This window comes from Paraburkholderia caffeinilytica (genome assembly GCF_046030355.1).
Lineage (GTDB): Bacteria > Pseudomonadota > Gammaproteobacteria > Burkholderiales > Burkholderiaceae > Paraburkholderia > Paraburkholderia caffeinilytica_B.
Window position 1 is genome coordinate 1 of sequence record NZ_JAQQCQ010000023.1, and the last position, 115343, is coordinate 115343.

Sequence of the window (115343 nt, forward strand, 5' to 3'; positions counted from 1 at the left end):
GCACAAGCACAAGCACAAGCACAAGCACAAGCACAAGCACAAGCACAAGCACAAGCACCAGCACCGACCGAGAAGATCACCAGATGAAAGCGTAACGAAAGCCTCTCGGCCGCTCAAACCGAAATTCGGCAAGATAAGCCCGCCCGACCCGCGACGGAGTCAATATTGCGCTCGTATAATCGCCTCCTTTCAATGCGTCCGATTGACCGGAGTCAAGATGAGCACCCCAGCCCTAGCGCCCCTGGACCGTTCCGAAACCACTTTCCGCTTTCTCGCCGAGCCTAGCTCGGTCAACTTCGGCGGCAAAGTGCATGGCGGCGCATTGATGAAGTGGATCGACGAGACCGCGTATGCGTGCTCAGCGGTGTGGTCGGGGCGTTATTGCGTGACGGTTAGCGTGGGCAACATCCGCTTCCGCCGGCCGATCCTGGTCGGCAATCTGGTGGAATTGCGCGCGCGGGTCGTGGCGACGGGCCGTACCAGCATGCACATCCACGTGTCGGTGCAGGCGGGCGATCCGAAGGGCGGCGAGCTGCTGCAAACCACGGACTGCCTGGTGGTGATGGTCGCCGTCAACGAGAACGGCCACCCGGTGCCGGTGCCGGCGTTCGTGCCGGAAACGGACGAACAGAAGCGCCTCGCCAAGTACGCAATGGACGTGAAGGAAGCGCTCGACGCGATCGTCGAACTGAAGCCGGAAGAAGTGGCGCAGGGGAAGGTTTAAACGGCGCCACGGGCGGCATCGGCACGCCTCGCGGGACGTGCCGCCGCTTATCAGAGGCATGCGCCGGGCGCGCGATCGTTCGGCCCGCGCGTCCTGCTATTTGCAATCACGTCAGCCAATCTGCCGGATCGACCAACCTCCGGCCGGTCCCAGCGGCGATCACCCCGCCGAATGCCCGACCATATCCTTCGGCTGCACCCACTCGTCGAACTGCTGCTCGGTGACATAGCCGAGTGCGAGCGCTGATGCCTTCAGCGTCGTGCCTTCCTTGTGCGCCTTCTTCGCGATCTGCGCGGCCTTGTCGTAACCGATGTGCGGATTGAGCGCCGTCACCAGCATCAGCGATTCATTGAGCAGCGTATCGATGCGCTCGCGATTCGGCTCGATGCCGACCGCACAGTTATCGTTGAAACTGTGCGCGCCGTCGGCGAGCAAACGGACCGATTGCAGCACGTTGTGCGCGATCATCGGCCGGAACACGTTCAACTCGAAGTTGCCGCTTGCACCGCCGATATTCACGGCGACGTCGTTGCCGAACACTTGCGCGCACAGCATCGTCAAGGCTTCGGACTGGGTCGGATTGACCTTGCCCGGCATGATCGAACTGCCCGGTTCGTTCTCCGGAATCGACAGTTCGCCGAGGCCGCAGCGCGGGCCGCTCGCGAGCCAGCGGATGTCGTTGGCGATCTTGTTCAGGCTCGCCGCCACCGTCTTCAACGCGCCATGCGCGAACACCAGCGCATCGGCTGCGGCCATCACCTCGAATTTGTTCGGCGCCGAGACGAACGGCAAGCCGGTCAGTTTGCCGATTGCCGCCGCCACCTTGCCGGCGAACTGCGGATGCGCGTTCAGACCGGTGCCGACCGCCGTGCCGCCCTGCGCGAGTTCGTACAGATGCGGCAGCGCCGATTCCACGTGACGGATGCCATGATCGAGTTGCGCGACGTAGCCGGAAAACTCCTGGCCGAGCGTCAGCGGCGTGGCGTCCTGCAGATGCGTGCGGCCGATCTTGACGACGTCCACGAAGGCTTTTGCCTTGCCGTCGAGCGTCTCGCGCAGCGTCTTCAGCGCGGGCAGCAGATGCTTGACGATCGCATAGGCGGCGGCCACGTGCATGGCCGTCGGAAACACGTCGTTCGACGACTGGCCGCGATTCACGTCGTCGTTCGGATGCACTTTGCGCGCTTCGCCGCGCTCGCCGCCGAGCAGTTCGCTCGCGCGATTTGCGATCACCTCGTTGAGGTTCATGTTGGTCTGCGTGCCGGAGCCGGTTTGCCAGACCGCGAGCGGAAATTCCTCCGGGTGCTTGCCGTCGATGATCTCGTCGGCCGCTTGCATGATCGCCTTTGCCTTGTTCTCGTCGAGCACGCCCAGACCCTGGTTGACCTCGGCGGCGGCGCGCTTGATGACGGCGAGCGCCGTGATCAGTTCCGGCGATTGTTTCTCGGACGAAATGCGGAAATTCTGCAACGAGCGCTGGGTCTGCGCGCCCCATAGACGAGCGTTCGGTACGGCGATTTCACCGAACGTGTCGCGCTCCATTCGTACGTCTTCAGTCATGGTTCAACTCCGCTTCTCAAAGTTCTGCGTTGACAGGTAATAGGGAGAATAGACCCGTTAGCGCGTTCCGGTAAAAACCCGCTTGTGGGTCGAAGATATAGGTGCGGCGCGTGCCGTCTTCGACGTCGGTCCAGACGAGCGGCGAGAGGGGCGCGCCGATCGAGCGCAGATAGGCGAGTTGCGCCGGGTCGGCGAGCGTGACGCGATAGCTGGCCTCAGGCGCGATGGCGCGTTCGAAGATCTGCGCAACCTGTTCGGCGAGCGCCGGGCTATGGATGACCAGCGTCTGCTCGGTGTTCAGATTGGCCGAGCGCGGATCGAGATTCATCGAGCCGATCACCAGAATCCTGTGGTCGATGACATAGGTTTTTGCGTGCAGGCTGGCGCGTGAGCGAGATCCGGTGAGGCCCGCGCGCGGCACTCTCTGCTGCGGTTTGAATTCATACAACTCCACGCCCTGTTGCAGCAGCGGCACGCGGAAGGGGCTATAGCCGGCCTGCACCGCCACGGCGTCGGTCGCGGCGAGCGAGTTGGTCAGCACGGCGATGCGCACGCCGCGATGCGTCAGTTCGCCGGCCGCCTTGACCCCGCTCTCGTGCGGTACGAAGTAGGGCGAAATGATCAGAAAATCCTTCTGTGCGTCGCGCATCAGCTCGGCCAGTCGTTGCATCGGCGGGCTGACGTAGTCCGGTGAAGGATGTTCGATTTTTTCCGGCACGTCCGCCTTGAATTCGGCCGGCGCCCACGTCAAGCCGAGTTGATCGTGGGTAATTTGCGCCGCGAGCGGTGTCGCGTTCAGCGGTTTAGCGTTGTACGGATCGGCATTGATGCGCCAGTGCTCGCGTAAATCGTCGCGTGTCTGGTCGAGCTCTTTCGCGTCGAACTTCTGTTTGTTCAGTACGCGCAGCGGATAGGCGATGCTGCTGTTCCAGTAGTCGTCGAAACTGGCGGAGACGTCGGCGGTGACCGGACCGGCGGCGAGCACGTCGAGGTCGCGGAACTGCAGCGTTTCGCTGGCGCTGAAATATTCGTCGCCGAGGTTGCGGCCGCCGACGATGGCCAGCTGGTTGTCGGTGATCATCGACTTGTTGTGCATGCGGCGCGTGAAATGGCCGATCTGCGTGAATACGTTCGTGGTGCGTTCGAATACGCCTTCCTGCGCGCTGCCGAATGGATTGAAAACGCGAATCTCGATGTTGTCGTGCGAATTCAGACCCGCCATCACCTGGTCGATGTCCTTGAAGTTCAGGTCGTCGACCAGCATGCGCACTCTCACGCCGTGGTCGGCCGCATAGAGCGCGGCGCCGAGCAGCAGCTTGCCGGTGGTGTCCTCGTTGGCGATGTAGTACTGCATATCGAGGGTTTTCGTCGCCGCGCGCGCGAGCGCGATGCGCATCTGCAAGGCGTCGGTGCCGCTCGACAGTACCCGGAAACCGGACTCGTTCGGATGCGCGGCTTCGAGTGGCGCGAGGGCCGTTTGAAGCGGCGTTGTTTCAGTGGCGGGCAGTGCGTGAGTGACCGGACGGTCGAATGCGGTGGCGGGCGGTTTGGTTGCGCAGGCGGTCAGAAATGCCGCTGTGCAGAAGAGCAGGAAGAAATGTCTCGGTGTTTCCCAATTCCACGAAGGGATTTTCTTCGGGGTATGGGACTTCCTGCGGGACGCCCACCCATCCCTCAATCTCTCAAGGGGACTTCCTTCGATGCGGGGGATGTCCTCCGGCGTGGCGGCGGACGTCCTGCGGGTCGTGCTGAACGCGCACCTGCGGTTCTGTGCGATCTGATTCCGATTTCGATGCCACGACACGCTGTCTCTCCCTTGTTTGCGCGCTTCTCACGGCGGCAGCGCGTGTCGCGTGCTCACGCTGCCTGGAAATGCATTCTAAGGGGAATCACGTGTGTGAGCTTTCGTTCGTCCGTCTGATCATGGCGAGAGGCTTTCGTGTGGTCCGGTTGCCTGAGCGCCGCTTCCTGTCTGCACGCCATGGGCGTACAGACAGAGGCGGTCAGTCAAGGCAAAAGCACTGTGAAAGCAAAAGCGCTGCGACCCGCGACGCCTGATAGCCGCCGCGATGACGGTTACCCGCGTTCGACGTTCAACGCTCGCTCGCTATCCGGATGCGTCGATCCTTTCGCGGGACGTCCCGCCCAATAACCCGCGAGCAGCGAGCCGGACAGGTTATGCCACACCGAAAACAACGCGCCCGGCAACGCCGCGATCGGCGTGAAATACAGCTTGCCAAGCGTTGCCGCGAGTCCCGAGTTCTGCATGCCCACTTCGATAGCGAGCGTACGGCAGACGGCTTCGTCGAAGCCCAGCAGACGGCCCCCCCAGTAGCCACCGAGCAAACCGATGCCGTTGTGCAGCACCACACCCAGCATGACCACGAGGCCCACCGACGCGATGCTCTTCTGTGTGCCGCCCACTACCGCGCTGATGATCAGCAGGATCGCGACCATCGAGATCAGCGGCAAGATCGGTTCGACCTTGCGCACCGCCTTGTTGAACAGCTGGTTGACGACGAGGCCGACCACGATCGGCAGCGCGACGATCTGCAGGATGCTCATCAGCATGCCGTGCACGTCGACGGCAATCGAGGCATCCACATAAAGACGCGTGAGCAGCGGCGTCGCGAATACGCCGACCAGCGTCGACAACGCGCTGATCGTCACCGACAGCGCCACGTCGCCGCGCGCCAGATAGATCATCACGTTCGATGCCGTGCCGCTTGCCACGCTGCCCACCAGCACCATGCCGGCGGTCAGATCCGGCGGCATGCGCAGCACCTTGGCGATGGCCCATGCGGCGAGCGGCATGACGAGGTAATGCAGCACGATGCCGGCGATCACCGGCGCGGGCCGCGTGAAGACGCGCCGGAAATCGGCCACTGACAGCGTGACGCCCATTGCCAGCATGATGATCGTCAGGAGCGTGGTGACGTGCGGCGCAATGCCGGCGAACGAAGCGGGCGAGAAGTACGCGGCAATCGAAACGAGCACGGCCCAGAGCGGAAATAAACGGGTGACGCGGGCAAGCATGACGAGTGGTCCTTGATTATGTTTTATGGCGAGAATTGAAGGTCGGTCGAGCGGCGTGCCGCGATGGGCGGTGCATGCCGGGAGACGCTCCTTGTGAGGAGCGGCAGGCTCTGGCGGCGGGTGTCGGGCCGTTGGGCGGCGCGGGCCTTTGTGAGGTGCGCGAATGGGCTCACGCGGGTGCGCGCGATTTTTGCCAAAGCGCGCATTTTACCGTTCACGGGGCGTTTACCGGGGAACGTTGGTTGCGCGTGCAACCAGATGGCCTCGCGGCGTTGAGTCCGGTTCGCGTATTGGGGCACGCGAAAGCCGCATCTGGTTTTGCTTGGCTCATGCCGATGGAGCAGGCGGTACGCCGGGTGTGGCAGGCACGCGCCGCAAGCTCAGTTTGTGAAAGCGCAGCGTCATTAGCAGCGCGACGCTCGCGAGGCCGGCGGCGAGCCCCCACCACAACCCGCGGGCGCCCAGCCCGAAGTGAAATGCCAGCAGGTAACCGGTCGGAAAGCCGATAACCCAGTACCCGAACGTCGCGGCGATCATCGGCACCCGCGTGTCCTTCAGACCGCGCAGGCAACCCGAGCCGACCGTCTGCATGCCGTCGACGATCTGGAAGATCGCGGCCACGCCGAGCAGCGAACTCGCCAGGGTGACCGTGGCGGCATTGGCGGGGTCGTCGAGATGCAGGTACAAGCCGACGATCCAGTGCGGCGCGGCGATCAGCACGATACCCGACAGCGTCATGAAGCCGACGCCGAGCGCGAGCGCGACGAAACCCGCGTGGCGCGCGGCAAGCGGCTGGCCGGCGCCGGACCAGTAGCCGACCCGCACATTGGCCGCCTGGCCGATCGCGAGCGGCACCATGAAGGCCACCGAGGCGACGTTCAACGCGATCTGATGCGCGGCCAATTGCGATTCGCCGAGTAGGCCGACCATCAGGCCGGTGGCGAGGAACAGCGTCGATTCGACGCCGTAGGTAATCGCGACCGGCCAGCCGATGCCGAACAGTTCGCCCATCAACGGCACGTTCGGCCGCGTTGCGACGACGAAGTGTTTATAGCGTGGCCGCAGATGCAACAAGGCCATCAGGACGAGCGCACTCAGCCAGACGGTGATCGAGGTGGCCGCAGCCGAACCGAGAAAGCCGAGGCGGGGCAGTCCGTAGACGCCATGAATCAGCCCGTAATTGAGAAAGCCGTTGACGAACACGCTGACGAGCGACACCCACAGGAGCCGCTTGGCCGCGCCGATGGCCGGCAGGAACGAGCGCATCAGGCCGACGCCGATCAGACTGCCGAGCGAGCCCCAGCGCAGCACGGCCGCATATTCGCCGACGTTGTGCGCGAGCAGCGCGGGTTCGCCGAAAGCCAGCAGGATCGGTGTGGCGAACGAGAGCAGGAAAAATGCAGGCACGGACAGCAGCACCGACAACACCAGGCCGGTCCAGTAGATATGCGGCACGCGGCCTTCGTCCTGCGCACCGCGCGCATGCGAGACGCTCACGCTGACGGAGGTGAGCACGCCCTGCAGGAGCGTGACCACGACGAAGAACAGATTGGCGCCGAGGCCACCCGCGGCGAGCGCGTCAGGGCCGAGCGAGCCCAGCAGGATCGTGTCGGTGACGCCCATTGCCATTTGCGAAAGTTGCGCGATGGCGAGCGGCGCGGCGAGCCGGGCGGTGTCTGCGGCGTGGTGGGTCAAGGTCGGCGGCCGGGCGGCCACCCGGGTGAAGCCGGATTGAGTCATGGAGCGCTTGGAAGCGAAGGGGCGACAGCCTGGTGGCGGGCGCGAGCCGGCCGACTTGCGGGCTGCCGGCGAGGGGCGAAATGCGGAAGCTCACCGGAGCGTAGGGCGGCTGTCAGCCGATTGTTTGTCTGTCGAGACTGACAGCTTATTGCTTGGGCGGCGGGATGTCGATGGAAGAGGCACGATTTTGGTGCGTGCGGTCTTCCGAGTTTTCGGACTCGTTGTGTCGGATCACGGACCGTCTGGCGCGAGCCGTCGACTTCGAGTCCGCGACGGTCGGTATTCGGCTCGGTGTGTCCGGTTCAGAACGTGTCCCGTAGCCGGCAAGGCCGCGTCAGGCCTCGTGCACCGCGATTCGCGTATCGCCCAGCAGGACGACCTGGCCCGCGCGAATTTTGCAGGTTTTACGCGTTTCGACCCGGCCGTCGACGGTCACCGCCCCGTCCGCGACCATCATTTTTGCCGACCCGCCGCTGTCCGCAAGCCCCGTTATCTTCAGGAGATTGTGCAGTTCGACGTAGTCGCCGGTGAGGGTGAAATCGAGGTTGGGCATGGCGTTTGCGCGTTGAAGCAAAGGGTTCGCATGATAAGCCAGAAGCTTGCTCCTGAATGAAAAGTCCTGTGCTTGCAGGTCGGTGCCGGGTGATCGAAAGCAGATGTTATGTAGTTGTCAGAAAATGAAACGTTCCGTAACACGGGTCGTATATTGCGAACTTCACTCGTAAAGTGCGGGTCTGTAGGAAAGCTTGCTGGATTTTCCCAGCGATGAATAGACCGGGCGAGGTGCAGCACTTATCTGCGTGCCACGCCGGATATGGCGCCCGCGTCACAACAACTTTAGAGAGGATTTAGCCATGACTCAGATTCGTACGCTCCTGATCGGTACTGCCCTGACTGTTTTTGCCGCTACCGCTGCTGTCGCGCAGACCGCGCAACCGGCCGCTGGTTTGAACGGGCAGGTCCAGACCCAAGGCGCCGATGTCGCCCCCGCGTCACCGGCCGCGCAAGGTGTGCAGCCGGTGACGCCGGCGCCGACGCGTCTGACGGCATCGGGCTCGACCGATCCGCTGGTTCAGAAGCGCGACGCCAACGCCCAGGCTAATGCCGAATACAAGGCGTCGAAGAAGGCGTCCAAGGCGGAGTTGGCCGAGCAGAAAAAGGCCGCGAAGTCGCAGTACAAGGAGCAGGTGCGCGACGCCAAGATCAACCAGAAGGCCGATAAACAGGCTGCCAACAACGAAATGAAGATGAACATGCAAGGTCAGGCGGCTGATCAGGACAACGGCGCTGATGTGAAGCATTAAGTCTGGGATTGGCGCACGGGGAGGGCGGTGGTATTCCTCATCGCCGTCTCGTCCGTGGCAAGCCGGCCACCCCCGCAAAGTAATGCGCCGACGGTCGGTTCAGTCAATCTTGCTGTGGGATGTAATGGACGTCTCACTGTGCCTTAGCAAAGAAAATGGCCCGTAGCGCGTAAGCGTCCGGGCCATTTTTTGGCGTCGCGCGGAAAAAAGGGTCGCTTGTCTCCGATACTTGTATGGATATACAGTATGCGTCGCCGCGTCAATTCCCTCTCAGGCCCGAATCCACTGTGCTCTCCGTCGCTGAATCTCCGCCACCGCCCGATACGGGTACCGACCCGGGTGCCGACAGCACCGCCTGGCTGGCCAAGCTCAATGACGCGCAACGCGAAGCCGTCGAATATGGCGCCGACAGTCCCAACGCGCCGCCAGGTGCGCTGCTGGTGATTGCGGGGGCGGGGTCCGGCAAGACCAACACGCTGGCGCACCGGGTCGCCAATCTGGTGGTCAAGGGTGCCGATCCGCGCCGTATCCTGCTGCTGACCTTCTCGCGCCGCGCGGCGCTCGAAATGACCCGCCGCGTCACGCGCATTGTCGGTGCGGCGCTCGGCACACGGGCTGCGCTGGCGCAAGGGCTGACCTGGTCCGGGACTTTCCATAGCGTCGGCGCGCGGCTATTGCGCGAATACGCGGATCTGATCGGTCTCGCGCCCGCCTTCACGATCAACGACCGCGAGGATTCCGCCGACCTGATGAATCTCGTGCGCCACGAGCTCGGTTTGTCGGCGAAAGAGCGGCGCTTTCCGGCCAAGGGCGCCTGCTTTGCGATCTACTCGCGCGTGGTGAACACCGGTGCATCCCTCGCCGACGTGCTCAACAGCACGTTTCCCTGGTGCCGCGAGTGGGAAGCCGATCTGCGCATGCTGTTCGCCGCGTATGTGGAAGCCAAGCAGAAGCAGAACGTGCTCGACTACGACGACCTGTTGCTCTACTGGTCGCATATGGCTGCGGAGCCGGCGATCGCGGCCGATCTGTCGGCGCGCTTCGATCACGTGCTGGTCGACGAGTATCAGGACACCAACCGCCTGCAGGCGTCGATCCTGCTCGCGCTGAAACCGGATGGCCGCGGCCTCACCGTGGTCGGCGACGACGCCCAGTCGATCTATTCGTTTCGCGGCGCGACCGTGCGCAATATTCTCGATTTTCCGGCGCACTTCAATCCGCCCGCGAGGCAGATCACGCTCGAGCGCAACTACCGCTCGACCGGGCCGATTCTGGCGGCGTCGAATGCGGTGATCGAGCTTGCCAGCGAGCGCTACACGAAGAACCTGTGGACCGATAAGGCATCGGCGCAGCGCCCGCGCCTGGTGACGGTTGCCGGCGAGGCGGATCAGGCGCGCTATGTCGTCGAACAGGTGCTCGAAGCGCGCGAACAGGGCATGACGCTCAAATCGCAGGCGGTGCTGTTTCGCGCCGCGCATCACAGCGCCGCGCTCGAGATCGAGCTGACGCGGCGCAACATTCCGTTCGTCAAGTTCGGCGGACTGAAGTTTTTCGACTCGGTACACGTCAAGGATGTGCTCGCCGTGCTGCGCTGGGCGGAGAATCCGCGCGACCGTGTCGCGGGTTTTCGCGTCGTGCAGTTGTTGCCGGGCATTGGTCCCGCCACCGCCGCGAAGGTGCTGGACGAAGTCGTGGCCCGGGCCACCGCCGGCAATCCGGCCGGTCTCACCGATAGCGCCGGCGGCGCGCTGGCCGCCTTTGTGCCGCCCGCTCGCGCGCAGGAGGACTGGCATCCGTTCGTCAAGCTGATGTCGAGCGTGTATGGGCGGCAGACGCCGTGGCCGGCCGAGTTCGAAATGGTGCGGCGCTGGTACGAACCGCATCTCGAGCGCAACCATGAGGACGCGTCGATCCGTCACGCAGACGTGCTGCAGATGGAAAGCATCGCGGGCACCTATGCGTCGCGCGAACGCTTCCTGACGGAGCTGACGCTCGATCCGCCCGATGCCACCAGCGGCGAATCGGGCGTGCCGCTGATCGACGAGGACTACCTGATTCTGTCCACGATTCATTCGGCGAAAGGGCAGGAGTGGCGCAACGTGTTCGTGCTGAATGGCGTCGACGGCTGCATTCCGTCCGATCTCGGCACCGGCAGCGAAGAGGAAATCGACGAGGAGCGGCGCCTGTTATACGTGGCAATGACGCGCGCGAAGGAAGACCTGCATATCGTCGTGCCGCAGCGCTTTTACGTGCACAACCAGACCCATATGGGCGACCGTCACGTGTGGGCGTCGCGCACGCGGTTCATTCCGGCGCACCTGATGCCCTTGTTCGACGCCTATGCGTGGCCGCGCGTGCCGGTGCCGAGCGCGCCGACAGCGGCGGGATTGGCCGCCGCGGCCCAGGCGAAGATCGAGATTGGGGCGAAGCTCAGGAAAATGTGGGATTAGAGCGTGAGGCGAGGCCGCATCCTTTGGTCTCTCCTCTGACGCCGAGGGCGGCCGCTGAGGCCGCCCTCGGTTGCAAATGGTCGCTGCCGGCCGGTTTTAGCGTGACTGCCGTTGCTGCTGTTGCGGCACCGGGCGCGGCGGCACAAAGAAATTGCGCAGCCAGGCGGCGAGGCGCGAGAACACGTCATACGGTTCTTCAACGAAGATTTCCGGCTTCAGCAGGCGCAGGTATTCCATGATCTGCTGTGCTTCCTGCTTCTGGAACGAGCCGTGCGAAATGCCCAGACGCAGCAGTCCGCGCAGTTCGCCGAGTTTTTCGCGCGCCGTACTGCCGACGTTCGTTTCGCACGCCACTTTGGCCTCGTAGACGCGCTGACGCAGCGATTCCACCAGGCGCCAGGCCGGTGTCTGCATGACTTCCTCGAGCGCCTGGATGTCCTGCGCGGCGCTTTTGATCTGCGCCGCGAGCGGATCGATCAATGCCGCGTCGCCTTCCGCTTCCTTGACGATGGCCGCAGCCCAGTCGCGGCACTGCTTGGCGAGCTCTTCCGGCGTCCATTCCGAGCGCGCCGCAAAGCCGAAGCCGAATTCCCCCGCCTGTCTCATCAGAATCGCGACGACGTCCGGGAATTCCTTATCCAGCGTGCGTTTCGCCCATGCGTACTGGCCGCCCTGCAACATCCGCTGAACCGCGTGTTCGGTGAGCGGCACCATGTTGTCGAGCAGCTTGGCGCGCAAAAAGTCTTCAAACGACGGCGTCGCGAACTGCGGATCGAGCTTCAGCGAAACCCGCAGAAAAGCGTCGAAGTCCTTGCGCAGCGTCGCAATGGTCTCGTCTTTGAGCGTGAGGGTGATTTGACCCATGTGTTATCCCGTTTGGTCCTGCCGCGCTGCATCGTCACGTCGGCGGTTCGCGCACGAACCCCGTAAGACGCGACGCCGATGCCAGCGCGGTTGATTCCTGCCTGTTGCCGCGTAACCAACGGGACGTATCCCGACGAGCGGACCTCGACTTCTTATCGGCGGACTCCGGGAAAACTTAAGGGTGCGTGGCGTGTTGGCGGCGGCTTTAGAGGGATGCGTCGCCTGCGAGGGCGGCGCGCGGCGGGCGCCGCCCGGTGCCAAGGCCGCCGCATTTGGCGTCCAGGGCAACGTGGGCGCCGTTTTCGCGCGATGTCGATCTCGAACCGCGCCTTGAAACGCGCCTATTTAAGCACGACGGCTTGCCAGACAAAAAAGACCGTCAGGCCGACCGCGATGGTCAGGAGCGGTCGCCGCGTCACGGCGCTGACTACGATGGCGGCCAGCGCACCGACCAGTTGCGGATTGCGCCAGGTCAATTCGGCACTGGTGCCGTGCGGCGAGACCGCCATCGGCACGATGATCGCGGTCAGCACGGTAACCGGCACGAAGCCGAGCGCGGTGCGCACGAGCGGCGGAAACACCAGCCTGTCGCCGAGCACGAAGACGGCGGCGCGGATTACCCACGTAATGGCAGCCATGCCGAGGATCAGAACGACATAGTTCATCGCGATGCCTCCGCGGTTTCCTTTGAGGCGATCCGCGGGGCTTCCCGCAGAGGGCCTTGCGAGGTTTCGCGTGAAGCGCCTTGCGAGGATTCGCGACTTCCCCGTACGCCTCGCCCAAATCGCGGCGCTGACAGCAAGACGCCGATTGCCACGCCCGCGAAGACGGCGCCGAGCAGGCCGAGTTTGTACGGCCACGCCTGCCAGAAGAAAGCCAGCGTGCCCGCGGTTGCCGCCGCCGCGATATAGCGCAGCGCGACGAGCTGTGGCACGACGATCGCGATGAACGTGGCGACCATCGCGAAATCGAGTCCGAGCGACTGCAGGCCCGGAAAGGCTGCGCCGAACAGCAGGCCGGCGACGGTCCAGATCTGCCAGTTCAGATACATGGCCAGACCGGCGCCAAAGAAGTAGTGCGGGCCCACCGTGCCGGGCTCCCGATGCCGGTAGTGTTCCCACGCGACCGCGAAGACTTCGTCGGTGAGCAGCGCGCCGAGCGCCCAGCGCCAGCGTGCGGACAGGTGCGCGACGTGCGGCGCGAGCGTCGCGCTATACAGCACGTGACGCAGGTTGACGACGAGTGTGGTTGCCCAGATCACCGCGAAACTCGCGTGGCCGGCGATCAGGCCCAGCGCGATGAATTGTGCGGAGCCGGCGAACACGACGAGCGACATCAACTGGCCGTGCCACAGATGCAGCGGGCCGGACGCGACCAGAGTGCCGAAAATCACGCCGAAGGGCGCCGCGCCGACCATCATCGGGATGATGTCGCGCGCGCCGGCGGTGAATTCTTTTAAGTGGCCTGCGCTTGAGGGCTGGCCAGGGTTGGAATGGGTCAATCTTGCCTCCTTGATGCTGGAAGAATAGCGGGCGAGGCTGGGCGGGGCTTGTACGTTCTTGCTATGGGTGTGTGGGTGTGTAGGCGGTAGATGCGTCGGTGCTGCGGCGCTGCTACTGAGCTGCAGAGGGTGGTTGCTGGTTGATTGGGTTGATGCAGTGCGCGAGGCGGAAGGGGCTCGGAGTGAACTTGTGAAGGTCGTCCAGAGATTGCATCGTTCGGTCCACGGCCGGCTGTGCGGGCCTCCTATGCGGGCGCGTAGGTCGCCTTTGAGATGGCCGGATGGGACCGCCCTGGCAACTCGATAGCGTCGCAACCATCCCGCCGGCGCCGTCCTGTCGTCCTGTGAGGCCGCGTCAGCTGCCTTGCCAGCGCCCCGGCGGCACGCCGAACATGCGCCGGAAATGGCGGGTGAAATGGCTTTGGTCCGTGAAGCCACTTGCCGCGGCGACGTCCGTCACGGAAACACCCGCCCGCAATGGCGCGAGCGCGCGCTGCAAGCGCACCTGGTTACGCCACGCGTGCGGCGGCAATCCGGTGGTCTGTGTGAAAAGGCGGGCGGCGTGAAAGGGCGACAGGCCCGCGGCCTGCGCGACTTCGGCCAGCGTGACAGCTTCGGCGAGATCGCCGGTCAGGCGCTCCTGCATCGTCGCGACGCGGGCGTCGTCGGCAGCGAGGGGCGACGCTTCCGGATGCGTTTGCGCGTAGCGGACCAGCAAGGTGGACAGCGCGTCGAGCATCGCGGCCTCGGCGGCGAGCGGATCGTCGCCGGCCTCCAGCAGGCAGTGCGCGCGCGCCAGACGCTGCGCCAGATCGGGGTCGCGGATGACGCCCGGCGCGAACCACGGCAATGCTTGCGGCTGGCCGGCGACTTCATTGGCAAGCTCATGAATGAAATTCACCGGCGCATACATCACGCGATAGCGCCAGCCTGCCTCGACCGCCTTCGATCCCGTGTGCAGCTCGCCGGGATTGATGATCGGCACGCTGCCCGCTTCCGCCACATAGTCCGAACCACGATACCGATAACCCTCGGCGCCCGCGACGATCACCGGGATCGTGTACGCATCGTGCCAATGCGGCGTGAACTCGTGATCGCGATATTCGGCCGTGAGCAGATCCGCGCCGGGCAGAAGCGGCGTGCGCCAGTAGCGGGCGGAATCCTGGAAGCGATGGGCGGTCATGGTGAAAGTCTGGCGATTCTGCGATCCGGCAGTACCGGCGATCCGGCATGACCAATCAGTGTAGCGCGCCGTGGCCGATGCGGTTGCTCATGTGTGGATGTCCTTGTGCCGTGAGCCTGGCCGCATGGCGGTGACTACTTGACCGGAATCGTCGTGCCCGCCGGCATGGGCACGGCGCTCACGCTGTTTTTCGCACTACCGCTGACAACGCGATCGCTATACGTCAAGTACACCAGCGCGTTGCGCTTTGCGTCGACCACCCGCACCACATGCAGTGATTTGAAGATCAGCGACATGCTGACCGAGAACACGTCGGATTGCTGCTTTACCGGGCCGGTGAAGTGGATCGCGCCGACCTGCCGGCAAGCGATCGACGCCTCGGTCGGGTCTTCGGCGATGCCCAGCGTGCCCTTGACGCCGCCCGTGCGCGCACGTGAAACGTAGCAGGTCACGCCTTGCACTTGCGGATCATCGTAGGCTTCGACGACCACGCGGTCGGAGCCGGTAATGCGGAAATTGGTATTGACGCTGCCGACCTCTTCGCTGTGGGCCGAGGGCAGCAGCAGGGCGGTGGTGACTGCAAGCGCGATGCGCAACACGGTGGGTTTCATGGCGGGGCCGGGAATGAGTGCTTGGGTTGGACGCAGGGATTTGCGTCGATAAACCGCCATCGTATAACGGCGTGCCCGCCAGATGATCCGTGCAAATGCCCCAGGATATGCGTCACTGTCTTGTCGGAACAGGCGCAGGAAGTCCGACTTGGTTCACCTGGCCCTGCGCCGAAACAGGTCAACCCAAAAGATCAGCCAAAACAAAAAGGCCCGCACGAATGCGGGCCTTCCAAATTTTGGCTCCTCGACCTGGGCTCGAACCAGGGACCTACGGATTAACAGTCCGGCGCTCTACCGACTGAGCTATCGAGGAACAGCAGTACAACTTGATCTACATAAAAAAGCCCGTATTGGTTAACGGGCTTTTGCAATTCTTGGCTCCTCGACCTGGGCTCGAACCAGGGACCTACGGATTAACAGTCCGGCGCTCTACCGACTGAGCTATCGAGGAACAGAACAACAAACAGCAGAGAAACGAAATTGTAGGAGGTGACTAAGCGCCTGTCAATACCCAGCCTTCATCTCGATTTGATTCGAATGCAGCAGCGGGGCGCAGGCCTTGCCGCTCAGCGTACGAGCAGGGCCAGTTTTTCCTTCACGTCCTTGAATTCGTCGGCTTCCGGCAGCGGCGCTTTGGTCTTGGTGATGCTCGGCCAGTTCTTCGCCAGTTCGGCATTCAGTTCGGTGAAGTGCTGCTGGTCGCCCGGCACGTCTTCTTCGGCATAAATGGCGTTCACCGGGCATTCGGCCACGCACACGGCGCAGTCGATGCATTCATCGGGGTCGATCGCGAGGAAGTTGGGACCTTCGCGAAAGCAGTCCACCGGGCACACATCGACACAGTCGGTATAGCGGCACTTGATGCAGCTTTCGGTCACAACGTGAGTCATTCAGGCAGCTCCTGCATGCGGAATCAGGGGAGGCGAAACGCCAAAAGCGCTATTGTATCGTAACGTCAAGAGCCGCATGTAGCATCAGGCAACGGCTTTTATACGTTTTCGTGATTAGTTTATGGTGTCCGGGGAGCGCCGCCGGCCGGCACGCTGAATCCGGATGCATTCGGGTAACATGCGTCAGGTTGGCGCGCACGGGGCGCGCCGAACGCGCATGGGTTGACGTGGTTGGTCGAGCCAAGCCTTCCGTTTTTCCTGCAGTCCCAGTTCGCACCATCATGATTATTACTTCGCTGCTCGACACCGATCTGTACAAGTTCACGATGATGCAAGTGGTGTTGCATCACTTTCCCGCGGCGAATGTCGAGTACCGGTTTCGCTGCCGTACGCCGAACGTCGACCTCGTGCCGTATATCGGCGAGATTCGCGATGAAGTGCGCAAGCTCTGCGATCTGCGCTTCGCCGACGAAGAACTCGACTACCTGCGGCGCATGCGCTTCATCAAGGGCGATTTCATCGAGTTTCTCGCGCTGTTCCATCTGAACGAGAAATACATTTCGATCGAACCGTCGCCGAAGGGCAACGGCGAAATCGACATCGAGATCAAGGGGCCGTGGCTGCACACGATCCTGTTCGAGATCCCGATGCTTGCGATCGTCAACGAGGTCTACTTCCGCAACACCCAGCAGAAGCCTGATTACAGCGAAGGGCGGGGCCGTCTCGTCGAGAAGATCAAGCTGCTCGGCGCGCGCCCGGAATTCGCAGACTGCAAGATCGCCGACTACGGCACGCGCCGCCGCTTCTCGAAGCAATGGCACGAAGAAGTGATTCTCACGTTGAAAGACGGCCTGGGCGAGCAATTCGCCGGCACCAGCAACGTCTTCTACGCGATGAAGCACAGCCTCACGCCGCTCGGCACGATGGCGCATGAATACCTGCAGGCGTGTCAGGCGCTCGGTCCGCGGCTGCGCGATTCGCAGATCTTCGGCTTCGAAATGTGGGCCAAGGAGTATCGCGGCGACTTGGGCATTGCACTGTCGGACGTGTATGGCATGGAGGCCTTCCTGCGCGACTTCGACATGTACTTCTGCAAGCTGTTCGACGGCGCGCGCCACGATTCCGGCGACCCGTTCGATTGGGGCGAGCGCCTGCTCAAGCACTACGAGGCGAACCGCTGCGACCCGCGCACCAAGATTCTCGTGTTCTCCGACGCGCTCGACATCCCGAAGGTGCTGCAACTATACGAGCGTTTCCGCGGCCGCTGCAAGCTGGCATTCGGCGTAGGAACCAATCTGACAAACGACCTGGGCTACAACCCCTTGCAGATCGTCATCAAGATGGTTCGCTGCAACGGTCAGCCGGTGGCGAAGCTGTCGGATTCGCCGGGCAAGAACATGTGCGAAGACAAGGCCTATCTCGCGTATCTGCGTCAGGTGTTCGGCATTGCGCAACCCGAGGAAGACGCCGCGAAGTAATGCGGCGTCTGCGCGGCGCGTGTGCGATTCATGCGGCTGTGTTTTGCGTCGATGTCGTCTGCCGATATCTCGCTGGGATCTCGCAGAGATTGCGCTCGCCGGGTCGTCGATAGGCTGTCTTAGACCATTCGGCCAGGGTGTTCCCGCGTAGGGCGGCCGGTATAATTCCCGCCATATCGCACGGCTGCCGACACGAGGATTTCGCATATGGATACATCGATTGCTCGCCGCAACATTCTGGCGCGCATCCGTGCAGCGCAAGGGCGCGAACCTGAGCCGTCCGCTTCCGAGCGTGAGGCGGCTGCGGATTATCTGGCTCGTCATCCCGAGGGCCCGCGTCCAGAAATGCCGGCCGATCTGACCACGCGCTTTATCGAAGAAGCGCAGAGAATGGCAACCACGGTCGATACGGTCGAATCGCTCGGCGATGTGCCTTCCGCAGCGTATCGCTATCTCACCGAACACGCTTTGCCGCTGCAGGCGATCGCATGGCAAACCCTGCGAGATCTGCAATGGGCCGAAGCCGGCCTCCACGTCGAATTCCGCAAACCTGAAGACGGCGATGGGGTCGGTCTCACCGGCTGCTTCTGTGCAACCGCGGAGACGGGCACGCTCGTTTTGTTGTCCGGGCCGGAAACCTATGCATCGGCAGGTCTGTTGCCGGAAACGCATATTGCAATCGTGCCGGCTTCGCGCATCGTCTCAGGACATGAAGAGGCGTTCGGGCTGATCCGTAGCGAACGCGGCGAACTTCCGCGTGCGGTCAATTTCGTCTCCGGGCCGTCGCGCACCGGCGATATCGAACAGACTATCGTGCTCGGTGCACATGGGCCGTACCGGGTGCATGTGATCGTCGTACGTGGCGCCTGAGCGTGGCGGCCGGCTGGGCCTCCGCCGCGCACCGTCACTCGCGCCAACAAGGACTTCAAGAATATGAAACGACATGCCGTGTGGGCGAGCATGATGCTCGCTGCTGCTCTGACGCTGGGCGGGTGGCCTCAACTGGCCTCCGCGGCTACGCTCGACGGCGCGACTTTGTCGGCGTTGTGGGGCTTGCCCTTTGCGGGCGTGCTGTTGTCGATCGCGGTGTTTCCGTTGGTCGCGCCGGCATTCTGGCATCACCATTTCGGCAAGATCGCGGCAGCGTGGGCGCTGCTCTTCCTGGCGCCGTTTGCGCTGACCTTCGGCACGGGCGTCGCATTCGGAACGCTGGTGCACGCGGTGCTCGAAGAATACATTCCGTTCATTGTGCTGTTGACTGCGCTTTATACGGTCGCGGGCGGCATCTGCGTACGCGGCAATCTGCATGGCACGCCGCGCCTGAATACCGCAATTCTCGCGCTCGGCACCGTATTGGCCAGCATCATGGGCACGACCGGCGCGGCGATGCTGCTGATCCGCCCATTGCTGCGCGCTAACGACAATCGCAAGCACGTCGTTCATGTGGTGGTGTTCTTTATCTTTCTGGTCGCGAACGCGGGCGGCTCGTTGTCGCCGCTCGGCGACCCGCCACTCTTTCTCGGCTTCCTGCAGGGCGTGAGTTTCTTCTGGACCACCACGCATCTGGCGTTGCCGATGCTGTTCGTCTGCGGCGTGCTGCTGGCTGGGTTTTATGCATTGGACTCGTACTATTTTCATCGGCGTGAAGAAGAGCGTTCGCGTTTTCTCGACCCGACGCCGGATTCGCCGCCGCTGGGTGTCGACGGCAAAATCAATTTCGTGCTTCTCGTTGCCGTAATCGCGCTGGTTCTGATGAGCGGACTCTGGAAGTCGGACGTGGTGTTCGACGTTTTCGGCACGCACGTCGCTCTGCAAAATGCCGTGCGCGACGCCGCGCTGATCGGCGTCACCCTGCTTTCGCTGGCGTTGACGCCGCGTGAGGCACGCGCGGGCAATGACTTCAACTGGGCGCCGATCGAAGAGGTCGCCAAACTGTTTGCCGGCATCTTCGTGACGATCGCGCCGGTCATCACGATCCTGCGTGCCGGCGAAGCGGGTGCGTTCGCCGGCATCGTCCATCTGGTCAATCCGTCCGGTCAGCCGCACGACCTGATGTACTTCTGGGCGACCGGCCTGCTATCGTCGTTTCTCGACAACGCGCCGACCTACCTGGTGTTCTTCAACCTGGCCGGCGGTAACGCGCAGACGCTGATGACCACCGGCGCCACCACGCTCGCCGCGATTTCGGCTGGCGCGGTGTTCATGGGCGCCAACACGTATATCGGCAATGCGCCGAACTTCATGGTGAAAGCGATCGCGGAGTCGCGCGGCGTTCGCATGCCGAGCTTTTTCGCGTATCTCGGCTGGTCGGTTGCGGTGTTGATACCGCTCTTTCTCGTCACTGGCTGGCTGTTTTTTTTGACGCCTGATTTCACGCTTATCTTGACGCCGAGGTAGTTGAACTCGACGCGCTATCTGGAGAATGGCAATGCAGAAGATCCTCGTCGCCCGTCCGATCTTTCCCGACGTGATCGAACGGCTCAAGCAGTATTTCGACGTCGACTGGCACCAGGGCGAGGTATTGCCCGCTGACGAGTTGACGCGCCGGCTCGCGGATAAAGACGGCGCCCTGACTGCGGGCGATCCGGTCGGTGCGGCGGCGCTCGCAGCGGCGCCGCGTCTGCGCGTGGTGTCGAACATGGCAGTGGGCTACAACAACTTCGATATGGCTGCGTTCAACGCGGCGAACGTTCTTGGCACGAATACGCCGGACGTGTTGAACGAATCGACCGCCGATTTCGGCTGGGCGTTGATGATGGCGGCGGCGCGCCGCATCGCCGAATCAGAGCACTGGCTGCGCGCGGGCAAATGGCAGAAATGGACCTATGACGGCTTTCTCGGCACCGACATTTACGGCTCGACGCTCGGCGTGATCGGCATGGGCCGGATCGGGCAGGCGCTGGCGCGTCGCGCGAAGGGCTTCAACATGCAGGTGATTTATCACAACCGTTCGCGCGTCGCGCCGGAGATCGAGGCGGAGTTGAACGCGGAATACGCGTCCAAGCAGGACCTGCTGCAACGCGCCGATCACGTGGTGCTCGTCTTGCCGTACACGAAGGAAAACCATCACACGATCGGCGCGGCCGAATTCGCGCTGATGAAGCCGACCGCAACGCTCACCAACATCGCACGCGGCGGCATTGTCGACGATGCGGCGCTGGTCGAGGCGCTGCGCACGAACCAGATCGCTGCCGCCGGTCTGGATGTCTACGAAGGCGAGCCGAATCTGAATCCGGCTCTGTTGACTGTGCCGAATGTCGTATTGACGCCGCATATCGCCAGCGCGACCGAAGCAACGCGCCGCGCCATGGCGAACCTCGCCGCGGACAATCTGATCGCGGCGTTAGGTGAAGGCCCGCGCGCCGGTCGACCGCCGAATCCGATCAACCCCGAGGTCATCGGCAAGGCGCGTTCATGACAATGATTCTGGTGGCGGCCGTCGCCGTGCTGGCGGTCGCCTTGGTCATCGCGCTGGCGTTGCTGATGCGCGGCAGCCGCGCTGACGGAAGCGAGCAGTTCGAAATGCTCAGCGAGCGGATCGACGTTGCGGCAGATGCGCAGTCGCATGCTTATGAGCGGCTCGAGCGGCAACTGCGCAATGACATCACCGAAACGGCGCGCGTCTCGCGTACCGAGCAGAGCGGTGGGTTCGCGCACTTTCAGCAAACGCTGGCGTCGCAATTCAGCAGTATGACGACGGTGCAGGGCGGCAAGATCGACGGTTTCGCGCAGCAGCTCGACGCGGTGCGTCATAGCCTGCAACAACAGGCGCAGCAGGCGCGCGATGAACAAGGGCGCACGCTCAAGCAGTTCGGCGAAACGCTGACCCTGCAGCTAGGCCAACTCACCGAGGCGAACGATCGCCGCTTTGCCGAAGTGCGTGCGACGATCGAGCAGCGGCTCAAAGACATCGAGGCGAACAACTCGACCAAGCTCGACGAGATGCGTCGCACCGTCGACGAAAAACTGCACGCCACGCTGGAACAACGTCTGGGCGAATCGTTCAAGCTGGTGTCCGACCGGCTGGAGCAGGTTCATCGCGGTCTTGGCGAAATGCAGACGCTGGCTGCGGGCGTTGGCGATCTGAAGAAGGTGCTGACCAACGTCAAAACGCGCGGCACGTGGGGCGAAGTGCAGCTCGAAGCATTGCTCGAACAACTGCTCACAGCGGATCAATACGCAAAGAACGTCGCGACGGTGCCGCGAAGCGCCGATCGCGTTGAATTCGCGATCAAACTGCCGGGCCGTGCGGAGCCTGGGGCGCCCGTCACGCCGGTCTGGTTGCCGATCGACGCCAAGTTTCCGCGCGAAGACTACGAGCGCCTCATCGAGGCTCAGGAACGGGCCGATCCCATTGCGGTGGAGGAGGCCTCCCGCGCGCTCGAAGCGCGGATTCGCGCCGAGGCGCGCACGATTGCTGAGAAATATGTGTCGCCGCCGCACACCACGGATTTCGCGCTGTTATTCCTGCCGACCGAAGGCCTGTACGCGGAAGTCCTGCGTCGGCCGGGCCTGACGGACCTGCTGCAACGCGACTACCGCGTGACGATTGCCGGCCCGACCACGCTGACTGCTTTGCTCAATAGCCTGCAAATGGGATTCCGCACGCTTGCGATCGAGAAGCGGTCGAGCGAGGTGTGGCAAGTGCTCGGCGCGGTGAAAACGGAGTTCGGCAAATTCGGCGACGTGCTGGCAAAGACCAAGGCACAGCTTGAAACCGTCACGCGTTCGATCGAAGCCGCGGAAACGCGTACCCGCGTCATGAACCGCAAGTTGCGTGACGTCGAGGCGTTGCCGGGTGAAGAGGCGAGTGGGTTGCTTGGCGACGCGCTAACGGGCGTGGATCCCGACGAGCAGTAGAACTGGCGCGGAGCGTTTGGGCTGAATCCCAGTAAAAGCCGCTGCGGCTTTGGCTCAGGAGCCAGCCGTTGCGGCCAACTGTTCCAGCGCATCGCCCGTCAGGCGCACGACACGCCAATCCGGCATGACCTGCGCGCCCAGCTTTTCATAGAAACGGATGGCCTGCTTGTTCCAGTCGAGCACGGTCCACTCAAAGCGTCCGCACTGCCGCTCGACTGCCAGTGCCGCCAGCCGGGCAAGCATTGCGGCGCCCAGACCGCTGCCGCGTTGACTCGGTTGCACGTAGACATCTTCGAGATACAGCCCGCGCTTGCCGGCGAAGCTCGAGTAATTGTGGAAGAACAGCGCATAGCCGACGATGCGTTCTTCGTTTTCCGCCACCAGCGCTTCGATCGAGGGCCGCGCGCCGAACAGGGCGTCGCGCAATCCGTCCTCGGTCGCGACGAATACGTGCGTGAGGCTTTCGAATTCGGCCAGCTCGTACGTCAGCGCAAAGATTGCGCCGGTATCCGCAGGCGTCGCGGCGCGGATCGTCGTGGCCATTACGCCTCTTCCGGCGCGTCGGTCAGCTGGATTTCGATGCCGCCAAAGCGCGACGCCACCCAGTTGTAGGCGTGGCACGCAATCCAGAGCAGGATGAAGCCGAGAATCGCGTTCAGCAGCAGCGCGCTGAATACGGTGCTCAGTTCGACCGAGCCATAGCGGATGAACGCCACCAGCACGCCGAGCAGCACGATCGGCACCGAGAACGTCAGATACACGAGGATAAGCGCTTTGGCCGTCTGTCCCGGTGCAATGAACGAGATCTGTTTTTTCATGTAAGTCAAACCCGTGTGTCGTAGTGGTAATGGGTAAAGCGGAAAATAAGGCGACAAATGAAGCTGCAAATGTGGCTGCCAGCGGGCGCGCAAGAAACTGCCACGAAAGCGTTCATTCAGTCAGGCGTCAGATGAGACCGTCGAACAACATGATATCGACGTGCTCGCCCTCGGCAATATCGGCTTCATCGTGCCCGAGAACGATGAAACAATTTGCTTCGCTCATCGAACTTAGCACGCCGGAGCTTTGCGAGCCGGTTGGCGTGACATGCCATTGGCCGTGCGTATCCTGCCCGGCGACGCCGCGCTGGTACTCGGTGCGGCCGGCGCGTTTGCGGATGATCTGACGGCTGGCGGCGCGCAAGACCGGCAGTGCCTGCGGCGTCGCGCCGGACATCAGCAGCAGCGCTTCGCGCACGATCTGGTAGAACGTCACCATCACGGCCACGGGATTGCCTGGCAAGCCGAAGAATAGCGCGGGCAGCCCGAGACCCGGGTGATCGCCGGACCAGACGCGGCCAAAAGCGAGCGGCCGGCCCGGACGCATGGCGAGGCTCCAGAAGGCGACGTCGCCGAACGTCTGCAGCAATTGCTTGGTGAAATCCGCCTCGCCGACCGAGACGCCGCCCGAGGTCAACACCACGTCGGCGCAGGCTGCGGCGCTGCGCAATGCAGCTTCGAGCGCTGCGGGTTCGTCGCGCACCACACCGAGATCGAGCGTATCCATGTTCAGGCGCCGGAGCATCGCAAACAGCGTGTAGCGATTGCTGTCGTACACCGAACCCGGGTCGAGCGGCTCGCCGAGCGAGCGCAATTCGTCGCCGGTGGAGAAAAACGCGACGCGCAAGCGCCGCCGCACATTGACTTCGCCAATGCCGAGCGAAGCCAGCAAACCGAGGTCCGACGCACGCATGATGCGGCCGGCGCGTAGCGCGGCATGGCCGCGGGCGAGGTCTTCGCCGGCGAGGCGGCGGTTGGCGCCGCCTCGCAACGCGTTAGCCGCAAAGCGGATCGAGGTGGAATCGGCGCTGCGCTCAACAAGCTCCTGCGGCACGACGGTGTCGCAGCCAGCCGGCATACAGGCGCCCGTCATGACGCGCACGCATTGCGTCGTGCCCACGTGACCCGGGAACGGATGCCCCGCCAGCGCTTTGCCGACGATCGTCAAATTGACCGCAGCCTCATTCGTTGCCAATGCCGCGCCGTTGAACGCGTAGCCGTCCATGGCGGAGTTGTCGTGCGAGGGGACGTCGATTGGTGAGACGAGGTCGGCCGCCAGCACGCGGCCCAGCGCATCCCGCAGGGGCACGCGTTCGACCGCCGTGACGGGCGTTGCCCATTGACGGACAATCGCCTGGGCGGCCGAAACAGGTAGCGCGTGTGGATCGTACTGCGCGACGCAGCGGGAAAATTCGTTAAGCGTGGTCATGAAGGGCTGGGCGTCGCGATCGGCGGCGGAAACGGCTGTTGCACCGTACGGCCGGAGCGGGATTTCAACCGGGGCCTCAACAGCGCTCGAGGTCGGCGAGTTCTTGTAACGAATTGATATTGTAAAACGCGCGCTCGTCGGTAAAGGCGACTTCGACCGTCTTGTGGCGCGCGTACCACGCGCGGACCTTGCGCTCGCCGGCGTCGAGAAAGGCGGCCAGGTCGTCTGCGAGACGGGTGCGCAGCAACGCGAACACGGGATGGAGCGAGACGTGGCCTGCCGCGTCGGTAGTCGTGACGGTGGCGATGTCGGCCTGATTCGAGTCGAGTGCCTGCGTGAGGCGGTCGGCGAGGTCGGCGGGCAGTCCGGGGGTGTCGCAAGGCGCGCTCAGCACGTACGCGGTGCCGGCCGCGCGCAGCCCGGCGAGCAGGCCCGCCAGCGGTCCGGGATAGCCGGGCAGGGTATCGGCGAGCACCTTGGCGCCGAACGGCGCGCCCAGTGCCGTGTAGACCTCGGGGTGACGATTGGCGCTGATCAACAGGGCGCCGGTTTGCGGTGCGAGCCGCTTCAGCACATGAGCGGCGAGCGGTTCGCCGTGCAGCGTTTGCAGACCCTTGTCGACACCGCCCATACGCATGCCGCGCCCGCCCGCGAGGACCAGACCGGTGATGTGTTCGCGTGTGGGGATCATGGGTTCGGCTGCTTAGCCGCCGATATACGACATTTCCACGCGGCGGGCGTCCTGCGCGCGAGGTGCGGCGGCATTGCTGCCGCGCAATTGCGAATAGCGGTCGCTGCGGCCTTGCCAGATTTCGGCAACAGCGGTGGCGAGCGCGGCGTCGTTCGCGCCGCTGCGCAGCAACGCGCGCAGATCGTGGCCGGACGACGCGAACAGGCACAGGTACAGCTTGCCCTCGGTCGATAGACGCGCGCGCGTACAACTGCCGCAAAACGCGCGTGTCACGCTCGAAATTACGCCGATTTCGCCGCTGCCATCTACGTAACCCCAGCGCTGGGCGGTTTCGGCTGCGCTGTGCGCTTCGAGTGGCATGAGCGGGAAATGTTCGGCGATGCGTGTCACGACGTCGGTGGAAGGCAGCACTTCGGTCATGTTCCATCCGTTCGACGTGCCCACGTCCATATACTCGATGAAGCGCAGCACCGCACTCGAGTCTTTGAAATGACGCGCCATCGGCAGGATTTCGCCGTCGTTGGTGCCGCGCTTGACGACCATATTGACTTTCACGGGCGCGAGCCCTGCCGCTTGCGCCGCGGCGATCCCGTCCAGCACGTCGGCAACCGCGAAGTCGGCGTCGTTCATACGGCGAAACAGGGTGTCGTCGAGCGCGTCGAGACTCACCGTCACGCGGGTCAGGCCGGCGTCTTTCAGGCTGCGCGCCTTGCGCGCCAGCAGCGAGCCGTTGGTGGTCAACGTCAGATCGAGTGGACGGCCTTCCGGCGTGGTGAGCCGTGCGAGGCGGTCGATCAGGAATTCCAGATTTTTGCGCAGCAGCGGCTCGCCACCCGTGAGACGGATTTTTTCGACGCCGTGTGCGACGAAGAGCCGTGCCAGCCGTTCGATTTCTTCGAAGCTGAGCAGTGCGCTATGCGGCAAGAATGCGTAATCCTTGTCGAACACCGCGCGTGGCATGCAGTAGACGCAGCGGAAATTGCAGCGATCCGTCACCGAGATGCGCAAATCGCGCAGCGGGCGTCCCAGCGTGTCGTGCAACGCGCCGCTAGGCGTCTGCACGGGGCCGGAGATGACCGGCACCGCGCTGAGATCGGCAACAGGGATGACGCGTCGGGACATGAATTGCTTCGTTTGATGCTTCGTTTCGGGCTGCTTAGGTGAGGCTTAAGCGCTGCGGTCGGCACAGCAGTCGGTCTCGCGATTGGCGCTGCGATTGGAACCCAGATCTTCATTCTAGCGGAAATGCATCCGGTGACTGTCGGCCTCCAGACGCCGTCCGGGTATACGGGGAGTGCCATAAAGCCCGCGATCGGGCGGGGGCGCGGCGTCCGTAAACACCGCTATAAAACAAAAAGCCCGCCGGGGAGGGCGGGCTTTTTGCATGGCGGCGGTTCGCTTACTGCGGGTGCTTACCGGTTTCCACCATTTGCATCGGCGCGGTTTCGACCGGCGGCAATGCCTTGCGCTCGCGACCCATGCGAACCGGCTTGGCTGCTTGCGCGGCAGCTTCTTGCGCGGCAGCTTCTTGCGCGGCCCGCAGCTTGTCGGCGTCGGTGTTCACCCAGACGAGACCGGCTTGTTCCAGCACCGGCTTCAGGGCTTCAGCCGACACACCGGTGTTACGCGGTGCTTGCGGCGCAGCGACGACGGGCGCCGGCTCGACGGCTGCCGGTTCGGCAACAGCTTCAACTGCCGGTGCGACCTCAGCAACGACCGGATGCGCTTCGAAGATATCGGCTTGCCGTGCCAACTGGGCGGCCGGTGCTTCGACCACTGCTGCCGGCGCCGCGGTTTCCACCGGGGCCGGTGCGGCTTGCGCTTCAACGACAGGCGCAATGGCCGGCGTTTCGACCCGCGCTTCGGCAGGAGCCTCTACGCGAGTTTCAACCGGAGCTTCAAAGCGAGCGACCGGTTCGACGAGCGAAACCGTCTCGCTGGCGGCCGGCGCAGCTTGCGCGGCTTCGACCGGCGCGGCAGCGGCTTGCGCCACCGGCGCTTCCACGGCTTGTTCGACCGCAACCGGCGCCACCGGCGCTTCTGCGACCGGCACAACGGTTTCCGTCTTCTCAGCCTTCTCGACGGCCAGAGCTGGCGTTTCGGTTGCAGCGTGCAATTCACTGACCACAACGGTTTCCGTCGCAACAGCAGCGACCACCACTTCCACCGGCTTGACAGCAGGCGCTTCGGTCACTTCAGCCTTGTGCTCGACCGGTTGATGCGCGGCGCGCACTGGTGCTTCATCGGCCACATTGGTGTTATCGCCTTCGCTTTCCGCAACATCCGCAGCGAGGTTGCCGTTGACGTCTTCTTCGCGCTCACGACGGCCACCACGGCGGCCGCGACGGCGACGACGGCGCTCTTCACCTTCACGCGCCACCGCTTCCTGATCGACCGGCATACCGTTTTCGCCCGCAGCGGCCTGGTTTTGCGCCAGTTCTTCCGCCGTTTGCGCGTCGTTCTGCGTCAGTGCCTCTGCCGCTTCCGGCTGCTGCTTGCGGCGTTCGCCACGTTCAGCGCGCTCGCCACGCTCACGGCGTTCGCCGCGTTCCTGGCGCTCGCCACGCTCGGCGCGCGGTGCACCCTCGACGGTTTCCGCACGGTCCGTACCGCGATTGTCGCGGTCACGGCTTTCGCGACCTTCACGCGGCTCACGAGCCTCGCGCGGTTCGCGGCCTTCACGGGCCTCACGCGGCTCACGGCCAGCACGCGGCTCGCGCGATTCCCGGGCTTCACGCGGTTCACGACCTTCGCGTGCCTCACGTCCTTCACGCGGTTCGCGTTCCTCGCGGCGCGACGGCTGCTGACCTTGAGCCTGACGGCCGCCGGTCGTGCCTTCGCTCCGGCCCGCTGCGTCGCGGCCACCTGCGCCGCCACGGCGATTGCGGTTGCGATCGCCGCCGCGTTCGCCGGTGCGCTCACCGCGCTCCGTGCGTTCGCCGCGTTGCGGACGCGCCTGCTTTTCGGTCGTAGCCGGTGCGACAGGCGCCGGTGCGGCCGGCTGCACGCCGAACAGATTCTTCAACCAGCTGATAAAGCCACCGCTGGCCGGCGTGACAGCCACCGGCACCGGCGTTGCCACCGGACGGACCGGCGCGCTCGGGGCCGGCTTCTCGGGCGTGATGCCCTTGACCGCGGCTTCCTGCTTCGGCTTCACCTCCTCGGCACGCTTGCTGTAACCGGTTTCCGATTCCAGTTCGCGGGCGGCTTCTTCGGCCATCTTCCACGAGGCACGCGGCTCGTCGAGGCGCGCATCGTCGTGACGCAGGCGCTCGAGCTTGTAATGCGGCGTGTCGAGGTGCTTGTTCGGGATCAGAACGACATTGACCTTGAAACGCGATTCGATCTTGTTGATTTCGGCGCGTTTTTCGTTCAACAGGAAGGCGGTCACTTCGACCGGCACCTGGCAATGGATCGCCGCGGTGTTTTCCTTCATCGCTTCTTCCTGAATGATCCGCAGCACTTGCAGCGCGGACGATTCGGTATCGCGGATGTGGCCCGTGCCGTTACAGCGCGGGCACGTCACGTGGCTGCCTTCCGACAAGGCCGGACGCAGACGCTGACGCGACAGTTCCATCAGGCCGAAGCGCGAGATTTTACCCATCTGGACGCGTGCACGGTCGTGCTTCAACGCGTCTTTCAGGCGCTGCTCGACTTCGCGCTGGCTCTTGGCCGATTCCATGTCGATGAAGTCGATCACGATCAGGCCGCCCAGGTCGCGCAGGCGCAACTGGCGGGCCACTTCGTCGGCGGCTTCGAGGTTGGTGCGTGCAGCCGTTTCCTCGATGTCCGCGCCCTTGGTGGCGCGCGCCGAGTTCACGTCGATGGCGACCAGCGCTTCCGTGTGGTCGATCACGATGGCGCCGCCCGAAGGCAGCGGTACCGTGCGCGAGTACGCGGTTTCGATCTGGTGTTCGATCTGGAAGCGCGAGAAGAGCGGCACGTCGTCGTGATACCGCTTCACCTTGCTGACATTGTCCGGCATCACGATATCCATGAAGGCGCGGGCCTGGTCATGGATTTCGGTGGTGTCGATCAGGATTTCGCCGATATCCGGCTGGAAATAGTCACGAATCGCGCGAATCACGAGGCTCGATTCGAGATAAATCAGCATCGGCTGACCGCTCGAACCGCTTTGCGACGCGGCTTCGATGGCGCGCCACAGTTGCATCAGGTAGTTCAGATCCCACTGCAGCTCTTCGGCGGAACGGCCAATACCGGCCGTGCGCGCGATGATGCTCATGCCTTCCGGCAATTGCAGCTGCGCCATGGTTTCGCGCAGTTCCTGGCGGTCGTCGCCTTCGATCCGGCGCGATACGCCGCCGCCGCGCGGGTTGTTCGGCATCAGAACCAGATACCGGCCGGCGAGAGAGATGAAAGTTGTGAGGGCCGCGCCCTTGTTGCCGCGTTCTTCCTTTTCGACCTGAACGATCAGTTCCTGACCTTCTTTCAGGGCGTCCTGGATGCGCGCGGAGCGCATGTCGACGCCGTCACGGAAATACTGGCGGGCGACTTCCTTGAACGGCAAAAAGCCGTGGCGGTCTTCGCCGTAGTTGACGAAGCAGGCTTCGAGCGACGGCTCGATGCGGGTGATGATGCCCTTGTAAATATTGCCTTTGCGCTGTTCGCGCCCGGCGGTTTCGATGTCGATATCGATGAGTTTTTGCCCATCGACGATGGCGACGCGCAGTTCTTCCTGCTGCGTCGCGTTGAACAACATTCGTTTCATTGAACGGCTCCAGGCGGCTTAGCTAGCCCTCAGCTGCGCGGTTGTCAGTCGCGAGAGCCATGAGGGCAGCGGCATGCCGCGCCTTATTGTGTTTTCACAAGCACGCTGGAGCGGGAAAAATGGCGGGAGAATTGCCTGAGAGGGCCCGGCCCCATAGAAAAATGGGCGCGGTGCCGCAGGGCACATGCGAACACGGCTTCAAATAACGACCCGACACGCCGCGGGTTCTGCCAGCAGACCTTCATAAGCCTTTCGTCCACTCGCGCCGGTGCGCCAACTGGGCGCGTGACCGGAGGGCCGGAGGCTGCGGTCATGCCGCAGCGGGAAGTTCGCGCAGTCGGCGCGTCTTTTCTCGCTGGGGGTGTCTCGCCTCATTTTGACGTCGCCATGTCTTGTATTTTCTACAAGACGCCTCGGGCGCACGCCGTATTTTCGCAACTCGCAGCTTCATACTGCAGGGCGTCAGACCGCCCGATACTGAAGCTGAAAGTTAAATTCTTTTTTACCAAAATTCCGTTACCGTCGAGGCTGACCTTGACCGAACGCGCCTGTGGGCGCCGTCCCTGCCGGGCACTGACCTCGTGCGTGCAACATGTTGCATCTCATTTTCAGGGTGAGCAACCAGACCCCGGCGCAAGTAAAATAACGGTTTATCGCTTGCGCCTGCGCAATCCGCCCGAATTCCGGACACTGCGCCGGCCGCCGCAGACTGCTGGGCAAATTATATTCATAATGAAAGAGTTAGGCAAAATATCCCAGAAATCGGTCGCAAGCGACCAGGTCTCGATGATCGAGATCGACGACAGTGCGGCCGGACAGCGCATTGATAACTTCCTGTTGCGCGTCTGTAAGGGCGTCCCGAAAAGCCATATTTACCGCATTCTGCGCAGCGGCGAAGTGCGCGTAAATAAGGGGCGGATAGATGCGCAGTACCGCCTCGAACTGGGCGATCTGGTGCGTGTGCCGCCCATTCGCGTCGCGCAGCCGAACGAGGCGATTGCCCAGGCGCCGGTGCCGAGCGCCGATTTCAAAATTATTTTTGAAGACGAGCACATGCTCGTGATCGACAAACCAGCCGGCGTGGCGGTTCACGGCGGCAGCGGCGTCGCGTTCGGCGTGATCGAACAGATGCGCGAAGCGCGGCCCCAGGCGAAATTCCTCGAATTGGTGCATCGGCTGGATCGCGAGACGTCCGGCATCCTGATGCTCGCCAAGAAGCGCTCCGCGCTGGTCAATCTGCACGAGCAGATTCGCGAGAACAAGATGGATAAGCGCTACTATGCGTGCGTTCACGGCGAATGGGCGAGCGACTGGGGGCGACGTCGCGCGGTCAAGGAACCGCTGCACAAGTATTTGACCACGGACGGCGAGCGGCGCGTGCGCGTTCAGGCCGACGGCCTCGCGTCGCACACGGTGTTCAATCTGATCGACCGCTGGCCGGAGTACGCGCTGCTCGAGGCGGAACTGAAGACCGGCCGCACGCATCAGATTCGCGTCCATTTGCAGCATCTGGAACTGCCGATCGTCGGCGATGCCAAATACGGCGACTTCGCGCTGAACAAGGCGCTGGCGCGCGCCAACGCCAAGCCAGGCCTGAAACGCATGTTCCTGCACGCATACCGCCTTAAGCTGACGCACCCGGCAACCGGCGCGCCCGTGCAGTTCGAGGCGCCGCTGCCGGCCGAATGCCGCAGTTTCGTGGCGCAGCTCAATGAATTACGTGAATCACGCAATGGGTCAAACCCGGAGACGACACCGCATGGCTAGAGAGCAATTTGATCTGATCGTCTTCGATTGGGACGGAACGCTGATGGATTCGACCGCGCACATTACGCGCAGTATCCAGTCGGCATGCCGCGATCTCGGTCTGCCCGTTCCCGCCGACGAAGCCGCTAGCTACGTGATCGGCCTCGGCTTGCGCGACGCGCTGCAAATCGCCGCGCCCACGCTCGATCCGGCCGATTACCCGCGTCTGGCGGAGCGTTATCGTTTCCACTATCTGGTGAAGGATCAGACCACCGAGCTGTTCGTCGGCGTGCGCGAGATGCTGCAGGAATTGCGCGATCAGGGTTATCTGCTGGCCGTGGCGACCGGCAAGAGCCGCGTCGGGCTGAACCGCGCGCTCGACCAGTCGCGTCTGACAAGCCTGTTCGACGGCACCCGTTGTGCGGACGAAACCTTCTCGAAGCCGCATCCCGCAATGCTGCACGAACTGACGCGTGAACTGGGGCAGGATCCAGCGCGGACGGTGATGGTGGGCGATACCACGCACGATCTGCAAATGGCGATCAATGCGGGTGTCGCGGGCATTGGTGTCACATACGGCGCGCATCCTGCTGGCTCGTTGACGGCTTTGTCGCCGAAATTCGTTGCTTCCAGCGTGAGCGTCCTGTCCGGCTGGCTGCGAGAAAACGCATGAGTACAGGTATGACCGAGGCGGTGGCGGACGCGGTTCGCATTTGCGCGTCCGAAGAACTGGTCGACGGCGGCGCGGGCGTGCGGCGCGCGGCCAGGTTCGGCGGTGGCGGCGTCGTGGTATTTTTTGTTCGCTATGATGGCCGTGCATACGGCTATTTGAATCGCTGCGCGCACGTGCCGATGGAGCTCGACTGGGCCGAAGGGCAGTTCTTCGAATCGTCCGGTTTATACTTGATGTGCGCCACACATGGTGCGATTTACGCGCCGGATACGGGCAAATGCGTCGGTGGCCCGTGCCGCGGCGGGCGCTTGCGTCCCGTCCAGGTTGATGAGCGGGACACGCCTGAAGGCCGCGCCGTGTTCTGGCTGCCGGACGGTGAACTGCGCCCGGCCACGCCCTGATTTTTCTCTTCTTCCATCTTTCCACTGCACCGCATGTCCGACAATTTGACTCCCGAACCGAAGGAACCGTCCCTGACAGGCCGCCCCCGCACGCCTGCCGATGAGCCGGGCTGGGAGCGCGCCGCGCTCGAGCGCATCGCGCTCGCGGCCATCACCGAGCAGCGCGCGGCACGCCGCTGGAAGATCTTCTTCCGGTTTGTGTTCCTGATCGTCTTGCTGCTGGCGGTATGGGGCGCGTTCGACTTCTCCGGCGACAAGGTGTCGACCACCGGCCGGCATACGGCTATGGTGACACTTGACGGTGAAATCTCCGCTGATACGAACGCGAACGCGGAAGATATCAACACTGCGCTGGAAAGTGCGTTCGACGATGCGGGTACGGCAGGCGTGATCCTGCGTTGTAACAGTCCGGGCGGTAGCCCGGTGCAGGCCGGCATTATCTACAACGAGATTCGCCGGCTGCGCGCCAAGTATCCGTCGATCCCGTTGTATGTCGTGGTCGGCGACATGTGCGCGTCGGGCGGCTACTACGCGGCTGCGGCGGCGGATAAGATTTACGTGGACAAGGCGAGCATCGTCGGTTCGATTGGCGTACTGATGGACAGTTTCGGCTTTACCGGCTTGATGGATAAGCTGGGGATCCAGCGCCGTCTGCACACTTCGGGTGAGAACAAGGGCTTTTTCGATCCGTTCTCGCCGGAAACGCCGAAGATGGACGAACATGCTCAGGACATGCTCGATCAGATCCACGCGCAGTTCATCGACGCCGTACGTGAAGGCCGCGGCAAGCGTCTGCATGAAACGCCGGATATGTTCTCGGGACTTTTCTGGACGGGGCAGAAGAGCGTCGAACTGGGGCTTGCCGATGGTTTCGGCGACGCGGATTACGTCGCACGCGACCTCTTCAAGGCGCCGGATATCGTCGACTACACGGTCAAAGAGAGCATTACGGATCGCGTAGCGCGCAAGTTCGGTGCGGCGGTTGGCAGCGGCGCCGTTCATGCGATGGCGCTTGGCGGGAAGATGAGTTTGCGGTGATTCAACACGGAAAAGCCCCGTGCGATCGAGCGCTGATCGTGCGGGGTTTTTTTGTTTTTTAAGCGTTAGTTGTAACGGGATGATTGGCGGGCTGACAGGCTTGAGCTACTGCCGCAGCCGCAGCCGCAGCCGCAGCCGCAGCCGCAGCCGCAGCCGCAGCCGCAGCCGCAGCCGCAGCCACAGCCACAGCCACAGCCACAGCCACAGACGCAATCAGACTGCGAGGATCAGAAAAATTGCCGGCCGCTTGTGCAGATCGATCGCTGGTTTCTTCTTCCAGTCAGCCACGGTGCGACTCACGATGGTTTCCGTTTCCAACGTCAGGTCGACCGCAACGCAGACCAGCGTGGACGGCGCGCACGTCGCCAGCAAAGTATCGAGCAGCGGCTTATTCCGATAGGGCGTCTCGATAAATATTTGCGTTTGCTTACCCTTGCGCGACTGCTGCTCCAGATCGCGCAGGCGCTTGGCCCGCTCGGTGGCGTCGACCGGCAGATAGCCGTGAAACGCGAAGCTCTGGCCATTCAGGCCGGATGCCATCAACGCCAGCAGAATCGAACTCGGCCCGACAAACGGGACGACCTTCACGCCGCGTTCATGCGCGCGACGCACCAGCAGCGCGCCCGGATCGGCGACCGCCGGGCAGCCGGCCTCCGACACCAAGCCGGCATCCGTCCCTGCCAGCAAAGGCGCGAGCAGCTTATCGATTTCGCCGGCTGGCGTATTGACATTCAATTCGCGAATCTCGATTTCCTGGATCGGCCGTTCGGTGCCCACTTTCTTTAGGAAAGCGCGGGTGGTTTTCGCGTTTTCGCCAATGTAATAGTTGAGCGACGCCGCGCGGGCGCGTACTGGCGCGGGCAAGACGGCGTCGAGGGCTTCGGTATTGCCTTCGCCGAGTGTGTTCGGGATCAGATATAAGGTGCCGCTCATTGCGCCCCCAGGAGTGGATAGTCCGCTGCGAGCAGCATGCGTGAGAGTGCGATCAACGGCAGGCCAACCAGTGCGGTCGGGTCGTCCGAGTGAATGGCTTCGAGCAGCGCGATGCCGAGACCTTCGGATTTGGCGCTGCCCGCGACGTCGTAGGGCGTTTCGGTGCGCAGATAGGCGTCCAGTGCAGCGTCCGGCAGGTCACGAAATTGCACGCGGGTGACGACGTCTACGGCTTGCGCCGCTTCCGTGCGGCTGTCGAACAGGCACAGTGCACTATGAAACAGCACTTCGCGGCCGCGCATTGCCTGCAACTGCGCGAGTGCCTTGTCGTGCGTGCCCGGCTTGCCGATCTGCAGGCCGTCATAGGTGGCGACCTGATCCGAGCCGATGACGAGGGCGGCTTCACCGGCGTCCAGGTGGTCTGCTACCGCTCGGGCTTTTGCCTCGGCGAGGCGCAGGGCCGTTACTTCGGGCGTTTCGCCGGCGAGCGGCGTTTCGTCGATCGCCGGCACGACGACATCGAACGGAATGCGCAGGCGCTCGAGCAACTCGCGACGATAGGGTGAACTCGACGCCAGAATCAGGCGTGGCGGGCGGTTGAGGGAATCTGGCATGTGCAACCAACGGCTAGAGAGACGGGTCGTACGAGGGTGTGCGGGTATCGCACGTGTACGGGCTTAAGTGTTTGACTCGAAAAGACAAAACGGATATGATTTCGGGCTTTTCATCGGTATGCTATTGCATAGGCGGGCCACTGTCTGGACAATACTGGGCTGGCAACGCAGCGCAGCGCATGAGTTCCGCGGACTGCTTGCAAACCGAATTACCGAATTACCCCCGGCGAAATCCTTGCCGACGCAGGAGCGCACATGACTCAACATCCTGGCAACCCTGCTGGTCTGTCCGACCCGCACGATATCGATCTGTTCGAATTTGCGCGGAGTGGGCGTCAGGCCGCGGGTGTCGTGCGCGTCTCGCAACTGCCGCGCATGTTAAACGAAGTCCCGGCAGAAGCGCCAGACCGCGATACCGCGTTCACCTGGCAAGCCGAAGGGACGACGCAACCGGAATTGCAGGACGACGGCACCGAGGGTTCGCAGCCTTATTTGAGGCTCGCGATTCACGGTGCGGCATGGCTTGAATGTCAGCGGTGCATGACGCCGTATTTGCAGGCGTTCAATGTCGATGCAACTTACCGTATCGTCAACACTGAGGCGGAAGCCGAAGAGTTTCCGCTCGACGAGGATGAAGTCGAAGTGATCGTGGGCTCGCGCCAGTTCGATCTCATCGACTTGATCGAAGAAGAGTTGCTGCTTTCCTTGCCGCTCGTGCCCAAGCACGAGGTGTGTCCCAAAGTGCACGAGAGCCTCGTCTCTGGTGTGGCAGGTGCAGAAGGCGAGGGCGACGAGGCCGCGCCGGACGAAGCTGATGAGGGTGAAGAGCCCAAACGGCCCAATCCGTTTGCGGCGCTCGAAAGTCTCAAGCGCGGTGAGCCGGGCGACAAGAAGCATTGAACAGTTGCATGGGAGCGCGATGCGGGCGCATTGGCCATTCGGCCAATGGCGGACACCGGGTCGGGCTGTGTTAGAATTCGGAAAATTTTTAGGAGTTAGTCATGGCAGTTCAACAAAATAAGAAGTCGCCGTCGAAGCGCGGCATGCACCGTTCGCACGATTTCCTGACGGCAGCGCCGCTGGCCGTGGAACCGAGCACGGGCGAAGTGCATCTGCGTCACCACGTTAGCCCGAACGGCTACTATCGCGGCAAGAAAGTCGTCAAGACGAAAAACGACTAATCGTTTCACTGCGTTGCGCCCCTTGGCGTTTCGCGTGGCGATCGGCTCGCTTGACATTTTCCCGGCTCGGCAAAAAGGCGGCATTCAACTGCCGCTTTTTTGTGTCGATCGCAGTTGGCGCCCTGGCGCTTGCGGCGGTCCCATGCAGGGCGCCTGAAATTCGTCGCACTCCATGACAGTAAAGCTCACGATAGATTGCATGGGAGGCGACCACGGCCCGTCCGTGACCGTTCCCGCGGCCGTCAACTTCGTTCGTTCGCATCCTGATGCCGAGCTGCTGCTCGTCGGCATTGAAAGTGCGATTCGTGCGCAGCTGAAGAAGCTGAAGGCTCAGGACCTGCCGGCGCTGACCGTCGTGCCCGCTTCCGAGATCGTCGCCATGGACGATCCGGTCGAGGTCGCGCTGCGCAAGAAAAAAGACTCATCCATGCGCGTAGCGCTGAATCGCGTCAAGGAATGCGAGGCGCAAGCCTGCATTTCCGCCGGCAATACCGGCGCGCTGATGGCGGTCTCGCGTTATGTGCTGAAGACGCTGCCGGGCATCGAACGCCCGGCGATCGCGTCCGCACTGCCCAATCCCACTGGCTATACGATGATGCTCGACCTGGGCGCCAACGTCGATTGCGAGCCGCAGCATCTGCTGCAGTTCGCGGAGATGGGGCACGCGCTCGTGTCCGCGCTCGAAGGCCGCGAGCGGCCCACCATCGGGTTGCTCAACATCGGCGAAGAAGTCATCAAGGGCAACGACACGATCAAGCGTGCCGGCGAACTGCTGCGCGCGAGTACACTTAACTTTCACGGCAACGTTGAAGGCAACGACATCTTCAAGGGCACGGTCGATGTGATCGTCTGCGACGGTTTTGTCGGCAATGTCGCGCTGAAAACGTCGGAAGGCCTCGCGCAGATGCTTTCCAACATCATCAAGGAAGAGTTCGGCCGCTCGTGGCTCACCAAGGTGATGGCGGTGCTCGCCCTGCCGGTATTGATGCGTTTCAAGAAACGCGTCGATCATCGGCAATACAATGGCGCTGCGCTGCTGGGCCTGCGTGGGCTGGTGATCAAGAGCCACGGCTCGGCGGATGCCTACGCGTTTGAGTGGGCTATCAAACGCGGGTATGATGCCGTCAAAAACGGCGTGCTGGAACGCCTTGCGCGAGCAATGGAAGAGAATGCGGGTTCTCTCGAACACGCGGCGCGCGACGCGAGCGGTGCGGGTCACGCAAGCCCGATCGCAGGCCAGCCGGCCGAGCCCTACGCTGCGCAATCCTCGAAGGCATAATGGCTCAATCGACAATTTATTCCCGCGTGCTCGGCACCGGCAGCTACCTGCCGCCCGGGCGCGTCACCAATCAGGATCTGGCCGAACGTCTCGCCAAGCAAGGTGTCGAGACGAGCGACGAATGGATCGTTGCCCGCACGGGCATCCATGCGCGCCACTTCGCTGAACCCGATGTCACGACCAGCGATCTGGCGCTGATCGCTGCGCAGCGTGCGATCGAAGCGGCCGATATCGATCCGCAATCCATCGATCTGATCATCGTTGCAACCTCCACGCCTGACTTCGTGTTTCCGAGTACGGCGTGCCTGTTGCAGAACAAGCTCGGCATCAAGAACCACGGCGCGGCATTCGACGTGCAAGCCGTCTGTTCGGGCTTCGCTTATGCGGTGGCCACGGCGGACAGCTTCATTCGCAGCGGCCAGCATCGTACGGCGCTTGTGATCGGTGCGGAAACCTTCTCGCGCATTCTCGATTTCAAGGACCGCACCACGTGCGTGCTGTTCGGCGACGGCGCGGGCGCGGTCATTCTGCGGGCGTCCGAAGAACCGGGTGTGCTGGCGAGCGCTTTGCATGCCGACGGCAGCCATTCGAACATTCTCTGTACGCCGGGCAACGTGAACGGCGGCGTGATCGAGGGCAGCGCGTTCCTGCACATGGACGGGCAGGCCGTGTTCAAGCTCGCGGTCAATGTGCTCGAAAAAGTCGCCGTTGAGGCACTCGCAAAAGCGAATCTGTCGGCCGACCAGATCGACTGGCTTATTCCGCATCAGGCCAATATCCGCATCATGCAAAGCACCTGCCGTAAGCTCGGCTTGCCGCAGGAACGCATGGTCGTCACGGTGGGCGAGCACGGCAATACGTCGGCTGCGTCCATTCCGCTCGCATTCGACGTCGCGGTGCGCGACGGCCGCATCAAGCGCGGCCAGAACGTGCTGATCGAAGGCGTCGGCGGCGGTTTCACCTGGGGCGCGTCGGTTATCCGCTACTGATAGCGGCGACGTGGTGGCGAGCGCTCTTTGCGGCGCTCGGCTACGCTTGAGCGCGCTCGCCATCAACCGGGCGCGCCACCCACATCTGACAACATCGATTTTGGGGACGATATGAAATTTGCGTTCGTTTTTCCTGGGCAGGGCTCGCAGTCGGTCGGCATGCTCAATGCATTCGCCGATCACGCGGTCGTGCGTGAGACGGTTCAGGAAGCCTCTGATGCGCTCAATCAGGACCTCGGCAAACTGATCGCCGAAGGCCCCGTCGAAGATCTGAACCTCACCACCAATACCCAGCCGGTCATGCTGACCGCCGCGTACGCGATTTATCGCGCGTGGCAGCAGGCGGGTGGTCCGAAGCCGGCTATCGTCGCCGGCCATAGCCTCGGCGAATACACCGCGCTGGTCGCGGCGGGTGCGATCGCGTTTCGCGATGCTGTGCCGCTCGTGCGTTTTCGCGCGCAAGCCATGCAAACGGCTGTGCCGGTCGGCGTAGGCGGCATGGCCGCGATTCTCGGCCTCGATGACGATACGGTGCGCGCGGTTTGCGCCGAAGCGTCGGTCGCGGGTGTCGTCGAAGCGGTGAATTTCAACGCGCCGGCGCAAGTCGTGATCGCCGGTCACAAGGCCGCTGTCGAAAAGGCTTGCGAAGTTGCGAAGGCGAAGGGCGCAAAGCGTGCGTTGCCGCTGCCGGTGTCGGCGCCGTTCCACTCGTCGCTGTTGAAGCCTGCGTCGGATCAATTGCGCGAGTATCTGGCGAGCATTGACGTGCAGGTGCCGTCGCTTCCGGTGATCAACAACGTCGACGTCGCAGTGGTCAACGAGCCGGCCAGGATCAAGGACGCACTGGTGCGTCAGGCCGCAGGGCCGGTGCGCTGGGTCGAAAGCGTGCAGGCAATGGCGGCGCAAGGCGTCACGCATGTGATCGAATGCGGTCCCGGCAAGGTCCTCTCGGGTTTGACGAAGCGTATCGACGGCAATCTGATCGGCGCCTCGGTGTTCGATCCGGCTTCGCTCGAAGAAACGCTCAAGCTGGTGACGGCAGGCTGAACGCCGCTTCATGGGGCGCAAGCAGGCCGCAAGCGCGACATCAGGAATCAATCAGCCCTCCGAAGGGCATCCGGACTGACAGATGGAACAGACTCTCGACAAGCAAATCGCAATCGTGACGGGCGCGTCCCGCGGCATTGGCCGTGCAATCGCGCTGGAGCTGGCGCGCCAGGGCGCGACAGTGATCGGCACGGCGACCAGCGAAAGCGGCGCGGCTGCGATCAGCGAAGCCTTTAACGCGGCGGGCGTAAGCGGCCGCGGCGCGGTGCTCAACGTCAACGACGCTGCCGCAGCCGAAGCGCTGATCGACGGCACCGTGAAGGAATTCGGCGCACTGCACGTGCTGGTGAACAACGCCGGCATCACGCAAGACCAGCTCGCGATGCGCATGAAGGACGACGACTGGGACGCGGTGATCGACACCAATCTCAGGTCGGTCTTCCGTCTGTCGCGGGCCGTGTTGCGTCCGATGATGAAGGCGAAGGGCGGCCGTATCATCAACATCACGTCGGTGGTCGGCTCGGCCGGCAACCCGGGGCAGGTCAACTATGCAGCCGCGAAAGCGGGCGTAGCAGGCATGACGCGCGCACTTGCGCGCGAGATCGGCAGCCGCGGCATTACCGTCAATTGCGTCGCGCCGGGCTTCATCGATACCGACATGACCAAAACCCTGCCGGAAGAACAGCAAACCGCGCTGAAGACGCAGATTCCGCTCGGCCGCCTTGGCAGCCCGGACGATATCGCGCACGCCGTGGCCTTCCTCGCGTCGCCGCAAGCGGGCTATATCACCGGCACGACATTGCATGTGAACGGCGGAATGTACATGTCGTAACCAATTTCGGTTACTATCCGCGCCTTGATGCGTTTGCAAAAGCGTAAGGCGCATGCCTTGACAGGAACCCGATGCGCCGCTTTTTTGCCGGGTCAAACCTGATAAAATGCGCGCACCTGTATTTTTGAACTTCTTTTCCCTTGGAGGGGTAATGGACAATATCGAACAGCGCGTCAAGAAGATCGTCGCAGAACAACTGGGCGTTGCAGAAGCTGAGATCAAGAACGAAGCTTCGTTCGTGAACGACCTCGGCGCCGATTCGCTCGACACCGTTGAACTCGTGATGGCCCTCGAAGACGAATTCGGCATGGAAATTCCGGATGAAGAAGCCGAGAAGATCACCACCGTTCAGCAAGCGATCGACTACGCGCGCGCGAACGTCAAGGCCTAAAGTCATTCGCGCCTGCGTTTCTGCGTTGGCGGCGTATGACGCCCTGCCGTGTCGGTTTCCGACGCCAGCAGGGCTGGCGCTTTTTGCCGTGCAGGAGCCAGCGATGTTGACAGCGCAGTTGTCCGCGCGATTGCCGACTTTCAAGAAAACGCCGGGCCGCCCCGCGTTTTCCGCCTCGAAGGAAGTCCCCTTGGGGGATTGCTCCCTTCGGGGGGACCTGGTGCGAAGCACCAGGGGTGGGGGCGGCTAACAGCCACAGGGCACACAGGGCAGGTTCCTGTGGCCGCTGTGGCTTTTGTGCTTTTGTCATCTATGAAAAAGGGGTTACCGTGAGCCGCCGTCGTGTTGTTGTTACAGGCCTGGGGCTGATTTCGCCTGTTGGCAATAATGTTGCCGACGGCTGGGCCAATCTGGTCGCCGGCAAGTCGGGTATTGCCAATATCACGAAGTTCGATGCGTCGAATTTTTCGACTCGTTTCGCCGGCGAGGTGAAGGGCTTCAATATCGAGGACTACATCCCCGGTAAGGAAGCGCGCCACATGGATACGTTCATCCATTACGGCGTCGCGGCCGGCATCCAGGCGATGCGGGACAGCGGCCTCGAAGTCACCGATGAAAATTCGGAGCGCATCGGCGTGGTAGTCGGTTCGGGCATTGGCGGTTTGCCGATGATCGAAGCGACGCAAACCGAGCTGCTCAATCGCGGCCCGCGGCGTATTTCGCCGTTCTTCGTGCCGGCATCGATCATCAACATGATCTCCGGCCATCTGTCGATCAAGTTCGGCATCAAGGGTCCGAATCTCGCCATTGTTACCGCGTGTACGACGGGTCTGCACTGTATCGGCGAGGCGTCGCGCCTGATCGAATACGGCGACGCCGACGTGATGATCGCCGGCGGCGCTGAATCGACCGTGTCGCCGCTCGGCGTCGGCGGCTTTGCGGCGGCGCGTGCGCTGTCGCAACGCAATGACGATCCGGCAACGGCGAGCCGTCCGTGGGACAAAGATCGTGATGGTTTCGTGCTGGGCGAGGGCGCCGGCGTGATGGTGCTCGAAGAGTACGAACACGCGAAGGCGCGCGGCGCGAAGATTTACGCCGAAATCAGCGGTTACGGGATGAGCGGGGACGCCTATCACATGACCGCGCCGCTGGAAGATGGCGACGGCGCGCGCCGCTGCATGCTGGCCGCCCTGAAGAACGCGGGCATCAACTCGGATCAGGTGAACTACCTGAACGCGCACGGCACGTCCACGCCGCTGGGCGACCTGGCTGAAACCACCGGCATCAAACGCGCTTTCGGCGACCACGCCAAAGACATGGTCGTGAACTCGACCAAGTCAATGACGGGTCACCTGTTGGGCGGCGCCGGCGGTCTGGAATCCGTGTTCACCGTGCTAGCCGTGCATCATCAGGTGTCGCCGCCGACAATCAACATCTTCAATCAGGATCCGGCCTGCGATCTCGATTACTGCGCCAACACCGCGCGGGAGATGAAGATCGACGTCGCGCTGAAGAACTCGTTCGGGTTCGGCGGCACGAACGGCACGTTGGTCTTCAAACGCGCCTGATTGGCTGATCGTTTGGTGATACGCCAGTCGAAAACGCCGGCTTGCCCGGCGGTTTCCCTCGAATCGGCAACGCCCGGCGGAGCGTCGCAACGGATTGCGTTGCGGCGCTCCGTCGCCATGCGCGCCGCTTTGGGGGCGTTTGTCCTGATGGCGACAGGGGCTGCTTATACCTGTTTCGCGTCGCATCTGGGTATCTGGCAGGCAGTTCCGTTGACGTTTGCCGTGTGGGCGCTGCTGACGCTCTGTGCGGTTAAACATGAGCATGCGCAGCCCGTCGCGTTGAAAATCGGTCCGGACGGATTGTCCGCCTGGAACCGGGCCGGTAGTTTGCTGACGCAGGGGCGCATTGCCGGCTGTTCGCAATGGACCGGTCGCTTGCTCGTTCTGACGCTGGCGCCGGATCATGGGCGCGCCCGCACGCTGCTTCTTGCAGCTGACGCGCTTCCCGCGTCCGTTTTCCGGGAGCTGGCCGTGCTGGGCCGGCGTGGTGCCGGTGCGTGACTGTAACGACTGTAACCGCTGTTACCGGAGTAACGTGCCGCGATGATGGGGACGCTACAATGGTCCCCCGCCATGCGCCCTATAGTTAACGGATTTATCAGGTGAGCGAAAAAGAAATTGATCAGTTGCTGGTCGAGCGCGTCCAGAAGGGCGACAAGGCCGCGTTCGAGCTTCTGGTCTCCAAATACCACCGCAAGATTCTCCGGCTGATCTCACGCCTCGTGCGGGACCCCGCCGAAGTGGAAGACGTCGCCCAGGACGCCTTTATCAAGGCGTATCGGGCGTTGCCCCAGTTTCGCGGAGATTCGGCCTTTTATACGTGGTTGTACCGGATTGCAGTCAACACGGCGAAGAACTACCTTGCGACCCAAGGGCGGCGCGCACCGACTTCGACCGAAGCAGATGCTGAAGAAGCTGAAACTTTCTCGGACGCCGACCAACTAAGGGATATCAACACGCCTGAGTCGATGTTGATGAGCAAGCAGATCGCTGAGACGGTCAATGCTGCGATGGCGGTTTTACCGGAAGAGTTGCGCACCGCCATTACTCTTCGTGAAATTGAAGGTTTGAGTTACGAGGAAATCGCTGAGATGATGGGTTGCCCAATTGGCACAGTCAGATCACGAATTTTCCGTGCTCGCGAAGCCATTGCGGCAAAATTGCGTCCGTTGCTTGACACACCTGAAGGCAAGCGCTGGTAAACACCAGCCCGCCGGACGGGGCGCGGGGCAATATCTGGATTAGTGGTGTCACTAGGAGTATTTGTAAGATGGGGAGCATCATGGGGTCGGTCTCGATGCAATCGCAAGCCAGCTCGCGCGGCGAGCGTCTGTCCGCTTTTGTCGACGGTGAGCTGTTCGGCGAAGAGCATCTGAACACGTTTGTTTCCGAACTGGATGGCGAGGATCGTGCCGCCTGGTCGTGCTATCACCTGATCGGCGACGCTCTGCGTTCCGACGATCTGGCGGTCAGCCCGGCGGCGAGCAGTGCGTTCCTGAGCGGTTTTGCCGCCCGTTTCGACAACGAGCCGCACGTGCTCGCGCCGGCCGCCATGCCGGTCGCGCGCCGTTTGCTCGCGTTGCGCCGCCGCGTCGTGCCGGCTTTTGCTGTCGCCGCCGCCGCTGCCACGCTGACGTGGATCGTCGTGCCGCAATTGCAAGGCGTGCCGGGCGGCCCGGGTGTGACGCAAGTCGCGTCGATCCAGTCGCATGGCGATTCGCTGCAACGTGTGGCCATGGCGTCGGTGCCGGCTGCTACGCTCCAGCCGGTCGCGCAAGACGCCAACATCATTCGTGACGCCAGTCTCGATCAGTATCTGGAAGCTCACCAGCAATTCGCGCAACAACCGGTCATGCCGGGCTCGATGCCGCTGATTCGCGCTGCCGCAGTTTCTACGCAAGGCCAATAGTTTGATGCAGACTCCGCGGTTGAATAAAACGACTATCTGGGGGCGGCTGCCGGCATTTCTGTTCTGCGCAGCCGTATTGTTGTCCGCCACGCCGCGGGTCTTTGCACAAACCGACGATCCTCTCGTCGCCCATCGCACGGCTGCGGAGCTGCTCGATCGAATCCATCAGGCCGCCCAGCAGCAGAACTACGAGGGCGCGTTCGTCTATCAGCGCGGCAATTTCGTTCAGACGTCGCGAATCGCCCACTACGCGACCCGCACGGACGGCGAATTCGAGCAACTCGAAAGCCTCGACGGCAAGCCGCGCAAAATGCTTCGCCACAACGAAGATCTCTACACGTTCGTGCCTGAGCGGCATCTGTGCGTGGTCGAGAAGCGCCAGAACAAAGATTCGTTTCCTGCACTGCTGGCTGTAAGCGGCGAGCAGGTGCTGTCCGTGTACGAGCCGAAGCTGCTCGGCGACGACCGCGTGGCGGGTGTCGACAGCCAGGTGATCGAGCTCGACCCGAAAGACGCCTACCGTTTTGCCTACAAGCTGTGGGCCGACAAGAAGACCGGCTTGCTTCTGCGTGCGCAAACGCTTGACCCGAATGGTCAGGTGCTCGAGCAGTTGTCGTTTTCGCAGATTCGCATCGGCGTGCCGGTCGACAAGACCGCCATCGTCAACGGCATTCGTAATACGACCGGTTGGACGGTAGTGCACCCGCCGGTCGAGCCGGTCGACATGGCCGCGCAAGGCTGGCAGATCACGCCGACGGTACCGGGCTTCCGCAAGATTCGTGAGCTTCGCCGTCCCATGGCCGCGCGTGATGCGGGCCAGCCCACCATTCCGGTCGATCAGGCTGTATTCTCCGATGGCCTCGCGGCCATTTCGGTATTCGTCGAGCCGGTCGAGAACAATACCCGCAAGGAAGGCGCGGGCAGTAGCGGCGCCACGCACGTACTGGTTAAGCGGCGCGGCGACTTCTGGATTACTCTGCTTGGTGAAGTGCCCCAGACCACATTGCAGCAATTTGCGTCTGCCATAGAATATAAAGCTCCGAAGTAATCCTCCGAATCACTCGAATCCCTCGGCTTGCTACGATATGACGACTTTCTCGGTGCGCAAATTCCTCGCGGCCGCGGTGGTAGCGGCGTGTTTGCCGCTCGTGCCGCACATGGCGTCGGCCGCTCCCGCAGCCAATCTGCCTGACTTTACCGATCTCGTCGACAAGGTCGGCCCGGCAGTCGTCAACATTCGCACGACCACGCGCGTGTCGAACAGCGGCGCCCGCGGCGGGTTGCCGCCAGGCATGGACGACGGCGACATGTCGGAGTTTTTCCGGCGCTTCTTCGGCATCCCGTTGCCGCAGTCGCCACAATCGCCAGGTACGCCACGCGGCGGCGATAACGGTGGCAGCGGCGGCAGTCAGGACGCGCCGGATAACAGCGATCCCGAACAGAATAGCGGCGTGGGTTCAGGCTTCATCCTGTCGGCAGACGGCTACGTGATGACGAACGCGCACGTCGTGGACGACGCGGACACCATTTACGTCACCCTTACCGACAAGCGCGAGTTCAAGGCCAAACTGATCGGCGTCGACGATCGGACCGATGTTGCTGTTGTGAAGATCAGCGCGGCCAACTTGCCGACCATCACGATCGGCGATTCGAACAAGGTGCGGGTGGGCGAGTGGGTGGTCGCGATCGGGTCGCCGTTCGGTCTCGAGAACACGGTGACGGCCGGTATCGTCAGCGCCAAGGGGCGCGACACGGGCGATTATCTGCCGTTCATCCAGACCGACGTGGCCGTCAATCCGGGTAACTCGGGCGGTCCGCTGATCAACATGCAGGGCGAGGTGATCGGCATCAATTCGCAGATCTACAGCCGTACTGGCGGCTTCATGGGCATTTCATTCGCGATTCCGATCGACGAGGCGATGCGCGTGGCCGACCAGTTGAAGGCATCCGGCAAGGTCGTGCGTGGCCGGATTGCGGTGGCGATCGGTGAAGTGACGAAAGACGTGGCCGATTCGCTCGGTCTGCCGAAGGCGCAGGGCGCGCTGGTCAGCAGCGTCGAACCGGGCGGTCCGGCGGACAAAGCGGGCGTGCAACCGGGCGACATCATCCTGAAGTTCAACGGCCATTCGGTCGACACGGCAACGGATTTGCCGCGTATGGTCGGCGATACGAAGCCGGGCACCAAGTCGACCATTACGATCTGGCGCAAGGGTCAGACGCGCGATCTGCCGGTTACGATTGCCGAGATGCAGCCGGACAAGACCACCAAGGCCGATGATAAAAAACCGCCGGTGCCGAAGCAGCGCGCCACGAACGTATTGGGCCTTGCGGTTAGCGATATTCCTGCTGACCAGATGAAGGCGCTGAAGCTGCACAATGGCGTGCAGATCGACGCGGTAGACGGCCCGGCCGTGCGCGTTGGACTGCAAAAGGGCGACATCGTCCTGCGTGTGGGCGATACAGATATCACGAGTGCGAAGCAGTTCGACGATCTGACCACGCATCTCGACCCGCAGAAGATGGTTGCGTTGCTGGTCCGTCGCGGCGAGAACACGCAGTTCGTGCCGATTCGCCCGCGTAGCGCCCAGAAATGAAGGTGATGGCGCCACTCACGCTCTACGGGCGCGCGTGGTGCCACTTATGCGACGACATGCGTGCCGCGCTCGAGCCGTTGCTGGCCGAATTCGGCGCGCAAGTCGTCGTGATCGACGTTGACACCGATCCCTTGCTGGAAGCCCGTTATAACGAACTGGTGCCAGTTCTGGTCTGCGACGGCGTCGAACTGTGTCACTATCACCTTGATGTGGCGCGGGTTCGCGCCGCGCTCGCAGCACGCGTTGCCGTGACCCATTCTGGATCCCGTTGAGGGTCCAAACCAGGCGCGAACGCGCGCTGTTCACACCCCGTTTCACGCCACTCTTGAGCCGTCTTTTCCGCCAGCGCCTTGCAAGATGCGCCGGGCGATAGCCTTTTCGGCTAAAATAGATAGGTTTTTCACCTACTTACAAGGCGTGCTCCGCTATTGTCCGAGCGCGCCTTTTTTGCTTGATCGGCACTGAATGGATCATATTCGTAACTTCTCGATCATTGCGCACATCGACCATGGCAAGTCGACGCTCGCCGATCGCATCATCCAGATCTGCGGTGGCTTGTCCGACCGCGAGATGGAATCTCAAGTGCTCGACTCGATGGATCTCGAGCGCGAGCGCGGCATCACCATCAAGGCACAAACCGCCGCACTGACGTACAAGGCCCGGGACGGGCAGATCTACAACCTGAACATGATCGACACGCCGGGCCACGTCGACTTCTCGTACGAAGTCAGCCGCTCGCTGTCCGCGTGTGAAGGCGCGTTGCTGGTCGTCGACGCAAGCCAGGGCGTGGAAGCGCAAACCGTCGCCAATTGCTACACGGCGATCGAGCTGGGCGTCGACGTCATTCCGGTGCTCAACAAGATCGACCTGCCGGCCGCGAATCCCGAGAACGCCATCGCGGAAATCGAAGACGTGATCGGTATCGACGCAACGGATGCCACGCATTGCAGCGCAAAGACCGGCCTCGGCGTGGAAGACGTGCTCGAAGCGCTGATCGCCAAGGTGCCGCCGCCCAAGGGCGACCCGGAAGCACCGCTGCAAGCGCTGATCATCGACTCGTGGTTCGACAACTACGTGGGCGTCGTGATGCTGGTGCGTATCGTCAACGGCACGCTGCGTCCAAAAGACAAGATCCGCATGATGGCGACCGGCGCGCAGTATCCGGTCGAGCACATCGGCGTATTCACGCCGAAGTCGAAGAACCTCGAATCGCTGTCCGCGGGGCAGGTGGGCTTCATCATCGCCGGCATCAAGGAACTGGCTGCCGCGAAAGTGGGCGATACCGTCACGCTGGTGAATCGTCCTGCTGCCGAGCCGCTGCCGGGCTTCAAGGAAGTGAAGCCGCAGGTGTTCGCCGGTCTCTACCCGGTCGAAGCGAACCAGTACGACGCGCTGCGCGACTCGCTGGAAAAGCTGAAGCTGAACGACGCCTCACTGATGTACGAGCCGGAAGTGTCGCAGGCGCTCGGCTTCGGTTTCCGTTGCGGCTTCCTCGGCCTGCTGCACATGGAGATCGTGCAGGAACGTCTGGAGCGCGAGTTCGACATGGATCTGATCACCACGGCGCCGACCGTGGTGTACGAAGTACTGCAGCGCGACGGCACGATCCTCATGGTCGAAAACCCGGCCAAGATGCCGGAGCCCTCGAAGATCGAAGAAGTGCGCGAGCCGATCGTCACCGTGAATCTGTACATGCCGCAAGACTACGTCGGCTCGGTGATCACGCTGTGCACGCAAAAGCGTGGCACGCAGATCAACATGCAGTACCACGGCCGTCAGGTGCAGTTGACCTACGAAATCCCGATGGGCGAGGTGGTGCTCGATTTCTTCGATCGTCTGAAATCGATCTCGCGCGGTTACGCGTCGATGGATTACGAGTTCAAGGAATACCGCGCGGCGGATGTCGTGAAGGTCGACATGCTGATCAACGGTGACAAGGTGGATGCCTTGTCCGTGATCGTGCACCGTTCGCAAAGCCAGTATCGCGGTCGCGAAGTCGCGGCGAAAATGCGTGAACTGATTCCGCGTCAGATGTACGACGTGGCGATTCAGGCCACCATCGGCGCGAACATTATTGCGCGCGAGAACATTAAAGCGTTGCGTAAGAACGTGCTGGCAAAATGCTACGGCGGTGACATTTCCCGTAAGAAGAAACTGCTCGAGAAACAAAAGGCAGGCAAGAAGCGAATGAAGCAGGTCGGGTCCGTCGAGATTCCGCAAGAGGCTTTCCTCGCGATCCTGCGTGTCGAAGACAAATAAGACGAACAACGGAACCCTATGAATTTTGCGCTGATTCTTTTTGTGCTCGTCATTTTGACGGGCGTCGCATGGGTCGCAGACAAACTGGTTTTCATGCCGCAACGGCGCCGCGCGGCAGATGCTGTAGTCGCCGAGTTCGACCGCCAGCAGGCCCGTGTCGGCGAGCGTTTCGCCGACGAAAACGCGGCGCAAACACGTGCCCGTCTGCGTGACGACAAGCTGCGTCAACCGTGGTGGCTCGAGTATTCGGCGAGCTTTTTCCCGGTGATTCTGGTGGTATTCGTGGTGCGCTCGTTCGTGGTCGAGCCGTTCAAGATCCCGTCAGGTTCAATGGTGCCGACGCTGCTGGTGGGCGACTTCATCCTCGTCAATAAATTCGACTACGGCATCCGTCTGCCGATCACCAACACGAAAATCACCGAGGGCCGTCCGCTCGAACGCGGCGACGTGGTGGTGTTCCGCTACCCGAAAGACGAATCCGTCGACTACATCAAGCGCGTGATCGGCCTGCCGGGCGACACCGTTGCTTATCAAGACAAGCAACTGACAATCAACGGCAAGCCCGTGCCGGAAACGCCGCTGCCGGACTATCTCGACGAAGAGCGCCTCGGTTATGCGAAGCAATTTGAAGAAGATCTCGGTGGCCGCAAGAACGCGATTCTGAACAATCCGGCCGTGCCGCCGTTCATCGTCGGCGCGGAAGATTATCCGTATCGCGATAACTGCACGTACAACGCACGCGGCGTGATCTGCAAAGTGCCGCCGGGCAACTACTTCATGATGGGCGACAACCGCGACAACAGCGCGGACAGCCGTTACTGGGGTTTTGCGCCGGATAAGAATATTGTCGGCCGCGCGTTTTTTATCTGGATGAACTTCAGCGATCTGAAACGCATCGGCTCATTCCACTGAGCACGCATGCCTTGGTTGCACGACACGCCGCGCGGGTGGCCACACCTGGGTCACATCAGTCGCGGCGTGTTATCACGCTACTTTAAGAATTCGCCGTAACGTCGCTTCACCGCGCTTTTTCTGCTGGCCGTCCCGCGTTTTCGCCGGGGCAGGCGCCCGCGTTATACTCTGCCCATGCCCCTATCTCCGTTGGAAAGCCGTCTGCGCTACGAATTTCGCAATGCGGAATTGTTGCGCCAGGCTTTAACGCACCGCAGTCATAGTTCCACGCACAACGAACGGCTCGAGTTTCTCGGCGACTCCGTTCTAAATTGCGCGGTGGCTGCGCTTTTGTTCCAACGCTTCGGCAAATTGGACGAAGGCGACCTGTCGCGCGTCCGCGCCAATCTGGTCAAACAGCAGTCGCTTTACGAAATCGCTCAGGCCCTGAATATCTCCGAGGGCCTACGTCTCGGTGAGGGGGAACTGCGCAGCGGTGGCTTCCGCCGTCCGTCGATCCTTGCTGACACGCTCGAAGCCGTGTTGGGAGCAGTGTTCCTTGACGGCGGGTTCGATGCTGCCCAGACGGTCATCAAGCGCCTATACGTGCCGATTCTCGATCACATCGACCCGCGCACGCTCGGCAAAGATGCGAAGACGCTGCTGCAGGAATACCTGCAGGGCCACAAGATCGCGTTGCCTACCTACACGGTCGTCGCGACGCATGGTGCGGCGCACAATCAGCAATTTGAAGTCGAATGCACGGTGCCGAAGCTGGACGTCAAGGTCTCCGGTTCCGGCGCGAGCCGTCGTGCTGCCGAGCAGGCCGCGGCCAAGAAAGCGCTCGACGAAGTCATGGCCGCCGCGCCCGCCGTGGTCGCCAAGCCCAAGCGGTCAAAGGGCGCCCGTGCGGCGAAGAATGCCGAGCAGGAGATCGTGCCCGGCGTGACCGGCGTACAGGCCGCGCTCGATTTGCGCAGCCCGGATCGCAAAGGTGAACGCGGTGAGCGCGGGGCCGGGCGGGGTGAAGCACGCACCGCGCCGGTGGCGGAGTCCGCGGCCGAACGGCCGACTCTGACCGCGACGTCGTCCGCGCCGCTGGCTGTGATTCGTGCCGCACACGTGGAATACAGCGGGCAGGACAAGTCGGAGCGCGCTGAGAGAACTGACAGGGTTGCCGCCAACGCGAGCGACCGGTCTGCGGACAAACCCGCCACGGACAAACCGGCGACGGACAAACCCGCCGACAAGCTGGACGGCAAATCTGCTGAAATCAGATCCGAAACCGCAAAGCCCGCGGACGTAAAGCCCGCAGAAGCCAAGCCCGCAGACGCAAAAGGCGCCGAAGCCAAGCCAGAAGCCGCCGCCGTCCGCAGCGCCGACAAACATCGCAGCCGTGAAGCCACACCCGGCGCAGCCGTACCCGCAGCTGGCGTGCCGGCACCTATCGAACACGAACCCGGCGTAGCCGACGCGGTGCAAACCCGCGTCGCCGATGCGGGCCATTGATTGCCATCGGCGCGCCATTCTTCGCGCGTCGATCTGAACCTGCCGTAGCCCGAATATGAACGCTCCCACTCCCACTGGTTTTCGCTGCGGCATGGTCGCGATCGTCGGCCGCCCGAACGTCGGCAAGTCCACGCTGATGAACGCGCTGGTCGGCCAGAAAGTCAGTATCACGTCGCGCAAGGCGCAGACCACGCGCCACCGCATCACCGGCATTCACACGCTTGAAGATGCGCAGTACATCTTCGTCGACACGCCGGGTTTTCAGACCAAGCACAGCGGCGCGCTAAACCGGTCGCTCAATCGCGCGGTCACGTCCACGCTGAGTTCGGTCGACGCGATCCTGTTCGTGATCGAAGCCGGCCGCTTCGGCCCGGACGACCAGAAGGTGCTCGACCTGATCCCGCCGTCGGTGCCCACGTTGTTGATCGCGAACAAGCTCGATCGCGTGTCGGATAAGGATTCGCTGTTCCCGTTCATGCAGCAGGTGAGCGCGCTGCGCCAGTTCAACGAGATCGTGCCGCTGTCGGCGAAGAATCCGGATGACATCACGCGTTTGATGGCGACCATCAAGCCGTTCCTGCCGGAAGGCGCGCCGATCTACGGCGAAGACGACCTGACCGATCGCAGCGAGCGTTTTCTTGCCGCCGAAATCCTGCGCGAAAAAGTGTTCCGCTGGACTGGCGACGAACTGCCGTACACGAGTACCGTGCTGATTGACAAGTTCGAAACCGAAGGGCGTCTGCGCCGCATTTTCGCGACCATTCTGGTGGAACGCGACACGCAAAAGGCGATGATCATCGGCCAGAAGGGCGCCAAGCTGAAGCAGATCAGCACTGAAGCGCGCCTTGATATGGAAAAGCTGTTCGACGGCCCGGTGTATCTGGAAACCTTCATCAAGGTGAAGAGCGGCTGGGCGGACAACGAAGCCGGACTCCGCGCATATGGGTACGAATGACGCGTGGATGACGCTGAGTTCCGACGCTGATCCGGACGACTCGGAGCCGGCAGCGCCGGCACGCGAGCCGTCCAAACCCGCTCGCAGTACCAAAAAAACTTCACCGCGCGCCCAAAGCGCTCAGGCTGCTCAAGGCGCCGAAGGCGAGCCGCGCAAAGCGCCGGCGCGCCGCGCGCCTCGCACATCTGCGTCCGACTACCGGATCGCGGAGCAGCCCGCGTTTGTCCTGCACAGCTATCCGTATCGTGAGACCAGCCTGATCATCGACGTGCTGTCGCGCGATCACGGCCGTCTTGCGCTCGTCGCAAAAGGCGCCAAACGTCCGCACTCCGCGTTGCGCGGCGTGCTGCAGACCTTCCAGCCGCTCGCCTTGTCGTGGTCCGGTAAATCCGAAGTGCGCACGCTGACCGGCGCCGAATGGGTCGGCGGCATGTTGCCGTTGGCGGGCGACGCGCTGCTCTGCGGCTTCTACGTCAACGAACTGCTGGTCAAATTCTGCGCGCGCGAAGACCCGCATCCGCAACTGTTCCATCACTACGTCGTCACGATGACGCGCCTCGCGCATGACGAACCGCCCGTGCAGGTGCTGCGTTCGTTCGAACGTGTGCTGCTGCGCGAGACCGGCTATGCGATGGCGCTCGATCGCACCGTCGCGCGCAAAGCGGTGCAGGCCGAAGGCCGCTACGTATTCGACCCGGAGCGCGGCGTGCGCGAAGCATCCGACGATCTGCCAGCGCTTTGGCCGGTGATTGCCGGACAGACCTTGCTCGATATGGAAAAGGACGATTACCATCGAGCGCAGACCGTGGCGCAAAGCAAAACGCTGATGCGCTTTCTGCTCAACACTTACCTTGGCGGCACGCCGCTCGCGACGCGCCAGATCCTGATCGACTTGCAGAACTTATGAGCTTCTTTCTTACGTCGCCGAATGTGATTGACCTGGGCGTGAACATCGATCACGTCGCCACGCTGCGCAACGCGCGCGGCACCTCGTACCCCGATCCGATCCGCGCCGCATTGATGGCCGAAGAGGCCGGCGCCGATGTGATCACGCTGCATCTGCGTGAAGACCGCCGCCATATCGTCGATGCCGACGTGCGCAAGCTGCGGCCGCTGTTGAAAACGCGCATGAATCTGGAGTGTGCGGTCACGCAGGAGATGCTCGACATTGCGTGCGAAGTACAGCCGCACGACGTTTGCCTCGTGCCGGAAAAGCGTCAGGAACTGACCACTGAAGGCGGCCTGGACGTCGCCGGCCAGTTCGACGCCGTGCGCGCCGCCTGCAAGCAACTCGCCGAAGCGAATTCGCGCGTGTCGCTTTTCATCGATCCGGACGAAACGCAAATCCGTGCTGCGCACGAAGCGGGCGCACCGGTGATCGAGCTGCACACGGGGCGCTATGCCGAGGCGCACGATCCCGCCGAGCAGCAGCGCGAATATGAGCGTGTGGTGCGTGCTGTCGAATTCGGCGCAACGCTCGGCATCAAGGTCAATGCGGGTCACGGCCTGCATTACACCAACGTCCAGCAGATCGCCGCGATCGAAGGCATTGTCGAACTGAATATCGGCCACGCGATCGTCGCGCATGCGATCTTCGCCGGCTGGGACAACGCGGTGCGCGAGATGAAGGCGATCATGGTCGCCGCCCGTCTCGGCGCGAGCGCGTAACGCCCGGGCGGCGCTCATGACGATCTACGGCATCGGTACGGATATCGTTCAGGTCAGTCGCGTGGCTGCGGTGATGACGCGCACCAACGGCCGCTTCGCCGAGAAGGTGCTGGGCCCGGACGAGTTGCGCGTGTATCACGCGCGCCACGCGCGTTCCGCGGCGCGCGGTCTGGCATTTCTCGCCACGCGGTTCTCGGCCAAAGAGGCCTTCTCGAAAGCGATCGGCCTCGGCATGCGCTGGCCGATGACCTGGCGCGCGCTGCAAACGCTCAATAAACCGAGCGGCGAACCCATGGTGGTCGCATCCGGCGAGCTGGCCGAATGGCTCGACGCGCGCGGCATCACGGCACGCGTGACGGTCAGCGACGAACGCGACTACGCGGTGTCGTTCGTGATTGCCGAAACAGGGGGCGTGGCGCGAGGGCCGGACGCCCCGCATGCGCCCGCCAGCGACGAATAAAAAATATTCTGAACGCGGCGCCCGTCGGCCGTGTCTCTCTTTGCCTCAAGCTTTTTTCTAGCGGAATTCGATGAAACTCACTCCCGGACCGGTCATGCTCGACGTCGTCGGCAAAACGCTGAACGATGACGACAAACGCCGCCTTACCCATCCGATGACCGGCGGCGTGATCCTGTTCGCGCGCCATTACGAAAGCCGCGAGCAATTGATCGCGCTCACCGATTCGATCCGCGCGATCCGCGACGATCTGCTGATTGCCGTCGACCACGAAGGCGGCCGCGTGCAGCGTTTTCGCACCGACGGCTTCACGGTCTTGCCGGCGATGGGCAAGCTCGGCACGCTGTGGGACAGCGACGTGCTGCACGCCACCAAAGTGACGACCGCGGTCGGCTATATCCTCGCGTCCGAATTGCGCGCCTGCGGCATCGACATGAGTTTTACGCCGGTGCTCGATCTGAATTACGGCCAGTCGCAGGTAATCGGTGATCGCTCGTTCCATCAGGATCCGCGCGTCGTGACCTTGCTGGCGAAGAGCCTCAATCACGGCCTCGCGTTAGCCGGCATGAGCAATTGCGGCAAGCATTTTCCAGGGCATGGCTTCGCGCACGCGGATTCCCACGTTGCGATGCCGGTCGACGACCGTTCGCTCGACGAAATCCTGCGCGACGACGTGGCGCCGTACGATTGGCTCGGTATCTCGCTCGGGGCGGTGCTGCCCGCCCATGTGGTTTATCCGCAGGTCGACTCGAAACCGGCGGGCTTCTCTCGCGTCTGGCTGCAGGACATCCTGCGCAAAAAATTGCGTTTCGAAGGCGCGGTCTTCAGCGACGATCTTTCGATGGAAGCCGCACGCCAGGGTGGCACGCTGACGGAAGGTGCGAGCGCCGCGCTGCAGGCCGGCTGCGACATGGTGCTGATCTGCAATCAGCCGGACGAAGCGGAGAAGGTGCTGGACGCGCTGCGTTTCACGCCGTCGAAGGAGTCGCAGCAGCGGCTCAAACGCATGCGGCCGCGCGGCAAGGCGCTGAAGTGGAGCAAGCTGGTCGCCGAGCCGCAGTATCTGCAAGCGCAGGCCTTGGTGCGCAGCGCGTTTGCATGAGCAAGCGGTAATTGACGGCTCAGCAACCAACGCATTTGCATCGAACAAAAACGGCGCCTCCAATTTGAATTGAACCCCAGGAGTTGGACAATCTGTCCACGCTTCTGGGGTTCAGTTCATTCAGACGCCGTTTTCTATTCAAGCCTGGCCCGCCGGAAAGCTGGCCTTATCCAGTCAGTTCAACCGCATCCTTTGCAGCTTGTTGTACAACGTCTTCGGACTGATTCCCAGCAGCGACGCCGCGCGATGACGCGTGCCACCGACTGCATCGAGTGTCGCGCGAATCAGCATTTCCTCGACGTCCGCGAGGGGCGTGCCGACGGTGACCTGCACGCGGCTGCCGTTCAGATCGCGCCCGTTTGCCGAGCCCGCTTCATCGGCGCGCAACGATTCCAGCACGTCGCCCGACGCGTGATACGCGCGACGCACACGATCCTGCAACTCGCGCACATTGCCGGGCCACTCGTACGAGAGACACTCGCGCAGGAAATTCGGCCCGACCTGCTTGGCCGCTTCCGAGGTGCCGCGTGTGCTCGCTTCGTGATTCAACTCGTCGACGATGGCTTGCGCGATTAGCGTGGGATCGTCGCCGCGCTCGCGCAACGGTGGCAGTGAGATCGCGGCCGCTTCCAGACGCAGCGCAAGGTCTTCGTTCAGGCTGCCGTCGGCGACCGCCGCGCGTGGGCTTTTGCGCGTCGAGGCGATCAGCCGGAAGTCGGTCGCCACCTGATTCATGCCGCCGACCCGCATGAAGGTCTGGGAGTCGAGTGCGCGCAGCAACGCTTCCTGCTGCGCGCGCGGCAGTTCGGCGATTTCGTCGATGAACAGCGTGCCGCCGCTGGCCTGTTCGAACAGGCCGGGCTCACGCTGCTCGGCGCCACTAAACGCGCCGCGCTCGTGGCCGAACAGCAGGCTGTCGAGCGAGCGGTGCGCGGCGACGCTGGCCGCTGTCCGGCAGTCGAACGTAATGAACGGGCCTTTGCGGCGCCGGCTCATGTCGTGCAGCGTGCGCGCGGCAATCTGCTTGCCCGTGCCGGCTTCGCCCGAAATCAGCACCGCGGTTTCGGTCGGCGCGATATGTTCGATGGTGTCGTACACATGCTGGATTGCACCGCTGCGGCCCAGTAACGAGCCGAAACGGCCCAGTCGACGCAACGACGCGCGCAACGTCTGGACTTCTTCCGTTAGCTCGTACGGACGCGGAATCCGGGCGAGCAGACTGCGTAGGCGTGGGATATTGACCGGTTTGAGCAGGTAGTCCCAGATGCCGTGCCGCAGGCCCTCGATCGCGCTCTCGACCGTCGCGTTGCCGGTCATTACGATCACGGGCAAGGCGCCGCCGGGCGGATGCGCGGGCAGGTGCTGCAACACGTCGAGTCCACTGCCGTCCGGCAGATTCAGGTCGACTAGCACAACGTCGGGAATGAAGCGCGTCAGCGCCGCCCGGGCCTCGGCGATGGTGGTCGCGGTGTCGACGGAGAAGCCGTCGGCGGCGAGGATGGCGGACAGGCCTGACAGGCTGTTGGGATCGTCTTCAACAATCAGAGCGTGTGGCATGGCGAGCGCTATTTTTTAGATGGACGGAATACCCGATACGGCGCGCCGGGACTCCGGCGCGCCACCCGGGCGCGATGGCTGGCCGGTACTGCCGGTCGAATGCTTTGCCGCCCGGGCAACCTTTGCGATGGCGACGCGGCAAGCGCGGGCCAATGGGCATGGGCGCGGCGCAAGCCGTGGAACACGGCCTGCAAGCGGAACTGCAGCGATTCGACTCACGTAGTTCTGGTCCTTTGCTTTTCAGTGGATGCCCGCCCCGACGCGCTGTGGCCGTAGGCGGGCACCTGCATTTTCTTCATTCGACCGGTCAGAAATCCCGATTACTGTCGAAGAAGCGTCGTACTTCAAGCTCCGCTTGCTCGCGGGTCTTACCGTAACGTTCCTGGATCAGCCCGGTCAGTTTGTCGGCGCGGCCCTCTGCCTTCGTCAACTCGTCGTCCGTCAATTCACCCCACGCTGTCTTGGCCTTGCCGACCATTTGCTTCCACTTGCCTTCAGCGATGTCATGGTTCATGTCGCCTCTCCGGAGTTGGGAAATAAAGCCTTATCGGCCTGTACCCAGTAGAAGCATGGACTGTGCCAAAGTCAATTACTTAAGCTTATCAATGGTTTGTTGGACGCAAGGCGGGAAGAGAAGCGTGACGGACAGGCATTTTTGAGAAACGGCCGGTAAAGATTTCCACAACCATACACGGTGACGCAAAAAAGAAAAAGCGCCCAAAGCGGGCGCTTTTTTTGCCATTTATTTATCGCCGCGCCGGACTTGCTCCGGCAGCAGGATTCAGGCTGCAGGCGCTTAGGCGCGGCTGCGGTACTCGTGCGTGCGCGTGTCGATTTCGATCTTGTCGCCGATGTTGCAGAAGAGCGGCACTTGCAGTTCGAAACCGGTGGTCAGCTTGGCGTTCTTCAACACCTTGCCCGACGACGTATCGCCCTTGACTGCCGGTTCCGTGTAGATGATTTCACGGACCAGCGTGGTCGGCAGTTCGACCGAGATGGCTTTCTCGTTGTAGAACACGACTTCGCAAGCCATGCCGTCTTCGAGGTAATGGAGGGCGTCGCCCATCATTTCGCCTTCGACTTCGAACTGGTTGTAGTCGGCGTCCATGAACACGTACATCGGGTCAGCGAAGTACGAGTAGGTGACTTCCTTGCGCTCCAGCACGACGACGTCGAACTTGTCGTCGGCCTTGTACACGTTTTCCATGCCTGCGCCGGTCAGCAGGTTCTTGAACTTCATCTTCACGACGGCGGAGTTACGGCCCGACTTGTTGTATTCGGCCTTTTGCACGACCATCGCGTCGCTGCCGATCATCACGACGTTACCGGTGCGGAGTTCCTGTGCGGTCTTCATAAAACTGTCCTGTACGAAATAAGTAGCTTCAACTTTTGCTCAACGGCATACGGCGCAAGCGGCTTCGCGGCTCCTTGCACCTGGCGCGGCGCCGCTTGGGAAGCGGCACTGTGCGGGAAGCGGTGCATGGAGCGCGGCCGGTTTGCCGCAATAATCCGCGGCGAGGCTGCATTCCTGCACCCCCTGCAATCCGTTTCCTGCTTTTTACCCTGTGCGGGCGTGCTCACGAGTGGCGCCGATCGACAGGATGCGCCCCTTTTTTGACATTGCGCCACTCACTGCCAAGCTGAGTGCGCGTCATGCATCTTTCGATGCCGGGTTCGCCAAGGCCAGCGGACTGGCCTGTTGAGTTTGCCTCGCGAGTCGGCTTTGGCAGTTGACCTGGCGAATTTGCCAGACGAATTGACCAACCTACTCGCTACGATCGGGCCGCGCTTGCGTCGTCGGCCGTTGGATAACCGCTTATTTTAACTGAGTTTTTGCGAACAAGGCCAGATTTCCGGCGAGGTCGCCCACCTGGGTCAGTTCGCCGGCCCATTCGGCCGCGCGTTGCTTCAGCGCCGCGCGGTGATGTTGGAATTCCGCCCAGTCCGGCCGGCCCGCGCCGTTCCACGCGTGCCAGAAGCGCGCGAGGGCGTCCCGCGCGTCGGCGGGCAGGGTGCGGGCGTAGTGGGCGAGCGCGGCGTCGAGCTTGGGCAGATGGGCGTCGTCGGCTTGCGGGTAGATGTGCCAGATGAAGGGTTTCGCCGCCCATTGGGCGCGCACGAACGAATCTTCGCCGCGCACGAAATTGACGTCGCTGGCCCACAGCAGCGTGTCATAGCCGGGTTGCTCGGTGAAGGCGAGCGCGTGGGCGCTGAGGTTGCCGCGCTCGGCGTGCGAACCGGCGGCGAACGAAGGCAGGTCGAAAAAGCGCGCGACCGCGCCCGAAATGCGGCCTTCCGGCACCAGCAGAACGACCGGCTCGGCGCTGTCGCGCCATTGTTCCAGCAGGCTGTCGACGGCGGGATTTTCGTAGGCGAACAGCGAGACGACCGTGGCCGTAGCCGGCGGCGGCGCGCGACCGGTAGTGTCCAGCCACCACGCTTCGCGCGCTGGTTGCGACGCTTCGAAGGCTGTGCGCGCGGCGTCGAGATGCCGTTCCTTCAGCACGCCGCCGGTGCCGGGGCCCAGTCCGGGGAAAAAGAAGGTTTTGGTCAGCGGGTAGCGCGGATGGGACGACGGCCGCAGATGGAAATCCGCGACCCAGTCTTCGGCGCTCAGGTATTCGAGGTTGAACCAGGCCGGCGCGCGCTCGCGCCGTGCCATCGCGGCGACATAGATTGGCGGCAACTCGCAGCCGAACGCCTCGATCACGACGTCGGCCACTTCGAGCGTATCGCCCGCGTGGGCCGGTTCGTGCCAGTGTTCGATGACGATTCCGTCGACCGCCTGGCGCGTGCGATCCAGCGCCAGCGACGGGCACAGCTTCTGAAACGCATGCAGGTCGTCGACGAACACGCGTACCTGCCAGCCGTGTTCGCTCGCCAGTTGGCGCGCAAGACGCCAGCACACGCCGATGTCGCCGAAATTATCGATCACCGCGCAAAAGATATCGCAGGCGATGGTGGTGGGCGCGGCAACGGGTTGTTCGGACGGCGGCGTAGCGGAGGGCATGGTGGCGTAGGTCGCTGAGTGGAACGGGGGCATGGCTGGGTTCGGCAGGGCCAGGCCGACGGGTGGCGCAACCGGCTTCGACCGTCGTTGGCTTGCGCCGCGCTATCGCGCCATTCGATGCAACAGGGTTCGAACGCACGCGGAATGCTCTAAACTGGCGATTCTAAAGCACTCGTCCGCGATTCCGCGCCCAGGCGGCCACGCAGCGCGCGGCACGCAGGCAGAGGCTTCGCGACACTGTCCCAGTCAACCGATTCTGCATGACCGAACCCGAAGCGACCGACGTTTTCGAGCCGAAGAAAGTGCTCGCCCAATTGCCGCATCTGCCCGGCGTCTATCGCTATTACGATACGCAGGGCGCGGTGCTATACGTGGGCAAGGCGCGCGATCTCAAGAAGCGTGTCTCGAGCTACTTCACGAAGACGCAACTATCGCCGCGTATCGCGATGATGGTGACGCGCATTGCGCGCATCGAGACGACCGTCACGCGTTCCGAGGCCGAAGCGCTGCTGCTTGAGAACAATCTGATCAAGGCGCTGGCGCCGCGTTACAACATTCTGTTTCGCGACGACAAGTCGTATCCCTATCTCAAGCTGACCGGCCACAAGTTCCCGCGCATGGCGTATTACCGCGGCTCGGTGGATCGCAAGAACCAGTACTTCGGCCCGTTCCCGAGCGCGTGGGCGGTGCGCGAGAGCATCCAGATCCTGCAGCGCGTTTTCCAGTTGCGCACGTGCGAGGATTCCGTGTTCAACAACCGCACGCGGCCGTGCCTGCTGCATCAGATTGGCCGCTGCACGGCGCCATGCGTCGCGGCGATAAGCGAAGAGGACTACGCGCGCGATGTCGCCAATGCGTCGCGCTTTCTGCTCGGCCGGCAGGGTGAGGTGATGAAGGAACTCGAGCAGAAAATGCACGCATTCGCGGGCGAGCTGAAGTTCGAGCAGGCTGCGGCGGTGCGCAATCAGATGAGTTCGCTGTCGACGGTGCTGCATCAGCAGGCGATTGAAGTCGGCGGCGATAGCGACGTGGATATTCTCGCGGTCGTGGCGCTCGGCGGACGCGTGTGCGTGAATCTCGCGATGGTGCGCGGCGGACGGCATCTGGGTGACAAGGCGTATTTCCCGGCGCATGTGGAAAGCGCGTTGACGGCCGGTGAGGGCGGGCTTGAAGACGGCGGCGACGATGAGCTGTCAGTCGATGTCACGAGCGCCGCAGCTTCGCTATACGACGCGGCGGCGACCGGGGCGAACGCCTCGTCCGATGCAACTGACGCGCTCACAATCGCTGAGGAGATGCCTGCCGAAGAGGACGAAGAGGACGACGAGGCAGACGCTGCTATCGAGGCTGAAGATGAAGCGGATGACGCGGCCGGGTCCGAAGCCGAGGCCTCGGCGCCGCGCAAAGGCCGCGCAATCGCCGGCGGCATCGAATCTGAAGTCCTGGAAGCGTTCATCGCGCAGCACTACATCGGCAATCGCGTCCCGCCGGTGCTCGTGGTCAGCCACGCGCCGGCCACGCGCGAACTGGTCGATGTGCTGATCGAGCAGGCCGGACACAAGGTGACGGTGCTGCGCCAGCCGCAAGGCCAACGGCGCGCGTGGCTCGCCATGGCCGAGCAGAACGCGCGGCTTGCGCTCGCGCGTTTGCTCTCGGAACAAGGCTCGCAGCAGGCCCGCACACGCGCGCTCACCGACACGCTCGGCATGGAGTGCGAGGACCTCGCGCATCTGCGTATCGAGTGCTTCGACATCAGCCATACAATGGGCGAGGCGACCCAGGCGTCGTGCGTGGTGTATCACCATCACAAGATGCAGTCGTCCGAATACCGTCGCTACAACATCACCGGCATTACGCCCGGTGATGATTACGCCGCAATGCGCCAGGTGCTCACGCGTCGCTACGAGAAGATGGTCGCGCAGGCCGCTGCAAACGCCACGGACGAAGCAGCTGAATTGCAAAGCGACGCGGCCGCGGACCCGGCGCTCGCATCGGATGCCGCGGAACCGGCTGCGGCCGGCGGCATCCTGCCGACCATCGTGTTGATCGACGGCGGCAAGGGCCAGGTCGAAATCGCGCGCCAGGTGTTCACCGAACTGGGTCTCGATACCGGCATGCTGGTCGGTGTCGCGAAGGGCGAGGGGCGCAAGGTCGGTCTCGAAACCCTGATTTTCGCGGACGGCCGCGCGGCGCTCGAACTCGGCAAGGAAAGCGCGGCGCTGATGCTGGTCGCGCAAATCCGTGACGAGGCACACCGTTTTGCGATCACCGGCATGCGCGCGAAGCGCGGCAAGACTCGCCAGACCTCGCGGCTCGAAGAGCTCGAAGGAGTGGGCGCGAAGCGGCGTCAGCGGCTATTGGCGCGCTTCGGCGGCCTGCGTGGGGTGGTCGCGGCCAGCGTCGAGGACCTGGCGAGCGTAGAAGGGATTTCGCAGGCGCTTGCCGAGCAGATCTACCGGCAGTTGCATTGACGACGGTGCGCCGCGTTGCCTGAGGAACGGCGAGCCGCTCGTCAAAAAACGACTGGGGTGTGTCCGGCAAGCGGTTGACCAGCAGCGAACAGGCGACGCAAAAGCTGCTGACAGCCGGTTGATGAGCCATGCTCCGGCATTGCGCGTGCGTGGCCCCGCGCGCCGCTTCGCTTGTGGCAGGCCTTGTGACACGGCACAATTGCATCTCCCTTGTCAGACGCTGCGCCTGCCCATGCCGTTTAATTTCCCGATTTTCCTGACTTGGCTGCGGATCGTCCTGATTCCGCTCGTCGTCGGCGTGTTCTATTTGCCCGACATGATGATGAGCCCGGCGCACCGCAATCTGGCGGCCGCGACGATTTTCATTCTGGCGGCGCTCACCGACTGGTTCGACGGCTTTCTGGCCCGTAAATGGAATCAGACCTCGGCGTTCGGCGCGTTTCTCGATCCGGTCGCCGACAAGCTGATGGTGACGGCGGCGTTGCTGGTCCTTGTGCAACTGGCACGGATCGATTCGGCGATCGCGCTGGTGATCGTCGGACGCGAGATCGCCATCTCGGCGCTGCGCGAGTGGATGGCGCAGATCGGCGCATCGAAGAGCGTCGCGGTGAATTCGCTCGGCAAGTTCAAGACCGTATGCCAGATGGTCGCGATTCCAATGCTGCTGTTTTACGGGCCATTGCCGTTCGGTGGCGGTGTCTTTGTCGATACGCGTGTGTGGGGCCTGTGGCTGATCTATCTGGCCGCGTTCCTGACGATCTGGTCGATGCTCTATTACATGAAACTCGCGTGGCCGCAGATCCGCGAGCGGGGCGGTGTTGCGTGACTGACTGGAGAACGATCGGCGCGCGACGCCAGGGCAGCTAGCGTGTCCGAACGTCCCCGAAGCATGAGTGAAATCTTTTCCGTTAAAGACATTCGCAAAGGGGGTTGACACGTTTCAGTCGTTTCTCCATAATCTCGTTTCTCCGATGCACGCAGTTCGAAACGTCGGTGGCAGTAAGAGAGTTGTTGCAGTAACTAGGCAGCAGTTAGTAGGAAAAGCAGTGCAATGCGGGAGTAGCTCAGTTGGTAGAGCGCAACCTTGCCAAGGTTGAGGTCGCGAGTTCGAGCCTCGTCTCCCGCTCCAAATTTTGAAGCAGCGCATTGTTTGGCGAAGTAAAAGTGCAATGCGTTGTGAAGTAGGGCAATGCGGGAGTAGCTCAGTTGGTAGAGCGCAACCTTGCCAAGGTTGAGGTCGCGAGTTCGAGCCTCGTCTCCCGCTCCATACATAAGGGGAAGCAACGCTTCCCTTTTTGTTTGGTGGGCCGGTCATTACGGTAACCCACCAGACAAATCTGAGAATCTGCAGCTAGGTTCCAGTCCGCTTGCGGCGCGATAGCAAAGCGGTTATGCAGCGGCCTGCAAAGCCGTTTAGGCCGGTTCGACTCCGGCTCGCGCCTCCAGTAGTTGATGTAAAGAAAAGCCCCGACTTGTCGGGGCTTTTCTTTTTGGGGCGCGTTGTCGCTGATGTCAACGCAGCGGGTTTCAGTGCAACGTGGCGCATTCCTGCGCGCAGACCTTCATCGTTGTCCGTTGCGTGTTCGTGAGAAGACCAACGGCGTTACTGGCAAACAGTTCGGCAGTGAGGCGGAAATCAAGCCCGACAATGGCACGACACTGTCGCTGGCGCCAACTAAGGTACGGACCACTGTTTTACCGGCCGAGGCCAGATAATCTTCCTGGACATTCGCTCCCGGGTAGCTGACCCGAACTTGCGGCGGAACCGCCGTGCAATAGACAGCGCCATTGACGAGTAAGGATGACGCCGTCAATGCCGGAACCTTCAGCGTGGACTATGCAGGCGCGTACGCATGCAATTCCGATTTACCAATCGCTTTTTATTTTCTTTCATTTGTTATTTTTTATCTTTCAATGTTGTTCTGTTGATTTTTAGCGACCCCGAATTAAACATTGATCGATAGCAGTTCGTTGTCAATCCTGTACAGTATCCCATGCTGTTTCGCGTATTCAGAGACATCGTTAGAAATACGATGCAATCGTCTTGATGTTTATCGGCCGCGAAAACACGGGGCAGGGCAAACACGCTGTTAATACAACATTCGACCAATGAAAAAGACCATAACTGCTGCTGTGCTGTTTACCGTTGGGTTGCCGTTGCTGGCGATCGCACAATCGGCACCGCCGCCTGCGATTAAAGGCGGGGATTCATGGACCTACGTCAATACCTTCGAGAAGGCGCCTTCGACGTGGCGCCAATCGCACGACGAAGTGACGGTCTTGCGCACAACGCCTTCCCACATCTACTACACGTCGAAGCAGTCGGGTTCGACCCAAACGCCGAATGAGGTGATCGCGGGCGCCGACTGGAGCCGTGAACGCAACGTGAATGGCGCGGAGGTGGTTGTCAATCGGCCGTTTGTTTTTCCGCTATCGCCGGGCAAAACCTGGAACGTGGAGTACACGGAACAGCACCCGAACAAGGTCTTCGCTTCGCAAAAGTGGAGCAGCCAATATCGGGTGGTGGGTGTAGAAACCGTCGAGGTGCCGGCTGGAAAATTTCAGGCGATTAAAGTCGAAGCGGAAGGCGATTGGGTTGCGCAACTCGAGCCGACGCAAACCGTTACTCAAGCCGTGCAGACGCAGCAGGGCGATACCGCCATGATCACTCATGCGCAGAAAACCGGGCCCACCCAATTGACTGGACGCACCTATAAAGCATTCTGGTATGTGCCCGAGATCGGCCGCTGGGTGAAATCGGTGGAAGAATATTACGGCAGTAATGGCATACGAAACGAGCGTTATACGGGAGAGCTGGAGTCGTACAAAAGAAGCACGGAATGATTGGAGTACCCGCGATTAAACTGTCAGTTTTCGCCGCGAGAGAAAAAAGCCCCGAACGCCGGGGCTTTTTTTCCAATATTTATTGCAAAGCCGACCCGGTATGCCTATCCCAAACCTTGAACGCCGCTCCTTCTATCTGCGCCTGATCTACGCGCTATGCCTGTGCGGCGCCACCTGGACACATCTGCAGGTGGCCCTGGTTCACGGACTCTGGTGGGACTATGGCGGCGCGGCACCTCTGACGCGAATCTACTGGACGTCGCTGCTCTTCATCGATCCGCTCACGGCGTTGCTCCTGTTGGTCAGTCCTGGCGCAGGGCTGATCCTTTGCGTCGCTGTCATCGTGACGGACGTAGTGCACAATTCGTGGTTCGCGCTGCATCATCCGATCCGCCTCGACCTGTACCTTTCGCAGATCGTCTTCCTGCTGTTCGTCACCTTCACGGTGCGATCCGCGTGGCGTGGGATCACGAGACGGTCTGTCGCGCTGCGCGCTGTCGATTGAATCGCCTGATTGATTACCCGAGCGCCGCTTTGTGCAATTGCTCATTCACACGAGGCTGCATGTACCTGGAACTCACCGGCACCAACGTCCGTCTGCTCGGCTCGATGCATCTGTTTCCGGCAACGAGCCGCAGAACGCCGCCATGGATCGTCGAAGCCTATGACTGGGCTGAATCGCTGGTCTTCGAATCCGATCCGCCGACGATCCTGCCGTTTCTGAAGGCGCCTCCGCAAGGCGGTGCTGATCGGTTGCAGCCTTTGCTCTCCGCGGATGCCTGGACGCAGTTGCAGGCTGTATGGCCCGCAGAGGGGCCGTTGGCGCCGCTCGTCGAGCTGCGTCCGTGGGCGGCGCTGATCGTCGCGCCGACGCTGTTCCAGCAAGTTGTCGAAGGTGTCGAGCCGCGCATGTTGCGCTCGGCGCAGACGCAAGCCAAACCGTACCGCTATCTCGAGACCGCGCAGGACGTGGCGGCCTCGCTCGAATCGATTTCGCTCGAAGCAGTCGGCACCGCACTCGGTATGCTGATGTCCGATCTCGACGAACCACAACGCACGCTCGAGCGAATGCACGCCGCCTGGTTGCATGGTGATTTGCAGGCCGTGCATGAGATCGCCGTCGAGTCGCCGATGTTCAATTTGCCCGGCATCCGCCACGCGATTCTCGATGCCCGCAATCGCGCGTGGGCGGCGCGTGTGCAGGAACTGCTCGGACGGCCGGAGCGGACCTTGGTGGTGGTGGGCGCGTTGCATTTGTGCGGGCCCGGTAACCTGATCGAATGTCTTGCACAGCCCGTCGAGCCGGTTTTTGCCAGCAGCTAGCAGGGTTGCGGCTGGCGGTGATATCGATGCAATTCACCACGAAGCGTTCGGGATGCGTGGTGTGGCGCCGGCGTGATCGGGGGATGGTGGCTGAGTGCAGCACGTGCGTGGATCGCGCAGCCAATCGCGCCAATCTCGGCACGGCATAGCCTAAGATCGCCACGCGCGGCATAATTTCGCATTGCCGCCGCTCCTGCAGGCGCATCTTTTTTAAAGCCTTTCCATGACTGAACCACAGCAAACCGCCGCCACGCGACTGGCGCAACTCGAATGGCGCTGGAAAGCGTTCGAAGATCTCTCGGGCGCCGAAGTCTATGCGATGCTGGCTGCTCGCAGCGCGGTGTTCGTCATCGAGCAAAACTGCCTGTACGGCGACATCGACGGGCTCGATTCAGATGCATGGCATCTGCTTGCCTTCGGCGCGGGTGAAAAGCGGCCGCCGCTCGCGGGCTACCTGCGCGTGCTGCTGCCGGATGCCGACGATGCCGATATCCGCATCGGCCGTGTCCTGACCACGGCGGAATTCCGCGGCATCGGCCTCGGCAACGCGATGCTCGAACGCTCGCTCGCGCATATCCGTGCGCAGTGGCCCGGCACGCCGATCCGTTTGCATGCGCAGGCGCATCTGCAAGGCTTCTACGGCGCATTCGGCTTTACGCCGGTGTCGGAGATTCACGAAGAGGATGACATCCCCCACGTGTGGATGCGTTCGGTCTAATAAGCCAGACCGCAAAGCGCGCTCGGCGTGTGGCGCGCTGACCGGCTTTACACGCGGCGGCGTCAATAGAACCGGAATTTCAGCGATGGCTGCTCGCCGGCGCGGGCTGCGACAGGCCTTGCGCCGTCTTTGCGCGCCGCTCGCCGCGCAGGCGTCCGCGCGCCGACAGTCGCATCCAGTGACGCAGCGCCAGCAGCGCGCCGATCACGCTCATCATCGAGCCTGGAATCCACAGCAATAGGCCGCCGATCTGCTGATCGCGCATTGGGCTTAGCCACGTGAAGGCGCGTCCGCAGATCGAGTAGATCGGATAGAGCTCGCGCGGCGTAAAGAAGATAAACGCACCCAGCATGATCTGCGGCGGAATCGCGGCGATCACCACCAGTACGCGCTTGCCGGGCGACAAACGCGCCGGCGGCGCCGGCCGGGGATCGAGCACGAGCCACCAGAACAGCAGGCCGTCGATCACCATGCTCCAGTTCATCACGCGATAGAGCCGCCAGTCGAGCATCGCCACGAAATGGATCGGCGACATCAGCCAGAAGTAGATCAACCCGACGAACAACGTGACCGCAACCACCGGATGCATCACGACGTCGAGCAGCTTGCGCACCACCGGTGTCTCCAGCACGGGCCGCACGAAGCGCTGCCGCCAGCCGAATGGAATGCCCGCGCGCAGCGCGGCGCCCGGATAAGAGAGCGCGATAAAGAACGGCCCGAGGTGATGCAACACCAGATGCTGCGCGCGATGCATGAAAAACTCATGCTCGAAGAAATAATCGAGCCGCGTATGCAGCGCGACATACAACGCGACCAGCCCGAACCAGAAGGAAATGCGCCGGCGAATCGACACCTTCGCCTTGTGCGCGCCACGCACGAACAGAATCGCCGGCACCAGCAAGGCGATCACGACGGTCGGCGAAAACTCCCAGGGGTCGAGCCAGTAGAGCAGATTCATCACAGGGCGTTACTTGGTCTGGGCGGGCGACTTGACGGCGAACGGCGTATCGAGCGTCTCGCCGTCGGAGAACTTCAGCGTGAGATGCACGGTGTCGCCGGGTGCGACCTTGTGCTTCGCGTCTTCGAGCATCACGTGATAGCCGCCCGGCGCGATCGCCACCTGGCCGTGCGCGGGCACCGTCAGCTTGTCGACCATCACCATCTTTTGCGTCGAGCCGTTCGACACGGTTTGATGCAGCATGGCGCCGCCGTAGTCGTTGCTGGAAATATCGACGAGGTCGACTGGCTTGTCGCCCGCGTTCACCAATGTCACGTAGCCGGCGGCGGGGAGGTTGTTCGGCAGCCAGCGCACCCAGGCGTCTTTAACGCTGATGGCGTTAGCGCCGGCGGCAAGCGCTGCGGACGCGAAACCGAACGAGAGGGCGAGGGTGCAACTCAGTGCGGCGAACGTTTTGATCTTGATCGACATGGGTGAACTCGGGAAAGGTCAGGAACGGTCATCAATGATACGGCGCAGGTCTTGTGCGATCGCGTCGGGCGTATCGTGATCGGTGGCGAGCAGGCGCGCGTGGCCTTGCGAGTCGAACACATAGACGGCTGAGCTGTGGGTGACTTCGTAGTTGCCGTTGGGGTCGCGCTTTTCCATCTGGTAGGCGACGCGGTAACGCTTGGCGAGCGACTCGATCTGCCAGTCGGTACCGGTCAGACCCTCGGCGTGTTGCGAGTCGAAGGCGCCGACGTAATCGTGCAATGCTTTGGGCGTGTCGCGTGCCGGATCGACGGTGATGAACAGGATGCGCACTTTTTGCGCGTCCGGGCCGAGTTTGCCGAGCACCTGCATCAGGCGGCCCATCGTTTCTGGGCAGACGTCCGGACAATGCGTATAACCAAAGTAGACGAGCGACGTGCGGCCTTTAAACGAATCACCGGTTACGGCGCGGCCGTCGTCGCCGGTTAGCGTGAAATCGAGATCCGGCAGGTGGCCGGTCACGTTGGTCAACTGGAACGGTTCAGTGGGGTGCGTGCAACCGGCCAATGCACCGAGCACACCCACCACGACGGTCAGCGCCACCCGGCGCGCGGGCCACGGCCGGCGTGGCGTCAAGCGGTTCGGCTGTTGGCGGAAGGAGATCAGGGGGAACAAAGCAGGGCTCAATGACTCGATTGAAGAGCGGCGCGTGAGTTGCCCACACATGGGCGTGGGCCGGTTCATGCAAAACGCGCGGCCTGTCGTGATGTGCAAATAGGGTTGTCACGGCAAGGGTCTGCGTGGCAGCGACTGTATCGCAAAATGTCCGGCGACGTCGCGCAGCGCCCGCTGGCGCATGGTTTGCGAGGCAATTTGACGCAGGTGGCTGAAAGCTCGTTGAAGCCGGATTGTTCTCGTTTTGAACGCAATCGCGAACGGCGTCGGCTGTGCTGCCCGGCCAGGCTTGTGTCCCAGCTTACTTTCTCGAAAAATTGACGGATGCGCGGTAAGATGCGCACACTTTTCCGGCCGCAGAAGGCTGAAAGGCAAAATTAACCGATGCAAGCACTTCCGGCTGTTCTGTCTCCTGGTGAGACGGCATTTTTCTTCGACTTCGACGGCACGCTCGTCGAACTCGCACCCACGCCGGACGGCGTGCTGGTGCATCCGCGCGTGATCGTGTTGCTGGGCGAGTTGCGCAGCCTCACGAATGGCGCAGTCGCGATAGTCTCGGGACGTGGCATAGACAGCATCGACGGTTTTCTCGGCATGCCCGATCTGCCGATCGCCGGTCTGCACGGCGCCGAGCGGCGCGACGCGAACGGCGACACGCAGCGCATCGGTTTTCACGACGAGCGTCTGTTGCGCATGGAGCAGGTGCTCGCGCAGGTCGTCAACGAACATCCCGGCATGCTGCTCGAAATCAAAGGCGCCGCGCTGGCGCTGCACTACCGCAACGCGCCGGACCGCGAGCCGGTGGCGCGCGAGGCGACCGAGCGGCTGGTGGCCGACTACCCCGGCGCGTATGTGTTGCAGCCGGGCAAGATGGTCTACGAGATCAAGCCGAAGGACGTCGACAAGGGCCGCGCAATGCGCGCGTTCCTGGACGAGCCGCCGTTCGTCGGCCGTACGCCGGTGTTTGCCGGCGACGATCTGACCGACGAGAAAGGCTTTGCCGTCGTCAACGAGCGTGGGGGCCTGTCGATCAAGGTGGGTGCGGGCGACACGATGGCGCACACGCGCGTCGAGTCGGTCACAGCGCTGCTCGACTGGCTGGAATCGGTTGTCGCGGCTGCGCGCGGAGCGTGATGGTGAGCCCGCATCGCTCAACGACCATGACTTATTGCATCGGGAATCGCGCTTCATGAGCCGACTGATCATCGTATCGAACCGGGTTGCGCCGATCTCGGAGGGCGGCCCGGCAGCGGGCGGCCTCGCGGTCGGCGTGTACGACGCGCTGAAGGAAACCGGCGGCATGTGGTTCGGCTGGAGCGGCGACGTGCTCAGCTCGGGTCAGCCGCAGATCAAGGTGGAAGAGCGCGGACCGGTGACCTTCGCGACCATCGCGCTGATGCGCCGCGACTACGACCAGTATTACCGCGGTTTTTCGAACGCCACGCTGTGGCCCGCGTTCCACTATCGCGCCGATCTGTTGCATTACGACCGGCACGACTTCGAAGGCTACTGCCGAGTCAATGCGTGGCTCGCCCAGCAGCTCGTGCCGCTATTGCGCGAAGACGACGTGATCTGGGTCCACGACTATCACCTGATTCCGTTCGCCCAGGCGTTACGCGCGGCCGGCGTGAAAAATCGCATCGGCTTCTTTCTGCATATTCCGTTTCCCGCGTCGCAGGTATTGCTGGCGGTGCCGCCGCATCGCGAACTGGTCGAGGCGCTCTGCTCGTTCGATCTGCTCGGTTTCCAGACCGCGCCGGATTTGCGGGCGTTCTGCGATTACATCGTCAATGAGGCGAACGGCACGGTGGACGTGCCGGCCAGCGGACCGCTGAGCGTCCATGCGTTCGGCCGCACGTTGCGTGCGGCGGCTTATCCGATCGGTGTCTATCCGGATGAAATCGCCGAGCTCGCGAAAGCGGGCGAGCGCGGCAAGCCGGTACGCACAATGAAGACGGCACTGCATTCGCGCAAGCTGATCATGAGCGTGGACCGCCTCGATTATTCGAAGGGTCTGGTCGAACGGTTTCGTGCGTTCGAGCGCCTGCTTGAGCATTTCACCGCGCAACGCAACAAGGTGTCGTTCCTGCAAATCGCACCGCCGACGCGCGCCGACATGCACGCGTATCAGGACATCCGCCTGCAGCTCGAAGGAGAGTCGGGGCGCATCAACGGTCGCTTCGCCGAACTGGACTGGACGCCGATCCTGTACATCCACAAGCAGTACGAGCGCTCGGTGCTGGCCGCGTTGTTTCGCACGGCGCATGTCGGCTACGTCACGCCGTTGCGCGACGGCATGAACCTCGTCGCGAAGGAGTATGTGTCGGCGCAGGATCCGGACAATCCGGGCGTGCTCGTGCTGTCACGCTTTGCCGGCGCTGCGCAGGAACTGGACGGCGCGCTGATCGTGAATCCGGTCGATATCGACGGCATGGCCGAGGCATTGGCGAGCGCGCTGGAGATGCCGCTTGTCGAACGTCAGGCGCGGCATCGCGACATGATGGCCCAGCTGCGCGAGAACAATGTGTCGGTGTGGCGCGATAACTTCATGCGCGATCTTCAGAGCGTCGATGGTGCGAAGAGCACCAGAACCGTGAAGGTGCGGGCCGGATCGGCCAGGAAGACGGCGCGCGAAACCACGGTCGGATAGGCGGTTTTCGGGCCTGGCTAAAACTGCCTTTGAAAAACATAAAAGCCGCTCTCGAGCGGCTTTTATGTTTGTTGCTGCGGATATTGCTGAAGCAGCAGAACGTGATGCACTGGCTAGACCACGTGCTGTTCGTCCACCTTCTTGCCGCCGACATGCAGCGTGGTGCCCTTGCCGTATTGCTTCGAGAGCAGATCGCGATACAGGCCCGGCCGCTGGCGCAATTCTTCCGGCGTGCCGTCGTCGATCACCTTGCCCTGGCTCATCACGATGATCCGGTCGAAGTTGTTGAGCGTCGACAACCGGTGCGCGATCGCGATCACCGTGCGGCCCACCATCAGCCGGTCGAGCGCCTTCTGGATCGCTTCTTCCGAGGCGCTGTCGAGCGCCGAAGTGGCTTCGTCGAGCAGCAGGATCGGCGCGTTCTTCAGGATCGCGCGCGCAATCGCGATACGCTGACGCTGCCCGCCGGACAGCTTCACGCCGCGGTCGCCGACGATCGTATCGAACCCTTCCGGCATGGCTTCGATGAAATCGCTGCAGCGGGCTTCGCGCGCGGCAGCGACCACTTCTTCCCGGGTCGCTTCGGGGCGGCCGTAGGCGATGTTTTCGTACACCGTGCGATGGAACAGGGAAATATCCTGCGGCACTAGCGCGATGGCATGGCGCAGGCTGTCCTGGGTGATCGCGGCGATGTCCTGGCCGTCGATCTTGATGGCGCCGCCCTGTGTCTCGTAGAAGCGCTGAAGCAGCGCCAGCACGGTGGATTTGCCCGCGCCCGACTTGCCGATCAGGCCAACCCGCTGGCCCGGCTCGATATGCAGGTCGAAGTGATCGAGAATCGGCCGGCGGCGCGGGTAGGCAAAGGTCACACTCTCGAAATCGACCCGGCCGCCTTGCGGCACGAGCTCGGTGGCGCCGTCGCGATCCGGCATGCCGTGCGGCTCGAGCAGGGTGCGAACGGCTTCCGCGAGGCGCGCGACGTGCTGCGTGACGTCGACCAGCGCCACGGCGAGGTCGCGTGTGCCGTGCAGAATCGTGAAGCCGAGCGAGCTGACCAGCACGATGTCGCCGGAGGTCGCCTTGCCTTGATCCCACAGCCACAGCGCCCAGCCCAGCAAGCCTGCTGACAGCAGCGCGGTGATCACCGCGTGCAGCAGGCGCAGCTTTTCCAGATACAGCAGGCTTTGCTGGCGCGCTTCCATTTCCGCCTTGACGGTTGCGCCGAAACGTTGCTGCTCGCGAAACGTCATGCCGAAGGCGCGCACGAGGCCCATGTTGCTGATCACGTCGACCAGCTCACCGTCTACCGACGCTGCTTTCGTCGCAAAGTGGTGATGCCGCGCCGAGCCGCGCCCGGCAAGCTTGTAGAGCACGACCGACAGAATGGCCGAGCAGAGCATCAGGCCGCCCGCCATCAGCGGATTCACGGCGGTGATCATCACGATCGCACCGAGCACGGCGATGCACGGCGGCAGCACGTTCCAGGCGGTGGTGTTCTCCGCGGTGTAGACCGCGTTCGAGGTGGCCGTGATGCGGCTTGCCAGCATGCCCGGCTGTTTCTCCGAGTAGTAAGTCGGCGAGTGGCCGCTCAAATACTGGAACAGGTCGCGCCGCAAGTCGCCGGTCACGGCCACGAAGGTATGCGCGGCCACCCATCCGCCGACCCGCCACAGCAGGTTGTCGGCGGCGATCAGGCCGACCAGGATGGCGAAAGCGCCCCACAACGGCCCGGGATGATGCCGGCCTTCGCCGAGTACATCGATCAGATGCTTGATAGCGTATTGCGAAGCGAGCGCACAGCCCACGGCCGCGAACACGCTGCACAGGACGATCGCATGCGCGAGCGGATGGCGGCGAATAAAGCGGAAAAGAAACGCAAGCGGCCGGTGCGCATAGCTCGCAAGCTTTGCGTTCTGGGCATTACGCTGGGCGATGGTTAAGTGTTCCAATTGATCGTGAGGTCGGTGTGTTTCAGGTTGTGCACGCAAGGCATGGGCCATAGCAAAAGCGTTCGCCGCGAAGCCGATGCTTCGCATTGTAAACATGCAAAAGCGATTGCGCCCTGTGTATCCGGGCGATGGCGCGACTGATTTCGCGATAGACGACCGCAACCTGCTGTTGCTCGACCCGCCGGGGGAGCGGTGGTTCACGCTGGCTGCGGACTATTTCGGGATATAATTACAAATTGCATTCAACTGCGGCGCGGCATTTCTTCAAGGTCTGCCGGCAAAGTTGACACAGGAACTTACAGCTACCGTCTTCAGGTCGGCGTTGCGAGCCAGTTGCTACTGTAGAACTGTCTTATAAAACAAGGGTTTGTAAAGTGTTTCACCTTTGTAACAACGTAAAGACTTTGAAATGTTGTGGTGCAGCGAGATCCCCGGCATTGATAATGCATGCTCGGTTGGCCCACCGAAATATCTGACAGTTTGTCAACGTAGGTGCCATGTGTGCGTTTACCGGCACATGCGCAGGCAGCGAACTGCTGATCTGGGCTCACTACCCAAGCGATCCATCGCAGGATTTCTCGAAAGAATCAGGCCCGCGCCGGCATATCCGGCCAGACTGCCCTGGCGAGCAAGCGAGTCGCTTTTACCAAACGCAGTACTTTTGCCTGATTTTTACGGAGTTCTTCATTATGCGAATCGCTCAAATTGCTCCCTTGCACGAGGCGGTTCCTCCCAAGCTTTACGGCGGGACGGAACGCGTGGTGTCCTATCTGACCGAAGCGCTGGTTGAACAGGGCCACGACGTCACGCTTTTCGCAAGCGGCGATTCGCAAACCTCGGCGAAGCTCGAAGCGTTCTGGCCGCAGGCGTTGCGCCTCGACCCGACCATTCGCGACGTGATGGCGCCGCACATGCTGCTGCTCGAAGAAGTGCGCCGCCGCGCGGACGAATTCGACGTGCTGCATTTCCACATCGATTACTACCCGTTCTCGCTGTTCGCCCGCCAGCCGGTGCCGTTCCTGACCACGCTGCACGGCCGTCTCGATCTGCCGGAACTGCAACCGATCTTCAACACGTTCAGCGACGTCCCGGTGGTGTCGATTTCGGACAACCAGCGCATTCCGCTGCAACAGGCGAACTGGCTGCAAACCGTTTATCACGGGCTGCCGGAAAACGTGCTCACGCCGATCAAGGACGTCGAGCCGGGCTACCTCGCATTCCTCGGCCGCGTCTCGCCGGAGAAGGGTCTCGACCGCGCGATCCGCATCGCCGGCCAGGCAGGCATGAAGCTCAAGGTCGCAGCCAAGATCGACAAGGCCGACCGTGCCTACTACGAAGAAGTGATCAAGCCGCTGATGGCGCTCCCGCACGTCGAATACATCGGCGAAATCGGCGAGGCCGAAAAGCGTGAGTTCCTCGGCAACGCGCATGCACTGGTGTTCCCGATCGACTGGCCGGAGCCCTTCGGTCTGGTGATGATCGAAGCCATGGCGTGCGGTACGCCGGTGATCGCGTTCAACCGTGGTTCGGTGCCGGAAGTGATCGAAAACGGCGTGTCGGGTTTCGTCGTCGAAGACGAAATCAGCGCGGTCGCCGCATTGAAGCGTCTGCACACGCTGCCGCGCGCCAAGGTGCGTGCCGCATTCGAATCGCGCTTCTCGTCGAAAGTGATGGCGCAGAACTACGTCGCCGCCTACGAAGAACTGCTCCGTCAGAAGCATCGCACGGTGCTGCGCGAAGTCAACGCCGGCTAAGTACGGTACGTAAAAGCAGCCAGCCGAGCTTGCAGGCGCGCTTTCGGCGCTTCCCGTCAGGCGCCGCTTGGCCATCTTCACGCTGGCCAGGCGGCGCCCCCGCCGATCAGACGGTCCGGCTGCTTCAGCAACGCCCCGCGTGCATCTCGCTTGCGGGGCGTTGTTGCATGCGCGCCGCGGTTTTGCCTGTAGGCGGCAGAAAGTACGGTTTTGGGGCCGGCAAGTATGAGCCTGTCTCGGTAATATCCCTATAATGGCCGTGCCGCAAATCTGGCTGCGGCGCCGCAGACGACAGGAGGATGCTTTGGCGAGAACGAAAGAGACGCGTGCGAACGCGGCGCCCGGCGCCGGAATGATTTTCGCGCTGCGCGCCATCGGTCTCGTGCTCCTCACTCGCTGGCTTTTTTCGATGGCGCAGATGGACCTGGGCGCGTCGCTGTCGGCGATGGTGTCCTCGCCGTGGGCGTGCATCAACCTGGTGTTCCTGTTCCTGTTGATCTTCCTGCCGGGCGCCCGCGCCGTAGCCGAGCGTCCGTTGCATCCACTGCCGCAATGGCTGCGGCAGGCGGTGCGTCTGTTTGCTTTCCTCGGATTCCTGTTTGCGGTCTGGTCGGTCGGCGCATTTGCGGCGAGCGCCGGTTGGCGGCGCGCCGCTCAGGCCGTGGCGGCCACTAACGGCTGGCTGTTGGCGGCCCCGGCGTTGTACGCAGCGGTCGTGTGGATTTGCCGGCCGCGCGCGCTGTGGCGAACCAATATCGCCGCGCGGCGCTTTGCAATCGGCCGCTATGCGGTCGCGCTCGATCCGGCCACCCGCACGGTGATCGTCTGGGCCGAACGTCGCAAGGTGGGGCAGTACGATGCCCGCGAATTGTCCGTGCGCTGGGCGACATCGCCGGGCGTGAGCGCGCCACCGGCGCCTACGCCCGCGGTGGCGTTCGGCGTTGCCGGCGAGCTGGGTGGATCTGCGGCGCCGCTCGGCGCAGCCGGCGCGCCTGCGCTGGCTCGCGGCGCCTTCGGCCGACGTCCGAAAATCGAATTGCTGTGGGATTCGCCGGCTGCGGCGGGCCACAATCGGCAAACGGTGTTCCGCACTGCGCTGACTACCGAGGGTGATCGGGTCGCGGCGCGTGCGCTCGACACATCGTTGCGGCAAGTCTGAAACGGTCGCTTTGTGCAGTCGGCCACACCCTGCGGTCGACGCAGGCGTCGTAAAGTGGGCTGTAGCCGATAATAAGAACTGTAAGAAAGGTGCCGCCCGGTGTTTCAATGGGCGAGTGAGACATACATCGATCGTATTGCGTCGTTTGCAGGAGTCGCTATGCTGGTTCGCTGGTTGCTTGCCGCCCTTCATCTGCTCGCTTATGGCTTTGCCCTTGCGTCGATTCTCCGGCGCACCTGGTCATTGCGGCGAGCCAGCGTGCCCGCCGCGTTGCGATCCGTATTCCGCTCCGACACGCGGTGGGGCATTTCAGCGCTGGTGCTGATTGTCACCGGTTTGATGCGCGCCTTCGGCGGTTTCGAAAAGGGCGCTGACTATTACCTGCATGAGCCGCTCTTTCACGCCAAGATGACGCTGCTCGTGTTGATCCTCATCCTCGAAGTCCCGACGATGCTCGGCCTGATGCGCTGGCGCGCTTCCATCAGGAAAGGCGCCCCGCCTGATTTGCGAAAAGCGCGCACCTATGCGCGTTTCAGCGTGATTCAGACTGTGCTGCTGGTGTTGATGGTATTCGCGGCTACCGGCATGGCCCGCGGCGTTGGGCTGCCTGCGGGCGTGGTTTAGCCGGACGCCGAGTGCCATTTACTTCTCAACCACCAGACTTGAATCATCGAGCCGATTCGTCTTCGCGCCGTCGGTCTTGCGCATGACTTCCGAATCGCCCAAGCCCTTGATCAACTCCAGCGCCTGACGCTCGAACAAGCGCCGGTACAGGCCGTTCTCGAGTCTGATCAACGCCTCGTGACTGCCTTCCTCGATGATCTTGCCCTTGTCGAGCACCAGCAGCCTGTCCAGCGCTCGCACGGTGGAAAGACGGTGCGCCACCACCAGCGTCGTGCGGCCCATCATCAGCCGCTCCATGGCGCGCTGGATCAGCACTTCGCTTTCGCTGTCCAGGCTCGAGGTCGCTTCGTCCAGAATCAGGATCGGCGCGTCCGCGAGAAACGCCCGCGCAATTGCCACGCGCTGACGTTCGCCGCCCGAGAGCTTGATACCGCGTTCGCCCACCAGCGTGTCGTAACCTTGAGGCAGCGCCGCGATAAAGTCGTGCGCACTGGCGAGCCTCGCCGCGCGTTCGATCTCGGCGCGGCTCGCGCCGGGCCGTGCGTAGGCGATGTTCTCAGCCAGCGAGCGGTGAAACAGCACCGGCTCCTGCTGAACGATCGCGATCTGGCTGCGCAACGACGCCTGCCGCACACGGGCGATGTCCTGACCGTCGATCGTGATCCGACCTTCCGAAATGTCATACAGCCGCTGGATCAGCTTGATGAAGGTAGTCTTACCGGAACCCGAATGCCCGACCAGTCCGACGCGTTCTCCCGGCGCAATGCGCACGGAGAAATTGTCGTAGAGCGGCGTCGCTTTCGCACCGTAGTGGAAGGTGACGTGCTCGAAGCGGATTTCGCCTTTGCCGATCGCGATCGGGCCCGCGCCGGGGCGGTCTTCGATACCCAGCGACTGGCTCTCCAGCGACACCAGCTCTTCCATGTCGTTGACCGAACGCTGCAGGTTGCGGATGTGCATGCCCACGTCGCGCAGATAGCCTTGCAGCATGAAGAACATTGTCAGCGCGAACGTAATGTCGCCGACGCTCGCTTCGCCGCGCGCCCACAACAGCAAGGCGACACCGAGGATGGCGGCCTGGATGGTCACCAGCATGCCGCCCTGCAAGCCGCCGTTGATCGTGCCGCGGATCCATGTGCGGCGTGTGCGATGACGCCACTTGACGATCACACGGTCGAGCAGGGCTTCTTCGCGGTCTTCGGCGCCGAACGCTTTCACCACGCCATTGCAACTGACTGCATCGGCGAGGGCGCCGCCCATGCGCGTGTCCCACGCGTTAGCGAGGCGTGCGGCGGGCGCAACGAAGCCGAGCGACATGGCCACGGTCACCGCGATATAAAGCACCGAGCCGATGCCGACAACCGCGCCCATCATCGGCCAGCGCCAGCCGAGCAGCGCCGTTGCGCCGACCAGCATGACCAGCGACGGAAACAACGCGATCAGCAGCGTGTCGTTGAGCAGATCGAGCGCCCACATGCCGCGCGTGATCTTGCGCACCGTGGACCCGGCGAAGCTGTTGGCGTGCCAGTCCGTCGAAAAGCGTTGCACACGATGAAACGCGTTCGCGGCAATCTCGCTCATCATCTTCAGCGTCAGCTTGATGATGTTGAAGAACACGCCTTGACGAAGCAGCGTGGCGCCGAGCCCAAGCGCGCCCAGCACGCAGAAGGCCGTGATCGCCGCGCGCCACGCGACGGTGTCGCCGGCCGAGCCGGACGCGATCGCGTCGACGAGCCGCCCGGCGAACATCGGCGTGAGCACGTCGGCCAATGCCGAGAGCAGCACCAGCGCCGCGATGACGAAGATGCGCCAAGGCTGTTTGCCCCAGTGAAGGAAGGTGAAGCCGAGGACATCCTTGAAGGCTTGTCCGCGAAAGTCGAGTTTTTTTCTAGTCATTTGCCACGACCCGGTGGCGCGCGAGCGCACCGAGGTTCCAGTCAGAAGCGAAAGGAAGAGACAGTCAAGCGAGCCGAACTCTGTTGACAACGATGCCGGCAATGGGACTACGGACTGTCTGGAAATTGCGCGGGACGCCTGTTCAGGCAGAACCGCGTGAGCGACGACGCGACGACGTTAAGGTCGCGAGAACGGTCGTGAGACCATTCCAGGGAGCGCGATATGCACTGCGAACATGTGACGCCTCCCTTTAGTCGAATGAGGTGAAGAAAATGAGCGGGGCGAATGCCCGAAAACTGACTATATCAGCAGTGTTTGGCGGCTGCAATCGTACGAAAGTTCGGTATTGACTTCGAAGCAGAGCAGGCGCAGATGCTTATCAAGGTGCGCATGTGATTAAGCCGGGGCGTGCATGCCAGACAAAAAGAAGCACAAACAAAAAAGCCCTCGACTTTCGTTCGAGGGCTTTCTTTTGCGGTTCTTCGGATACCCCGCGAATCTGGTGGGTGGTACAGGGATTGAACCTGTGACCCCTGCCGTGTGAAGGCAGTGCTCTACCGCTGAGCTAACCACCCGAAGAGAGCCGAATTATGTCAGGGATTTTTCGAGTCGTCTAGTACTTTTTAAGCGGTTTGCTCATCCGCGGCCGAAGCCGGAGCCGGTTCGAGGCGCCACACGCTGGTGCCTTTGACCGCTTTGTCGAGGCCGTCGAGCACGGCCTGATGTTCGGCGATTTCATCGTCGCTCGCGGCGATCACGACCAGATTCAACGAATCGATCGCGATGCGCGGCGCGTGTGCATCGCCGCCGCCGTGCGAATCGCCGAGCATGTCGATGACGAGGCTCTCCTGGCCGCGCGTCATCGCCAGGTAAACCTCAGCAAGCAGTTCCGAGTCGAGCAGTGCGCCGTGCAACGTGCGGTGCGCGTTGCTGATGCCGAAGCGGTCGCACAGTGCGTCGAGTGAATTGCGTTTGCCGGGGAACATCTGCTTGGCGCGCGCCAGGGTATCGATGATCTCGCCGCAGTAGGTTTTCACCGGCGGCAAACCCAGCAACGCAAATTCGGCATCGAGAAAGCCGATGTCGAACGGCGCGTTGTGAATGATCAGATCCGCGTCCTGAATGAAGTCGCGAATCTGATCGGCGATCTCGGCGAACTTCGGTTTGTCGCTCAGGAATTCGGTGGTCAGCCCGTGAACCGCCAATGCGCCCGGATCGCTTTCGCGTTCCGGATTGATGTAGAAATGCAGGTTGTTGCCCGTGAGCCGGCGGTTCACCATTTCGACGCAACCGAGTTCAAGAATCCGGTCGCCGGTTCGTGCATTCAGGCCGGTGGTTTCGGTATCGAGGATGAGTTGACGCATGTCGGATTAGCCTGCTCTAAAAAATCAGCAAAAAAGAAGGGCGCGCGCATGTGTGCTGCGCGCGTCGCAGTACACATCACATTTCCGCGAGTGACGCGACGCCGCGATTGGCCAGTTGATCCGCGCGTTCGTTTTCCGGGTGGCCGTTGTGACCGCGGACCCAGCGCCATTCGATCTCGTGCTGGGCGACGAGCGCATCGAGCCGCTTCCAGAGATCGGCGTTCTTCACCGGTTGCTTCGCGGCGGTGATCCAGCCTTTTTTCTTCCAGCCGTGAATCCATTCGCTGATGCCCTTCTGCACGTACTGCGAGTCGGTATGCACGACGGCCTTGCAGGGGCGCTTGAGCGCTTCGAGCGCGGCGATCACGCCCATCAGTTCCATGCGGTTGTTGGTGGTGTTGGGTTCACCGCCGAACAGTTCTTTTTCCTGGTCGCCGAAGCGCAGCAGCGCGCCCCAGCCGCCGCGGCCGGGGTTGCCTTTGCAGGCGCCGTCGGTATAAATATCGATGATGTCGGAAGTCATTGAGTGTGGTTGCGTGTGTTCGGTGTGGCGGCGGGCGCGAGGCCCGCGGCGAGGACAGGTTTCTTCACTTTCAGCGGGCCGACGAGGCGCATGCCGCGCACGCGCTTGATCGCCTTGATCATGTAGGTGGCGCCGAAAATCGGCCACCAGCGGTCGCCGGCGGCTTCCATGAAAGCATAGCGGGACAGCCATTGTTCGCTGCCGAGCGGCGGACGATAGCAGCCGAAGCGCCCGCGTTCAAGGTCGAAACCCAGCAGTTTGATCCAGTCTTTCAGGCGCGTGAAGGCGATCAGGTCGACTGCCGCGGGCACGAACGGCCGGCCGGTCATCTTGCCGACCGATTGGCGCGCGCCCCACAGCGACAGCGAATTGAAGCCGAGAATGATCAGTTGGCCCTCGGGCATCAGCACGCGCTCGGCTTCGCGCAGCAGCCGGTGAGGGTCGCTCGTGAATTCCAGCGTATGCGGCATCACGATCAGGTCGACGCTTTGAGCTTCGAACGGCAGGTCGAGCAGATCGCACCAGACGGCGCTGCGTCCAGCCGGCGCCGGCAAACCCGTGGACAGACCTTGTGCCCCGCCATTGCCCAAGCCATTCGCCCGGCCATTCCCGGCACGCCCCAAACCGCGCGGGAAAGTGTAGGGCGCGCTCGCGCCGCTCGCGGCGTCGAGCACGAGTCCGCGGCACGGCATGCGGTTTTCGCGCAAGGCGTCGAGCTGCGGCAGGCCGAGTTGCAGCGCATGGTAACCGAACACGTCGGACACCACGCGATCGAGCTGGGTCTGTTCCCACTCGAGTACGTAGCGGCCGGGTGGCGAATCGGTCCAGGCAGGCCAGTCTATAATCGCTCGATCAGTCATATCAGAGAATGCGTCGCCTATGAATGCGCTCGAGTACGTACCGGTCCCAGCGTTTGAAGACAATTACATCTGGGTCGTTTCCGACGGGCATCATGCGGTGGTCGTCGATCCGGGTGAGGCCGCTCCCGTGCGCGCCTATCTGGCGAAACGGGGTTGGCGGCTGAGCGCTATTTTACTCACGCACCATCACCAAGACCATGTCGGTGGGGTGGCCGATCTGCTGAACGGCCAGGCCGTTCCCGTGTACGGCCCCGCGGGTGAGGCGATCCAGCACCTCACGTATCGTCTCAAAAACGGCGATCACGTGACGATTGCGGCGCCCGCACTCGAATTCAGCGTGCTCGACGTGCCCGGTCATACGAGCGGCCATATTGCCTATTTTCAGGCCGCCGACCCGCGCGGCACGCCGCACGTGTTTTGTGGCGACACGCTGTTCGCGTGTGGCTGCGGCCGCTTGTTCGAAGGCACGCCCACGCAGATGCTGGCGTCGCTGGATTCGCTGGCCGCACTGCCCGGCGCGACCGAGGTTCACTGTGCCCACGAGTACACGTTGTCGAACATCCGCTTCGCGCTCGCTTGCGAGCCGGACAACGCCGAACTGCAAGCCTGGCGTGACAAGGCGAGCGAATTGCGCGCGCGCCACGTGCCGACGCTGCCTACCACCATCGCCCACGAACGCGCCGTGAATCCATTTTTACGCGCCGACAGTCTGGCGATTCGCGCCACCTTGCAAGAGCAGTTGCATGAAAAAGTGTCCGATCGCCTGACGGCATTTACGCTCATGCGCGAATGGAAAAACCGCTTCCGTTGACCCGTTCGGCATCAGGGCGTTCCTCACGCGAAGAATCGCAAAAATTCGCCAAGCCCAAGATTTCCTTGATTTTTTTCGTAATTTTCCGATTGACGTAAACGTTGCCGTTTCGTACTATCGGCTGCAAATTCCAGCCCTCGTGGAAGCCGAGACGTTCATGCGATTTATCTTTAGTGCGTTGTTGGTCCTGACACTCGCCGCTTGCGCGAGTCAGGGACCGGCGACGAATAGCCCCACCACCGCAACCAACCCCGCCAGTCAGCAAGCCGTAGCCGACGCCCTTCGCAAGACAGCCACCGCCAAAGAGACGATCAACGTCGACCAAGGCTCGGTCAATCAATTGACGAGCGCGGACGCCGATTTGTGGGGCCGTATTCGCCGTGGTTTTCAAATGCCGGATCTGCAAACCGACCTCGTCGACATGCAGGTCAACTGGTATGCGCAGCGCCCGGACTACGTGCAGCGCATGACCGAGCGCTCGCAGAAATACCTGTACCACATCGTCGAAGAGCTCGAAGCGCGCCATATGCCGACCGAGCTCGCGTTGCTGCCGTTCATCGAATCCGCGTATAGCCCGCAGGCGTTGTCGGTGGCGAAGGCAGCCGGTATGTGGCAGTTCATGCCGGGCACGGGCCGCACCTACAACCTCAAGCAGAACATGTGGCAGGACGAGCGCCGCGACGTGCTGGCCTCGACCAGCGCCGCGCTCGACTATCTGTCGCGTCTGCATGACATGTTCGGCGACTGGCAACTGGCGCTCGCCGCCTATAACTGGGGCGAAGGCAACGTGCAGCGCGCGATCGCGCGCAACGAAGCGGCGGGGCTGCCTACCGACTACCTCAGCCTGCGCATGCCGAACGAGACGCGCAACTACGTGCCCAAGCTGCAGGCGGTGAAGAACATCGTGATGAACCCGCAGATGTACGGGCTCACGCTGCCGTCGATTCCGAATCACCCGTATTTCGTGACGGTTACGACCTCGCACGACATCGACGTGGACATGGCGGCGAAGCTCGCGAATCTGTCGCCCGACGAATTCCGCTCGCTCAATCCCTCGTTCAGGAAGCCGGTGATTCTCGGCGCCACGCAGCCGCAGATCCTGCTGCCGTTCGACAACGCCAGCGCTTTCGAACGTAATCTGAAGACCTATTCCGGTTCGCTGTCGTCCTGGACCACGTACACGGTCACGGAGCGTTCTGCGCCGGCAGCGCTCGCGCAAAAGATCGGCGTCGACGCGGACACGCTGATGGAAGTGAACAAGATTCCGGCCGGCATGCGTTTGAAACCGGGCTCGACGATCGTCGTGCCGCGCGGTTCGGACGACGACGAAGACATCAGCGCGGACGTCGCTGAAAGCGCCGTGCTGGCGATGGAGCCCGACGTTCCCGACACCCGCAAGATGCTGATCCGCGTGCGTCGCAATCAATCCATGGCCGCCATTGCAGTGCGTTACGGCGTTTCGATCGGTCAATTGAAGGCATGGAATCGCACGCATCGCGATCAGGTTTCGCGTGGTCAGGTGATTGTTCTGCACGTGCCGGTCGGCAAGACAATGCCTAGCGAACCGGGCCCGGAGCGTATCGCGACCGACGTGCAGGGCGGCGGCGTCGAGAAGATCGGCACCCGCGTCACAGACACGAGGAGCGATTCGCGCTACGATAAGAAGAAGGGTCGTGGCCATTCCGCCGTGGTGAAGGTGTCTGATCCGGTGGTTAAAGCGAGCAAGCCGACAACGTCCGGCGCCAGCAAGGGCAAGGTGACGAAGGTGTCGGCTTCCACGTCCAGCAAGGCGTCGAAGGCTGCGGCAGATAGCCGCCAGAAGACTGCGGCCAACGCGAAGAAGGGTAAGTAGACCAAAAAGCGGCTCCACGGTAGTGACCACATGCGTTGCGGGGGCAGCGCATGAATTGCGCTCCGATCACGCACCGTGTTATTCCGACGCCGTCACCTCAGGGTGACGGCGTTTTTCATTCTGCAGATCAATTCCGGCGAACTTCGCGCATTTCATTTATCGTTCGTGCTCAGGCCGTGTTGGCCGCTCATTTGAAAGCTTATGTCGTCGACCCAGTTACGCGTTTTTCTCCTGTTTTCCGCCGGTTACTTTGTTTCGTACGTGTTTCGTGGCGTCAATCTGGGCTTTGCGCCCTTCATCACACACGATCTCGGTTTGTCGGCCACGGATCTCGGCTTGCTTACCAGTCTGTATTTTCTCGGCTTCGCGGGCGCGCAGATTCCGGCTGGCGTGCTGCTCGACCACTTCGGCGCGCGACGGGTGACGGCGGTCACCCTGCTATTTGCCGCGCTGGGAATCTGGGTGTTCGGCGCGGCGCACAGCGTTGGCGTGATGATGGTCGGACGCCTGTTGATCGGCGTCGGTGTGTCCGTGTGTCTCGGCGCCGCCTTCAAGGCGCTGGCGCAGCATTTCGCATCGGCCCGGCTGCCGCTGATGAACGGGCTGGTAATGGCGATCGGCGGTTTTGGCGGTGTGATGGTCGGCTCGCCGCTCACATGGGTGCTGAGCTTCGCCAGCTGGCGCGGGGTCTGCGTCGGCCTGGGCCTGCTGACGGTACTGGTTGCGGTGGCGCAGTGGACTCTCGCGCCGGACACAAAGGAAACCCACCACCAGGCAAGTCTCGGCGCCCAGTTCAAGGGCACTTTGCACATCCTGAGGAGCGCTGCATTCTGGAAGATCGCGTCGTTTTCGGTCGTGACGCAAGGCGTGTTCTACGCGATGCAGTCGCTGTGGGTCGGCGCCTGGTTGCGCGACGTGCAGGGCTTCGAGCCGCGTGAAGCCGCCGCACTGGTGTCGGTTCTCGGCTTCGCGATGATGGCCGGCTGCGTGGGTTTCGGTGCGGCGGCACGTGGTCTGGAGCGGCGCGGTGTCTCGTTGTATGTGTTTTGCGGCATCGGCATGGCCCTGTTCGTCGTCACCCAATTGCTGATCATGTTCAACGCGCCGTTGCCCGCGAGCCTGCTGTGGGCGGCGTACGGAATCTTCGGCGGTACCGGGATTCTCAGTTATGCGGTGATGGCGCGCCATTTTCCGGCACAGATGATCGGCCGGGTGAATACCACCCTGACGCTGATCATCTTTCTGCTGATTTTCGGCTTTCAGATCGGCGTTGGCGCCGTGCTGTCGCGCTGGCCGGCCAGCGGCGGACATTATCCGGCCGCCGCGCATCTGACCGCGTGGGGCATTCTGGTGGCGCTACAAGTGTTGAGCGCGATCTGGTACGTATTGCCCGGCCGCGCGCGGCTTCAACCGGCGCATGTGCACGCGGAACAGCAGGTTTAAGGCCGTCAGGGAGAGTTCGCCGGGCTGGGTCATATTTACCGGTTCTATCCCGATTCTGGCCCATGCAAATTTTGTCCAGTGGCTTCAGAGCCATGCGCAGCAAGGCCCCGACCTGTTAGGGAAGGTACTCCGCCACGCCGGCTTTCCATCTCGGATTTGGAGGGAAGGGTAGTTTCGCGCTATAATTTCAAGGTTTGAGCTTATCAACCCGCACCCTAGCGCCTACCTCTCCCATACCGTTCATCCGCCGCGCGCTTTTGACGCCCCGCACCCAGCCGATCCGTCCACACAATGGACCCATCGCGCCCCTTGCGACGTCATCAGCAGTACGCGAGCGAGTCTGCGCGCGCATCCTGTCGATGCGTTTCGCTGCGGCTCGCAGTCGGATAGACAGGTCGGCAACAGGGTGTTCCCCAAGGAGTCTCCCGTGTTGCCGTCATTTTCTCCCGCTTTGCTCGCACTCGCCGACGGCACGGTCTTTCGTGGTTACTCGATCGGCGCCCCCGGGCATACGATCGGCGAAGTCGTGTTCAACACCGCTATCACCGGCTATCAGGAAATCCTGACCGACCCGAGCTACGCGCGCCAGATCGTGACCCTCACGTATCCGCACATCGGTAACGTCGGCGTGAATGCCGAAGACGTCGAAGCCACGAAAGTCCATGCCGCCGGCCTGATCATCCGTGATCTGCCGGTTCTCGCGTCGAACTTCCGCATGGAGCGCACGCTCCCGCAATATCTGAAAGACGAAGGCGTGGTCGCCATCGCCGGTCTCGATACCCGCATGCTGACTCGCGTGCTGCGCGACAAGGGTGCGCAGAACGGCGCGATTCTCGCCGGTTCGGATGACGAAGCGAAGGCAATCGAACTCGCGCGTTCGTTCCCGGGTTTGTCGGGCATGGACCTCGCGAAAGTCGTGTCGACGAAGGAAAGCTACGAATGGATCCAGAGCGAATGGCGTCTGGGTTCCGGCTACGGCACGCAGAACGCGCCGAAGTATCGCGTGGTCGCGTTCGATTACGGCGTGAAGTACAACATTCTGCGCATGCTGGCTGAACGCGGCTGCCACGTCACCGTGCTGCCGGCGCAGGCTTCTGCTGCCGATGCGCTCGCGCTCAACCCGGACGGCGTGTTCCTGTCGAACGGTCCCGGCGATCCGGAGCCGTGCGATTACGCGATTGCAGCCACCAAAGAACTGATCGAGCGCGGCATCCCGACCTTCGGCATCTGCCTCGGCCACCAGATCATGGGCCTCGCGCTCGGCGCCAAGACCCTGAAGATGAAAACCGGCCACCACGGCGCGAACCATCCGGTGAAGGATCTCGAAGACGGCCGCGTGGTCATCACGTCGCAGAACCACGGTTTCGCGGTCGACGCCGACACGCTGCCGGCCAATGCCAAGGTCACGCACGTCTCGCTGTTCGACGGTACGCTGCAAGGTTTCGCGCTGACCGATAAGCCGGCGTTCTGCTTCCAGGGCCACCCGGAAGCATCGCCCGGTCCGCACGACATCGCCTATCTGTTCGACCGCTTCACCGCGTTGATGGACACGAAAAAGGCCGGCAAGAGCGCGGCGGCGTAAGCTGAAGCGGCTCGGCGCTGCGGGCTTGCCGAAAGAAGTCGTGCGGTAACCCGGCAGCGCGCGGCGCGTCAGGCGATGCGCGCGTACCACGCGCAAGGTGCGCAAGCGCCCCAGAAACGAGCCGCCGGCAACACCAACGGCAGCACACAGCAGAGCGCGCGCAACGTATTAACGCAGCGCGCCGACGGAAAGAATTCAGGAATACATTAGCGAGAGCGTTATGCCCAAGCGGACAGACATTAAAAGCATCCTCATCATCGGCGCGGGTCCGATCATCATCGGCCAGGCGTGCGAGTTCGATTATTCGGGCGCGCAGGCATGCAAGGCGCTGCGTGAGGAAGGCTACAAGGTCATCCTCGTCAACAGCAATCCGGCGACGATCATGACCGACCCGAACACGGCCGACGTGACCTACATCGAGCCGATCACGTGGGAAGTGGTGGAGCGCATCATCGCCAAGGAGCGCCCGGACGCGATCCTGCCGACAATGGGCGGCCAGACCGCGCTGAACTGCGCGCTGGATCTCCACGCACACGGCGTGCTGGACAAGTACAAGGTCGAGCTGATCGGCGCGTCGCCGGAAGCGATCGACAAAGCGGAAGACCGTCAGAAGTTCAAAGACGCGATGACCAAGATCGGCCTCGGTTCGGCCAAGTCGGGCACCGCGCATTCGATGGAAGAAGCGCTGGCAGTGCAAGCGGACATCGCGTCGCAAACCGGCAGTGGTGGCTACCCGGTGGTGATCCGTCCGTCGTTCACGCTGGGCGGTTCAGGCGGCGGCATCGCGTACAACCGCGACGAATTCGAAGAGATCTGCAAGCGCGGTCTCGACCTGTCGCCCACGCGCGAGCTGCTGATCGAAGAATCGCTGCTCGGCTGGAAAGAGTACGAGATGGAAGTGGTCCGCGACAAGAAGGACAACTGCATCATCGTGTGCTCGATCGAAAACCTGGATCCGATGGGCATCCACACCGGCGACTCGATTACCGTCGCGCCGGCGCAAACGCTCACGGACAAGGAATACCAGATCCTGCGTAACGCATCGCTCGCTGTGCTGCGCGAAATCGGCGTGGACACGGGCGGTTCGAACGTGCAGTTCTCGATCAATCCGAAAGACGGCCGGATGATCGTGATCGAAATGAATCCGCGCGTGTCGCGTTCGTCGGCATTGGCCTCGAAGGCCACCGGCTTCCCGATCGCCAAGGTCGCGGCAAAGCTGGCAGTCGGCTACACGCTGGACGAGCTGAAGAACGAAATCACCGGCGGCCAGACCCCGGCATCGTTTGAACCGACGATCGACTACGTCGTCACCAAGATCCCGCGTTTCGCGTTCGAGAAATTCCGCGAAGCCGATGCGCGTCTGACCACGCAAATGAAGTCGGTCGGCGAAGTGATGGCCATCGGCCGCACTTTCCAGGAATCGTTCCAGAAGGCGCTGCGTGGCCTCGAAGTAGGCGTGGACGGTCTCGACGAAAAGACCAGCAACCGCGACGAAATCATTCGTGAGATCGGCGAAGCCGGTCCGGATCGCATCTGGTACGTGGGCGATGCATTCCGCGTCGGCATGACGGCCGAGGAGATCTTCGAAGAGACCTCGATCGACCCGTGGTTCCTCGCGCAGATCGAACAGATCATCCTGAAGGAAAAAGCGCTGGCAGGCCGTACGCTGGCAAGCCTGTCGAAGGAAGAACTCAAGTATCTGAAGCAGAGTGGCTTCTCGGACCGGCGCCTCGCGAAGCTGCTCGGTGCGAAGCCGGCTGAGGTGCGCGCGCGCCGTATCGAGTTGAACGTGCGCCCGGTGTACAAGCGCGTCGACACGTGCGCGGCCGAGTTCGCCACGAAAACCGCCTACATGTACTCGACCTACGAGGAAGAGTGCGAAGCGAACCCCACGAACAACAAGAAGATCATGGTGCTGGGTGGCGGCCCGAACCGGATCGGCCAGGGTATCGAGTTCGACTACTGCTGCGTGCACGCCGCGCTCGCCATGCGCGAAGACGGCTACGAAACGATCATGGTCAACTGCAACCCTGAAACCGTTTCGACCGACTACGACACGTCCGATCGTCTGTACTTCGAATCGCTGACGCTTGAAGACGTGCTCGAAATCGTCGACAAGGAAAAGCCGGTTGGCGTGATCGTTCAGTACGGCGGTCAAACGCCGCTGAAGCTCGCACTCGATCTTGAAGCGAACGGTGTGCCGATCGTCGGCACGTCGCCGGACATGATCGACGCCGCGGAAGACCGCGAGCGTTTCCAGAAGCTGCTGCAGGACCTCGGCCTGCGTCAACCGCCGAACCGCACCGCGCGTGCTGAAGACGAAGCGCTGAAGCTCGCCGAGGAAATCGGCTATCCGCTGGTGGTGCGTCCGTCGTACGTGCTGGGCGGCCGCGCCATGGAAATCGTTCACGAGCCGCGCGACCTCGAGCGCTACATGCGCGAAGCGGTGAAGGTGTCGAACGATTCGCCGGTGCTGCTCGACCGCTTCCTCAACGATGCGATTGAATGCGACGTGGATTGCATCTCCGATGGCGAAGCCGTGTTCATCGGCGGCGTGATGGAGCACATCGAACAGGCAGGCGTCCACTCGGGTGACTCGGCTTGCTCGCTGCCGCCGTACTCGCTGTCGAAGGAAACCATTGCTGAGCTGAAGCGCCAGACCGGCGCCATGGCCAAGGCGCTGAACGTGGTCGGCCTGATGAACGTGCAGTTCGCGATCCAGCAGGTGCCGCAGGCCGGCGGTTCGAAAGAGGACGTGATCTACGTGCTCGAAGTGAATCCGCGTGCATCGCGTACGGTGCCTTACGTCTCGAAGGCGACCAGCCTGCCGCTCGCGAAGATCGCGGCGCGCGCGATGGTCGGTCAGACGTTGGCGCAACAGGGCGTGACCAAGGAAATCGATCCGCCGTACTTCAGCGTGAAAGAAGCCGTGTTCCCGTTCGTCAAGTTCCCGGCAGTCGATCCGGTGCTCGGACCGGAAATGCGTTCGACCGGTGAAGTGATGGGCGTGGGCCAGACCTTCGGCGAAGCGCTCTTCAAGTCGCAGCTCGCGGCAGGTTCGCGTCTGCCGGAGTCGGGCACTGTGCTCTTGACCGTGATGGACGCCGACAAGCCGAAGGCCGTCGAAGTCGCGCGCATGCTGCACGAACTCGGCTACCCGATCGTCGCGACCAAGGGCACGGCTGCCGCGATCGAAGCGGCCGGCGTGCCGGTCAAGGTCGTCAACAAGGTGAAGGACGGTCGTCCGCACATCGTCGACATGATCAAGAACGGTGAAATCGCGCTGGTCTTCACGACCGTCGACGAAACCCGTGCCGCGATCGCCGACTCGCGTTCGATCCGCATGAGCGCCCAGGCGAACAAGGTCACGTACTACACGACGATGTCGGGCGCACGCGCCGCGGTTGAAGGTTTGCGCTATTTGAAGGACCTGGAAGTCTATGATTTACAAGGTCTTCACGCTCGCCTAAACTAAGGCTTCGAATACCTGTCCAAGATGTAAGTGCCGCGGTTAAGCGGCGTTCCGCAGGTGCTGTGGCCCGGGTTTTGCCCGGAACGTCAGCCTCCACGGAATGCACTTAACCGCGGTGATTTTTTTTACGGCTGTTTTTTGCATAGAGTTGTTTATGAGCACTGTTCCATTGACTAAGCGCGGCGCGGAAATGTTGCGCGATGAATTGCAGCGCCTGAAATCGGTTGAGCGTCCCTCGGTGATCAATTCGATCGCGGAAGCGCGTGCCCAGGGCGATCTGTCGGAAAACGCGGAATACGACGCGGCGAAAGAAAAGCAGGGTTTCGTCGAAGGCCGTATTGCCGAAATCGAATCGAAGCTGGCCGGTGCGCAGGTGATCGACCCGTCCAAGGTGGAAGCGGACGGCCGCGTGGTGTTCGGCGCGACGCTCGAACTCGAAGACCTCGATTCGGGTGCGAAGGTCAAATACCAGATCGTCGGCGACGACGAAGCGGATATCGACCACGGCCTGATCTCGATCAGCTCGCCGATCGCGCGCGCCTTGATCGGCAAGTCGGAAGGCGACGTTGCATCGGTGCAGGCGCCGGGCGGCGTGCGCGAGTACGAAATCATCGCGGTTAGCTACATTTGAAGGCGGCCCCGGTGTCCTTGATGCCGCATCGACTGTTCCGTCTGCTGACGGTGGTGTGGGTCGGTAGTCTGCTGACTATCGGCTATGCCGTCGCGCCCGTGTTGTTCACGTCGCTCGACCGCATGACGGCGGGCGCCGTGGCGGCACAGCTGTTTCGTATCGAGGGCGTGCTGGGCGCGGTGTGCGGCATTTTGCTGCTGGGTCTCGCGAACGTGCTGGTGCGCCGCGGCAGCGACGCTTATCGTCGTTTGCGCTGGTTGATCGTCGGCATGCTGGTGTGCGTGCTGGTGGGTTACTTTGCGCTGCAGCCGTTCATGAATGCAATGCGCATTGCCGCGCTGGAAGCGGGCAGTGATGTCGGGCATTCGGCTTATGCGACGCGCTTCGGCATCCTGCACGGCGTATCGAGTCTGTTTTACTTGATCGAAAGCCTGCTGGGCGTGGCGTTGGTGTGGAAGCTGCCGGCGAGCGTCGGCGTCGTGGTTTCGGAGCAGGGCGCTCGCGGTGCTGCGGGGAAAGTCGCCAGTTGAGCGGTAAGGCTCCGGCTTGCTTGAGCGGGGTTGCCTGTCGTTTAGCCCGCGTTTAACCCGTCGTGTTACCCGGCCGGCGCTACTCGAATGGCCAGACCCCAAGCGGTGTTGCCAAGGCGGCCTGATCAGTTCAATGTCAGTTCAATGTCTTAAAGGTGCGGACACCGCCCGCACCCTCATCATTCGCTTACTTCGACGACTGATGCGCGCGCTTCGCGCTGGTCTGGCGCTTCTTGGCGCGCTTGACGTTGCCGCCTTGCGTGACGCGTTCATTGCCACGCACCACGACTGCTTTGGCCTTCGGCTTGCGCATCGGGATTTCGCTGGGCTTGACCACCGTGACCACGCGCGGTGCGCGGCCTTTACCCGGCTTGGCTTCGACAGCTGCTTCGCGGGCGCTCGGCAGGGCGCCGCGCTTGGCCTTGACGGCCGGTTGCGCAGCCGCTTCCGGCTTCCAGATCACCAGCAGCTTGCCGATATGCTGGATCGGCGCGGCGCTCAGCTTGTCGCAGATCTGTTCGTAGATGGCGATGCGCTCTTCGCGTTCGTCGCCGAACACGCGGATCTTGATCAGTTGATGTGCGCCAAGGTGGACCTTGATTTCCGACAGCACAGCGTCGGTCAAGCCTTCGGCGCCGACGAGCACGACCGGTTTGAGCGCATGTGCCTGGGAGCGCAACTCGGCGCGTTGGTCGGAAGAGACTTTAAGGGCTGGCATGGAAAGTGGGAGACTCGACTAAAATGGCGGCACCTGCATTTCCGAGAGATTCGGCCAATAGCGCAGGGCGGCGCGTCAGAACAACAGAATCGCGGATGACTGCCAGTTTTGGCGGTGGCCGCGCGAATTAACCGCGTATTATCCCCTAAAGCGCCACATTTCGCAGCAAGAGTTCACCTTCAATGGCAAAAAACAAGTTCAACACGGCGTGGTTGCATGATCACATCAACGACCCGTACGTCAAAATGGCGCAGCGGGAGGGCTATCGCGCCCGCGCAGCCTACAAGCTGAAGGAAATCGACGAGCAGGACAAGCTCATCCGGCCAGGCCAGGTCATCGTCGACCTCGGCTCCACGCCGGGTAGCTGGAGTCAGTACGCCCGTAACAAGCTGGCCAAAGGCGCGCAGCGCGACGCCGAGCGCGAGGGCGGGATCGACGGCACAATCATCGCGCTGGACATGCTGCCGATGGAACCCATCTCCGACGTCCACTTCATTCAGGGCGACTTCCGTGAAGACTCGGTTCTCGTTCAATTGGAAGAATTGGTCGGGGAACGACAAGTTGATCTTGTAATTTCGGATATGGCGCCCAACCTGTCGGGAGTGGCGGTGGCGGATGCCGCGCGAATCGAGCATCTGTGCGATATCGCGATGGAATTCTCACAAAACCACCTGAAGCCGGATGGCGCCCTTTTAGTCAAATGTTTTCACGGCAGCGGTTACAGCCAGATTGTCGAAAAGTTCAAGCGCCAGTTCAAGGTGGTGGCGGCCCGCAAGCCGAAAGCCTCGCGGGACAAATCGTCAGAAACGTTTATTTTGGGTAAGCATCTGAAGCGCCCCGTGTAGGTGCGCTACAGGAAGGTTCCGCCTTTGCCGATAATGTTGCCCATGGCGCCGGGATTGGCGCATTGATGGCGCGCTACGCTATTTCTGTGGTAGCGAAACCTTATGGCAGGGGTCTGCGGACTGGATTAGAATGCTTTCGTGGTGCCGCAAGGCAAATGTAGGCGCCCGTCTAAGTGAAGGAGTGGTGCTTTGAACAACAATATGTTTTCGAAAGCAGCAGTGTGGCTGGTTATCGCACTGGTGCTGTTTACGGTGTTCAAGCAGTTCGATAAGCCCCGTGTCCAGGAAGGCGTTTCCTATTCGCAGTTCATGGACGACGCGAAGAACGGCAAAGTCAAGAACGTCATTGTCCAGGGGCGGAACCTCACGGTCACTCCAGCAGACGGCCAGAAATACCAGATCGTGTCGCCCGGCGACATCTGGATGGTCGGCGATCTGATGAAGTACGGCGTTCAGGTGAGCGGCAAGGCTGATGACGAACCGAATGCGCTGGTGTCCGCGCTGTACTACCTGGGACCGACGATCCTGATCATCGGCTTCTGGTTCTACATGATGCGACAGATGCAGGGAGGCGGGAAAGGCGGTGCGTTCTCGTTCGGTAAATCCCGTGCACGTCTGATCGACGAAAACAACAACGCAATCAATTTCACCGACGTCGCCGGTTGCGACGAAGCCAAGGAAGAAGTCTCCGAACTGGTCGACTTCCTGCGCGATCCGCAGAAATTCCAGAAGTTGGGCGGACGCATTCCGCGCGGCGTGCTGCTGGTCGGCCCGCCGGGAACCGGTAAGACGTTGCTGGCGCGCGCTATCGCCGGTGAAGCGAAGGTGCCGTTCTTCAGCATCTCGGGTTCGGACTTCGTGGAAATGTTCGTGGGTGTCGGCGCGGCACGTGTGCGCGACATGTTCGAGCAGGCCAAGAAGCACGCGCCGTGTATCGTGTTCATCGACGAAATCGACGCGGTCGGCCGTCATCGCGGCGCCGGCATGGGCGGTGGTAACGACGAACGCGAACAGACCCTGAACCAGATGCTGGTCGAGATGGACGGCTTCGAGGCGAACTCGGGCGTGATCGTGATCGCTGCCACGAACCGCTCTGACGTGCTGGACAAGGCGCTGCTGCGTCCGGGCCGTTTCGACCGTCAGGTGTACGTCGGTCTGCCGGATATCCGCGGTCGCGAGCACATCATGAAGGTTCACCTGCGCAAGGTGCCGATTTCGAACGACGTCGACGCAGCGGTGATCGCACGCGGCACGCCGGGCTTCTCGGGCGCCGATCTGGCGAACCTGGTCAACGAAGCAGCGTTGTTCGCAGCTCGCCGCGGTAAGCGCATCGTCGAAATGACGGACTTCGAAGACGCGAAAGACAAGATTTTCATGGGTCCGGAGCGCAAGTCGGCCGTGATTCGCGAAGAATCGAAGCGTGCTACGGCGTATCACGAGTCGGGTCACGCGGTCATCGCCAAGCTGTTGCCGAAGGCGGATCCGGTGCACAAGGTCACGATCATCCCGCGCGGCCGTGCGCTGGGCGTTACGTGGCAGTTGCCGGAGCATGACAACGAAACGTATTCGAAAGACTACCTGCTGGACCGCCTCGCGATCCTGTTCGGTGGCCGTGTCGCGGAAGAGCTGTTTCTGAACCTGATCAGCACCGGCGCATCGGACGACTTCAACAAGGCAACGGCTACGGCCCGCGCCATGGTGGCTCGCTTCGGCATGACGGACGCACTCGGACCGATGGTCTACGTGGACGACGAAAACGATGCAACGCCGTTTGGCCGTGGTTTCACGCGCACCATTTCGGAAGCGACGCAGCAAAAGGTCGACGCGGAAATCCGTCGCGTGCTGGACGAGCAGTACAACCTAGCCAAGCGCCTGCTGGACGAAAACCGCGACAAGGTCGAAGCAATGACCGCCGCGCTGATGGAGTGGGAAACGATCGACGCTGATCAGATCAACGACATCATGGCAGGCCGTCCGCCGCGTTCACCGAAGAGCTCGACGCCGTCGGCCAGCGACGCCTCGTCGGGTGGCAGCCCGGGCACTGAGGTCAAGCCGGGCAGCGCGACCGCGCCGGCCTGATCGGCGACCAGTAGAAAGTGCGGGCCGGTGTGTTTCACACCGGCCCGTTTTGCATTTATCCGTTTTACGTGATTGACCGCTACGTGCCGAAAGTCGAATTTCCTTCTCTTCCCCTTCCAGAGCCGTTGCAGTGCGGCCGCTTCAAGCTGACCTTTGAACGCCCGTTGATCATGGGCATCCTGAACGTCACACCCGATTCTTTTTCCGACGGCGGCAAATATGCGATGCGCGGCGATGCACTGCGTCAGGCCGAACGCATGCTGCTCGATGGCGCGGACATTATCGATATCGGCGGCGAGTCGACCCGTCCGGGCGCGCCGCCCGTGCCGCTCGACGAAGAACTGGAGCGGGTGATCCCGCTGGTCGAACAACTGCGCGGCGCGAATGTGCCGTTGTCGATCGATACGTACAAGCCGGACGTGATGCGCCAGGCACTGACAGCGGGCGCAGACCTGATCAACGATATCTGGGGCTTCCGGATGCCCGGTGCGGTCGACGCCGTGCGCGACAGCCAATGCGGTCTGTGCGTGATGCATATGCTCGGCGAGCCGCAGACCATGCAGCTCGGTGAACCCGCTTATGGTGACGTGGTGAGCGAGGTTCGGCAGTTTCTCGAGGAGCGGGTGGCAACCCTGAGGCAGGCGGGCATCGCCCGTGCACGCATCAGCGTGGACCCGGGCTTTGGTTTCGGCAAGGCGATGATCGAACACAATTACGCGCTGCTCGCGCACCTGCCGGACACGGCGCCGCAGGCCGAGCCGCCGTACCCCATTCTTGCCGGCATGTCGCGCAAATCGATGATCGGCGCGGTGGTTGGACGCCCGGCGCCGGAGCGCGTCGCGGGCAGCATCGCCGCTGCGGTGTGTGCCGCCGCGCGCGGCGCGGCAATTCTGCGCGTGCATGACGTCGCGCAAACGGTGGATGCATTGAAAGTATGGTCGGCCATGCGCGACGCGGCGAATCACTGCCGCGCGCATGGCTGAGCCCACAAGCCAAGGAGGAACATAAAACATGGCACGTCGTTATTTCGGAACGGACGGGATTCGGGGCAAGGTTGGCGAAGGGCCGATTACGCCGGAGTTTGTATTGCGGCTCGGCTACGCGGCCGGCAAGGTGCTCGCGGGCGCGGACCGCTGGGCCAGGACGGGCGCACGGCCCACGGTGCTGATCGGCAAGGACACGCGGGTATCGGGCTATATGCTCGAGGCCGCCCTCGAAGCGGGTTTTTCCGCGGCGGGCGTCGACGTGATGCTGGCCGGGCCGATGCCGACCCCGGGCATCGCCTATCTGACGCGCGCCCTGCGGCTCGCCGCGGGCGTCGTGATCAGCGCGTCGCACAACCCGTACTACGACAACGGCATCAAATTCTTCTCCGCCGACGGCAACAAGCTGCCCGACGAAGTGGAATTGCAGATCGAAGAACAACTTGACCTGCCGCTTGCGTGCGCGGCGTCCGAGCAACTCGGCAAGGCGCGGCGCCTCGACGACGCAGCCGGCCGCTATATCGAGTTCTGCAAGAGCACTTTCCCGGCAGCGTTCGACTTGCGTGGCCTGAAGTTGGTGGTCGACTGCGCGCACGGTGCCGCGTACGACGTCGCACCGCACGTGTTCCATGAGCTGGGCGCCGATGTGATTCCGATCGGCGTCGCGCCGAACGGTTTCAACATCAATGACGGCGTCGGCGCGACCGCTCCGGACGCCTTGGTGCGCGCGGTGCGCGCGAACCACGCGGACCTCGGCATCGCGCTCGACGGCGACGCCGACCGGCTGCAGATCGTGGACGCGGCTGGCCGCCTGTATAACGGTGACGAACTGCTCTACGTGCTGGTCAAGGACCGGATGGCGACCGACGGCAAAGTGGAGGGCGCGGTCGGCACGTTGATGACCAACATGGCGGTCGAAGTCGCGTTGCAGGAAGCGGGCGTGAAGTTCGTCCGCGCGGCGGTGGGCGACCGCTACGTGCTCGAGCAATTGCGTGAGCATGGCTGGCAACTGGGCGCAGAAGGCTCCGGCCATATTCTCTCTCTCGACCGCCATTCAACCGGCGACGGCATTGTGTCGGCCCTGCTGGTGCTGGCCGCGATGAAACGCAGCGACAAAACGCTCGCCGAGCTGCTCCACGGCGTGACGCTGTTTCCGCAGAAGCTGATCAACGTGCGGATGCAGCCTGGCGCGGACTGGAAAGGCAGCGATGTGATCCGCCGCGCCATCAGCAAGGCCGAGGAAGCGCTGAACGGCCGTGGCCGCGTGTTGATTCGGGCCTCGGGCACCGAGCCCGTTTTGCGTGTGATGGTGGAGGCGGAAAAAGTCGACGACGCCGTTCACCATTCCGAAGCGATCGCCAACGCTGTGAAGCAGGCCACGGCTTAAGCCACACTCCTTAAAGGCGAGAAGCGGTATCGAGGCCGCTTCCCGGCTAACTCGGCGGCAGGCGGCTGGACAACGACGATACTGTCCCGCCTGCCGCCTGCCGCCTGCCGCCTGCCGCCTGCCACCTGCCACCTGCCACCGCCTGCCTTCTAACCCGCCAACGGCCGTCAAAAACCCCCCCTCACACCCCCCAACTCAAACGCAAACGTTCGCGTCCCATTTTTTTCGTCTAATCTGTAGAGCGACGCCTGCCACGCCGCTAAACCGGCAATTCATCCGCGCTGGCGCCTTTCACCTTGGTAATCCTACTGTCACATCTGTTTCACGATTAGTCACGTTACTGTCACAAAGAGACCCTAAGCTTCGCGGTGTTCGTGTCATTCGCTCACACCGCTCACACCCTTGGAGGTCTCATGAAATTGATGCAAACCGTGCTCGCTGGCGTCGCTGGCGCGCTTTTCGCGATCGCCGCGCAAGCCGCAGACATCACCGGCGCGGGCAGCACCTTCGCAGCACCGATTTACACGAAGTGGGCTGATGCCTACCAGAAGTCGGGCGGCGGTAAGGTCAACTATCAAGGTATCGGTTCGTCGGGTGGTGTGAAGCAGATCGTCGCGAAGACCGTCGACTTCGCCGGTTCGGACGCTCCGCTGAAGGACGACGAACTCGCCAAGGAAGGCCTGTTCCAGTTCCCGACGGTTGTCGGCGGCGTGGTGCCGGTCGTCAACGTGCCGGGCGTGACGGCAGGTGAATTGACGCTGTCGGGCGAAGTGCTCGGCGACATCTACCTGGGCAAGATCAAGAAGTGGAACGATCCGGCGATCGTTGCGCTGAATCCGAAGGCTAAGCTGCCGGATACCGACATCGCCGTGGTTCGCCGCGCCGATGGTTCGGGCACCAGCTTCATCTGGACGAACTACCTGTCGAAGGTCAACGCAGACTGGAAGTCGAAGGTTGGTGAAGGTTCGACGGTCAACTGGCCGACGGGTACGGGCGGCAAGGGCAACGACGGCGTCGCCGCTTTCGTGCAACGTCTGCCGGGCGCAATCGGCTACGTGGAATGGGCGTACGCGAAGCAGAACAAAATGACCTATGTCGGCCTGAAGAATTCGGCAGGCGCAGTGGTCGAGCCGAAGACGGAAACGTTCAAGGCAGCGGCAGCGGGCGCGGACTGGTCGAAGTCGTTCTACCAGATCCTGACGAACGAGCCGGGCAAGAATGCATGGCCGATCGTCGGCGCAACGTTCGTGCTGCTGCACACGGCGCAGGACAAGCCGGCGCAAGGCACGGAAACGCTGAAGTTCTTCGACTGGGCGTTCAAGAACGGCAACCAGGCGGCGAACGATCTGGACTACATCTCGCTGCCGGATTCGGTTGTGTCGGAAATCCGTACGCAGTGGAAGTCGAAGGTGAAGGATGCTGCGGGCAAGCCGATCGCTGACTAAGTAAGCGACGCAGCATGCAGTAGGTATTCAGCAATACATTGGCCGTCCTCATTCGAGGACGGCCAATGGCGTTATCCCGGCATTAGCCCAGCATTGTCCGCCGCGCGACAAGTGTCGTACGGCAACTGGAAACAGGTCCATCAGGCTCTCATGTCCGATATCCAATTAGCGTCTGGCGCGGCGAGATCGACTCCGCCCGGCAGCACGTCGCAGCAGAAAGCGCCCAGCCGCGCCGGCGACGTCATCTTCGGCGGCCTTGCCCGTCTCTCCGCCATCGTCACGTTGTTGCTGCTCGGCGGCATCATCGTTTCGCTGATCGTCGCTTCCATGCCGTCGATCAAGCAGTTCGGCTTCGCGTTTCTATGGACCGCCGACTGGGATCCACCTAGCAAACAATTCGGCGCATTGGTGCCCATTTACGGCACGATCGCGACCTCGCTTATTGCACTCGTCATCGCGGTGCCTGTCAGCTTCGGCATCGCGCTTTTCCTGACCGAACTCGCGCCCGCGTGGCTGCGCCGTCCGCTCGGCGTCGCCATCGAACTGCTCGCCGCGATTCCGTCGATCGTCTACGGCATGTGGGGCCTGCTGGTGTTCGCGCCGATTTTCGCGGCGTGGTTCGAAAAGCCGCTCGGTACGCTCCTCAGCGGTATTCCTGTTGTCGGCGCGTTGTTCAAGGGCGCGCCGATCGGCATCGGCATCCTGTGCGCCGGGGTCATCCTTGCGATCATGATCATTCCGTACATCGCTTCGGTGATGCGCGACGTGTTCGAAGTCACGCCGGTCCTGCTGAAAGAATCGGCGTACGGCATCGGCTGCACGACGTGGGAAGTCATGTGGAAGATCGTGCTGCCCTTCACCAAGAACGGCGTGATCGGTGGCGTGATGCTTGGCCTGGGCCGCGCACTCGGCGAGACGATGGCGGTGACCTTCGTGATCGGCAACACCAATCTGCTCGATAACGTATCGCTGTTTTCGCCTGGCAACAGTATTACCTCGGCGCTCGCCAACGAATTCGCGGAAGCGGATCCGGGCCTGCATACGTCTGCGCTGATGGAACTCGGCTTGATTCTGTTTGTGATTACTTTCATCGTTCTGGCAATCTCGAAGATCATGCTGCTTCGCCTCGAAAAAGGGGAGGGCGCGAGATGAGCCAGCCCACCTTGAATATGCCGGGTTCGCACGACGAAGCCGCGCTTGAAGCGATGCGAGTGCGTCTGCAAGGCCGCCGCCGCGCGAAGAACGCGGTTGCGCTGACCATGTCGCTCGCGGCTATGGCGTTTGGCCTTGTGTGGCTGGTGTGGATTCTTTACACGACGCTGCGTCTCGGCGTCGGCGGCCTGTCAATCGAACTGTTCACGCAATCCACGCCGCCGCCGAACACCGATGGCGGCGGTCTCGCCAACGCGATCGTCGGCAGTCTGATGCTGGTTGCGCTCGCAACCTTCGTCGGCACGCCGATCGGCATTCTGGCGGGCGTGTATCTCGCCGAATACGGTCAGAAGGGCTGGCTCGCCAGCATCACGCGTTTCATCAACGACATCCTGCTGTCGGCGCCGTCGATCGTCGTCGGTCTGTTCGTCTACGCGCTCGTCGTGGCGAAGATGGGCCACTTCAGCGGTTGGGCCGGCGTATTCGCGCTTGCCCTGCTGCAGATTCCGATCGTGATCCGCACCACCGAGAACATGCTGAAGCTGGTGCCGAATGCACTGCGTGAAGCCGCTTTCGCACTCGGCACGCCGAAGTGGAAGATGGTGCTGTCGATCACGCTGAAGGCGTCGGTCGCCGGTATCGTCACGGGCGTGCTGCTCGGGGTCGCGCGCATTGCCGGTGAAACGGCGCCGCTGCTGTTCACCGCGTTGTCGAACCAGTTTTTCTCGTGGAACATGGACCAACCGGTTGCGAACCTGCCGGTCACGATCTACAAGTTCGCGATGAGCCCGTTTGCGCAGTGGCAATCGCTCGCGTGGGCCGGCGTCTTCCTGATCACGCTCGCGGTACTGGGATTGAACATCCTCGCGCGCACGATCTTTTCGAATAAGTAAGGGCGGAGTGTAATCCGATGAATATGGCAGAAACTCAAATCAATCCGACCGCGCGCCCGACCGCGCCCGCCGGTTTCGATCCCGCCCAAAGCGGCCAGGCGCAAGCGCCGTCGCGTCCGAAGATCGAGATCAACGACCTGAATTTCTTCTACGGCAAGTATCACGCGCTGAAGAACATCAACCTGCGGATTCCCGAAGGCAAGGTGACCGCGTTCATCGGCCCGTCGGGTTGCGGCAAGTCCACGTTGCTGCGTACGCTCAACAAGATGTACGCGCTCTATCCGGAACAACGCGCCGAAGGCGAGATCCTGATGGATGGCGAAAACCTGCTGACCTCCAAGCGCGATATTTCGCTGCTGCGCGCGCGGATCGGCATGGTGTTCCAGAAGCCGACGCCGTTCCCGATGTCGATCTACGACAACATCGCATTCGGCGTGAAGATGTTCGAAACGCTGCCGCGCTCGGAAATGGACGACCGCGTGGAATGGGCGCTGACCAAGGCCGCGCTGTGGAACGAAGTGAAGGACAAGCTGGGCCAGAGCGGCTACGGTTTGTCAGGCGGCCAGCAGCAGCGTCTGTGTATCGCGCGCGGTATCGCGATCCGCCCCGAAGTGCTGCTGCTCGACGAGCCGTGTTCCGCGCTCGACCCGATTTCCACGGGCCGCATCGAAGAGCTGATCGCCGAATTGAAGAGCGACTACACGGTCGTGATCGTGACCCACAACATGCAACAGGCCGCCCGCTGTTCGGACTACACTGCCTATATGTACCTCGGTGAACTGATCGAATTCGGCGACACCGAAAAGATCTTCATCAAGCCGGTCCGCAAGGAAACCGAGGACTACATCACTGGCCGCTTCGGCTAATCCGCGCCGCGCAAAACAACGGAGTACGACATGTCCGATAAGCATCTGTCCAGCCAGTTCGACGCCGACCTGAACCTCGTTTCCTCGAAAGTACTCGAAATGGGCGGCCTCGTCGAATCGCAGATCGTCAATGCGATGATCGCGCTCAACAACTTCGACCTCGACGTATGCGAGCAGGTGATCGCCGCTGAAGACCGCCTGAACAAGATGGAAGTCGAGATCGACGAAGAGTGCAGCAACATCATCGCGCGCCGTCAACCGGCCGCGCGCGACCTGCGCCTCCTGATCGCGATCTCGAAGACCATCACGAATCTCGAACGCGCCGGCGACGAAGCTGAAAAAATCGCCAAGCGCACCAAGCGTCTGATGGAAGACGGCGCCTCGCGCAGCATCAATATCGCCGAAATCAAATTGTCAGGCGAAATGGCAGTGTCGATTCTGCGCCGCGCGCTGGATGCGTTCGCACGTCTCGACACGGTTGCCGCCGCGCAGATCATGCGCGACGACAAGGCGATCGACGAAGAATTTCGCGCTTTCGTTCGCAAGCTGATTTCGTACATGACTGAAGATCCGCGTTCGATTTCGGTGGGCCTCGATTTCCTGTTCATCGCCAAGGCGATCGAGCGGATCGGCGACCACGCGAAGAATATCGCCGAATTCATCATCTACATCGTCAAGGGCACCGACGTGCGGCACAAGTCGCGCGACGCGCTCGAACGCGAAGCACTCAGTTAATCCAGATATAAGGACCAGAGGTGCCGATGCCCAGCAGCATTCTCGTCATTGAAGATGAGCCCGCCATTTCCGAACTGATTTCGGTCAATCTTCAACACGCCGGACACTGCCCGATTCGCGCGTACAACGCGGAGCAGGCGCAGAACCTGATCAGCGACGTACTGCCCGACCTCGTGCTGCTCGACTGGATGTTGCCGGGTAAGTCAGGCATTGCGTTCGCTCGCGATCTGCGCAACAACGAGCGCACCAAGCATATTCCGATCATCATGCTGACCGCGCGTGGCGATGAACAGGACAAGGTGCTCGGCCTCGAAATCGGTGCTGACGACTACGTCACCAAGCCGTTTTCGCCGAAGGAATTGATGGCGCGTATCAAGGCGGTGTTGCGCCGCCGCGCGCCGCAGTTGACCGAAGACCTGGTCGCGATCAACGGTCTGAAGCTCGATCCGGCCACGCACCGCGTCGCCGCGCACGCCGAAGGCAGCGAGATCAAGCTCGATCTCGGCCCGACCGAATTCCGTCTGCTGCACTTCTTCATGACGCACCCGGAGCGCGTGCACAGCCGCACGCAACTGCTCGATCAGGTGTGGGGCGACCATGTGTTCGTCGAAGAACGTACGGTGGACGTGCATATCAAGCGTCTGCGCGCGGCGCTGAAGCCGGCTGGGTGCGATGCTATGATTGAGACGGTACGCGGCAGCGGCTACCGGCTCGCGAAGAGCGCCTGACTTTGCGGTAGTACCTTTCTCTTCGATCGCTAGAACATGAACATCATCTGGGCGCGCTCCATCGTGTCGGTCGTGCTGCTGGCTGTTCTGTGCGTGCTGGTCGGCGCACTCGTGAACGTCAAGGCAGGGCTGGTTCTCGCGATTGTCATGCTGCTCGTGCAGAGCGTCTTCAGCACCTTCCACAAGCAGCGGTTGTGGCGCCTGCTCGACGCGCCGGTCTACGGCGAAGTGCCGAGCGCCCCCGGCATCTGGGGCGAAATCTACTACCGTCTGCACAAGCTTGCGAAGCGCTGGCATGCGCAGGTGCGTCAGGTCGAGCAGCAGCATTCGCGTTTCATCCAGGCGATCCAGGCGTCGCCGAACGGCGTGGCGATGCTCGACGATCACGATCAGATCGAGTGGTGCAACGCGATCTCCGAACTCCACTTCGGCCTCGATGCGAAACGCGATTTGCGCCAGCACATCACGCATCTGGTGCGTCAACCCGATTTCGTGAGCTATCTGAATTCACAGCGCTACGAGCAGATGCTGATCATGCGCGGCATGGGCGACAAGCGTCAGAACGTGCTGTCGGTGCAGGTGTTTCCGTACGGCGAGAATCGCAAGCTGGTGCTGTCGCAGGACATCACCGAGCTGGAGCGTACCGACGCCATGCGGCGCGACTTCGTCGCTAACGTCTCGCACGAACTGAAGACGCCATTGACCGTGTTGTCCGGTTTTCTGGAGACGATGCGAGAACTGCCGCTAAGCGAAACCGAGCGTGGGCGCTACTTCGAACTCATGGAGCAGCAGGCCTCGCGCATGCGTCACATCGTCAACGACCTGCTGGTGCTCGCGAAGCTCGAAGGCGACAACAAGCCGCCGAGCGATCAGATGATCGATATGCGCGCGGTGCTGCGGCATCTGAAGGACGACGCGGAGAACCTGTCGAGCGACCATCACAAGATTGTCTTCGACGCCGACGAAGGACTCACTGTCACCGGTGTGGAAACGGAAATACTCAGCGCGCTTGGCAACCTCGTGACCAATGCGATCCGCTATACGCCGGACGGCGGTGCGATCAGGGTGAGCTGGCAGGCCCAGGGCGGTTGCGCGGTTTTCTCGGTCACAGACAGCGGCCTGGGAATTCCGGCCGCGGACATTCCTCGTCTGACCGAGCGCTTCTATCGCGTCGACCGCAGCCGTTCGCGTGATACGGGCGGGACGGGCCTCGGTCTCGCCATCGTCAAGCACGTGCTGCAACGGCATGATGCCCAGCTCGACGTGAAGAGCGAGGAGGGACGTGGCAGCACGTTCACCGTGCGGTTTCCCGTGTTTCGCACGGCGCGCCGGCAACCGGCACCGGCTTGAAAACGTTGGCATGAAAAAAGCCCGCTGGCACAAACCAGGCGGGCTTTTTTTATGCGCACCGCCGCTTGCGTCAGCGGTGCGTGAACACAATCAGGACATCACGAACAGAATTTCCCCAGCAGGCCCATCTGCGCATTGCGCGAGGATTTGCCCGGCCGGCGGCGCCGATAATGGCCGTCGCTTTGCATCAGCCACGCGGACTGGTTGTCGCCGAGAAAGGCCGACAGACCTTCGGCAATCACACGCCGTTTCAGGCGGCGGTTGTTGATCGGAAACGCCACTTCCACACGCCGGAAGAAGTTGCGGTCCATCCAGTCGGCGCTCGACAGATACACCTGTTCCTTGCCGCCGTCGTAGAAGTAGAAGATACGGTGATGTTCGAGGAAGCGCCCGACGATCGAGCGCACCGTAATGTTCTCCGACAAGCCCGGCACGCCCGGCTGCAGCGAACAGACGCCACGCACGATCAGATCGATCTTCACGCCCGCCTGTGAGGCTTCGTAGAGCTCGGCAATCACGGTCGGTTCGAGCAGCGCGTTCATCTTCGCGACGATGCGCGCCTTCTTGCCGGCGCGCGCATGTTCGGCTTCCGCACGAATCGCTTCGACCAGTTTCGGATGCAGCGTGAACGGCGATTGCCACAACTCATGCAACTTCAATTCACCGCCGATGCCGGTCAGTTGCTGGAACACGTGGTGCACGTCTTCACAGATCTTCTGGTCCGCGGTCATCAGGGCGAAGTCGGTATAAAGACGCGCGGTGCGGGGGTGATAGTTGCCGGTGCCCAGGTGCACGTAACGCTTGAGCGTGGTTTTGCCGCCCGACGATACGCGCCGCACGATCAACATCATCTTCGCGTGGCACTTGTGGCCCACCACGCCGTACACGACGTGCGCGCCCACCGCTTCAAGCTGCGACGCCCAGTTGATGTTGGTTTCTTCGTCGAAGCGCGCGAGCAGTTCAACCACCACCGTCACTTCCTTGCCGTTGCGCGCGGCCTGCATGAGCGCGTCCATCAGCGGGGAGTCGGTGCCGGTGCGATAGATGGTCTGCTTGATGGCCATCACGTTCGGGTCTTTAGCCGCCTGCAGCAGCAACTCGAGCACCGGTTGAAAACTCTCGTAGGGATGGTGCAGCAGCACGTCGCCCTGATCGATCACGTCGAACATGCTCGCGCTGTTGGCGATTTGCGGCGGAATCGCCGGAATATGCGGCACGAATTTCAGATCGGGCCGGTCCACCATCTCCGGCAATTGCATCAGCCGCACCAGATTGACAGGGCCGTCGGCGAAATAGCAATCTTTGGTGGTGAGGCCGCTTTCGTCGAGCAGGCGCCGCACGACATGCGGGGGCGTCTCCGCCGACACTTCGAGCCGCACCGCATTGCCCAGATGCCGCGCCGGCAGTTCGCCTTGCAACGCGACCCGCAGATTCGTGATTTCGTCTTCGTCGACGAACAGTTCGCTATTGCGCGTGATGCGAAACTGGTTGCAGGTGCGCACCACCAGGTTCGGGAACAACTCGCCGACAAAGCGTTGCAGCAACGAGCTCAGCAGCACGAAACCATGCGGATAGCCCGACAGCGCCTGCGGCATGCGCACGAGCCGCGGCAACGCACGCGGCGCCTGCACGATACCCATCATCGCCTGGCGGCCGAATGCATCCTTGCCTTCGAGTTCGACGACGAAGTTCAGGCTCTTGTTGAGCACGCGTGGAAACGGGTGAGCGGGATCGAGACCGATCGGCGTGAGCACCGGCAGCAGTTCGTCGAAGAAGTAGTTGCGCGCCCATTCGGTTTGCGCTTCGTTCCACGCTTCGGTGCCGTGAAAATAGATGCCTTCTGCTTCGAGCGCGGTGAGCACCGTGTCGTGCAGCATGGTGTACTGGCGATGCACGAGCCGCTGCGCGCGCTCGACCACGAGGTCATACACGTGCTGCAGCGACATGCCGTCAGGCGACAGCCCGCCGGGGTTGTCGCGCATCTGTTCCTGCAGCCCGGCCATGCGGACTTCGAAGAATTCGTCGAGGTTGCTGCTGGTGATGCAGATGAAGCGCAGGCGTTCGAGCAAGGGGACGGCAGGGTCGGCAGCTTGTGCCAACACACGCTCGTTGAAACCCAGAATGCCCAGTTCGCGATTCAATAAGGGGTAGCGGATGGACATCGGCAGCGAGAATGGAATGTCAGGAAGAGAGGCAATAAGACGCTCGGAAATTCTCACAGTATGATGACGTTGTTATGACATTGTTGAATGTCGTAAATTCTACGCTGTATTCGTTGCGTGTCGTCAATATGACGCAGTGCATATGGGACCATAGGGCACCCCCATTACTGCGAGGCGACATCGTGAGGCCCGGTACGCTTAGAATGGCGTCTTTGAACAGCGCGGCCGGTCATAAGGCGCCCAAGGCGCCTGATGGATATCCGGCACCTTCCGCATCCAACGCCGCCGCGCACGCGCGCATGGAGTCCGCTTACTCGATGGTCACTACTCCACAACTCCTCGCTGCCGTGGACCTCGGCTCGAACAGCTTCCGGCTGATCGTCGGCCGGGTCGAGGAAACCGACGCGGGCAGCCAGATTTATCAGGTTGACGCATTGCGAGAACCGGTGCGTCTTGCCGCCGGTTTGTCGCGCGACAAGATGCTCGACCGCGCCTCGCAAGTGCGCGGCTGGGATGCGCTCAAGCGCTTCGGCGAGCGGCTGCGCGATTTTCATCCCGATCACGTTCGCGCCGTCGCCACCAATACGCTGCGCATCGCCAAGAACGCGGGCGAGTTTCTCGGCGAGGCACAAGCCGCGCTCGGCTTCCCGATCGAAGTGATCGCGGGACGTGAAGAAGCGCGTCTGATCTATGCGGGCGCGGCGCACTCCGTGCCCGCCAGCGCGGGCAAGCGTCTCGTCGTGGATATCGGCGGCGGCTCGACGGAATTCATCATCGGTTCGCACTACACGCCGATCAAGATGGAGAGCCTGTATATCGGTTGCGTGAGCCATAGCCGCGCTTTCTTCCCCGCAGGCAATGTCGACGAATACACGATGCGCCAGGCAGAGCTTGCCGCGGGCCGCGAAATTCAGATCATTTCCGCCGAGTACAAGAAAACCGGTTGGGAGCAGGCTATCGGCTCGTCCGGCACCGCACGGGCGCTCGCCGAACTGGTCGAGGCCAACGGCTTCAACGATCCGGGCGTCACGCACGGTATTTCGCGCGGCGGCCTCGAGCGCCTCAAGCGGGCGCTGATCAAGGCGGAGAACGTCAATCGTCTGAAGCTGATCGCGTTGAAGGCCGATCGTATTCCCGTGTTGGCCGGCGGGCTGTCGATCATGATCGCGGTGTTCGACGAACTCGGTGTCGACTATGTCGATACAACAGACGGTGCATTGCGCCTCGGCGTGCTGTACGACTTGCTGGGCCGCGCGCAGCACGAGGACATGCGCACGGTGACGGCGGAAGGTTTCATGCGCCGTTACGGTGTGGATCGTGCGCAGGCCGGGCGTATCGGTGAACTCGCGGTGCGCTTTTACGACCAGTTTGCCGAGCCGGATGAGGAGCGCCGCGCCGAGAATCGCATGTTCCTCGGTTGGGCGGCGGCCTTGCACGAAATCGGACTATCGATTTCGCACAGCGCCTATCACAAGCATTCGGCCTATATCGCCAGCAACGCCGACATGCCGGGCTTTTCGCGCACCGATCAGGCGCGGCTCGCCGCGCTGGTGCTCGGCCATGCGGGGAAACTCGGCAAATTGTCGCAAACGCGCGAAGTGGAATGGCCGCTGCTGTTCTGTCTGCGGCTCGCGGCGCTGCTGTGCCGCCGGCGTGCGGATGTCGGCTTGCCGGGTATCGCGGTTGCGCAGGTCAACGGCGGTTATGAAGTGCGCTTGCCGAACGAGTGGGTGGCCAACAATCCGCTGACCGACTACAGTCTGATCCAGGAAGCTGCGGAGTGGGAGAAGGTTGGCATTCCCTATCGCGTGGTCTACACGGACGATTGAGCATCATGCGTTGCATATGAAAAAGCCCGGCGGATCAGCCGGGCTTTTTTTATGCGCTTCCAGTTTCAATTTCAGTTTCAGCCGCCGGTTGATTATGCCGGGCGGTTCGCGCATCCCGCTCAGCGCGGCGACGCGTCGCCGAGGAAGTGCCGCGCGTAACGCGCGTTGATATCCGTCAGACGCAATAGCGTCAGAAAATCGGCGGTGTTGAAGTCGGGATCCCAGGCCGGTGCGCCGCAAATCTTCGCGCCGAGGCGCAGATAGCCCTTCACCAGCGGCGGCGGTGCGACATCGGCGCCGTTCTGCAATTCTTCGACCGGCAGCGGCGTGTGCGGGAACGCGCGATATTCCGGCGCCGTCAGCGCGTTGTCGCGCAGCGAGCAGTAAAGATTTGCCGCGTAGTGGCCGCCGTCGACCATCGCGACGCTCGCGCAGCCGAGCATCGTCTCGTAGCCGTTGTGTTTCATGTAGGCGGCGAGCCCTGCCCACAACGACATGATCACCGAGCCGCTGCGATAGTCGGGGTGCACGCATGAGCGGCCCACTTCGACCATCTTCGCGCGCAGGTGCGTGAGACGCGACACGTCGAATTCGCTTTCGGCATACAGGCGTCCGATACGGGCGGCCTGATGCGGCGGCAGCGCGCGATAGGTGCCAACCACCTTCAGCGTGTCGAGATCGCGCACCAGCAGGTGATCGCAGTATGAATCGAACGCATCGACGTCGAGGCCGGCCGGACCCGTCAGACGGGCGCCCATTTCATCGGCGAAGACACGGTAGCGCAGACGCTGGGCTTCGCGCAGTTCCTCGTCGGTACGGGCCCACGTGACTTGCAGGCGATGCTGGGCGGTGACCGTCTCTTCGGCGCGCGGCAGGCGGCGCGTTTCAAAGATCGAAGCCAGGGGCAGGGTAGGCGTCGGCAGTTCTCGCATGTGGCGTCCTGGTCGAAAAAAGGAGATTTCTTTTTTCGCCAATGTAGTAACGCCTGGTGACGCTCGCATGGCAAAGCCATGACGATTGGATGACTGCCCGTAAGCTGCGTGCGCGCGGCTTGTAATGTCGTAGGCCGGGCGAGTCATGTGTTGTTTCCGCGCGACCCATGGGACGGGGGCAACCCAGGTCTTTTTGAGTGCCAGGTTGCGTGAGCTGTTCAGTTCAGTTCGGCTCGGCTCGGCTCGGCTCGGCTCGGCTTGGCTCCGCCCGGATCAGATCAGATCGGGACTCATCGCCGCGCGCAGCACGGCCTGGTCGTCGCCGTCGCGCTCACGGCTTTCGATCCACCACAGGCCGGCTTTCTTCAGTGGCCAACTCGCTCCGCTGTTGCCGAGCAGGCGTGCCGCCACGTGGCCGAGCGTCGGTTGATGGCCGACGATCACGACAGTCGGTGCGATGCCTTTTGGCCAGCCGGCGGCCTTGAGCACGTCGTCCGCGCTGGCGTTCGGCGCGAGTTCACGCACCACGCGATACTGGTCGCTCAAGGTTTCCGCGGTCTGGATGGTGCGTACCGCGGGACTTGCGAGGACCACCGCGTCGTCGGGCAGGCGGGTGCGCAACCACTTGGCGACGTTTTGCGCCTGTTTGCGGCCTCGTGTGGTGAGCGCGCGGGCCAGATCGCTGGCGGCGAAATCTTCGGCTTCGGCGTGACGCCAGAGGATCAGATTCATGCGTGTCTCCTTGACTCTGGTTGCGGCGTAGAGAACTGCGCCGGGTTTTCAATCACTGTTGCACGCGGGCTTGTTGGGATGCAAGACCAGGACGCAAGGTGGTGGTGCGGGTGGAACGTTCGCATGCCCGTATGAACTCTTGACGCCTAAAAAGCAAAAACCCGCGAAGCCTAAGGCGACGCGGGTTTCGTATTGCTTTTTCGTGGTCGGAGCGAAAGGATTCGAACCTTCGACCCTCTGATCCCAAATCAGATGCGCTACCAGGCTGCGCTACGCTCCGACGAATCCGAGATTCTACGTGGCATTGGGTGCCAGAGTCAACCACGAATTGCGTCGGGATGAAAAAGGGTCGCGGATGCCGGCAGCGGACAGGATAAAAGTGCGCGGCCAGTACGCGTTCGCGGCAAGTGCAAGACGCGCAAGAGGCGCGAAAGGCGAAGCGCGAGGAGCGCAAGAAGCGCAAGAAGCGCGCCGTCGAGGGTCCGCGCGTCGCCTTCACATACGGCGGCGCGCCGGTTTGTCCTCTCAGTGACGGCGACGCATCCAGTGCGGCATGTGCTGATGCGTGATCCAGTGATGCAGCATGCCTTCGCCGTCATGTTCGCGCCGGTAGGTTCTCGATTCGAAAATCGACAGGGCGAGCAGCACGAGCAGGCCTATTGCAAGTCCGACCAAACCTGCGATCGATTCAGCGTCCATGGCAGTCTCCTATGACACGTAGCTGTGCCTTTATAGTAGGACACGCGTCACAAAATGGGAGGAGGGAGACGGGCTAAGGCGACTTCGTCGAAAGCGAATTGCAGGTAGACTCTCGGCGCTTCGTTGCCGTTATTGTCATTCTGTTTAGAGAGTCTATGAACCGCGTTTTGTTGATTGCGTTGATGCTGACTGCCGGGCTTGCCGGTTGTGCCGACAATCCTTCCGGCCATCATGGCGGCCCGCCGCCGAAAGATCCCGTCGACTACCACGGCGTTCCCACCGACGACCGTCCGCCCGTCATGGCGCCCGCACCCTGAGCACGTGTACGCGGAAGAAAGCGAAGCACCGGCGCGGGCACGCCGGCGCTTCTGACCCGCGCAGACTGTTTGCGCGGACAGCGCGGGCTGCAGTCATTTTAGGGCGACGTGCACGCGTGATACGTATGCGCTTGTTTCAAGCGGTAACTGTGTGTGTGGCTTCGGCGTTCAGGCCGCCGCGCCTGCCATGTCTCGCACGACACCTGGCAAGAAGCGCGCGAGCGTGACGCCGCGCGCGGCCATGAAGATCAGCATCGCGAGCCACAAACCGTGATTCCCGTACAGGGTCAGCAAGGCCCACGAGGCCGCCACGAACACCGCGAACGACACGACCATCGACACCATCAACTCGCGCGTGCGAGTCGCGCCGATGAACACGCCGTCGAGCAGAAAACCCCACACTGAGATCACCGGCAGGAGCGCGGCCCACGGCAGATAAGTTTCGGCCGTGGTGCGCACGGCGGCCTGATCGGTCAGACATTCGATGATCCACGAGCCCGCGCCCCAGTACACCAGCGAGAAGCCCAGCGCGCCGAGCGCCGACCACAGCGCCGTCACCTTGACGGCCTGCGCGAAAGCGTGCCGGTCGCGCGCGCCGATCGCCGCACCTACCAGCGCTTCGGCGGCATGGGCGAAGCCGTCGAGTCCATAAGCCATGAAGGTCTGAAAATTGAGCAGCAGCGCGTTGGCGGCAAGCGTGGCGTCGCCCTGCCTCGCGCCGAGGTGCGCGAACCAGCCGAACGACGACAGCAGACAGAGCGTGCGCACGAAGATATCGCGATTCAACACCACGAGACGCTTGAGCGCGGCAGCGTCGAAGAGGGCGGCGCGGTTTAGGGCAGGCAAGCCGCGCGGCCTGCCGTGCCACAGCAAAGCGGCGCCGAGCACGAAGCCGAGCGCGTCGGCAGTGGCCGTTGCCGCGCCGATGCCGGCCACGCCCCAATCGAACACGTACACGTACAACAGCACCGCCGCGATGTTCACGCTGTTGATGAACACTTGCGAGAGCAGCGCGAGCCGCACCCGTTGCGTACCGAGCAGCCAGCCGAGCACCACGTAATTGCCGAGCGCGAGCGGCGCGGCCCAGATGCGCGCGTGGCAGTAGATCTGCGCGTGGTGTTGCACCGCGTCGCTGCCGCCGAACGCGCGCAACGCGTAGCTGATCAATGGCGCTTGCAGCAGAAGCACCGCTGCGCCGATTACCGCTGCCAGCAATAGTGCGCGTACGACGCTGTTGCGCAACTCGGCATGATTCCCCGCGCCGTGTGCTTGCGCGACGAGGCCCGTGGTGCCCATGCGCAGGAAGCCGAAACCCCAGAAGACGAAGTTGAAGAACAGGCCGCCGAGCGCTACGCCGCCGAGATAGGACGCACCGTCCAGGTGACCGGCGACGGCGGTGTCGACCGCGCCGAGAATCGGTTGGGTGAGATTGGCAAGGGCGATGGGAAACGCCAGCGTCAGCACCCGGCGGTGCCAGTGCACCGGGACGGCGGGGGACGTCGCGGTTGCGCCATCCTCTTGGGAGACATCCTTGGGAGCGCCCCCGAGCGGGATTTCCTGCGGGGCGCCCTCCAGGAGGGCTTCCTTCGAGGCGTCCCCCAAGAGGACTTCCTTCGGGGCGTGCGCGCGGTCGCTCAATTACGTTCCTGCACGCATACCCATGGCGACACGACCACCGCCCACAGATCGGGATCGCGCGCGGCGAAATCGGCGGCGGTTTCCGCCTGCACGCGTTCGACGAGGCCGGCAGACAGCCATTGCGTGACCTGTGCGGTGTCGTCGTTGGCGATGGCTTCGGCGACGCTCACCAGATCGACGTCGCGCGCGACGCGCAGCAGGATGCCGCGCGCGAAAAAGCGTTCGAGTTCGGTCCAGCCGATTTTGGCGGTTTCGGCGAGCAGCTTGGCGTACAGCGGGCTAGGAGTGGCGTCGTTGGAAGTCATCGTAAGCGGGTTCTGACGGGGCCGTTACTATAAACCATCGGCGCGGATCGCCAGGGCGGCGCGCGTTCCGGTACGCTTAGGGTCTTGCGACGAAATTCATTCTGAACCTTCATGTCACTGGATTCAACGGCGCGCGCTGCGGGCGGCGCGCAAACTCATGGGGTGGCCGACGCCACACTCACGCGCACCGACGTGGAGCGCCTCATTGCCGCGAGCATGGCGGCGAATAAAGCGCCGCTCCATTTCACCGACTGCGATTTCGAAGGCGCCGATCTGTCGCGACTCGATCTGCGTGGCGCTGAGTTTCATCGCTGCACGATTGTCGAGACGTCGTTTTTCGGCGCGGCGCTGTCGCACACGCGTTGGGTCCGTTGCCGCGGCCGCGAGGCGGATTTTGCGTCGGCCGATCTGGTCGACGCGGCGTTCCAGTCGAGCGATCTGAACAACACCAGCTGGCGGCGCGCCAAGCTTGCGTCCGTGTCGTTTCACAGTTGCAAGCTGACGGGCGCCAATTTCG

104 protein-coding genes, 7 tRNA genes and 1 pseudogene (1 of these 112 running past the window's edge) are annotated in these 115343 nt (G+C 62.4%); 70 read left to right on the plus strand and 42 right to left on the minus strand.

The genetic code is table 11. From position 1 onward, the window contains the following. Positions 1–217: 217 nt before the first annotated feature. Positions 218–724 carry an acyl-CoA thioesterase gene (locus PQQ95_RS28185; RefSeq protein WP_028199238.1) on the plus strand — a complete coding sequence of 169 codons (507 nt, stop codon included), beginning with the start codon at positions 218–220 and terminating at the stop codon, positions 722–724. Between the two features lie 159 nt (positions 725–883). Here the strand turns inward: PQQ95_RS28185 and fumC are convergent, their stop codons facing one another. The 5 genes from fumC to PQQ95_RS28210 all read right to left on the minus strand — a co-directional run bounded on the left by fumC (position 884) and on the right by PQQ95_RS28210 (position 7613). Next, entirely contained in the window at positions 884–2284 is a 1401-nt protein-coding gene (gene fumC / locus PQQ95_RS28190; RefSeq protein ID WP_408443451.1) for a class II fumarate hydratase, read from the minus strand. 16 nt (positions 2285–2300) lie between these two features. Beyond that, positions 2301–3914, minus strand: coding sequence for a phospholipase D family protein (locus PQQ95_RS28195; protein WP_408443692.1), 1614 nt, complete (start codon positions 3912–3914; stop codon positions 2301–2303). Positions 3915–4360: 446 nt separating this feature from the next. Next, positions 4361–5320 carry a ketopantoate/pantoate/pantothenate transporter PanS gene (gene panS, locus PQQ95_RS28200; protein WP_408443454.1) on the minus strand — a complete coding sequence of 320 codons (960 nt, stop codon included), beginning with the start codon at positions 5318–5320 and terminating at the stop codon, positions 4361–4363. Between the two features lie 327 nt (positions 5321–5647). Further along, complete coding sequence (locus PQQ95_RS28205) at positions 5648–7060, minus strand: MATE family efflux transporter (protein WP_408443456.1); 1413 nt, start codon at positions 7058–7060, stop codon at positions 5648–5650. A gap of 334 nt (positions 7061–7394) precedes the next feature. After that, positions 7395–7613: an RNA-binding S4 domain-containing protein gene (locus PQQ95_RS28210; RefSeq protein WP_011489423.1), complete on the minus strand. Its 219-nt coding sequence runs from the start codon at positions 7611–7613 to the stop codon at positions 7395–7397. Positions 7614–7914: 301 nt separating this feature from the next. Here PQQ95_RS28210 and PQQ95_RS28215 point away from each other — a divergent pair, with 301 nt between their 5' ends. After that, positions 7915–8364: a hypothetical protein gene (locus tag PQQ95_RS28215; protein ID WP_408443458.1), complete on the plus strand. Its 450-nt coding sequence runs from the start codon at positions 7915–7917 to the stop codon at positions 8362–8364. A gap of 233 nt (positions 8365–8597) precedes the next feature. Continuing rightward, entirely contained in the window at positions 8598–10814 is a 2217-nt protein-coding gene (locus PQQ95_RS28220; RefSeq protein WP_408443460.1) for an ATP-dependent helicase, read from the plus strand. A gap of 96 nt (positions 10815–10910) precedes the next feature. Here the strand turns inward: PQQ95_RS28220 and PQQ95_RS28225 are convergent, their stop codons facing one another. The 8 genes and pseudogenes from PQQ95_RS28225 to fdxA all read right to left on the minus strand — a co-directional run bounded on the left by PQQ95_RS28225 (position 10911) and on the right by fdxA (position 15863). After that, positions 10911–11678, minus strand: a complete 768-nt coding sequence (locus tag PQQ95_RS28225) for a DUF4088 family protein (protein WP_408443463.1) — start codon at positions 11676–11678, stop codon at positions 10911–10913. A gap of 341 nt (positions 11679–12019) precedes the next feature. Next, on the minus strand, positions 12020–12343 hold the full coding sequence (locus tag PQQ95_RS28230) for an AzlD domain-containing protein (protein WP_408443466.1): 324 nt from the start codon (positions 12341–12343) through the stop codon (positions 12020–12022). Positions 12344–12423: 80 nt separating this feature from the next. After that, positions 12424–13179 (minus strand): annotated as a pseudogene (locus PQQ95_RS28235) (AzlC family ABC transporter permease); the annotation flags it as partial. Between the two features lie 355 nt (positions 13180–13534). Continuing rightward, entirely contained in the window at positions 13535–14362 is an 828-nt protein-coding gene (locus tag PQQ95_RS28240; protein ID WP_408443468.1) for a helix-turn-helix transcriptional regulator, read from the minus strand. 134 nt (positions 14363–14496) lie between these two features. Then, entirely contained in the window at positions 14497–14973 is a 477-nt protein-coding gene (locus tag PQQ95_RS28245) for a CreA family protein (protein WP_408443471.1), read from the minus strand. 237 nt (positions 14974–15210) lie between these two features. Further along, positions 15211–15286, minus strand: a tRNA-Asn gene (locus PQQ95_RS28250). A gap of 62 nt (positions 15287–15348) precedes the next feature. Continuing rightward, positions 15349–15424, minus strand: a tRNA-Asn gene (locus PQQ95_RS28255). A 115-nt stretch (positions 15425–15539) separates the two neighbouring features. Further along, complete coding sequence (gene fdxA / locus PQQ95_RS28260) at positions 15540–15863, minus strand: ferredoxin FdxA (RefSeq protein ID WP_408443473.1); 324 nt, start codon at positions 15861–15863, stop codon at positions 15540–15542. A gap of 281 nt (positions 15864–16144) precedes the next feature. Between fdxA and pncB the strand changes: the two genes are divergently transcribed. The 5 genes from pncB (at position 16145) to PQQ95_RS28285 (ending at position 22201) form a co-directional block, all read left to right on the plus strand. Next, positions 16145–17341 (plus strand): nicotinate phosphoribosyltransferase, encoded by a 1197-nt coding sequence (gene pncB / locus PQQ95_RS28265; RefSeq protein ID WP_408443475.1) that lies wholly within the window; start codon positions 16145–16147, stop codon positions 17339–17341. Positions 17342–17548: 207 nt separating this feature from the next. Further along, positions 17549–18211 carry a LutC/YkgG family protein gene (locus PQQ95_RS28270; RefSeq protein ID WP_408443477.1) on the plus strand — a complete coding sequence of 221 codons (663 nt, stop codon included), beginning with the start codon at positions 17549–17551 and terminating at the stop codon, positions 18209–18211. Positions 18212–18274: 63 nt separating this feature from the next. Then, entirely contained in the window at positions 18275–19738 is a 1464-nt protein-coding gene (locus PQQ95_RS28275) for a sodium:proton antiporter (RefSeq protein ID WP_408443480.1), read from the plus strand. Positions 19739–19769: 31 nt separating this feature from the next. After that, the gene (locus PQQ95_RS28280; RefSeq protein ID WP_408443482.1) at positions 19770–20759 is read left to right on the plus strand and encodes a 2-hydroxyacid dehydrogenase; all 990 of its coding nucleotides are present in this window, start codon (positions 19770–19772) and stop codon (positions 20757–20759) included. Continuing rightward, positions 20756–22201: a DNA recombination protein RmuC gene (locus PQQ95_RS28285; protein ID WP_408443485.1), complete on the plus strand. Its 1446-nt coding sequence runs from the start codon at positions 20756–20758 to the stop codon at positions 22199–22201. The genes PQQ95_RS28280 and PQQ95_RS28285 overlap by 4 nt, the downstream gene beginning before the upstream one ends. 54 nt (positions 22202–22255) lie before the next feature. On the opposite strand, the gene PQQ95_RS28290 is transcribed toward PQQ95_RS28285, so the two are convergent. The 6 genes from PQQ95_RS28290 to PQQ95_RS28315 all read right to left on the minus strand — a co-directional run bounded on the left by PQQ95_RS28290 (position 22256) and on the right by PQQ95_RS28315 (position 29868). Beyond that, the gene (locus PQQ95_RS28290) at positions 22256–22744 is read right to left on the minus strand and encodes a GNAT family N-acetyltransferase (protein ID WP_408443488.1); all 489 of its coding nucleotides are present in this window, start codon (positions 22742–22744) and stop codon (positions 22256–22258) included. Then, a complete protein-coding gene (locus tag PQQ95_RS28295; RefSeq protein WP_054036190.1) occupies positions 22744–23019 on the minus strand; it encodes a hypothetical protein in 276 nt (91 codons plus the stop codon). Before PQQ95_RS28295 ends, PQQ95_RS28290 begins: the two co-directional genes overlap by 1 nt. Before the next feature lie 127 nt (positions 23020–23146). Then, complete coding sequence (gene moeA, locus PQQ95_RS28300; RefSeq protein ID WP_408443490.1) at positions 23147–24448, minus strand: molybdopterin molybdotransferase MoeA; 1302 nt, start codon at positions 24446–24448, stop codon at positions 23147–23149. A 76-nt stretch (positions 24449–24524) separates the two neighbouring features. Beyond that, complete coding sequence (gene mobA / locus PQQ95_RS28305) at positions 24525–25139, minus strand: molybdenum cofactor guanylyltransferase MobA (protein WP_408443493.1); 615 nt, start codon at positions 25137–25139, stop codon at positions 24525–24527. A 12-nt stretch (positions 25140–25151) separates the two neighbouring features. Continuing rightward, the gene (gene moaA / locus PQQ95_RS28310; protein WP_408443495.1) at positions 25152–26261 is read right to left on the minus strand and encodes a GTP 3',8-cyclase MoaA; all 1110 of its coding nucleotides are present in this window, start codon (positions 26259–26261) and stop codon (positions 25152–25154) included. 277 nt (positions 26262–26538) lie between these two features. Further along, positions 26539–29868 carry an Rne/Rng family ribonuclease gene (locus PQQ95_RS28315; RefSeq protein WP_408443496.1) on the minus strand — a complete coding sequence of 1110 codons (3330 nt, stop codon included), beginning with the start codon at positions 29866–29868 and terminating at the stop codon, positions 26539–26541. A gap of 732 nt (positions 29869–30600) precedes the next feature. Here PQQ95_RS28315 and PQQ95_RS28320 point away from each other — a divergent pair. Genes PQQ95_RS28320 through PQQ95_RS28335 form a run of 4 tightly spaced genes read left to right on the plus strand, consistent with a single transcriptional unit; the run spans position 30601 to position 33726 of the window. Beyond that, the gene (locus PQQ95_RS28320) at positions 30601–31635 is read left to right on the plus strand and encodes an RluA family pseudouridine synthase (protein WP_408443499.1); all 1035 of its coding nucleotides are present in this window, start codon (positions 30601–30603) and stop codon (positions 31633–31635) included. After that, positions 31628–32287 (plus strand): HAD-IIIA family hydrolase, encoded by a 660-nt coding sequence (locus tag PQQ95_RS28325; RefSeq protein WP_097390028.1) that lies wholly within the window; start codon positions 31628–31630, stop codon positions 32285–32287. Before PQQ95_RS28320 ends, PQQ95_RS28325 begins: the two co-directional genes overlap by 8 nt. Beyond that, entirely contained in the window at positions 32284–32688 is a 405-nt protein-coding gene (locus tag PQQ95_RS28330; RefSeq protein WP_408443502.1) for a Rieske (2Fe-2S) protein, read from the plus strand. Before PQQ95_RS28325 ends, PQQ95_RS28330 begins: the two co-directional genes overlap by 4 nt. Positions 32689–32721: 33 nt before the next feature. Then, complete coding sequence (locus PQQ95_RS28335) at positions 32722–33726, plus strand: S49 family peptidase (RefSeq protein WP_408403764.1); 1005 nt, start codon at positions 32722–32724, stop codon at positions 33724–33726. Positions 33727–33939: 213 nt separating this feature from the next. Here PQQ95_RS28335 and PQQ95_RS28340 read toward each other — a convergent pair whose 3' ends face one another. Together PQQ95_RS28340 and PQQ95_RS28345 are read right to left on the minus strand one after the other, a co-directional pair. Continuing rightward, positions 33940–34659: an SAM-dependent methyltransferase gene (locus PQQ95_RS28340; RefSeq protein WP_408443506.1), complete on the minus strand. Its 720-nt coding sequence runs from the start codon at positions 34657–34659 to the stop codon at positions 33940–33942. Next, positions 34656–35273, minus strand: a complete 618-nt coding sequence (locus PQQ95_RS28345) for a Maf-like protein (RefSeq protein WP_408443509.1) — start codon at positions 35271–35273, stop codon at positions 34656–34658. The genes PQQ95_RS28340 and PQQ95_RS28345 overlap by 4 nt, the downstream gene beginning before the upstream one ends. Before the next feature lie 255 nt (positions 35274–35528). Between PQQ95_RS28345 and PQQ95_RS28350 the strand changes: the two genes are divergently transcribed. The 22 genes from PQQ95_RS28350 to nagZ all read left to right on the plus strand — a co-directional run bounded on the left by PQQ95_RS28350 (position 35529) and on the right by nagZ (position 55904). Next, positions 35529–36173 carry a DUF177 domain-containing protein gene (locus tag PQQ95_RS28350; protein ID WP_408443511.1) on the plus strand — a complete coding sequence of 215 codons (645 nt, stop codon included), beginning with the start codon at positions 35529–35531 and terminating at the stop codon, positions 36171–36173. Positions 36174–36274: 101 nt separating this feature from the next. Further along, a complete protein-coding gene (gene rpmF / locus PQQ95_RS28355) occupies positions 36275–36454 on the plus strand; it encodes a 50S ribosomal protein L32 (protein ID WP_006051932.1) in 180 nt (59 codons plus the stop codon). A 172-nt stretch (positions 36455–36626) separates the two neighbouring features. Next, positions 36627–37733, plus strand: a complete 1107-nt coding sequence (gene plsX, locus PQQ95_RS28360; RefSeq protein ID WP_408443514.1) for a phosphate acyltransferase PlsX — start codon at positions 36627–36629, stop codon at positions 37731–37733. Further along, on the plus strand, positions 37733–38722 hold the full coding sequence (locus tag PQQ95_RS28365) for a beta-ketoacyl-ACP synthase III (RefSeq protein ID WP_408443516.1): 990 nt from the start codon (positions 37733–37735) through the stop codon (positions 38720–38722). The genes plsX and PQQ95_RS28365 overlap by 1 nt, the downstream gene beginning before the upstream one ends. A 111-nt stretch (positions 38723–38833) precedes the next feature. Then, the gene (gene fabD, locus PQQ95_RS28370) at positions 38834–39769 is read left to right on the plus strand and encodes an ACP S-malonyltransferase (RefSeq protein ID WP_408443519.1); all 936 of its coding nucleotides are present in this window, start codon (positions 38834–38836) and stop codon (positions 39767–39769) included. An 82-nt stretch (positions 39770–39851) separates the two neighbouring features. Then, the gene (fabG, locus tag PQQ95_RS28375) at positions 39852–40601 is read left to right on the plus strand and encodes a 3-oxoacyl-ACP reductase FabG (RefSeq protein ID WP_408443520.1); all 750 of its coding nucleotides are present in this window, start codon (positions 39852–39854) and stop codon (positions 40599–40601) included. A 151-nt stretch (positions 40602–40752) separates the two neighbouring features. After that, positions 40753–40992, plus strand: coding sequence for an acyl carrier protein (gene acpP, locus PQQ95_RS28380; protein WP_004197638.1), 240 nt, complete (start codon positions 40753–40755; stop codon positions 40990–40992). A gap of 329 nt (positions 40993–41321) precedes the next feature. Beyond that, entirely contained in the window at positions 41322–42560 is a 1239-nt protein-coding gene (fabF, locus tag PQQ95_RS28385; RefSeq protein ID WP_408443522.1) for a beta-ketoacyl-ACP synthase II, read from the plus strand. Next, positions 42561–43061, plus strand: coding sequence for a protein YgfX (locus PQQ95_RS28390; protein ID WP_408443525.1), 501 nt, complete (start codon positions 42561–42563; stop codon positions 43059–43061). A gap of 101 nt (positions 43062–43162) precedes the next feature. After that, positions 43163–43762 (plus strand): RNA polymerase sigma factor RpoE, encoded by a 600-nt coding sequence (rpoE, locus tag PQQ95_RS28395; protein ID WP_408205998.1) that lies wholly within the window; start codon positions 43163–43165, stop codon positions 43760–43762. 80 nt (positions 43763–43842) lie between these two features. Then, positions 43843–44469, plus strand: a complete 627-nt coding sequence (locus tag PQQ95_RS28400; protein ID WP_408443693.1) for a sigma-E factor negative regulatory protein — start codon at positions 43843–43845, stop codon at positions 44467–44469. Between the two features lie 4 nt (positions 44470–44473). After that, entirely contained in the window at positions 44474–45517 is a 1044-nt protein-coding gene (locus PQQ95_RS28405) for a MucB/RseB C-terminal domain-containing protein (protein WP_408443528.1), read from the plus strand. 37 nt (positions 45518–45554) lie between these two features. Next, positions 45555–47063 carry a DegQ family serine endoprotease gene (locus tag PQQ95_RS28410; RefSeq protein ID WP_408443531.1) on the plus strand — a complete coding sequence of 503 codons (1509 nt, stop codon included), beginning with the start codon at positions 45555–45557 and terminating at the stop codon, positions 47061–47063. Then, positions 47060–47335, plus strand: coding sequence for a glutaredoxin family protein (locus PQQ95_RS28415; RefSeq protein ID WP_408443533.1), 276 nt, complete (start codon positions 47060–47062; stop codon positions 47333–47335). The genes PQQ95_RS28410 and PQQ95_RS28415 overlap by 4 nt, the downstream gene beginning before the upstream one ends. A 193-nt stretch (positions 47336–47528) precedes the next feature. Then, on the plus strand, positions 47529–49322 hold the full coding sequence (gene lepA, locus PQQ95_RS28420; RefSeq protein ID WP_408443534.1) for a translation elongation factor 4: 1794 nt from the start codon (positions 47529–47531) through the stop codon (positions 49320–49322). An 18-nt stretch (positions 49323–49340) separates the two neighbouring features. Beyond that, complete coding sequence (lepB, locus tag PQQ95_RS28425; RefSeq protein ID WP_408443536.1) at positions 49341–50234, plus strand: signal peptidase I; 894 nt, start codon at positions 49341–49343, stop codon at positions 50232–50234. Positions 50235–50408: 174 nt separating this feature from the next. Then, positions 50409–51722 carry a ribonuclease III gene (gene rnc / locus PQQ95_RS28430; RefSeq protein ID WP_408443539.1) on the plus strand — a complete coding sequence of 438 codons (1314 nt, stop codon included), beginning with the start codon at positions 50409–50411 and terminating at the stop codon, positions 51720–51722. 55 nt (positions 51723–51777) lie between these two features. Beyond that, positions 51778–52677 (plus strand): GTPase Era, encoded by a 900-nt coding sequence (era, locus tag PQQ95_RS28435; protein WP_408443542.1) that lies wholly within the window; start codon positions 51778–51780, stop codon positions 52675–52677. Further along, a complete protein-coding gene (gene recO / locus PQQ95_RS28440; protein ID WP_408443544.1) occupies positions 52664–53584 on the plus strand; it encodes a DNA repair protein RecO in 921 nt (306 codons plus the stop codon). Before era ends, recO begins: the two co-directional genes overlap by 14 nt. Further along, positions 53581–54345 (plus strand): pyridoxine 5'-phosphate synthase, encoded by a 765-nt coding sequence (pdxJ, locus tag PQQ95_RS28445; RefSeq protein ID WP_408443547.1) that lies wholly within the window; start codon positions 53581–53583, stop codon positions 54343–54345. Before recO ends, pdxJ begins: the two co-directional genes overlap by 4 nt. 16 nt (positions 54346–54361) lie before the next feature. Further along, complete coding sequence (gene acpS, locus PQQ95_RS28450; RefSeq protein WP_408443550.1) at positions 54362–54805, plus strand: holo-ACP synthase; 444 nt, start codon at positions 54362–54364, stop codon at positions 54803–54805. 70 nt (positions 54806–54875) lie between these two features. Further along, positions 54876–55904, plus strand: a complete 1029-nt coding sequence (gene nagZ / locus PQQ95_RS28455; RefSeq protein ID WP_408443553.1) for a beta-N-acetylhexosaminidase — start codon at positions 54876–54878, stop codon at positions 55902–55904. Positions 55905–56078: 174 nt separating this feature from the next. Here nagZ and PQQ95_RS28460 read toward each other — a convergent pair whose 3' ends face one another. The 4 genes from PQQ95_RS28460 to earP form a co-directional block, all read right to left on the minus strand. Further along, positions 56079–57461: a sigma-54-dependent transcriptional regulator gene (locus PQQ95_RS28460; protein WP_408443555.1), complete on the minus strand. Its 1383-nt coding sequence runs from the start codon at positions 57459–57461 to the stop codon at positions 56079–56081. A gap of 307 nt (positions 57462–57768) precedes the next feature. Next, positions 57769–57975, minus strand: coding sequence for a CsbD family protein (locus PQQ95_RS28465; protein WP_408443557.1), 207 nt, complete (start codon positions 57973–57975; stop codon positions 57769–57771). A gap of 282 nt (positions 57976–58257) precedes the next feature. After that, complete coding sequence (gene efp / locus PQQ95_RS28470) at positions 58258–58815, minus strand: elongation factor P (RefSeq protein ID WP_408443560.1); 558 nt, start codon at positions 58813–58815, stop codon at positions 58258–58260. Between the two features lie 462 nt (positions 58816–59277). Further along, the gene (gene earP, locus PQQ95_RS28475) at positions 59278–60396 is read right to left on the minus strand and encodes an elongation factor P maturation arginine rhamnosyltransferase EarP (RefSeq protein WP_408443696.1); all 1119 of its coding nucleotides are present in this window, start codon (positions 60394–60396) and stop codon (positions 59278–59280) included. Between the two features lie 335 nt (positions 60397–60731). On the opposite strand from earP, the gene uvrC reads away from it, so the two are divergent. The 9 genes from uvrC to PQQ95_RS28520 all read left to right on the plus strand — a co-directional run bounded on the left by uvrC (position 60732) and on the right by PQQ95_RS28520 (position 67827). Further along, positions 60732–62942, plus strand: coding sequence for an excinuclease ABC subunit UvrC (gene uvrC / locus PQQ95_RS28480; protein ID WP_408443563.1), 2211 nt, complete (start codon positions 60732–60734; stop codon positions 62940–62942). A 232-nt stretch (positions 62943–63174) separates the two neighbouring features. Beyond that, positions 63175–63768 carry a CDP-diacylglycerol--glycerol-3-phosphate 3-phosphatidyltransferase gene (gene pgsA, locus PQQ95_RS28485; protein ID WP_144192490.1) on the plus strand — a complete coding sequence of 198 codons (594 nt, stop codon included), beginning with the start codon at positions 63175–63177 and terminating at the stop codon, positions 63766–63768. A gap of 227 nt (positions 63769–63995) precedes the next feature. Continuing rightward, a tRNA-Gly gene (locus PQQ95_RS28490) sits at positions 63996–64071 on the plus strand. Positions 64072–64133: 62 nt separating this feature from the next. After that, positions 64134–64209 (plus strand) — tRNA-Gly (locus PQQ95_RS28495). A 104-nt stretch (positions 64210–64313) separates the two neighbouring features. After that, a tRNA-Cys gene (locus PQQ95_RS28500) sits at positions 64314–64387 on the plus strand. A 664-nt stretch (positions 64388–65051) separates the two neighbouring features. After that, positions 65052–65786 carry a hypothetical protein gene (locus tag PQQ95_RS28505; protein WP_408443566.1) on the plus strand — a complete coding sequence of 245 codons (735 nt, stop codon included), beginning with the start codon at positions 65052–65054 and terminating at the stop codon, positions 65784–65786. 100 nt (positions 65787–65886) lie between these two features. After that, positions 65887–66291, plus strand: coding sequence for a hypothetical protein (locus tag PQQ95_RS28510; protein ID WP_408443568.1), 405 nt, complete (start codon positions 65887–65889; stop codon positions 66289–66291). 59 nt (positions 66292–66350) lie between these two features. After that, positions 66351–67109, plus strand: coding sequence for a TraB/GumN family protein (locus PQQ95_RS28515; protein ID WP_408443571.1), 759 nt, complete (start codon positions 66351–66353; stop codon positions 67107–67109). Positions 67110–67332: 223 nt separating this feature from the next. Further along, entirely contained in the window at positions 67333–67827 is a 495-nt protein-coding gene (locus PQQ95_RS28520) for a GNAT family N-acetyltransferase (protein ID WP_408443574.1), read from the plus strand. A gap of 79 nt (positions 67828–67906) precedes the next feature. On the opposite strand, the gene PQQ95_RS28525 is transcribed toward PQQ95_RS28520, so the two are convergent. From PQQ95_RS28525 to PQQ95_RS28535, 3 genes are read right to left on the minus strand one after another with little or no spacing between them, the layout of a single operon-like run. Then, complete coding sequence (locus PQQ95_RS28525) at positions 67907–68785, minus strand: cytochrome c oxidase assembly protein (RefSeq protein WP_408443577.1); 879 nt, start codon at positions 68783–68785, stop codon at positions 67907–67909. A gap of 9 nt (positions 68786–68794) precedes the next feature. After that, on the minus strand, positions 68795–69256 hold the full coding sequence (locus PQQ95_RS28530; protein ID WP_408443579.1) for a copper chaperone PCu(A)C: 462 nt from the start codon (positions 69254–69256) through the stop codon (positions 68795–68797). 18 nt (positions 69257–69274) lie between these two features. After that, positions 69275–69931 (minus strand): SCO family protein, encoded by a 657-nt coding sequence (locus PQQ95_RS28535; protein ID WP_408443581.1) that lies wholly within the window; start codon positions 69929–69931, stop codon positions 69275–69277. A 384-nt stretch (positions 69932–70315) separates the two neighbouring features. On the opposite strand from PQQ95_RS28535, the gene otsB reads away from it, so the two are divergent. Both otsB and otsA read left to right on the plus strand, forming a co-directional pair. Next, positions 70316–71065, plus strand: coding sequence for a trehalose-phosphatase (gene otsB / locus PQQ95_RS28540; protein ID WP_408443584.1), 750 nt, complete (start codon positions 70316–70318; stop codon positions 71063–71065). A gap of 55 nt (positions 71066–71120) precedes the next feature. Continuing rightward, a complete protein-coding gene (gene otsA / locus PQQ95_RS28545) occupies positions 71121–72581 on the plus strand; it encodes an alpha,alpha-trehalose-phosphate synthase (UDP-forming) (RefSeq protein WP_408443587.1) in 1461 nt (486 codons plus the stop codon). A 113-nt stretch (positions 72582–72694) separates the two neighbouring features. Here otsA and PQQ95_RS28550 read toward each other — a convergent pair whose 3' ends face one another. Beyond that, positions 72695–74581: an ABC transporter ATP-binding protein gene (locus PQQ95_RS28550; protein ID WP_408443590.1), complete on the minus strand. Its 1887-nt coding sequence runs from the start codon at positions 74579–74581 to the stop codon at positions 72695–72697. A 43-nt stretch (positions 74582–74624) separates the two neighbouring features. Between PQQ95_RS28550 and PQQ95_RS28555 the strand changes: the two genes are divergently transcribed. From PQQ95_RS28555 to PQQ95_RS28570, 4 genes are all read left to right on the plus strand, one after another. Further along, on the plus strand, positions 74625–74759 hold the full coding sequence (locus tag PQQ95_RS28555; protein WP_408443591.1) for a hypothetical protein: 135 nt from the start codon (positions 74625–74627) through the stop codon (positions 74757–74759). Between the two features lie 460 nt (positions 74760–75219). Continuing rightward, positions 75220–76284, plus strand: coding sequence for a glycosyltransferase family 4 protein (locus tag PQQ95_RS28560; RefSeq protein WP_408443593.1), 1065 nt, complete (start codon positions 75220–75222; stop codon positions 76282–76284). Between the two features lie 304 nt (positions 76285–76588). Continuing rightward, on the plus strand, positions 76589–77443 hold the full coding sequence (locus PQQ95_RS28565) for a hypothetical protein (RefSeq protein ID WP_408443595.1): 855 nt from the start codon (positions 76589–76591) through the stop codon (positions 77441–77443). A 159-nt stretch (positions 77444–77602) separates the two neighbouring features. Beyond that, positions 77603–78067, plus strand: coding sequence for a DUF2214 family protein (locus PQQ95_RS28570; protein ID WP_408443597.1), 465 nt, complete (start codon positions 77603–77605; stop codon positions 78065–78067). An 18-nt stretch (positions 78068–78085) separates the two neighbouring features. Here PQQ95_RS28570 and PQQ95_RS28575 read toward each other — a convergent pair whose 3' ends face one another. The 5 genes from PQQ95_RS28575 to PQQ95_RS28595 all read right to left on the minus strand — a co-directional run bounded on the left by PQQ95_RS28575 (position 78086) and on the right by PQQ95_RS28595 (position 82710). Continuing rightward, on the minus strand, positions 78086–79963 hold the full coding sequence (locus PQQ95_RS28575; RefSeq protein ID WP_408443599.1) for an ABC transporter ATP-binding protein: 1878 nt from the start codon (positions 79961–79963) through the stop codon (positions 78086–78088). 500 nt (positions 79964–80463) lie between these two features. Then, positions 80464–80538: transfer RNA gene (locus PQQ95_RS28580), tRNA-Val, on the minus strand. A 48-nt stretch (positions 80539–80586) separates the two neighbouring features. Further along, the gene (gene dnaQ / locus PQQ95_RS28585) at positions 80587–81327 is read right to left on the minus strand and encodes a DNA polymerase III subunit epsilon (RefSeq protein WP_408443601.1); all 741 of its coding nucleotides are present in this window, start codon (positions 81325–81327) and stop codon (positions 80587–80589) included. 76 nt (positions 81328–81403) lie between these two features. Next, the gene (gene rnhA, locus PQQ95_RS28590) at positions 81404–81850 is read right to left on the minus strand and encodes a ribonuclease HI (protein ID WP_169485743.1); all 447 of its coding nucleotides are present in this window, start codon (positions 81848–81850) and stop codon (positions 81404–81406) included. After that, positions 81847–82710: a class I SAM-dependent methyltransferase gene (locus PQQ95_RS28595; protein ID WP_408443603.1), complete on the minus strand. Its 864-nt coding sequence runs from the start codon at positions 82708–82710 to the stop codon at positions 81847–81849. Before PQQ95_RS28595 ends, rnhA begins: the two co-directional genes overlap by 4 nt. A 19-nt stretch (positions 82711–82729) precedes the next feature. Here PQQ95_RS28595 and gloB point away from each other — a divergent pair, with 19 nt between their 5' ends. From gloB to PQQ95_RS28630, 7 genes are all read left to right on the plus strand, one after another. Further along, positions 82730–83521 carry a hydroxyacylglutathione hydrolase gene (gloB, locus tag PQQ95_RS28600; protein ID WP_408443605.1) on the plus strand — a complete coding sequence of 264 codons (792 nt, stop codon included), beginning with the start codon at positions 82730–82732 and terminating at the stop codon, positions 83519–83521. Positions 83522–83678: 157 nt separating this feature from the next. Then, positions 83679–85373, plus strand: coding sequence for a transglycosylase SLT domain-containing protein (locus PQQ95_RS28605; RefSeq protein WP_408443606.1), 1695 nt, complete (start codon positions 83679–83681; stop codon positions 85371–85373). A gap of 201 nt (positions 85374–85574) precedes the next feature. Then, complete coding sequence (locus PQQ95_RS28610; RefSeq protein WP_408443609.1) at positions 85575–86816, plus strand: MFS transporter; 1242 nt, start codon at positions 85575–85577, stop codon at positions 86814–86816. Between the two features lie 427 nt (positions 86817–87243). Beyond that, positions 87244–88398 carry a glutamine-hydrolyzing carbamoyl-phosphate synthase small subunit gene (carA, locus tag PQQ95_RS28615; protein WP_408443612.1) on the plus strand — a complete coding sequence of 385 codons (1155 nt, stop codon included), beginning with the start codon at positions 87244–87246 and terminating at the stop codon, positions 88396–88398. A gap of 220 nt (positions 88399–88618) precedes the next feature. After that, positions 88619–91873 carry a carbamoyl-phosphate synthase large subunit gene (gene carB / locus PQQ95_RS28620; protein ID WP_408443615.1) on the plus strand — a complete coding sequence of 1085 codons (3255 nt, stop codon included), beginning with the start codon at positions 88619–88621 and terminating at the stop codon, positions 91871–91873. Between the two features lie 151 nt (positions 91874–92024). Continuing rightward, the gene (greA, locus tag PQQ95_RS28625) at positions 92025–92501 is read left to right on the plus strand and encodes a transcription elongation factor GreA (protein ID WP_408443618.1); all 477 of its coding nucleotides are present in this window, start codon (positions 92025–92027) and stop codon (positions 92499–92501) included. A gap of 20 nt (positions 92502–92521) precedes the next feature. Further along, positions 92522–93031 carry a DUF4149 domain-containing protein gene (locus PQQ95_RS28630; protein ID WP_408443621.1) on the plus strand — a complete coding sequence of 170 codons (510 nt, stop codon included), beginning with the start codon at positions 92522–92524 and terminating at the stop codon, positions 93029–93031. A gap of 187 nt (positions 93032–93218) precedes the next feature. On the opposite strand, the gene PQQ95_RS28635 is transcribed toward PQQ95_RS28630, so the two are convergent. Further along, on the minus strand, positions 93219–93749 hold the full coding sequence (locus tag PQQ95_RS28635; protein ID WP_408443624.1) for a YhbY family RNA-binding protein: 531 nt from the start codon (positions 93747–93749) through the stop codon (positions 93219–93221). A 182-nt stretch (positions 93750–93931) separates the two neighbouring features. On the opposite strand from PQQ95_RS28635, the gene PQQ95_RS28640 reads away from it, so the two are divergent. From PQQ95_RS28640 to phoR, 11 genes are all read left to right on the plus strand, one after another. Next, positions 93932–94594: an RlmE family RNA methyltransferase gene (locus PQQ95_RS28640; protein WP_408443626.1), complete on the plus strand. Its 663-nt coding sequence runs from the start codon at positions 93932–93934 to the stop codon at positions 94592–94594. 189 nt (positions 94595–94783) lie between these two features. Beyond that, the gene (gene ftsH, locus PQQ95_RS28645) at positions 94784–96673 is read left to right on the plus strand and encodes an ATP-dependent zinc metalloprotease FtsH (RefSeq protein ID WP_408443627.1); all 1890 of its coding nucleotides are present in this window, start codon (positions 94784–94786) and stop codon (positions 96671–96673) included. A gap of 83 nt (positions 96674–96756) precedes the next feature. Then, complete coding sequence (gene folP, locus PQQ95_RS28650) at positions 96757–97656, plus strand: dihydropteroate synthase (RefSeq protein ID WP_459251995.1); 900 nt, start codon at positions 96757–96759, stop codon at positions 97654–97656. 28 nt (positions 97657–97684) lie between these two features. Beyond that, entirely contained in the window at positions 97685–99043 is a 1359-nt protein-coding gene (glmM, locus tag PQQ95_RS28655) for a phosphoglucosamine mutase (protein ID WP_408443630.1), read from the plus strand. A gap of 413 nt (positions 99044–99456) precedes the next feature. Next, a complete protein-coding gene (pstS, locus tag PQQ95_RS28660; protein WP_408443633.1) occupies positions 99457–100488 on the plus strand; it encodes a phosphate ABC transporter substrate-binding protein PstS in 1032 nt (343 codons plus the stop codon). 150 nt (positions 100489–100638) lie between these two features. Further along, positions 100639–101640 (plus strand): phosphate ABC transporter permease PstC, encoded by a 1002-nt coding sequence (pstC, locus tag PQQ95_RS28665; protein WP_408443635.1) that lies wholly within the window; start codon positions 100639–100641, stop codon positions 101638–101640. Then, positions 101637–102533, plus strand: coding sequence for a phosphate ABC transporter permease PstA (pstA, locus tag PQQ95_RS28670; RefSeq protein WP_408443637.1), 897 nt, complete (start codon positions 101637–101639; stop codon positions 102531–102533). Before pstC ends, pstA begins: the two co-directional genes overlap by 4 nt. Before the next feature lie 17 nt (positions 102534–102550). After that, positions 102551–103399, plus strand: coding sequence for a phosphate ABC transporter ATP-binding protein PstB (gene pstB, locus PQQ95_RS28675; RefSeq protein WP_063496810.1), 849 nt, complete (start codon positions 102551–102553; stop codon positions 103397–103399). 30 nt (positions 103400–103429) lie between these two features. Beyond that, on the plus strand, positions 103430–104134 hold the full coding sequence (phoU, locus tag PQQ95_RS28680; protein ID WP_408443640.1) for a phosphate signaling complex protein PhoU: 705 nt from the start codon (positions 103430–103432) through the stop codon (positions 104132–104134). Between the two features lie 26 nt (positions 104135–104160). Further along, complete coding sequence (gene phoB / locus PQQ95_RS28685; RefSeq protein ID WP_028199153.1) at positions 104161–104862, plus strand: phosphate regulon transcriptional regulator PhoB; 702 nt, start codon at positions 104161–104163, stop codon at positions 104860–104862. Between the two features lie 36 nt (positions 104863–104898). Beyond that, positions 104899–106212 carry a phosphate regulon sensor histidine kinase PhoR gene (gene phoR / locus PQQ95_RS28690; RefSeq protein ID WP_408443641.1) on the plus strand — a complete coding sequence of 438 codons (1314 nt, stop codon included), beginning with the start codon at positions 104899–104901 and terminating at the stop codon, positions 106210–106212. 98 nt (positions 106213–106310) lie between these two features. Here phoR and ppk1 read toward each other — a convergent pair whose 3' ends face one another. After that, entirely contained in the window at positions 106311–108374 is a 2064-nt protein-coding gene (gene ppk1, locus PQQ95_RS28695; protein ID WP_408443644.1) for a polyphosphate kinase 1, read from the minus strand. Between the two features lie 203 nt (positions 108375–108577). Between ppk1 and ppx the strand changes: the two genes are divergently transcribed. Beyond that, on the plus strand, positions 108578–110203 hold the full coding sequence (gene ppx, locus PQQ95_RS28700; protein ID WP_408443645.1) for an exopolyphosphatase: 1626 nt from the start codon (positions 108578–108580) through the stop codon (positions 110201–110203). 119 nt (positions 110204–110322) lie between these two features. Here ppx and PQQ95_RS28705 read toward each other — a convergent pair whose 3' ends face one another. The 4 genes from PQQ95_RS28705 to PQQ95_RS28720 form a co-directional block, all read right to left on the minus strand. After that, positions 110323–111135 carry a GNAT family N-acetyltransferase gene (locus PQQ95_RS28705; RefSeq protein WP_408443648.1) on the minus strand — a complete coding sequence of 271 codons (813 nt, stop codon included), beginning with the start codon at positions 111133–111135 and terminating at the stop codon, positions 110323–110325. A gap of 273 nt (positions 111136–111408) precedes the next feature. After that, the gene (locus PQQ95_RS28710) at positions 111409–111867 is read right to left on the minus strand and encodes a SixA phosphatase family protein (protein ID WP_408443651.1); all 459 of its coding nucleotides are present in this window, start codon (positions 111865–111867) and stop codon (positions 111409–111411) included. Positions 111868–112070: 203 nt separating this feature from the next. Beyond that, positions 112071–112147: transfer RNA gene (locus tag PQQ95_RS28715), tRNA-Pro, on the minus strand. 245 nt (positions 112148–112392) lie between these two features. Then, entirely contained in the window at positions 112393–112566 is a 174-nt protein-coding gene (locus PQQ95_RS28720) for a hypothetical protein (RefSeq protein ID WP_200618403.1), read from the minus strand. Between the two features lie 155 nt (positions 112567–112721). Between PQQ95_RS28720 and PQQ95_RS28725 the strand changes: the two genes are divergently transcribed. Beyond that, the gene (locus tag PQQ95_RS28725; RefSeq protein ID WP_408443653.1) at positions 112722–112883 is read left to right on the plus strand and encodes a hypothetical protein; all 162 of its coding nucleotides are present in this window, start codon (positions 112722–112724) and stop codon (positions 112881–112883) included. 168 nt (positions 112884–113051) lie between these two features. On the opposite strand, the gene PQQ95_RS28730 is transcribed toward PQQ95_RS28725, so the two are convergent. Together PQQ95_RS28730 and PQQ95_RS28735 are read right to left on the minus strand one after the other, a co-directional pair. Continuing rightward, positions 113052–114437 (minus strand): MATE family efflux transporter, encoded by a 1386-nt coding sequence (locus PQQ95_RS28730; protein ID WP_408443700.1) that lies wholly within the window; start codon positions 114435–114437, stop codon positions 113052–113054. A gap of 80 nt (positions 114438–114517) precedes the next feature. Next, positions 114518–114826, minus strand: a complete 309-nt coding sequence (locus PQQ95_RS28735) for a DUF2288 domain-containing protein (protein WP_408443656.1) — start codon at positions 114824–114826, stop codon at positions 114518–114520. A 111-nt stretch (positions 114827–114937) separates the two neighbouring features. On the opposite strand from PQQ95_RS28735, the gene PQQ95_RS28740 reads away from it, so the two are divergent. After that, positions 114938–115343, plus strand: the 5' portion of a protein-coding gene (locus tag PQQ95_RS28740) for a pentapeptide repeat-containing protein (protein WP_408443659.1). The gene runs 326 nt beyond the window's last position; 406 of the gene's 732 nt are visible here — the first part of the coding sequence; the start codon lies at positions 114938–114940; its stop codon lies off the right edge, out of view.

Bases quoted from the DNA above. Each gene is read 5' to 3' on its own strand.
- efp (WP_408443560.1), bottom strand. From the start codon at position 58,815: ATGAAGACCGCACAGGAACTCCGCACCGGTAACGTCGTGATGATCGGC.
- PQQ95_RS28570 (WP_408443597.1), top strand. From the start codon at position 77,603: ATGCTGGTTCGCTGGTTGCTTGCCGCCCTTCATCTGCTCGCTTATGGC.
- lepB (WP_408443536.1), top strand. From the start codon at position 49,341: ATGAATTTTGCGCTGATTCTTTTTGTGCTCGTCATTTTGACGGGCGTC.
- PQQ95_RS28240 (WP_408443468.1), bottom strand. From the start codon at position 14,362: ATGACCGCCCATCGCTTCCAGGATTCCGCCCGCTACTGGCGCACGCCG.
- rnc (WP_408443539.1), top strand. From the start codon at position 50,409: ATGCCCCTATCTCCGTTGGAAAGCCGTCTGCGCTACGAATTTCGCAAT.
- PQQ95_RS28555 (WP_408443591.1), top strand. From the start codon at position 74,625: ATGCAAAAGCGATTGCGCCCTGTGTATCCGGGCGATGGCGCGACTGAT.
- nagZ (WP_408443553.1), top strand. From the start codon at position 54,876: ATGAAACTCACTCCCGGACCGGTCATGCTCGACGTCGTCGGCAAAACG.
- PQQ95_RS28515 (WP_408443571.1), top strand. From the start codon at position 66,351: ATGTACCTGGAACTCACCGGCACCAACGTCCGTCTGCTCGGCTCGATG.
- lepA (WP_408443534.1), top strand. From the start codon at position 47,529: ATGGATCATATTCGTAACTTCTCGATCATTGCGCACATCGACCATGGC.
- moeA (WP_408443490.1), bottom strand. From the start codon at position 24,448: ATGACCACGCTTAACGAATTTTCCCGCTGCGTCGCGCAGTACGATCCA.
- PQQ95_RS28720 (WP_200618403.1), bottom strand. From the start codon at position 112,566: ATGGACGCTGAATCGATCGCAGGTTTGGTCGGACTTGCAATAGGCCTG.
- acpS (WP_408443550.1), top strand. From the start codon at position 54,362: ATGACGATCTACGGCATCGGTACGGATATCGTTCAGGTCAGTCGCGTG.
- uvrC (WP_408443563.1), top strand. From the start codon at position 60,732: ATGACCGAACCCGAAGCGACCGACGTTTTCGAGCCGAAGAAAGTGCTC.
- PQQ95_RS28415 (WP_408443533.1), top strand. From the start codon at position 47,060: ATGAAGGTGATGGCGCCACTCACGCTCTACGGGCGCGCGTGGTGCCAC.
- PQQ95_RS28295 (WP_054036190.1), bottom strand. From the start codon at position 23,019: ATGAAAAAACAGATCTCGTTCATTGCACCGGGACAGACGGCCAAAGCG.
- PQQ95_RS28330 (WP_408443502.1), top strand. From the start codon at position 32,284: ATGAGTACAGGTATGACCGAGGCGGTGGCGGACGCGGTTCGCATTTGC.
- plsX (WP_408443514.1), top strand. From the start codon at position 36,627: ATGACAGTAAAGCTCACGATAGATTGCATGGGAGGCGACCACGGCCCG.
- pstB (WP_063496810.1), top strand. From the start codon at position 102,551: ATGAATATGGCAGAAACTCAAATCAATCCGACCGCGCGCCCGACCGCG.
- PQQ95_RS28505 (WP_408443566.1), top strand. From the start codon at position 65,052: ATGAAAAAGACCATAACTGCTGCTGTGCTGTTTACCGTTGGGTTGCCG.
- PQQ95_RS28530 (WP_408443579.1), bottom strand. From the start codon at position 69,256: ATGTCGATCAAGATCAAAACGTTCGCCGCACTGAGTTGCACCCTCGCC.
- PQQ95_RS28220 (WP_408443460.1), top strand. From the start codon at position 8,598: ATGGATATACAGTATGCGTCGCCGCGTCAATTCCCTCTCAGGCCCGAA.
- PQQ95_RS28270 (WP_408443477.1), top strand. From the start codon at position 17,549: ATGGATACATCGATTGCTCGCCGCAACATTCTGGCGCGCATCCGTGCA.
- PQQ95_RS28560 (WP_408443593.1), top strand. From the start codon at position 75,220: ATGCGAATCGCTCAAATTGCTCCCTTGCACGAGGCGGTTCCTCCCAAG.
- PQQ95_RS28345 (WP_408443509.1), bottom strand. From the start codon at position 35,273: ATGCCAGATTCCCTCAACCGCCCGCCACGCCTGATTCTGGCGTCGAGT.
- PQQ95_RS28405 (WP_408443528.1), top strand. From the start codon at position 44,474: ATGCAGACTCCGCGGTTGAATAAAACGACTATCTGGGGGCGGCTGCCG.
- PQQ95_RS28365 (WP_408443516.1), top strand. From the start codon at position 37,733: ATGGCTCAATCGACAATTTATTCCCGCGTGCTCGGCACCGGCAGCTAC.
- pdxJ (WP_408443547.1), top strand. From the start codon at position 53,581: ATGAGCTTCTTTCTTACGTCGCCGAATGTGATTGACCTGGGCGTGAAC.
- PQQ95_RS28630 (WP_408443621.1), top strand. From the start codon at position 92,522: ATGCCGCATCGACTGTTCCGTCTGCTGACGGTGGTGTGGGTCGGTAGT.
- PQQ95_RS28635 (WP_408443624.1), bottom strand. From the start codon at position 93,749: ATGCCAGCCCTTAAAGTCTCTTCCGACCAACGCGCCGAGTTGCGCTCC.
- pstA (WP_408443637.1), top strand. From the start codon at position 101,637: ATGAGCCAGCCCACCTTGAATATGCCGGGTTCGCACGACGAAGCCGCG.
- PQQ95_RS28725 (WP_408443653.1), top strand. From the start codon at position 112,722: ATGAACCGCGTTTTGTTGATTGCGTTGATGCTGACTGCCGGGCTTGCC.
- PQQ95_RS28710 (WP_408443651.1), bottom strand. From the start codon at position 111,867: ATGAATCTGATCCTCTGGCGTCACGCCGAAGCCGAAGATTTCGCCGCC.
- rpmF (WP_006051932.1), top strand. From the start codon at position 36,275: ATGGCAGTTCAACAAAATAAGAAGTCGCCGTCGAAGCGCGGCATGCAC.
- PQQ95_RS28525 (WP_408443577.1), bottom strand. From the start codon at position 68,785: ATGAATCTGCTCTACTGGCTCGACCCCTGGGAGTTTTCGCCGACCGTC.
- PQQ95_RS28735 (WP_408443656.1), bottom strand. From the start codon at position 114,826: ATGACTTCCAACGACGCCACTCCTAGCCCGCTGTACGCCAAGCTGCTC.
- PQQ95_RS28285 (WP_408443485.1), top strand. From the start codon at position 20,756: ATGACAATGATTCTGGTGGCGGCCGTCGCCGTGCTGGCGGTCGCCTTG.
- PQQ95_RS28225 (WP_408443463.1), bottom strand. From the start codon at position 11,678: ATGGGTCAAATCACCCTCACGCTCAAAGACGAGACCATTGCGACGCTG.
- PQQ95_RS28315 (WP_408443496.1), bottom strand. From the start codon at position 29,868: ATGAAACGAATGTTGTTCAACGCGACGCAGCAGGAAGAACTGCGCGTC.
- pncB (WP_408443475.1), top strand. From the start codon at position 16,145: ATGATTATTACTTCGCTGCTCGACACCGATCTGTACAAGTTCACGATG.
- era (WP_408443542.1), top strand. From the start codon at position 51,778: ATGAACGCTCCCACTCCCACTGGTTTTCGCTGCGGCATGGTCGCGATC.
- PQQ95_RS28245 (WP_408443471.1), bottom strand. From the start codon at position 14,973: ATGAAACCCACCGTGTTGCGCATCGCGCTTGCAGTCACCACCGCCCTG.
- PQQ95_RS28575 (WP_408443599.1), bottom strand. From the start codon at position 79,963: ATGACTAGAAAAAAACTCGACTTTCGCGGACAAGCCTTCAAGGATGTC.
- PQQ95_RS28460 (WP_408443555.1), bottom strand. From the start codon at position 57,461: ATGCCACACGCTCTGATTGTTGAAGACGATCCCAACAGCCTGTCAGGC.
- PQQ95_RS28640 (WP_408443626.1), top strand. From the start codon at position 93,932: ATGGCAAAAAACAAGTTCAACACGGCGTGGTTGCATGATCACATCAAC.
- rnhA (WP_169485743.1), bottom strand. From the start codon at position 81,850: ATGACTTCCGACATCATCGATATTTATACCGACGGCGCCTGCAAAGGC.
- phoU (WP_408443640.1), top strand. From the start codon at position 103,430: ATGTCCGATAAGCATCTGTCCAGCCAGTTCGACGCCGACCTGAACCTC.
- acpP (WP_004197638.1), top strand. From the start codon at position 40,753: ATGGACAATATCGAACAGCGCGTCAAGAAGATCGTCGCAGAACAACTG.
- PQQ95_RS28410 (WP_408443531.1), top strand. From the start codon at position 45,555: ATGACGACTTTCTCGGTGCGCAAATTCCTCGCGGCCGCGGTGGTAGCG.
- PQQ95_RS28205 (WP_408443456.1), bottom strand. From the start codon at position 7,060: ATGACTCAATCCGGCTTCACCCGGGTGGCCGCCCGGCCGCCGACCTTG.
- fabG (WP_408443520.1), top strand. From the start codon at position 39,852: ATGGAACAGACTCTCGACAAGCAAATCGCAATCGTGACGGGCGCGTCC.
- PQQ95_RS28400 (WP_408443693.1), top strand. From the start codon at position 43,843: ATGGGGTCGGTCTCGATGCAATCGCAAGCCAGCTCGCGCGGCGAGCGT.
- PQQ95_RS28210 (WP_011489423.1), bottom strand. From the start codon at position 7,613: ATGCCCAACCTCGATTTCACCCTCACCGGCGACTACGTCGAACTGCAC.
- PQQ95_RS28275 (WP_408443480.1), top strand. From the start codon at position 18,275: ATGAAACGACATGCCGTGTGGGCGAGCATGATGCTCGCTGCTGCTCTG.
- PQQ95_RS28215 (WP_408443458.1), top strand. From the start codon at position 7,915: ATGACTCAGATTCGTACGCTCCTGATCGGTACTGCCCTGACTGTTTTT.
- fdxA (WP_408443473.1), bottom strand. From the start codon at position 15,863: ATGACTCACGTTGTGACCGAAAGCTGCATCAAGTGCCGCTATACCGAC.
- pstS (WP_408443633.1), top strand. From the start codon at position 99,457: ATGAAATTGATGCAAACCGTGCTCGCTGGCGTCGCTGGCGCGCTTTTC.
- PQQ95_RS28510 (WP_408443568.1), top strand. From the start codon at position 65,887: ATGCCTATCCCAAACCTTGAACGCCGCTCCTTCTATCTGCGCCTGATC.
- dnaQ (WP_408443601.1), bottom strand. From the start codon at position 81,327: ATGCGTCAACTCATCCTCGATACCGAAACCACCGGCCTGAATGCACGA.
- mobA (WP_408443493.1), bottom strand. From the start codon at position 25,139: ATGATCCCCACACGCGAACACATCACCGGTCTGGTCCTCGCGGGCGGG.
- PQQ95_RS28705 (WP_408443648.1), bottom strand. From the start codon at position 111,135: ATGCGAGAACTGCCGACGCCTACCCTGCCCCTGGCTTCGATCTTTGAA.
- PQQ95_RS28550 (WP_408443590.1), bottom strand. From the start codon at position 74,581: ATGGCCCATGCCTTGCGTGCACAACCTGAAACACACCGACCTCACGAT.
- ppx (WP_408443645.1), top strand. From the start codon at position 108,578: ATGGCGTCTTTGAACAGCGCGGCCGGTCATAAGGCGCCCAAGGCGCCT.
- phoB (WP_028199153.1), top strand. From the start codon at position 104,161: ATGCCCAGCAGCATTCTCGTCATTGAAGATGAGCCCGCCATTTCCGAA.
- recO (WP_408443544.1), top strand. From the start codon at position 52,664: ATGGGTACGAATGACGCGTGGATGACGCTGAGTTCCGACGCTGATCCG.
- PQQ95_RS28350 (WP_408443511.1), top strand. From the start codon at position 35,529: ATGACTCAACATCCTGGCAACCCTGCTGGTCTGTCCGACCCGCACGAT.
- pgsA (WP_144192490.1), top strand. From the start codon at position 63,175: ATGCCGTTTAATTTCCCGATTTTCCTGACTTGGCTGCGGATCGTCCTG.
- PQQ95_RS28320 (WP_408443499.1), top strand. From the start codon at position 30,601: ATGAAAGAGTTAGGCAAAATATCCCAGAAATCGGTCGCAAGCGACCAG.
- otsA (WP_408443587.1), top strand. From the start codon at position 71,121: ATGAGCCGACTGATCATCGTATCGAACCGGGTTGCGCCGATCTCGGAG.
- fabD (WP_408443519.1), top strand. From the start codon at position 38,834: ATGAAATTTGCGTTCGTTTTTCCTGGGCAGGGCTCGCAGTCGGTCGGC.
- otsB (WP_408443584.1), top strand. From the start codon at position 70,316: ATGCAAGCACTTCCGGCTGTTCTGTCTCCTGGTGAGACGGCATTTTTC.
- PQQ95_RS28280 (WP_408443482.1), top strand. From the start codon at position 19,770: ATGCAGAAGATCCTCGTCGCCCGTCCGATCTTTCCCGACGTGATCGAA.
- fumC (WP_408443451.1), bottom strand. From the start codon at position 2,284: ATGACTGAAGACGTACGAATGGAGCGCGACACGTTCGGTGAAATCGCC.
- ppk1 (WP_408443644.1), bottom strand. From the start codon at position 108,374: ATGTCCATCCGCTACCCCTTATTGAATCGCGAACTGGGCATTCTGGGT.
- PQQ95_RS28230 (WP_408443466.1), bottom strand. From the start codon at position 12,343: ATGAACTATGTCGTTCTGATCCTCGGCATGGCTGCCATTACGTGGGTA.
- PQQ95_RS28325 (WP_097390028.1), top strand. From the start codon at position 31,628: ATGGCTAGAGAGCAATTTGATCTGATCGTCTTCGATTGGGACGGAACG.
- PQQ95_RS28185 (WP_028199238.1), top strand. From the start codon at position 218: ATGAGCACCCCAGCCCTAGCGCCCCTGGACCGTTCCGAAACCACTTTC.
- glmM (WP_408443630.1), top strand. From the start codon at position 97,685: ATGGCACGTCGTTATTTCGGAACGGACGGGATTCGGGGCAAGGTTGGC.
- PQQ95_RS28595 (WP_408443603.1), bottom strand. From the start codon at position 82,710: ATGACTGATCGAGCGATTATAGACTGGCCTGCCTGGACCGATTCGCCA.
- PQQ95_RS28605 (WP_408443606.1), top strand. From the start codon at position 83,679: ATGCGATTTATCTTTAGTGCGTTGTTGGTCCTGACACTCGCCGCTTGC.
- PQQ95_RS28290 (WP_408443488.1), bottom strand. From the start codon at position 22,744: ATGGCCACGACGATCCGCGCCGCGACGCCTGCGGATACCGGCGCAATC.
- moaA (WP_408443495.1), bottom strand. From the start codon at position 26,261: ATGTCCCGACGCGTCATCCCTGTTGCCGATCTCAGCGCGGTGCCGGTC.
- phoR (WP_408443641.1), top strand. From the start codon at position 104,899: ATGAACATCATCTGGGCGCGCTCCATCGTGTCGGTCGTGCTGCTGGCT.
- pstC (WP_408443635.1), top strand. From the start codon at position 100,639: ATGTCCGATATCCAATTAGCGTCTGGCGCGGCGAGATCGACTCCGCCC.
- PQQ95_RS28610 (WP_408443609.1), top strand. From the start codon at position 85,575: ATGTCGTCGACCCAGTTACGCGTTTTTCTCCTGTTTTCCGCCGGTTAC.
- gloB (WP_408443605.1), top strand. From the start codon at position 82,730: ATGAATGCGCTCGAGTACGTACCGGTCCCAGCGTTTGAAGACAATTAC.
- PQQ95_RS28520 (WP_408443574.1), top strand. From the start codon at position 67,333: ATGACTGAACCACAGCAAACCGCCGCCACGCGACTGGCGCAACTCGAA.
- PQQ95_RS28465 (WP_408443557.1), bottom strand. From the start codon at position 57,975: ATGAACCATGACATCGCTGAAGGCAAGTGGAAGCAAATGGTCGGCAAG.
- PQQ95_RS28335 (WP_408403764.1), top strand. From the start codon at position 32,722: ATGTCCGACAATTTGACTCCCGAACCGAAGGAACCGTCCCTGACAGGC.
- greA (WP_408443618.1), top strand. From the start codon at position 92,025: ATGAGCACTGTTCCATTGACTAAGCGCGGCGCGGAAATGTTGCGCGAT.
- panS (WP_408443454.1), bottom strand. From the start codon at position 5,320: ATGCTTGCCCGCGTCACCCGTTTATTTCCGCTCTGGGCCGTGCTCGTT.
- carB (WP_408443615.1), top strand. From the start codon at position 88,619: ATGCCCAAGCGGACAGACATTAAAAGCATCCTCATCATCGGCGCGGGT.
- PQQ95_RS28340 (WP_408443506.1), bottom strand. From the start codon at position 34,659: ATGAGCGGCACCTTATATCTGATCCCGAACACACTCGGCGAAGGCAAT.